Annotated in this window: 110 protein-coding genes and 1 pseudogene (1 of these 111 cut by a window edge); 62 read left to right on the forward strand and 49 right to left on the reverse strand. The window is 43.0% G+C overall.

All coding sequences use genetic code 11. The features are described 5' to 3' along the window. The first annotated feature begins 423 nt into the window (after positions 1-423). From SY85_RS16550 to SY85_RS16580, 6 genes are all read left to right on the forward strand, one after another. Positions 424-1,152 carry a peptidase associated/transthyretin-like domain-containing protein gene (locus SY85_RS16550; protein ID WP_082886534.1) on the forward strand — a complete coding sequence of 243 codons (729 nt, stop codon included), beginning with the start codon at positions 424-426 and terminating at the stop codon, positions 1,150-1,152. Positions 1,153-1,358: 206 nt separating this feature from the next. Continuing rightward, on the forward strand, positions 1,359-2,420 hold the full coding sequence (locus SY85_RS16555; protein ID WP_066405993.1) for a hypothetical protein: 1,062 nt from the start codon (positions 1,359-1,361) through the stop codon (positions 2,418-2,420). Between the two features lie 194 nt (positions 2,421-2,614). Then, the gene (locus SY85_RS16560; protein WP_148661226.1) at positions 2,615-3,241 is read left to right on the forward strand and encodes a hypothetical protein; all 627 of its coding nucleotides are present in this window, start codon (positions 2,615-2,617) and stop codon (positions 3,239-3,241) included. A gap of 592 nt (positions 3,242-3,833) precedes the next feature. Beyond that, positions 3,834-4,013, forward strand: a complete 180-nt coding sequence (locus SY85_RS16570) for a hypothetical protein (protein WP_066405996.1) — start codon at positions 3,834-3,836, stop codon at positions 4,011-4,013. Positions 4,014-4,083: 70 nt separating this feature from the next. Beyond that, a complete protein-coding gene (locus SY85_RS16575; protein WP_066405997.1) occupies positions 4,084-5,253 on the forward strand; it encodes a dipeptidase in 1,170 nt (389 codons plus the stop codon). Between the two features lie 11 nt (positions 5,254-5,264). Further along, the gene (locus SY85_RS16580; protein WP_066405998.1) at positions 5,265-5,810 is read left to right on the forward strand and encodes a hypothetical protein; all 546 of its coding nucleotides are present in this window, start codon (positions 5,265-5,267) and stop codon (positions 5,808-5,810) included. A gap of 260 nt (positions 5,811-6,070) precedes the next feature. On the opposite strand, the gene SY85_RS16585 is transcribed toward SY85_RS16580, so the two are convergent. Both SY85_RS16585 and SY85_RS16590 read right to left on the reverse strand, forming a co-directional pair. Next, a complete protein-coding gene (locus SY85_RS16585; RefSeq protein ID WP_066405999.1) occupies positions 6,071-6,385 on the reverse strand; it encodes an antibiotic biosynthesis monooxygenase family protein in 315 nt (104 codons plus the stop codon). A gap of 246 nt (positions 6,386-6,631) precedes the next feature. After that, positions 6,632-7,114 (reverse strand): YdeI/OmpD-associated family protein, encoded by a 483-nt coding sequence (locus SY85_RS16590; protein WP_066406000.1) that lies wholly within the window; start codon positions 7,112-7,114, stop codon positions 6,632-6,634. Between the two features lie 536 nt (positions 7,115-7,650). Between SY85_RS16590 and SY85_RS16595 the strand changes: the two genes are divergently transcribed. From SY85_RS16595 to SY85_RS16620, 6 genes are all read left to right on the forward strand, one after another. Then, positions 7,651-8,400, forward strand: coding sequence for a DeoR/GlpR family DNA-binding transcription regulator (locus SY85_RS16595; protein WP_066409893.1), 750 nt, complete (start codon positions 7,651-7,653; stop codon positions 8,398-8,400). 22 nt (positions 8,401-8,422) lie between these two features. Next, a complete protein-coding gene (locus SY85_RS16600) occupies positions 8,423-11,824 on the forward strand; it encodes a SusC/RagA family TonB-linked outer membrane protein (RefSeq protein ID WP_066406001.1) in 3,402 nt (1,133 codons plus the stop codon). An 18-nt stretch (positions 11,825-11,842) separates the two neighbouring features. Then, a complete protein-coding gene (locus tag SY85_RS16605; RefSeq protein ID WP_066406002.1) occupies positions 11,843-13,639 on the forward strand; it encodes a RagB/SusD family nutrient uptake outer membrane protein in 1,797 nt (598 codons plus the stop codon). Between the two features lie 39 nt (positions 13,640-13,678). After that, the gene (locus SY85_RS16610) at positions 13,679-15,103 is read left to right on the forward strand and encodes a DUF4623 domain-containing protein (RefSeq protein WP_066406003.1); all 1,425 of its coding nucleotides are present in this window, start codon (positions 13,679-13,681) and stop codon (positions 15,101-15,103) included. Between the two features lie 212 nt (positions 15,104-15,315). Beyond that, positions 15,316-16,632 (forward strand): glycoside hydrolase family 10-like protein, encoded by a 1,317-nt coding sequence (locus SY85_RS16615; protein WP_226998856.1) that lies wholly within the window; start codon positions 15,316-15,318, stop codon positions 16,630-16,632. Between the two features lie 500 nt (positions 16,633-17,132). Beyond that, entirely contained in the window at positions 17,133-18,173 is a 1,041-nt protein-coding gene (locus tag SY85_RS16620; RefSeq protein ID WP_066406004.1) for an IS110 family RNA-guided transposase, read from the forward strand. A gap of 163 nt (positions 18,174-18,336) precedes the next feature. On the opposite strand, the gene SY85_RS16625 is transcribed toward SY85_RS16620, so the two are convergent. Further along, complete coding sequence (locus SY85_RS16625) at positions 18,337-19,902, reverse strand: serine hydrolase domain-containing protein (protein WP_066406005.1); 1,566 nt, start codon at positions 19,900-19,902, stop codon at positions 18,337-18,339. 373 nt (positions 19,903-20,275) lie between these two features. On the opposite strand from SY85_RS16625, the gene SY85_RS16630 reads away from it, so the two are divergent. Both SY85_RS16630 and SY85_RS16635 read left to right on the forward strand, forming a co-directional pair. Beyond that, complete coding sequence (locus SY85_RS16630) at positions 20,276-21,871, forward strand: N-acyl-D-amino-acid deacylase family protein (protein ID WP_066406006.1); 1,596 nt, start codon at positions 20,276-20,278, stop codon at positions 21,869-21,871. 106 nt (positions 21,872-21,977) lie between these two features. Further along, a complete protein-coding gene (locus tag SY85_RS16635) occupies positions 21,978-23,039 on the forward strand; it encodes an outer membrane protein assembly factor BamB family protein (protein ID WP_066406007.1) in 1,062 nt (353 codons plus the stop codon). A gap of 160 nt (positions 23,040-23,199) precedes the next feature. Here the strand turns inward: SY85_RS16635 and SY85_RS16640 are convergent, their stop codons facing one another. Then, positions 23,200-23,607 (reverse strand): ester cyclase, encoded by a 408-nt coding sequence (locus SY85_RS16640; protein ID WP_066406008.1) that lies wholly within the window; start codon positions 23,605-23,607, stop codon positions 23,200-23,202. A 343-nt stretch (positions 23,608-23,950) separates the two neighbouring features. After that, complete coding sequence (locus tag SY85_RS16645) at positions 23,951-25,069, reverse strand: AI-2E family transporter (protein WP_066406009.1); 1,119 nt, start codon at positions 25,067-25,069, stop codon at positions 23,951-23,953. 244 nt (positions 25,070-25,313) lie between these two features. On the opposite strand from SY85_RS16645, the gene SY85_RS16650 reads away from it, so the two are divergent. From SY85_RS16650 to SY85_RS16660, 3 genes are read left to right on the forward strand one after another with little or no spacing between them, the layout of a single operon-like run. Continuing rightward, positions 25,314-26,168 (forward strand): hypothetical protein, encoded by an 855-nt coding sequence (locus SY85_RS16650; protein WP_066406010.1) that lies wholly within the window; start codon positions 25,314-25,316, stop codon positions 26,166-26,168. 3 nt (positions 26,169-26,171) lie between these two features. After that, complete coding sequence (locus tag SY85_RS16655) at positions 26,172-26,756, forward strand: RNA polymerase sigma factor (protein ID WP_066406011.1); 585 nt, start codon at positions 26,172-26,174, stop codon at positions 26,754-26,756. Further along, the gene (locus SY85_RS16660) at positions 26,734-27,267 is read left to right on the forward strand and encodes a hypothetical protein (RefSeq protein WP_148661227.1); all 534 of its coding nucleotides are present in this window, start codon (positions 26,734-26,736) and stop codon (positions 27,265-27,267) included. The genes SY85_RS16655 and SY85_RS16660 overlap by 23 nt, the downstream gene beginning before the upstream one ends. A gap of 6 nt (positions 27,268-27,273) precedes the next feature. On the opposite strand, the gene SY85_RS16665 is transcribed toward SY85_RS16660, so the two are convergent. The 13 genes from SY85_RS16665 to SY85_RS16725 all read right to left on the reverse strand — a co-directional run bounded on the left by SY85_RS16665 (position 27,274) and on the right by SY85_RS16725 (position 40,748). After that, positions 27,274-29,277 (reverse strand): alpha-ketoacid dehydrogenase subunit alpha/beta, encoded by a 2,004-nt coding sequence (locus tag SY85_RS16665; protein ID WP_066406013.1) that lies wholly within the window; start codon positions 29,275-29,277, stop codon positions 27,274-27,276. Between the two features lie 14 nt (positions 29,278-29,291). Continuing rightward, positions 29,292-29,516: a hypothetical protein gene (locus tag SY85_RS16670; protein WP_066406014.1), complete on the reverse strand. Its 225-nt coding sequence runs from the start codon at positions 29,514-29,516 to the stop codon at positions 29,292-29,294. 273 nt (positions 29,517-29,789) lie between these two features. Continuing rightward, on the reverse strand, positions 29,790-30,524 hold the full coding sequence (locus SY85_RS16675; protein ID WP_066406015.1) for a glutaminyl-peptide cyclotransferase: 735 nt from the start codon (positions 30,522-30,524) through the stop codon (positions 29,790-29,792). 208 nt (positions 30,525-30,732) lie between these two features. Continuing rightward, on the reverse strand, positions 30,733-31,167 hold the full coding sequence (locus SY85_RS16680) for a TlpA family protein disulfide reductase (RefSeq protein ID WP_066406016.1): 435 nt from the start codon (positions 31,165-31,167) through the stop codon (positions 30,733-30,735). Then, positions 31,125-31,898 (reverse strand): DUF4369 domain-containing protein, encoded by a 774-nt coding sequence (locus tag SY85_RS16685; protein ID WP_066406017.1) that lies wholly within the window; start codon positions 31,896-31,898, stop codon positions 31,125-31,127. Before SY85_RS16685 ends, SY85_RS16680 begins: the two co-directional genes overlap by 43 nt. 379 nt (positions 31,899-32,277) lie before the next feature. Beyond that, positions 32,278-32,805: a hypothetical protein gene (locus SY85_RS16690; RefSeq protein ID WP_066406018.1), complete on the reverse strand. Its 528-nt coding sequence runs from the start codon at positions 32,803-32,805 to the stop codon at positions 32,278-32,280. 725 nt (positions 32,806-33,530) lie between these two features. Next, complete coding sequence (locus tag SY85_RS16695) at positions 33,531-33,857, reverse strand: DUF6572 domain-containing protein (protein WP_066406019.1); 327 nt, start codon at positions 33,855-33,857, stop codon at positions 33,531-33,533. Between the two features lie 179 nt (positions 33,858-34,036). Continuing rightward, positions 34,037-34,516 carry a hypothetical protein gene (locus SY85_RS16700; protein ID WP_066406020.1) on the reverse strand — a complete coding sequence of 160 codons (480 nt, stop codon included), beginning with the start codon at positions 34,514-34,516 and terminating at the stop codon, positions 34,037-34,039. 409 nt (positions 34,517-34,925) lie between these two features. After that, positions 34,926-36,068, reverse strand: coding sequence for a glycosyltransferase family 2 protein (locus SY85_RS16705; RefSeq protein ID WP_066406021.1), 1,143 nt, complete (start codon positions 36,066-36,068; stop codon positions 34,926-34,928). Positions 36,069-36,113: 45 nt separating this feature from the next. Continuing rightward, complete coding sequence (locus tag SY85_RS16710; protein WP_066406022.1) at positions 36,114-36,686, reverse strand: Crp/Fnr family transcriptional regulator; 573 nt, start codon at positions 36,684-36,686, stop codon at positions 36,114-36,116. Positions 36,687-36,758: 72 nt separating this feature from the next. Beyond that, entirely contained in the window at positions 36,759-38,048 is a 1,290-nt protein-coding gene (locus tag SY85_RS16715; RefSeq protein WP_066406023.1) for a M16 family metallopeptidase, read from the reverse strand. Between the two features lie 3 nt (positions 38,049-38,051). After that, the gene (locus SY85_RS16720; RefSeq protein WP_066406024.1) at positions 38,052-39,290 is read right to left on the reverse strand and encodes a M16 family metallopeptidase; all 1,239 of its coding nucleotides are present in this window, start codon (positions 39,288-39,290) and stop codon (positions 38,052-38,054) included. Positions 39,291-39,560: 270 nt separating this feature from the next. Then, the gene (locus SY85_RS16725) at positions 39,561-40,748 is read right to left on the reverse strand and encodes an aspartyl protease family protein (protein ID WP_066406025.1); all 1,188 of its coding nucleotides are present in this window, start codon (positions 40,746-40,748) and stop codon (positions 39,561-39,563) included. A gap of 142 nt (positions 40,749-40,890) precedes the next feature. Here SY85_RS16725 and mqnC point away from each other — a divergent pair, with 142 nt between their 5' ends. Together mqnC and SY85_RS16735 are read left to right on the forward strand one after the other, a co-directional pair. Next, on the forward strand, positions 40,891-42,015 hold the full coding sequence (mqnC, locus tag SY85_RS16730; protein WP_066406026.1) for a cyclic dehypoxanthinyl futalosine synthase: 1,125 nt from the start codon (positions 40,891-40,893) through the stop codon (positions 42,013-42,015). 228 nt (positions 42,016-42,243) lie between these two features. Then, positions 42,244-42,696, forward strand: a complete 453-nt coding sequence (locus tag SY85_RS16735) for a DUF1569 domain-containing protein (protein ID WP_066406027.1) — start codon at positions 42,244-42,246, stop codon at positions 42,694-42,696. 314 nt (positions 42,697-43,010) lie between these two features. Here SY85_RS16735 and SY85_RS16740 read toward each other — a convergent pair whose 3' ends face one another. From SY85_RS16740 to SY85_RS16760, 5 genes are all read right to left on the reverse strand, one after another. Beyond that, on the reverse strand, positions 43,011-44,429 hold the full coding sequence (locus tag SY85_RS16740; protein ID WP_066406028.1) for a pyridoxal phosphate-dependent decarboxylase family protein: 1,419 nt from the start codon (positions 44,427-44,429) through the stop codon (positions 43,011-43,013). 200 nt (positions 44,430-44,629) lie between these two features. Beyond that, complete coding sequence (locus SY85_RS16745; protein WP_066406029.1) at positions 44,630-45,094, reverse strand: DoxX family protein; 465 nt, start codon at positions 45,092-45,094, stop codon at positions 44,630-44,632. Positions 45,095-45,113: 19 nt separating this feature from the next. Continuing rightward, on the reverse strand, positions 45,114-45,713 hold the full coding sequence (locus tag SY85_RS16750; protein ID WP_066406030.1) for a flavodoxin family protein: 600 nt from the start codon (positions 45,711-45,713) through the stop codon (positions 45,114-45,116). A gap of 82 nt (positions 45,714-45,795) precedes the next feature. Continuing rightward, positions 45,796-46,386: a Crp/Fnr family transcriptional regulator gene (locus tag SY85_RS16755; protein WP_066406031.1), complete on the reverse strand. Its 591-nt coding sequence runs from the start codon at positions 46,384-46,386 to the stop codon at positions 45,796-45,798. 134 nt (positions 46,387-46,520) lie between these two features. Beyond that, complete coding sequence (locus SY85_RS16760) at positions 46,521-46,976, reverse strand: hypothetical protein (RefSeq protein ID WP_066406032.1); 456 nt, start codon at positions 46,974-46,976, stop codon at positions 46,521-46,523. 152 nt (positions 46,977-47,128) lie between these two features. Between SY85_RS16760 and SY85_RS16765 the strand changes: the two genes are divergently transcribed. Together SY85_RS16765 and SY85_RS16770 are read left to right on the forward strand one after the other, a co-directional pair. Continuing rightward, positions 47,129-47,554 carry a hotdog fold thioesterase gene (locus tag SY85_RS16765; protein ID WP_066406033.1) on the forward strand — a complete coding sequence of 142 codons (426 nt, stop codon included), beginning with the start codon at positions 47,129-47,131 and terminating at the stop codon, positions 47,552-47,554. A 30-nt stretch (positions 47,555-47,584) separates the two neighbouring features. Continuing rightward, positions 47,585-47,782 (forward strand): hypothetical protein, encoded by a 198-nt coding sequence (locus SY85_RS16770; RefSeq protein ID WP_066406034.1) that lies wholly within the window; start codon positions 47,585-47,587, stop codon positions 47,780-47,782. 52 nt (positions 47,783-47,834) lie between these two features. Here SY85_RS16770 and SY85_RS16775 read toward each other — a convergent pair whose 3' ends face one another. After that, a complete protein-coding gene (locus SY85_RS16775) occupies positions 47,835-48,680 on the reverse strand; it encodes an OmpA/MotB family protein (RefSeq protein ID WP_066406035.1) in 846 nt (281 codons plus the stop codon). Between the two features lie 33 nt (positions 48,681-48,713). Here SY85_RS16775 and SY85_RS16780 point away from each other — a divergent pair, with 33 nt between their 5' ends. The 3 genes from SY85_RS16780 (at position 48,714) to SY85_RS16790 (ending at position 50,308) form a co-directional block, all read left to right on the forward strand. Continuing rightward, positions 48,714-49,265 carry a class IV adenylate cyclase gene (locus tag SY85_RS16780; protein ID WP_226998858.1) on the forward strand — a complete coding sequence of 184 codons (552 nt, stop codon included), beginning with the start codon at positions 48,714-48,716 and terminating at the stop codon, positions 49,263-49,265. A gap of 162 nt (positions 49,266-49,427) precedes the next feature. Then, entirely contained in the window at positions 49,428-49,772 is a 345-nt protein-coding gene (locus tag SY85_RS25770; protein WP_066406036.1) for a hypothetical protein, read from the forward strand. Positions 49,773-49,963: 191 nt separating this feature from the next. Next, positions 49,964-50,308 carry a hypothetical protein gene (locus tag SY85_RS16790; RefSeq protein ID WP_226998860.1) on the forward strand — a complete coding sequence of 115 codons (345 nt, stop codon included), beginning with the start codon at positions 49,964-49,966 and terminating at the stop codon, positions 50,306-50,308. On the opposite strand, the gene nagA is transcribed toward SY85_RS16790, so the two are convergent. Further along, positions 50,298-51,395: an N-acetylglucosamine-6-phosphate deacetylase gene (gene nagA, locus SY85_RS16795; protein WP_066406037.1), complete on the reverse strand. Its 1,098-nt coding sequence runs from the start codon at positions 51,393-51,395 to the stop codon at positions 50,298-50,300. The genes SY85_RS16790 and nagA overlap by 11 nt on opposite strands. 14 nt (positions 51,396-51,409) lie before the next feature. Next, complete coding sequence (locus SY85_RS16800; protein WP_148661228.1) at positions 51,410-53,173, reverse strand: hypothetical protein; 1,764 nt, start codon at positions 53,171-53,173, stop codon at positions 51,410-51,412. 395 nt (positions 53,174-53,568) lie between these two features. On the opposite strand from SY85_RS16800, the gene SY85_RS16805 reads away from it, so the two are divergent. After that, positions 53,569-54,120, forward strand: coding sequence for a cupin domain-containing protein (locus SY85_RS16805; RefSeq protein ID WP_066406039.1), 552 nt, complete (start codon positions 53,569-53,571; stop codon positions 54,118-54,120). A gap of 74 nt (positions 54,121-54,194) precedes the next feature. Here SY85_RS16805 and SY85_RS16810 read toward each other — a convergent pair whose 3' ends face one another. Both SY85_RS16810 and SY85_RS16820 read right to left on the reverse strand, forming a co-directional pair. Continuing rightward, positions 54,195-54,608 (reverse strand): DUF4345 domain-containing protein, encoded by a 414-nt coding sequence (locus SY85_RS16810; RefSeq protein WP_066406040.1) that lies wholly within the window; start codon positions 54,606-54,608, stop codon positions 54,195-54,197. Positions 54,609-55,155: 547 nt separating this feature from the next. Beyond that, a complete protein-coding gene (locus SY85_RS16820) occupies positions 55,156-55,617 on the reverse strand; it encodes a response regulator (RefSeq protein WP_066406042.1) in 462 nt (153 codons plus the stop codon). A gap of 432 nt (positions 55,618-56,049) precedes the next feature. Between SY85_RS16820 and SY85_RS16825 the strand changes: the two genes are divergently transcribed. Then, positions 56,050-57,990, forward strand: coding sequence for a delta-60 repeat domain-containing protein (locus tag SY85_RS16825; RefSeq protein ID WP_066406043.1), 1,941 nt, complete (start codon positions 56,050-56,052; stop codon positions 57,988-57,990). Positions 57,991-58,043: 53 nt separating this feature from the next. Here the strand turns inward: SY85_RS16825 and purN are convergent, their stop codons facing one another. Further along, the gene (purN, locus tag SY85_RS16830) at positions 58,044-58,964 is read right to left on the reverse strand and encodes a phosphoribosylglycinamide formyltransferase (RefSeq protein ID WP_226998862.1); all 921 of its coding nucleotides are present in this window, start codon (positions 58,962-58,964) and stop codon (positions 58,044-58,046) included. Positions 58,965-59,224: 260 nt separating this feature from the next. On the opposite strand from purN, the gene SY85_RS16840 reads away from it, so the two are divergent. The 15 genes from SY85_RS16840 (at position 59,225) to SY85_RS16910 (ending at position 76,727) form a co-directional block, all read left to right on the forward strand. Then, complete coding sequence (locus SY85_RS16840; RefSeq protein ID WP_066406045.1) at positions 59,225-60,487, forward strand: c-type cytochrome; 1,263 nt, start codon at positions 59,225-59,227, stop codon at positions 60,485-60,487. A 176-nt stretch (positions 60,488-60,663) separates the two neighbouring features. Further along, positions 60,664-63,903, forward strand: coding sequence for a TAT-variant-translocated molybdopterin oxidoreductase (locus SY85_RS16845; protein WP_066406046.1), 3,240 nt, complete (start codon positions 60,664-60,666; stop codon positions 63,901-63,903). Positions 63,904-64,011: 108 nt separating this feature from the next. Then, positions 64,012-65,454 (forward strand): NrfD/PsrC family molybdoenzyme membrane anchor subunit, encoded by a 1,443-nt coding sequence (gene nrfD / locus SY85_RS16850; RefSeq protein WP_066406047.1) that lies wholly within the window; start codon positions 64,012-64,014, stop codon positions 65,452-65,454. A gap of 38 nt (positions 65,455-65,492) precedes the next feature. Beyond that, positions 65,493-66,083: a DUF3341 domain-containing protein gene (locus tag SY85_RS16855; RefSeq protein WP_066406048.1), complete on the forward strand. Its 591-nt coding sequence runs from the start codon at positions 65,493-65,495 to the stop codon at positions 66,081-66,083. A gap of 19 nt (positions 66,084-66,102) precedes the next feature. Then, positions 66,103-66,786 carry a c-type cytochrome gene (locus SY85_RS16860; RefSeq protein ID WP_066406049.1) on the forward strand — a complete coding sequence of 228 codons (684 nt, stop codon included), beginning with the start codon at positions 66,103-66,105 and terminating at the stop codon, positions 66,784-66,786. A gap of 21 nt (positions 66,787-66,807) precedes the next feature. Continuing rightward, complete coding sequence (locus tag SY85_RS16865) at positions 66,808-68,034, forward strand: quinol:cytochrome C oxidoreductase (RefSeq protein ID WP_066406050.1); 1,227 nt, start codon at positions 66,808-66,810, stop codon at positions 68,032-68,034. A 33-nt stretch (positions 68,035-68,067) separates the two neighbouring features. Continuing rightward, positions 68,068-69,123, forward strand: coding sequence for a cytochrome c oxidase subunit II (locus tag SY85_RS16870; protein ID WP_066406051.1), 1,056 nt, complete (start codon positions 68,068-68,070; stop codon positions 69,121-69,123). Positions 69,124-69,154: 31 nt separating this feature from the next. Next, positions 69,155-70,981: a cytochrome c oxidase subunit I gene (locus SY85_RS16875; RefSeq protein ID WP_066406052.1), complete on the forward strand. Its 1,827-nt coding sequence runs from the start codon at positions 69,155-69,157 to the stop codon at positions 70,979-70,981. A 45-nt stretch (positions 70,982-71,026) separates the two neighbouring features. Further along, on the forward strand, positions 71,027-71,932 hold the full coding sequence (gene cyoE / locus SY85_RS16880) for a heme o synthase (protein WP_066406053.1): 906 nt from the start codon (positions 71,027-71,029) through the stop codon (positions 71,930-71,932). A 75-nt stretch (positions 71,933-72,007) separates the two neighbouring features. Further along, positions 72,008-72,574: a cytochrome c oxidase subunit 3 gene (locus SY85_RS16885; protein ID WP_066406054.1), complete on the forward strand. Its 567-nt coding sequence runs from the start codon at positions 72,008-72,010 to the stop codon at positions 72,572-72,574. Between the two features lie 116 nt (positions 72,575-72,690). After that, the gene (locus tag SY85_RS16890; RefSeq protein WP_066406055.1) at positions 72,691-73,563 is read left to right on the forward strand and encodes a cytochrome c oxidase subunit 3; all 873 of its coding nucleotides are present in this window, start codon (positions 72,691-72,693) and stop codon (positions 73,561-73,563) included. A 21-nt stretch (positions 73,564-73,584) separates the two neighbouring features. Beyond that, entirely contained in the window at positions 73,585-74,016 is a 432-nt protein-coding gene (locus SY85_RS16895; protein ID WP_066406056.1) for a cytochrome C oxidase subunit IV family protein, read from the forward strand. A gap of 74 nt (positions 74,017-74,090) precedes the next feature. Beyond that, the gene (locus SY85_RS16900) at positions 74,091-74,909 is read left to right on the forward strand and encodes an SCO family protein (RefSeq protein ID WP_066406057.1); all 819 of its coding nucleotides are present in this window, start codon (positions 74,091-74,093) and stop codon (positions 74,907-74,909) included. Further along, positions 74,893-75,471 carry a DUF420 domain-containing protein gene (locus SY85_RS16905; protein ID WP_066406058.1) on the forward strand — a complete coding sequence of 193 codons (579 nt, stop codon included), beginning with the start codon at positions 74,893-74,895 and terminating at the stop codon, positions 75,469-75,471. Before SY85_RS16900 ends, SY85_RS16905 begins: the two co-directional genes overlap by 17 nt. A gap of 110 nt (positions 75,472-75,581) precedes the next feature. Next, on the forward strand, positions 75,582-76,727 hold the full coding sequence (locus tag SY85_RS16910; protein ID WP_066406059.1) for a glycosyltransferase family 2 protein: 1,146 nt from the start codon (positions 75,582-75,584) through the stop codon (positions 76,725-76,727). 164 nt (positions 76,728-76,891) lie between these two features. Here SY85_RS16910 and SY85_RS16915 read toward each other — a convergent pair whose 3' ends face one another. The 7 genes from SY85_RS16915 to SY85_RS16935 all read right to left on the reverse strand — a co-directional run bounded on the left by SY85_RS16915 (position 76,892) and on the right by SY85_RS16935 (position 82,128). Beyond that, the gene (locus SY85_RS16915) at positions 76,892-77,278 is read right to left on the reverse strand and encodes an MGMT family protein (RefSeq protein WP_066409904.1); all 387 of its coding nucleotides are present in this window, start codon (positions 77,276-77,278) and stop codon (positions 76,892-76,894) included. Then, on the reverse strand, positions 77,259-77,459 hold the full coding sequence (locus SY85_RS25095; RefSeq protein WP_071891026.1) for a DUF5522 domain-containing protein: 201 nt from the start codon (positions 77,457-77,459) through the stop codon (positions 77,259-77,261). Before SY85_RS25095 ends, SY85_RS16915 begins: the two co-directional genes overlap by 20 nt. Continuing rightward, a complete protein-coding gene (gene trmB, locus SY85_RS16920) occupies positions 77,434-78,150 on the reverse strand; it encodes a tRNA (guanosine(46)-N7)-methyltransferase TrmB (RefSeq protein ID WP_066406060.1) in 717 nt (238 codons plus the stop codon). The genes SY85_RS25095 and trmB overlap by 26 nt, the downstream gene beginning before the upstream one ends. Before the next feature lie 19 nt (positions 78,151-78,169). Next, positions 78,170-78,832 carry a sterol desaturase family protein gene (locus SY85_RS16925; protein ID WP_066409906.1) on the reverse strand — a complete coding sequence of 221 codons (663 nt, stop codon included), beginning with the start codon at positions 78,830-78,832 and terminating at the stop codon, positions 78,170-78,172. Positions 78,833-78,905: 73 nt separating this feature from the next. Continuing rightward, entirely contained in the window at positions 78,906-79,688 is a 783-nt protein-coding gene (locus SY85_RS25985; protein ID WP_335583205.1) for a polysaccharide deacetylase family protein, read from the reverse strand. Then, complete coding sequence (locus tag SY85_RS16930; RefSeq protein WP_071891032.1) at positions 79,622-81,394, reverse strand: glycoside hydrolase family 9 protein; 1,773 nt, start codon at positions 81,392-81,394, stop codon at positions 79,622-79,624. Before SY85_RS16930 ends, SY85_RS25985 begins: the two co-directional genes overlap by 67 nt. A 32-nt stretch (positions 81,395-81,426) precedes the next feature. After that, complete coding sequence (locus SY85_RS16935; RefSeq protein ID WP_082886538.1) at positions 81,427-82,128, reverse strand: hypothetical protein; 702 nt, start codon at positions 82,126-82,128, stop codon at positions 81,427-81,429. 106 nt (positions 82,129-82,234) lie between these two features. Between SY85_RS16935 and SY85_RS16940 the strand changes: the two genes are divergently transcribed. Then, positions 82,235-83,242 (forward strand): fumarylacetoacetate hydrolase family protein, encoded by a 1,008-nt coding sequence (locus SY85_RS16940; RefSeq protein WP_066406061.1) that lies wholly within the window; start codon positions 82,235-82,237, stop codon positions 83,240-83,242. Between the two features lie 263 nt (positions 83,243-83,505). On the opposite strand, the gene SY85_RS16945 is transcribed toward SY85_RS16940, so the two are convergent. Then, positions 83,506-84,219 carry a head GIN domain-containing protein gene (locus SY85_RS16945; protein WP_066406062.1) on the reverse strand — a complete coding sequence of 238 codons (714 nt, stop codon included), beginning with the start codon at positions 84,217-84,219 and terminating at the stop codon, positions 83,506-83,508. A gap of 160 nt (positions 84,220-84,379) precedes the next feature. On the opposite strand from SY85_RS16945, the gene SY85_RS16950 reads away from it, so the two are divergent. Beyond that, the gene (locus tag SY85_RS16950) at positions 84,380-85,318 is read left to right on the forward strand and encodes a flavin reductase family protein (RefSeq protein ID WP_066406063.1); all 939 of its coding nucleotides are present in this window, start codon (positions 84,380-84,382) and stop codon (positions 85,316-85,318) included. 273 nt (positions 85,319-85,591) lie between these two features. On the opposite strand, the gene SY85_RS16955 is transcribed toward SY85_RS16950, so the two are convergent. The 4 genes from SY85_RS16955 to SY85_RS16970 form a co-directional block, all read right to left on the reverse strand. Further along, entirely contained in the window at positions 85,592-86,491 is a 900-nt protein-coding gene (locus SY85_RS16955; protein ID WP_066406064.1) for a caspase family protein, read from the reverse strand. Further along, positions 86,488-88,140 (reverse strand): WD40 repeat domain-containing protein, encoded by a 1,653-nt coding sequence (locus SY85_RS16960; protein WP_158512993.1) that lies wholly within the window; start codon positions 88,138-88,140, stop codon positions 86,488-86,490. The genes SY85_RS16955 and SY85_RS16960 overlap by 4 nt, the downstream gene beginning before the upstream one ends. Beyond that, complete coding sequence (locus SY85_RS16965; RefSeq protein WP_158512994.1) at positions 88,080-88,910, reverse strand: WD40 repeat domain-containing protein; 831 nt, start codon at positions 88,908-88,910, stop codon at positions 88,080-88,082. The genes SY85_RS16960 and SY85_RS16965 overlap by 61 nt, the downstream gene beginning before the upstream one ends. A gap of 439 nt (positions 88,911-89,349) precedes the next feature. Beyond that, positions 89,350-90,069 (reverse strand): DUF4197 domain-containing protein, encoded by a 720-nt coding sequence (locus SY85_RS16970; RefSeq protein WP_066406067.1) that lies wholly within the window; start codon positions 90,067-90,069, stop codon positions 89,350-89,352. 303 nt (positions 90,070-90,372) lie between these two features. Between SY85_RS16970 and lysS the strand changes: the two genes are divergently transcribed. Both lysS and SY85_RS16980 read left to right on the forward strand, forming a co-directional pair. Continuing rightward, positions 90,373-91,914, forward strand: a complete 1,542-nt coding sequence (lysS, locus tag SY85_RS16975) for a lysine--tRNA ligase (RefSeq protein WP_066406068.1) — start codon at positions 90,373-90,375, stop codon at positions 91,912-91,914. Between the two features lie 235 nt (positions 91,915-92,149). Continuing rightward, positions 92,150-92,530 (forward strand): hypothetical protein, encoded by a 381-nt coding sequence (locus tag SY85_RS16980; RefSeq protein ID WP_066406069.1) that lies wholly within the window; start codon positions 92,150-92,152, stop codon positions 92,528-92,530. Between the two features lie 101 nt (positions 92,531-92,631). Here the strand turns inward: SY85_RS16980 and SY85_RS16985 are convergent, their stop codons facing one another. The 3 genes from SY85_RS16985 to SY85_RS16995 form a co-directional block, all read right to left on the reverse strand. Next, the gene (locus tag SY85_RS16985; protein ID WP_066406070.1) at positions 92,632-93,090 is read right to left on the reverse strand and encodes an ankyrin repeat domain-containing protein; all 459 of its coding nucleotides are present in this window, start codon (positions 93,088-93,090) and stop codon (positions 92,632-92,634) included. A 27-nt stretch (positions 93,091-93,117) separates the two neighbouring features. Beyond that, complete coding sequence (locus SY85_RS16990) at positions 93,118-93,939, reverse strand: SDR family oxidoreductase (RefSeq protein ID WP_066406071.1); 822 nt, start codon at positions 93,937-93,939, stop codon at positions 93,118-93,120. 440 nt (positions 93,940-94,379) lie between these two features. After that, the gene (locus tag SY85_RS16995) at positions 94,380-95,369 is read right to left on the reverse strand and encodes a potassium channel beta subunit family protein (RefSeq protein ID WP_066406072.1); all 990 of its coding nucleotides are present in this window, start codon (positions 95,367-95,369) and stop codon (positions 94,380-94,382) included. A 397-nt stretch (positions 95,370-95,766) separates the two neighbouring features. On the opposite strand from SY85_RS16995, the gene SY85_RS17000 reads away from it, so the two are divergent. The 5 genes from SY85_RS17000 to SY85_RS17020 all read left to right on the forward strand — a co-directional run bounded on the left by SY85_RS17000 (position 95,767) and on the right by SY85_RS17020 (position 98,086). Continuing rightward, positions 95,767-96,129 carry a cupin domain-containing protein gene (locus tag SY85_RS17000; RefSeq protein ID WP_158512995.1) on the forward strand — a complete coding sequence of 121 codons (363 nt, stop codon included), beginning with the start codon at positions 95,767-95,769 and terminating at the stop codon, positions 96,127-96,129. 82 nt (positions 96,130-96,211) lie between these two features. Next, positions 96,212-96,475, forward strand: a complete 264-nt coding sequence (locus SY85_RS17005; RefSeq protein ID WP_066406074.1) for a hypothetical protein — start codon at positions 96,212-96,214, stop codon at positions 96,473-96,475. Positions 96,476-96,587: 112 nt separating this feature from the next. Continuing rightward, positions 96,588-96,956, forward strand: a complete 369-nt coding sequence (locus SY85_RS17010) for a VOC family protein (RefSeq protein WP_226998864.1) — start codon at positions 96,588-96,590, stop codon at positions 96,954-96,956. A 93-nt stretch (positions 96,957-97,049) separates the two neighbouring features. Further along, positions 97,050-97,559 (forward strand): hypothetical protein, encoded by a 510-nt coding sequence (locus SY85_RS17015; RefSeq protein WP_066406075.1) that lies wholly within the window; start codon positions 97,050-97,052, stop codon positions 97,557-97,559. 65 nt (positions 97,560-97,624) lie between these two features. Next, positions 97,625-98,086 carry a hypothetical protein gene (locus SY85_RS17020; RefSeq protein WP_066406076.1) on the forward strand — a complete coding sequence of 154 codons (462 nt, stop codon included), beginning with the start codon at positions 97,625-97,627 and terminating at the stop codon, positions 98,084-98,086. A gap of 175 nt (positions 98,087-98,261) precedes the next feature. Here SY85_RS17020 and SY85_RS17025 read toward each other — a convergent pair whose 3' ends face one another. After that, positions 98,262-99,494: an MFS transporter gene (locus tag SY85_RS17025; protein WP_066406077.1), complete on the reverse strand. Its 1,233-nt coding sequence runs from the start codon at positions 99,492-99,494 to the stop codon at positions 98,262-98,264. A gap of 297 nt (positions 99,495-99,791) precedes the next feature. Between SY85_RS17025 and SY85_RS17030 the strand changes: the two genes are divergently transcribed. From SY85_RS17030 to SY85_RS17075, 9 genes and pseudogenes are all read left to right on the forward strand, one after another. Continuing rightward, the gene (locus SY85_RS17030) at positions 99,792-100,577 is read left to right on the forward strand and encodes a hypothetical protein (RefSeq protein WP_148661229.1); all 786 of its coding nucleotides are present in this window, start codon (positions 99,792-99,794) and stop codon (positions 100,575-100,577) included. 234 nt (positions 100,578-100,811) lie between these two features. After that, a complete protein-coding gene (locus SY85_RS17035; RefSeq protein ID WP_066406079.1) occupies positions 100,812-101,687 on the forward strand; it encodes an SDR family oxidoreductase in 876 nt (291 codons plus the stop codon). Positions 101,688-101,709: 22 nt separating this feature from the next. Next, positions 101,710-102,629 (forward strand): annotated as a pseudogene (locus SY85_RS17040) (helix-turn-helix domain-containing protein). Between the two features lie 798 nt (positions 102,630-103,427). Next, entirely contained in the window at positions 103,428-104,681 is a 1,254-nt protein-coding gene (locus SY85_RS17050) for a TolC family protein (protein ID WP_066406081.1), read from the forward strand. 10 nt (positions 104,682-104,691) lie between these two features. Further along, positions 104,692-105,597, forward strand: a complete 906-nt coding sequence (locus SY85_RS17055) for an HlyD family secretion protein (protein ID WP_066406082.1) — start codon at positions 104,692-104,694, stop codon at positions 105,595-105,597. Positions 105,598-105,602: 5 nt separating this feature from the next. Continuing rightward, positions 105,603-106,556 (forward strand): ABC transporter ATP-binding protein, encoded by a 954-nt coding sequence (locus tag SY85_RS17060; protein ID WP_066406083.1) that lies wholly within the window; start codon positions 105,603-105,605, stop codon positions 106,554-106,556. Beyond that, positions 106,553-107,296, forward strand: a complete 744-nt coding sequence (locus SY85_RS17065; protein WP_082886541.1) for an ABC transporter ATP-binding protein — start codon at positions 106,553-106,555, stop codon at positions 107,294-107,296. The genes SY85_RS17060 and SY85_RS17065 overlap by 4 nt, the downstream gene beginning before the upstream one ends. Before the next feature lie 2 nt (positions 107,297-107,298). Then, on the forward strand, positions 107,299-108,405 hold the full coding sequence (locus SY85_RS17070) for an ABC transporter permease (protein ID WP_066406084.1): 1,107 nt from the start codon (positions 107,299-107,301) through the stop codon (positions 108,403-108,405). Positions 108,406-108,502: 97 nt separating this feature from the next. Beyond that, positions 108,503-109,627: an ABC transporter permease gene (locus SY85_RS17075; protein WP_066406085.1), complete on the forward strand. Its 1,125-nt coding sequence runs from the start codon at positions 108,503-108,505 to the stop codon at positions 109,625-109,627. Positions 109,628-110,089: 462 nt separating this feature from the next. Here SY85_RS17075 and SY85_RS17080 read toward each other — a convergent pair whose 3' ends face one another. Further along, entirely contained in the window at positions 110,090-110,350 is a 261-nt protein-coding gene (locus tag SY85_RS17080) for a hypothetical protein (protein ID WP_066406086.1), read from the reverse strand. A 573-nt stretch (positions 110,351-110,923) separates the two neighbouring features. Here SY85_RS17080 and SY85_RS17085 point away from each other — a divergent pair. Further along, positions 110,924-111,361, forward strand: coding sequence for a tetratricopeptide repeat protein (locus SY85_RS17085; RefSeq protein WP_066406087.1), 438 nt, complete (start codon positions 110,924-110,926; stop codon positions 111,359-111,361). A gap of 124 nt (positions 111,362-111,485) precedes the next feature. On the opposite strand, the gene SY85_RS17090 is transcribed toward SY85_RS17085, so the two are convergent. Further along, positions 111,486-112,019 carry an REP-associated tyrosine transposase gene (locus SY85_RS17090; protein ID WP_226998866.1) on the reverse strand — a complete coding sequence of 178 codons (534 nt, stop codon included), beginning with the start codon at positions 112,017-112,019 and terminating at the stop codon, positions 111,486-111,488. A gap of 103 nt (positions 112,020-112,122) precedes the next feature. On the opposite strand from SY85_RS17090, the gene SY85_RS17095 reads away from it, so the two are divergent. Then, the gene (locus tag SY85_RS17095) at positions 112,123-112,680 is read left to right on the forward strand and encodes an SMI1/KNR4 family protein (RefSeq protein ID WP_066406088.1); all 558 of its coding nucleotides are present in this window, start codon (positions 112,123-112,125) and stop codon (positions 112,678-112,680) included. 59 nt (positions 112,681-112,739) lie between these two features. Here SY85_RS17095 and SY85_RS17100 read toward each other — a convergent pair whose 3' ends face one another. Then, complete coding sequence (locus SY85_RS17100; RefSeq protein ID WP_066406089.1) at positions 112,740-114,269, reverse strand: IS1182 family transposase; 1,530 nt, start codon at positions 114,267-114,269, stop codon at positions 112,740-112,742. A 204-nt stretch (positions 114,270-114,473) separates the two neighbouring features. On the opposite strand from SY85_RS17100, the gene SY85_RS17105 reads away from it, so the two are divergent. Further along, complete coding sequence (locus SY85_RS17105) at positions 114,474-114,926, forward strand: hypothetical protein (protein WP_066406090.1); 453 nt, start codon at positions 114,474-114,476, stop codon at positions 114,924-114,926. A 239-nt stretch (positions 114,927-115,165) separates the two neighbouring features. Here SY85_RS17105 and SY85_RS17110 read toward each other — a convergent pair whose 3' ends face one another. Further along, a protein-coding gene (locus tag SY85_RS17110; RefSeq protein WP_066406091.1) for a hypothetical protein crosses the window boundary here: on the reverse strand, positions 115,166-115,343 show its 3' portion. Its footprint extends 785 nt past the window's final position; only the last 178 of its 963 coding nucleotides appear in the window; the start codon falls outside the window, past its right edge; its stop codon occupies positions 115,166-115,168.

Below are 115,343 nucleotides of genomic sequence, written 5' to 3' on the forward strand. Positions count from 1 at the left end.
CCCTACCTCACCCGTGCCCGCCCCGTATGTCGTCATCCGCTCACCGCAGTAAACCCATAGAAATAGTAAAGAAAAGTATAATAAGAAAGACTGAAAACGCCTTAAAGAGAAGAGCCTAAAGATACAAAACTGCCCCTGTAGAGTAAGTCCTTTCTTTACTTGTACCTTGAACATTGACAATTGAGCATTGAACATTTCCTCCTCTCATCACTCATTATTCATCATTCTTGTTCCTTGTTCAATATTCCCTTCCTCATTTTCTCCTTTCCTCTGTACGAACCCTTTCTCTGCGCCCTCCGCGCCTCTGCGTGAAACAATACAGCGCAAAGCGCTCCTCTATGACACCCAATTTCAAACCTCAAATTTCAAATCTCAAATTCTTCTAACATTGCATTTGCAATTTGTTTCGTTACTTGCCGCTGCGTGAAATCGTTACTCCTAAAACTAGCCTTCCTTTTTATTAATATCATAGCGGTACAATCGCTCTATGCACAATATAAAGTGCAAGGCACTATTTATGATAGCTCACGCACCTATCCCCTGGAAGCAGTATCCGTAATGAGTACCAGCGGTAAGGGTACCATCACCAATGCTACCGGTTTTTACCAGATAGATGTTAGCGAAAAGGACTCTATCTGGTTTTCCTACCTGGGCAAGCCAACTATTAAATACCCGGTAGCCAAAATGCTGGACCCCCATCAGTTTGACCTGGCCCTGCGTGTGCCGGTAAATGTATTGAAGGAAGTAACCGTAAGGCCGCGCAACTACCGCCTTGACTCCCTACAGAACCGGCAAGACTATGCGAAGGTCTTTAACTACCAAAAACCTAACCTAGGCACCATGACCTCCATAGGTGCCGGCGGGGTGGGCTTCGACATTGACGAGATCATTCGCGCCTTCCAGTTTCGAAAGAACAAATCCATGATGCGCTTTCAGCAGCGCCTGATTCAGCAAGAGCAGGATAAATATGTGGATCATCGCTTTAATAAGGCGCTGGTGCGCCGCCTGACAGGGCTTGACGGCGAGAAGCTGGATCAATTTATGACCGCTTACCGCCCTTCCTATGAGTTTGCGGTGCTTACCAACGACTACGATTTTCAATCCTATATCAAAGAGTCTTCTAAAAAGTTCAAGTCTGGCACTCCCTTCTAACGGTAAAGCCACTTTACTTGATGTCATATACATAAAAGCCTTTTTCTTATAAGGGCAATAGTCTTATATAACGTTTTTATCTTTTTCGATTGATTATTCAAATCCGGCAGTTGGTACAAAGAAAAAAGGTGGTTTATCGGCAGACTATATGCTAACAGGCATATTCAATCTATTTTATAGTTGATTCACTCACTAAAACCTTATATATGAAACGAACCCGTACCTTGGCCTGCTTGGCCTTGTTTTGTAGCATTAGCTTTATAGCCTGTAAAAAGACAGTCGATAAGCAAGAAACAACTGCTGTTCAAAAAGTTTCCTCGTATGAAGATCCGCTGATTGCTGAGGCACGGCTTTTTTTTCAAAAGGAAGTAGCTGCCAAAACCAATACGCTTTCCAGGAACGCAACTATGCGCCAAAAGCTTAAAAAGACCCCGCTTTGGGAAAAATCCTACATTGCCTTGCATGAGGAAGGTGATGTGGTAACGGTGCCGCTGGATTATCAGGGAGGCCTTTCTTATACAACTTCCTTTGGCGACAACAAGAAGCGCTCCGTACAAGGACAAGCCAAACTACTACTCTACAAGGGTAAGGACGGTGGGTGGAAGGCTGAAGTAGCAACTTATATTTCGGACCAAATCTATAGCAAAGGCAAATCGGCAACGTTTTCCGGTGTTGTGCTGGTAGAGGATTGGGCCGGCCGTACGATCAACAACTTTCTATTTAAAGAAGGGAAAAGCTACCGGTTTAAAAATACCACCGCTAAAAGCGTAGAACCCGGCGGTGAGGTACAAACAGCTACCGGCAATTGCTACATTATAAACTGGTATCTATGTACTGTAGATGAAGATGGTAACACACTGGGTTGTGAATACCAGTACTCAGAACGGGTGGGTTGTGATGTTAGCGGTGATGATCCCAATGGCGGCGATGGAGCCAGCGGGGGCAGTGAGGTTTATAACGAATATGAAATGGCTGTTACCGAAATGTGGACTGTATACTCTTTTGATGTAGGAGGAGGGCAAGTGTACTCTACAGAGAGGCTGAAGGGCAAGCGAGTAGCTTCGGAGTTTCAGGGAGGGCATTTTACCGGGGGGCGCCATATAAGTGATGAGTGCAATCGGTGGGGCGGGTTGTGGACCTCCAGTTATACCGATTTTAATTATGGTACAACGGCTGCTACAATGCGTATCCGAGGTACTTGGGTTGAAGGTGATACAAGGCGTACAATTGAAAATGTAAAAGCCTGGTCTTTTTCAGAAGTGTTTTAGCCAACTGAAAATGGCTACTTTGAGAAGTAAAATATCTTTAAAGTAGCCATTTCATTCCCGTTTACAAACATCTCAATGCCACGCTTATGCGCTTAATGCCTATTGTCTTACTCATTGCCTTATCAGGTCTTTCCCTATGCAGCTTCCAACAAAAACAGCCGCCCTGTTGTGGGGCACTTCAGTTAACCAGCACCATGTACGACACAGTAAGCAGCCAGCTTATCCCATTGTTTTCCGGCCACACTAAAGTCTGGTACCAGGATAGTCTAGCCATTGAAGAAATCACCATTATTCGCATCACTACCGACACCGCAGACCGCCAAACGGTAGAGAATGTGCTTTCTCACTATATTTTTATCGATCTGCGCTCCCGATCTTTTGACTACTACCATACCTTTTCCGACACCGCCCGACCCTTTAAGCAGTACCGTGATAACAACCCTATGCTACTGGATGACGGCTGGATTTATTTTAACGAGCACAGCCTACAGTATGATGGGCCGTATACAGCCTTAGAAGATACACTCATAAATAATACTCCTTACAAACGCATCCGCTTTCCTAGGTTAAAAGGGAAGACACCTTTTGAGACCACCTGTTATTTTCAGAGTGATCGCCCCTTGGGTTTATTTAGTTTGGATAAAACCTTTAGTACTCAACAAGGATGTCCTCTAACACGTGTAGAGGATATACCAGTGGGTAAAAGCAATCCTCGGTCATTTGAAATTAATTTCTTAGCAGATACCTTGACAGAACAGGAACTTAAGGTCTTTGCCGCCTGGGAGAAAAATGCAAAACTTAAACCCAAAAAGAAAAAGTAATTGCTGCTATAAAATACTATAAAGTAATAGAAATGCCATTTGTCTTTTTCTTTATAATCTCATGTTTGAGCAAGGCTTATGATACTCATAAATCTTGCTCAAATTGCGGTACCATATCAGTAAAATCCAGATACTATGACTCGTTAACAAATAGCTATAAGCTAACTGATAAACATAGAGATTTAAAAGTTTGGTACAAGGATAGCCTAATAATACAGGAAGCTCAAACAGTTAATATAGAAACAGATATAAATGGTATAGAAAAGTCTGAAGTGACTGTAGACCATTATACCTTTATAGACCTTCGTTCCCGGTCTTTTTATATCTATAATACATTCAAAGCTGATGCTCCGCTTATCAAGAAGTTTGCACAATCGGATACAGAATCTGTAGGCGGAGGCTGGAATTTCTATGACTCCTCTCGAATAATGTGAAATGCAGATTGTATAGAAAATATTTCAGATACACTTATCAATGGGGTAAACTTTAAATGGGTAAAAGGAGTCAAACATTACAACGATCATAATGGTACTACAAGAACAACCTATTATCGGGCGAATCTACGATGTGATAAAAAAACACCATTTTTCATATGGATAAAACATTTGACAAAAATATGGGGTGTCCGATGGTCTGGTTTGAATACATGATTTTAAATAAACAGTCTTGGACAGCGTTTCAAATAGACTATTTAGCTACCGAGCTTACAAAGGAGGAAATGCAGGTGTTTGAGGCTTTGGAACAAAATGCAAGGTTAAACCCAGTAAAATAGCAATAGATCATATTATTTGCCTGCCAAAAGTTCAAGTCCGGCAGTGCCTTCTAATGCTTAACTTGTAGGCATGTTTATTCGTACTTGCTTGTTACTCTGTATAGCCACTTCCAGCTATGCCCAGTCTTATCAAAAGTTGCATCAAAAAGCCCTGGTGGTAGATACCCACAACGATATTCTCTCGGCTATTATGAAGGGCTTAAACATTGAAAACGACCTGACCGGCCAAACCCACTCCGACATTGCACGGTGGAAAAAGGGAGGGGTAGATGTGCAGGTGTTTTCTGTTTTCTGCGATGAACGCTATGGAAAGGGAACTGCTTTTGCTTACGCCAACCGCGAGATCGATTCATTGTATGCGATAGTAAAACGCAACCCTAAGACACTGATGTTGACCACTTCTCCTACCGAATTACAAAAGGCCGTAAGCCAGGGTAAAATGGCCTGCATGATTGGGGTAGAAGGCGGGCATATGATTGAAGACAATCTTACTTACTTGGATAGTCTCTATAAGCGTGGCGCCCGCTACCTGACACTTACCTGGAACAACTCTACCTCTTGGGCCACATCTGCAAAAGATGAAACAGCTGGCACCGTCACCAATGCCAAGAAGGGACTGAATGATTTTGGTAAGCAGGTGGTGCGCCGTATGAATGAGCTGGGCATGATGGTAGATGTAAGCCATATCGGTGAACAAACTTTTTGGGATGTAATAGCAACCACTACCAAACCAGTAATTGCTTCACACAGCTGTGTATATGCTATTTGCCCGCACTCGCGCAATTTAAAAGACGACCAGATCAAGGCCATTGGTAAAAATGGTGGCGTGATACAATTGAACTTCTACTCCGGTTTCCTGGATAGTAATTATATGAAGCGAAAAGATGCTTTCCTGGCCAGCCGCAGTAATGAGCGCGACTCATTAAAAGCAGCCGGCATGACCAGCTATAGTATTGATGAATGGATTAGTAAGAAATATCCGCAAGAGGCTGAAGCGCTGCGTCCTACTATGTCGCAACTGTTGGATCATATAGATTATATTGTACGTCTTATTGGTGTTGATGGCGTAGGCTTGGGTTCCGACTTTGATGGAATTGAATCAACCCCTCAACACTTGGATGATGTAACGACCTTCCCCTTGATCACTAAAGCGTTATTGGAAAGAGGGTATAGCGAGAAGGATGTAAAAAAGATCCTAGGTGAAAACTTTCTACGTGTATTTAAAGCAAACAGCAAATAATTGATAGCATCATGGAACAACTGACTTTAGGCATTGGCACCCGGTTACAACATACTCAATTTGGTCCAGGTGTAGTGGTAGGTGTACGTTACGCCACTTATTTGATTTCTTTTATCAATCATGGTATTAAGGAAGTAGATAAGAACGATGAGCGACTGGAAGAGATCATTCCGGAAAATGTAACAGAAGAAATTGAAACGCATTCTGATGTAGAGCGTTCCTTGTTAAAGATATTGCGGTTGTGGAATGGCGTTAGTGATGTAGTGCCGCTGGGAGAGCGCTGGCAGCACGGCACCTTAATATTACAACCTGCTGACAAATCCCTAAAGCCCAAAGAGTTGCCCATTGAAGACTTCTTCCACAAGATTGTAATGCTGCGCGACCGCCTGCGTGTAATGGAGCAACAGATTAACGCCCACAAAAAACTAAGTGATGAAGACAAGGTGAACCTGCAGCAATACATCACCCGCATCTACGGCAGCCTCACCACCTTCAACGTGTTATTCAAAAACAAAGAGCAGTGGTTTGTAGGGGAGAAGGGTAGTAAGGAGGAGTAGAATATTGAACAAGGAACAAGGAATGATGAATAATGAGTGATGAGTAAGGAGTAAGAAGAGAGGAAATGTTTAATGCTCAATTTTCAATACTCAAGGTACAAGGAAGAGTAAAGATTTTATAAAGGAAAAAGCACTCAACTAAAGAGTGCTTTTGTACTTTATAAGAAGTTGTTTGGAAACGTAAGATTATTGACAAGGCACAAGTCAGTTGGGCAGCTCTTAGTACAAAAGCAGCCATTAGTAAGAAAGAACAAAAATGATTAAGGCGTTATCGCCACTTTACTTTCTACCACATTGTAGGTCTTCAATACTGGTTTAGCCGTGTACATATCTTTCAGACTATCTACTAACTGGCGGTACGTGCCGCTGGCTTCATAGGCTTCGGCATCAGCGGCTGTTTGCCACTCAGTGAGCGAAACATATTCAGGGTTTTCACCTTTTACGGGTTCAAGTAGGCGTATGCCCACATTTCCTTTTTGTGCTTTTACCACAGGTGTGATTTTGTCGATATAGATGCGCTTCATTTTTTCAGCATCTTTTGACTGAATAGTAAGGAACGTCAGGCGAACAAACATAAAGCCTCCTTTTTAAAGATGAAGAAAAGTTGTTTGGAGGGTGGAAGAAATAAGTGATTTTCAGTGCAGGTAAGATCTGCAGTGCAGGAATTAAAAGCTAAGGTAAAGGTATAAAATTTACAGGCGTCACCTTAATATATCTAAGTAGATCGTTACTGCCAAGTCCTTGAGCGTGGAGAGACCCCTGTAGTAAGCAATAATCGCCCTCCTCTGCTCTGTGTGAAACTCTTTTTCTATCAGTTGTGCTTAAGGATGGTCCCGCCCAATAAACCTACCTTGGCCTAATAAGAAATGAATAGCTCGGGTTACATTTCGGTCTATACTTGCTTCTGTTTTCAAAGCTGATATATACCGGATAATTTCTTTTTGTTTGGAAGCCGGAAGGCTATCAAATACTTTTTTGGCATCTGGACTATCTTCAAGTGCTTTTATAAGTTTGGGATGTGCTTCAATCGTTCTGTCGGACGGGTCAAATTCTATAACAACAGCAATGGTTTCACCAATTCGTTTGGGTGAATGCTTAAGCATAGTAGTGTTTATATACAAACGCCAGTGACCATCATACCTTACCAAAGTTTGTTTAAAGGTTTGTCCATTGATAGTCCCACGTATGGGAATATGACCTTTGTCTTTCCCGGCTTCCTTGAAAATTGATTCCAATATACTGTCTGGTACAAAAACAAATGGATTGATGCCTATTATGTCAATAGCTGCTTTAAAACTGCGCATTAGTTTATCTGATTCGCTTTTCTGTTTTAGTATCGTTTACGACTAACACGTAAATATCCGTCTCGTATAACATTGAGGGTACTGGCTTCATTAAATGTCCCGGCCTTCAGCGTGTAGAGACCCCGCTTGTGCTGGAATGCATGTTATCGCAATAATCGGCATTTCAGTTAAATAATCCAATTCAACAAATTTCTCAAAAAAGAAATAAGCCATGTTTAAGTAACAACAAATTGTGTATCAGCCAACTAACGCTTTCAGTAGGCCGAAGTTCTCCAAAGAAGTAGGTAGTAAAAAGTATGGTTGGTTAGCGTTATATCATGCAGGCTTATGCGGTTTTTTTCTGATATGTGCGTTTTTCTGCAGGAATTTATACCTTTAACAAATTGTTGAGTTGATATAAAAAGAAGATTTTATATCAAAAAGGGTAAAAAGCCCTAAGGAAAAACCATTGCTAATTATAAAAAGATTGCTTGCTGCCAGTTAAAATGCCCATGCTGCTTTGGGGTTTTAATAGCTGCATCTCTCACAGCCATTATATGTTTAAAAAAGAAAGGCAGGCGAATATTCTTCGTCAGGTGAACTTGCATAATAAGGTAATCATTGCCAACTTATGCAATGATATGGGTGTATCAGAAGATACGATCCGTAGAGATTTGCAGGAGTTAGCCGATGCTGGAAAAATCATCAAAGTGCACGGCGGTGCCTTGTCTACTGCATTCAGCGGCTTACAGTTTAAACCAGAGAACGTTTACTCTCAATCACAAAAAAATAGCATCGCTTTAAAAGCCATTAACCTTATAAAAGATCACATGTATGTGGTCACTAGCGGGGGAACCACCATATTAGAAATGGTGCATAACCTGCCTGCCAACTTACAAGCAACAATTATTACAGGAAGTATACCGGTTATCAATGCCTGTGTTTCTTATCCTGGCCTGAATGTCATTGTTATTGGCGACACCTTATCCAAGGATTCAAAAATCACTGTAGGAGCTAGTGCCGTCAATCAAATTCGTGAGCTAAACGCAGACCTGTGCTTCTTAGGCACCAACGCCATTGATGTAGAACATGGTGTAACAGATAACGATCGGGATGTAGTACAGGTGAAGAAGGCAATGGTTGCTTCCGCATCTAAAGTGGTATGTATGACCATATCCGAAAAATTACAAACATACCAGCCCATGCTGGTGTGTGGATTAAATAAAATTGATTACCTCATTACAGAACTGGAGCCAAACCACCCGTCACTCCAACCTTTTGTAGATGCAGGTATTACTGTTTTGTAAACAAATAAAATAACCAAGAAGAATGAGAAGACTTATCTGTTTAGGAGTATCTCTACTGGTATTGTTATTTTTTGCGCCGGAGATATCGGCACAAACAAGAACGATAACCGGTACTGTATCGTCTGCCGATGGCAAAGCTTTACAAGGAGTAACCGTTACTGTTAGGAATACAACAAGAATGGCTATGACCGGTGAAGCTGGTAATTATTCTATTAGCGCCAGTTCTGGTGAATCCCTTTTATTTACATATGTGGGATATAAAAACGAGACTGTGGTTGTCGGTAGCTCAAACATAATTAATGTGACAATGGCTCCGGGAGCAGGTACCATGGATGAAGTAGTTGTTATTGGTTATGGTACCCAAAAGAAAGGGAATGTAACCGGCTCCGTTGTGAATGTAAATATGGAGGCTCTTGAGAACAGGCCAATTGCTGATGCCGGACGTGGTCTGCAAGGTGTGGTTCCTGGTCTTTCCGTAAGAGTGCCTAGTGGAGAGGTAGGTTCTGATCCGCTTATGCGAATCCGTGGCTTTATCGGTTCTGTACAAGGATCTGGTGAACCGTTGATTTTAGTAGATAACGTGGAAGTGCCCAGCATTCAAATGGTAAATCCCAACGACATTGAATCCATTACTGTTTTAAAAGATGCTGCTTCCAGTTCTATCTATGGTGCTAAGGCAGCGTTTGGTGTAATATTAATTACAACCAAGAAGGGTTCTAAGACAGAGGGCGTTAACCTTGCCTACTCCAATAACTTTTCTTGGCAGATGCCTTTTAAAGAAATTGAAATAGCCGGTATCGATGGCTTGCAATACACCTTGGACGCACATAAAAACATGAAGCAAAGCGGCCCTGCGGGTGGTTTCTGGCGTATCAGCGATGAAAGCCTGGCTAAAGCAAGAGAGTGGCAGGAGAAATACGGCAACAGCGTGAAATGGAATGATCCGGTTGTTTATGGCCGTGACTGGTATTTCGACGGAACAGATAAATATGGTGTTCGAATTTTTGATCCGGTAAAAGCCATGGTGAAAGATCGTGCGTTTACCCAAAACCACAATATATCGTTAAACGGACGATCAAAAGGAACAAAATACAATGCCAGCTTCGGCTACTTGGGTCAGGAAGGCATGATGAAGCCAGCACAGTATGATGACTTTACCCGCTATACTGGTAACCTAGGTCTTTCTACCAAGGTAACAGATGCCGTTACTATTAGAGGTAGCATATTATTCTCTGATCGCACAAAGCGCTATCCTAATTCTACCACCGGCTTTACAGCAGATCCATGGTTATATCTTTATCGCTGGAGCCGCTTGTTCCCAACCGGCGCATTGGAGAATGGAGAGTTTGTGCGTGACCCCTATTGGGATACCAAAAATGCACATACAGCCACACTTGGGCAGCGATATAACAATCTGAATCTTGGAACTACCATCGACATCATGAAAAACTGGAGTTTGGTAGCAGATTATACATATGACACCCGCTATGAAATTCAAAGTTCCTCTCTTCCATCTATTACGGCCCGTGAGCCATGGTATACACCAGTAGCTTGGAAAGATGCAAGTGGTAACCAGATTTATGTAGATGATGCAGGTAACATTACAGAGAGCGGTGGGGTAGCCGCTTACAGATTCCCACTGGTGAACTATATTACTAAAGAGCAAAGTAATATCTATAAATACACATGGGAAGCACAACGGCATACAGTGAATGCTTACTCTACGTATAATCTGAATTTAAATAGCGCGAACCAGTTTAAGTTTACTTTAGGTACCAATCTGGTGGCTAATAAATGGAACAACCACTGGAGTAGAAAAACCAATTTACTTGATAACGAAAAACCGGAATTCAACTTTGCTGTAGGAACCGAAACAACGGGTGGAAACAGGAACTGGGATGGACAGGTTGGTTATTTTGGAAGAGTTAACTATGCTTTTGATAATAAATACTTGTTAGAAGGAAACCTTCGCTACGATGCCACCTCTAAATTCCCTGAGCATCTGCGTTGGAGATGGTACCCCTCTTTTTCTGCAGGATGGGTATTGTCGAACGAAGACTTCATGGATTTCGTGAAGCCGGTTATGAGCTATGCCAAATTCCGTGGTTCATGGGGATCAATTGGAGATCAGTCAGTTCCTAACAACCTTTACCTTCCTTCAATGACAATTGGTAAAAACTCCTGGTTGAACAGTGCAGGAGAACAGTTTTTCCAATTAAGTACACCGGATGCCATTTCAGCAGGGATTACCTGGCAGGATATTGTCACGCTGAACTTAGGTGCTGATCTGCGTTTCTTGAATAATAAGTTTGGGGTATCCTTTGACTGGTTTGAAAGACAAACCAAGAATATGATCATCTCTGGTGAGGCGCTTCCTGCTACTTACGGTACCTCTGCTCCGCAAGGCAATTTTGGTAACTTAAGAACGAGAGGTTGGGAAGTGGCATTAGACTTCAAACACCGTTTTCAAAATGGATTGGGTATCAATGTAACTGCCAACGTATCTGATGCGGTAACCGATATTACCAAAGCAGCTGATTGGAATACGCCGTACGAAAACAGGATAATCGATAATACGTTTACTACTGGCAAAAGATATGGTGATGTGTATGGTTATGTAACTGACCGCTTATACCAAAAGGGCGACTTCGTATATGATGCCAGTGGCAACTTCGTGCAGGAAACCATTATCTGGCAGGGCACTGCAAAACGCACCAACAAGTTAGCCGGTAACAACCCTGTTTACCAAACCTATTTTGAAGATGGCAACCAGATATTGTTGATCGCTCCCGGCGATGTAAAGTTTGTAGACGTGAATGGAGATGGCTACATCACACCTGGTAAGGGAACTTTTGGTGATCCAGGCGACAGGGTAGTTATTGGTAACGTATTACCTCGATATGAATATGGCGGACGCATTGACCTGAATTATAAATCATTCGACCTATCCATCATGGGTCAGGGTGTAGGCAAAAGAGCTATGTGGGGAGCTGGCCAACTGGCAATTCCCGGATATCACGTAAAAGATGGTGCTATGCCACAGGCTATTGCTGAAGATTACTGGAGAGAAGACCGTACAGATGCTTTTTATCCAAGAGCATGGAACTTAAACGGTGCGAACTCCGGCTTTGTAATGGTGCCGCAAACACGCTACATGTTGAATATGGCGTACTTCAGAATCAAGAACATCACTTTTGGATATAATGTTTCGCCAAAGGTTTTGGACCGGGTACGCTTGAAACAAGCGCGCGTGTATGTATCACTGGAGAACATGATCACGTTTGATAAATTACGCGGTCTGCCTATTGATCCAGAAGCTATTTCCGGCTACTCTATGCTGGCAGGTAACTACAACCTGGGCCGCACCGGTACAAGTAACCCAACCTTTAAAATTGCTTCTGTTGGGCTGAACATTTCATTATAATATTTAACTAGTACAATCATGAAATATATATATTCCTTTATAATAGCGTGTATTATCACAACCGGTTTTGGTTGTAAGAAGATACTGGACAGACCCCCGCTTACCGAGCTGAATGATGAAACGGCCTGGACAAGTGAAGGCAATCTGAAACTCTATGCCAATAAATATTATCCCTCTTTTTTCCCGGGTTATGGATTAGGCTTTGATTATACCGAGTCAGCCCTGATGGGGTATCAGTTTAGCGATGATGTTTTCTTATTGGGCAACCAAAGCAACTTCACTCGTGCTGTACCAAACAGCAGTATTTGGAGCATGTCGCAGATTCGCTCTATCAATATCATGCTGGATAGAATAGAGAGCAGAATGAAAGAGATCTTATCTTCTGAGGCTTATAATCATTGGGTAGGTATTGGCCGCTTTTTCAGAGGGTTAGAATATGCCGATCTGGCTACTCGTTTTGGTGATGTTCCTTATTACGACCATGTACCAAGCGATGTTGATAAGGATGATTTGTATAAACCTCGTACTCCTCGCAACGATGTAATGAATGCGGTGTATGAAGATTTAAAATTTGCCCTGAGCAATGTACGGCTGAATGATGGTGATCAGTATGTGAACCGCTATGTAGTAGCAGGCTTTACATCCCGGGTAGCGCTGCGTGAAGGCGCCTGGCAGAAGTATTATTACCATAATAACGAGCAGGCAAGAAAGTTCTTCCAACTGGCAGAAGAAGCTGCCAATATGATCATTAGCAGCGGTAAGTATGATATCGTGACCGATTTTAGAACCCTGTTCACTTCTAATACATTAGCAGGTAATAAGGATGTTGTTTTCTACAGGCATTACGATCCAGCGGTAAATATTTTACACGCGGTGGCCTCTAACAACAACCTGTCTGAATCGGTTGCTTTTGGTCCTACAACAGACCTTATCAAATCTTTCATTTGTGTGGATGGTAATGCCTGGCAGAATTCTACAGAAGCTGCTGCCAACGATTTTACTTTATCCAAAATGATTCAAACCCGTGATTCCCGCTTTGAGGCAACATTTTATACAACCAAGCCTACCAACAAAAACCGGGCTTCTTATTGGTATATCAATAAGTTTTTGCCTAGAAGCGTTGCGGCTACCGTAGAAGCTGGTGGTGCTCCACCTGCAGAATTTACCAGCAGTAAAAATCAAACCGATTATCCTGTATTTCGCTATGCAGAAGCCCTGTTAAACTGGGTAGAGGCTAAAGCCGAGTTGGGTACCGCCAGTCAGGGAGATATTGATAAATCGATCAACAAGATCAGAAACAGGCCACTGGCGCAGGAGGCTATTGACAAAGGGGTTAAGAAAACCGCTTCATTGAATTTAGCAACTTTGCCAAATGATCCTAAACGTGACCCTGGTGTTGATGCATTATTGTGGGAAATCAGAAGAGAGCGCCGAATGGAATTTGCGTTTGAGTATGGCCGCTATGAGGACTTAAAACGCTGGGGCAAATTAGCATATATGGATACCGATGCGAACAAGGATTTGTTGTCTGGCGGTTGGGTGAACTTTCCAACAGAATTGCCTGGAGAATTAGTCGATGCCAAAAAAGGCCAGATAGGTGTTGTAACTATGGCTGGTACAGTAGTTAATTATGATGGAGCGAATGGTGCACAAATGAAAGGTTTTTTCCGCAGCCCGACTACAAACGGCCGCTTGCCTTTCTTAAACTTGGGCAATGTAAATCCCTACCTGAGCCCCGTAGGAAGAGTGCAGATGGATGATTATAAAGCCAAAGGCTATGTGCTGCAGCAAACAGCTGGCTGGCCCCAGGAATAATAAGCATCAGTTAAATCCTTAAAACGTAAAAATTAAAAAATGGTAAACTATATAAAAAAGTATTGGATCATAGTAGCTTCTATGATGCTGGTATTTATCACATCCTGTACAAAGGATTATCCAAAGAATGTGGATTCACCCGATGAAGTGGTACTAAAATCCATTAAGATTGTAAATGCTGGTGCAGCTGGAAATACGGTGGTACAGGGTATGATAGATGAAGACAAAAAAACTGTCTCCTTCCCGCGACTGGATGTATTAACGGATTTTAGCAAGATCCGTTTTGAGGCTGAAATGTCGAATGGAGCCACGCTTGACCAGTCGTCATACGCATTTGATTTTGGCGATGGGGAATCTGTTAAGGCAAAGGTGGTTAAAGTGGTCAACAACAAGCGATTTCGTGAATACATGGTAACACTGAGGAAATTGGTGCCAGTATTTGGTGCCGATTTCTCAAAAGCGGAAATATATGACTACACAAATAATCCATTGGGTAATCCGATTTATCCTGGCTTTGTTTCGCTTAACACTAGGGGAACTGGTTTTGATGGGCAGCGTGTATTGATTGTGACAAGGGCTACAGGTGGGTCACACTTGTTAGACGTGAGTGAGCTTAAACAAAATAAGGTTTCACCTATTAAGCTCAATCTTACAGGTGTAGTAGGCGGAACCTTGGATGTGAATGTAGGTGCACAAGTAAAAGGACATACTTATATCGCTAACTTATCTGGTGGGTTGACTTCACCTTTTAGAATCTATCATTGGACAGATCCCAGCGCTGCGCCTCAGGTAATTGCTGACTTGAATATAGCTTCTATTCCAGGAGCCGGCACACGTCATGGTGATAATATGTCAGTAAACCTTGATGAAAATGGTAACGGATTCATGTATTTTGGTGATAATGCAGTTTCTAAAATCCTGCGCTTAACTGTTACCAACTATACTACCATTTCAGGTCCAACTGTATTACCCAATGCCAGTGGTTCATCGTATGTGATGTCGTTTAATCGAGTGGGTAATACTGGCGATTACATTTATACTGGTTATGATGCACCAATTCGCGTAGCAAACGAATCGGCGGTAATCTCTTATACTTTACCTACTAGCGCGGCTGTCCCTAACAGAGGTTGTGATGCTCGTGTGGTTACCTTTAATGGAGAGCGTTATTTAATTATGACAACTGCCGCTAGAGGGGCACAGGACGCTACGGTATTGTATGTATATGATATTACCAAAGGCAGCACAATTACAGAGGCGTTGCAACTGTTTGATGCCAAAGTTGATAAGGCCGCAATATTCCAGTATTCGCTTTTTGGTACTGTTAACACCACTCCATCTACTCAAACTGGTTGGTATGTGACCAAAGATGCAGAAGGCAAAGATGACAAACTCACTTTGTATACTGCTTCTGCCGATGCGGGCTTTGTAATAATAGATTTCCCAAAAAAGAAGATGGACGATTAATAGTCTTAACCCGTGCAGTAAATTATCTGCACGGGTTTTTACTTTCTGTCTTGGGATACTTTAATGAGATTAATGATTATGAAAAATATATTTCGTTGCGCTGTTGTGGCAGTACTGGCTTTTGTTCTTCATGCCTGTAGTAAGGATAAGCCTGATACACCCACACCTAATCCGCCCGGAGAAGAGCCGGCACTGCTATATCCAAAAAAGAAATGCGAGCTGCTTGGATGGCTACTGTTTTTGGCCTCGACTGGCCGGAAGGAAAGTATACAGTTGATGCACAAAAAAAGCATTACACCGATTATTTAGACAAGTTTAAAGAGCTAAATATGAATGCGGTCTTTGTGCAGGTAAAGGGAATGGGGGATGCTTTTTACAGCTCTCCTTACGAGCCTTGGAGTGCAGCCATCACAGGAGCCAGAGGTACTGACCCAAGCTATGATGTACTTAAGTTTATGATAGACGAAGCGCATGCTCGGGGTATGGAGTTTCATGCATGGATGAATCCTTATCGTATTGCTACGCGAGCAGGAACAAGTACATCTTATCCTGCACTCCATTCATCCGTAAAACCGGAATGGGTGGTTAGTCATGAAAAGATCCAGATCTATAACCCGGCTGTTCCAGAGGTAAGACAACGCCTTGCGGATATTGTAAAAGATGTGATCACCAAGTACAATGTGGATGGAATACATTTCGATGATTATTTCTATCCAGATCCATCATCAGCCGGACAAATGGTGGCTGATGATGCCGACTATCAGAAATACGGCGCAGGGTATTCATCAAAAGAGGACTTTAGAAGAGGAAATGTAGATCAAGCTATTAAAGGAGTGCACGATGTTATCGTGGCCACAAAGCCGGAAGTAGTATTTTCTATTTCTCCAGCACCAGATCCGGATTATAACTTCAAAACATTGTTTGCAGACGTTAAAAAATGGTGTGAACAAGGATGGCTGGATGTGGTGATTCCGCAATTGTACCAGGAAATAGGAAATGCGTCTAATGATTTTCAGGCACGTTTAAACTGGTGGTCTCAATATAACTATAAAGCAACCTTAATGGTGGGGCATGGTTATTACAAATTCGGAGACGGTACTTCACCTTCTGCTTTTCAATCTACTACCGAATTAGGCAAGCAATTCGACATGACCAGGAAGAATAAAAAAGTAGTAGGCAATCTTTTGTATAGCGCCAAATACATTCCGCTGAATAAAATTGGAATTACGACCAAGCTCGCGGAACTGTTTAAGTCTCCATCTGTGATACCTTTTTTAGGACGCAATGTAGCAGCTGCTCCGGCCGAAGCCGCAAGCGTAAGAATAGAAGGCAGCACCCTAAAATGGAGTACAACAGGTAATGTGCGATCTGTTGTTTATTATTTTGCTGATCTCACTAAGGAAGCAGTGGTTGTTGCTATTACAGATAAAAATGAATTATCGATTACTTCTGCTGGCAACTATAGCGTTTCTACCATTAATGTAGATAACCAGGAAAGCAAACCTTCCAATACGGTAAAGAAAAATTAAGCTAACAAACCGATAAGCTTTATTGAAAACCTGCATGGGCCTAAGCCCTGCAGGTTTTATTTTTTTATAAGAAAGATATTTTTATCGTTTGTTCCGCTAAGCTGTAAAGAACAAAACTTTAGTAAAGAAGCAGTAGAAAAAAGCTTGCTTGTGCGCTAAGCAATAGCCCTTCCCTTTGTACCCTCCTTTTCTCCATTTCTCTGTGCCCCACTGTGTTCTCCGTGTCTCCTATGTTTGTAACGGATCGTTTACTGTTTGTTGAGACAGGAGTTGATCTAGCCCTAGATTTGGTTTTAAAAAGTGAAAAAGGAGTGAGAGCCTTTGGTGTCTAAACAACTGTTGAAGTATGTTCTCACGGAGAAATGGCCTCACTCTTTTTTATCTCTTCGAGTTTGAACAGAATCTAAGGAATAGTGCTATAGGTCTATATCCAGAATATCCAGCCAGGAGACAAAACGAAGGGAGATTTTTCACTTTCCCCTATTTAAATGCAGTGGTCTATGAGAAAAATTGTAAAGCAGGTAGCGGGCATTGATGTCGCTGCCAAAGAGCTGGTTGTAACCTTGGGACGGATGTATGATGACTGGACGCCCGAGACCTATGCCAGCAAGTCCTTTGCCAACAATCAAAAAGGCTTTCTAAGCCTGGTTTTGTGGGTAAAGAAGCTGACCGGTGCGGTTGAAGCCGTGCGTTATGTCATGGAGGCGACCGGGGTCTATCATGAGGCGCTGGCTTATTTTCTGGAGGCCCAGGGTCACCCGCTCACCATTGTGTTACCCAGCAAGATCAGCAACTATTTTAAAACACTTGACGTCAAATCGGTTACCGATACCACCGCCGCCGAAGCCATTGCCCGGTTTGGATTGGAACGGAAACTCGATAACTGGAAAAAGCCCAACGCCGTGTTCAAAAAGCTCCGGCAGTTAACCCGTGAGCGCGATCAGGTTGTTGAGGCCCGCACCGTGGCCAAGAATCAACTGCATGCCGAGGCCGCTGAAGCGGAACCTGGCCCAAACACAGTGGCCCGGTTGAAAAAACAAATTGCCTTTTTCAATAAGCAGGAAAAAGAAATCAAAGAAGAGATCAGGGCCCTGGTAAAAGCCGACCCACAGGTCAGCCAGGCTGTTGACATCATGAGCACCCTGCCCGGCGTGGGTTCCTTAACCGCCGCCATTGTGCTGGCCGAGACCAATGGTTTTGAACTGGTCCGCAATAAACGGCAATTAAGCAGCTACGCCGGCCTGGATGTAAAAGAAAAGCAATCGGGCACTTCCGTCAAAGGCAAGCCCCGGATCTCCAAAAAGGGAAACAAGCAATTGCGAAAAGCCATGCACCTGCCGGCACTGGCGGCCATACGCCACGCCCCACGATTTAAAGCCGTCTATGCCAGGCTGGTCGCAAGGCATGGCATAAAAATGAAGGCAGCCGTAGCGGTACAAAGAAAACTGTTAGAGATCATGTATGTGATGTATAAAACCAAGACGCCTTACCAGAAAGAGTATGTACCCAAAATAGCCGAAGAAAATCAGGCGGCCGCCTAAAAAACTGGGGTGGTCATAAACAGACCACCCCAAACAGGCTGGCTTAAAGCCGCCTAAAACACAAAAATAAATGAATTAACTATTGGTATTTAACACAGAATCTCTGTGGTTCAATTCTGCGCCTTTCGGCGCCATCTGCGGGCTACCATTCAGCGCAAAGCACTTATTTCTTTGACCGCTCACGCAAGCGGTAATCCTGTATCAACGGCGGGTTATCCGGCATCAGCGTAAAGTACACTTCAATATCAGTGTTCGTTCCTTCAATTATAAAGCTACCACGCAGTTGGTTCTCCGGCACTATTTCTCCTACACGAACAATATTGCCCGCCTTGGCAAACAAGGCACTCGCCTCTTTCCGAAGGGAGTCAATCGGAAAGTCCTTAAAGAAGTTTCCAGAGAAAAGGCCACTTTGCTCGGCTCCCTTCCAATTAGGTAACAGTTTTGCCAACTGCTCTTTGCGCTCTTTTAATACGGGAGACGCAATTAATTGGCGCGGTTTCAATTGCGCTAAAGAGATCAACGTATCTAGTACCCGTATGTTCAGTGTAGCTGTAGGGGCATAGGTTACATTGGCAAAGCAAACTACACCTACGCCATAATCTGGTAAGATCGTCCAGTTGCTGCCAAAGCCGGGCAAGCCACCGCTATGTCCTACCTGCACACGCCCTTCACAGTCCTTGGTCCAGCGCAGGCCAAAGGCATAGCCTGCCACCGTAGGACAGCTGCGCCCACTGGGATATTTATACGCTGCATTCAACGCACCCACCACTCCGGGCTGTTGCATCTCGCGTAGTGAGCTGCGCTTCAATACAACACTTTCTTTAGCAGTACGTGCCGGCCAGGCGCTCATATGCAGGGCCATGTATTTACTAAAGTCTTCCAGTGTGGTGATCACTCCGCCCATAGCGCCATAGGCGCCATCATGTAGCAAAGGCTCGTCTCTCCAGGCGCCGTTGATCCAGCGGTGGCCTTTCGCCAGTTGTCCTGCTGGTACCTTGGTATACTCCCAATAGGTGTGATCCATGCCTAAGGGCTTCCAGATATTTTCTGTTATGTATTGTTGATAGGTTTTTCCTGAAACGTTTGCTACAATCTTTCCCAGTAAAGCAAAACCCAGGTTACTGTATTCATACTGCAAGCCCGGCCCACTGGAAAACGCTGGATCTCTTTTTACTACATCTAACAACTCTTGGTCGGTAGCTGCCAGCTGGCGATCTGCCCATGGATCATCTTGCGGAAAGCCGCCCATATGATTGAGTAAATGACGGATGGTAATAACCGGTGCATCACTAGTGGGGTAGGTGATCTTCTTTAATTCAGGGATATACTTGGCTGCGGGTTCATCCAGTTGCAACTTGCCTTTATCACGCAGCTGCATAATGGCCATGGCCGTAAAGCTCTTGCTCATGGAAGCAATACGGAAATCGGTTTGTGTAGTTACTGGTGTCTTCGTTGTTATATCCGTAATTCCAGCCGTACCGGTGTACAGCAGTTGTCCGTCTACTACTACACCATATACCATACCCGGGAAGTGATTGTTCGTTGCATGTTCTTTATACAATTGATCAATCACTGCTTGTGTGGCCTTTATCTTTTCAATACGCTTAGCATCAGTAAATACCGGCGGCTGATAGCTATTGTGCACAGCTAAAGGTTGGGCCGACTGGGCATAAGAAGTAGTGGTGCCAATAGCAACAAAACCGAGGAGTAAAAAAGTAGAAAAACGCATGGCCTAATTTAATTCATATTGACTAAGCGCATCTGAATTTTAATCCCTGGGCGTAGTCTTTACTGTCAAGCCTTATCGTGGATAGTTCCTGCTTGTGCTATTAGTAATAACTATTCCCTCCCTTATCAACTTGTTAACCTATCAACGAAAATCAGCCATCAGCTATCCTCATATCAGCCATTCCCTCCGTGCCCCTCCCTGCCCCCGCGTCTCCGTGGTTCCTCTCTCTCCGCGCCTCCGGCGCGCTCCGCTTGTAGCGTGCAGCGCGCAGCTTGTAGCTTTCCCCTTTCACGATCTTAACGCCTATCAACAAAATGCTTTTCTATTTATGTAAACGTATTGGAAGTAAGAACGCAAGTAATAACTTTAGAATATGAAAACCTTCTTCTCACTGGCCGTATCGCTGGCTGTATCCCTGGCCGCTACTGCCCAAAACAAAGTTGACGTCCTCATTACCAATGGGCGTATACTGGATGGTACCGGTAATTCCTGGTTCTATGGTAACATAGCCATTAAAGACGGAAAGATCCAGCGCATTGGAAATACGGGTGCTATTGCTGCTACTAAAACAATTGATGCTAAGGGCATGATCGTTGCCCCCGGCTTTATTGACGTGCATACCCACATTGAAGGAGATGAGTTTAAGAACCCAACGGCCAATAATTTTATATTGGACGGTGTAACCACTGTTGTTACCGGCAACTGCGGCAGTTCTAATGTCAATATCAAAAAGTATCTATGGCAGATCGACTCGCTGCATCCATCAATAAATGTGGCTACACTCATTGGTCACAACGATGTACGCAAGGCTGTACTAGGCCGCGCCAACCGCGACCCGAATGAACAGGAAATGCAACAGATGGAAAAACTGGTGCAACAGGCTATGTTGGATGGTGCTGTTGGCTTAAGCACGGGATTGATCTATATCCCTGGCACTTATTCCAAAACCGAAGAAGTAGTACGCCTGGCTAAAGTGGCGTCGCAATACAAAGGCTTGTATGCCTCACACATGCGCAACGAAGGTGATAAAGTAACCGAGGCTATTGATGAAGCCATTCATATTGGTCGTGTTGCCAATATGCCGGTGGAGATCTCTCACTTTAAACTAAGCGGTCAGCAAAACTGGGGACGGAGTAAGGAAACCATTCCTATGATCATCAAAGCCCGTGAAGAAGGCATTGACGTAACCATTGACCAATACCCTTATGGCGCTAGTAGTACTTCATTAAGTACAATGATACCCGACGAGATCCTGGCCGATGGTCAAGACTCTATCGTAGCCCGCCTGCAGCGTCCAGAGATACGCAAATATGTGATCAACGATATGTTGAAAAGCCTGAAACGCAGAGGGCTCAAGCATTTCAGTTACCCGGTAGTAGCTTACCATCGTGCCGATACCGCGCTTAATGGTAAAAGCATTGAAGAAGTAAACCTGCTGAAAGGTCGTAAGCACAAAGCCAAAGAAGAAGCGCAAACCATTGTTGACATGATGATAGCCGGTGGTGCCAGCATGGTGTTCCATGGCATGGGTGATGAAGATATTGAGCGCATCATGCAATATCCCTTTAACATGTTTGCCTCCGATGCTGCTATTCGTGTATATGGTGAAGGTGCTCCCCACCCACGTGGATATGGTACCAATGCCCGCGTGTTAGCGAAATATGTACGCGAGAAAAAAGTGATCTCTTTGGAAGATGCTGTCCGCCGTATGACGTCGCTGCCTGCTCAAAAGTTCAACTTAAAGGATCGCGGTTTATTGCGCGAAGGCTTTGCTGCTGATATTGTCATTTTCAACGAAAAAGAAGTACAGGACCAGTCTACTTACGAAAAGCCACATGCCTATTCTACTGGCTTCAACTATGTATTGGTAAACGGACAGGTAGTAGTTGAAAACGGCCAACACATAGGCACACGCAGTGGTAAGGCACTGATGGGCCCTGGAAAAGACGTAGTAATGAATAGTCTATAGTAAACTAAAGATGACAGATGATAGTTGACAGCGCTGTATTAAGCCTCCGTCATCTATCATCTGTCAACTAACAACACATATACTCACTGCTTTTAAAATCCTACTTATGAAACGACTGCTGCTAATTACTTGTTCCTTTTTTTCTTTGACAACCTTTTCTCAAAAGGTCTTTTTTACTTCGCCTCAAACATTTGACGCAAGTACCCTTAATGTTTTTTATGCCTCTGTTTGCCAGCAGGGTAATTTAGTGTTATTTAATGCGCCCGACTACCGCTTGTACGCCTTTGATAAAAAATCAGGCACTGAAAAGTGGAATCAGTATCTAAAGTGGAAGTCAAACCAGGCACCCTTCATTGTCAGTAACCGTATATGGGTAAAAATGGGCGATCATGTAGTGCAGCTGGATGCCGCCACTGGTGAAAAACAAAAGGACCTGGTCTTTGCGTCTGTAGAGACAGAGCCTGTTGCAAAAAATGGATTGCTATACTTTACCGGTATCTATGACGGCGGCTGCTTGTTTGCCTATGAGCCACAAAAAGATACCATTGTGTGGAAGCGTTTCATTGCACACGGCACCTCACAAACTCCTTATTACCTGAAAGATAAAATTGTAGCCAATGTAGAAGGAAACCGTTGGTTGGAATTCAATTATTCTGGAAAAACGAAAGATGCCAGGTGTGAAGTTGAAGAAGGTCAATTCCTCTCCGAATCGCCTTGTGCAAAAGAGTTTTATGCACTTACCCATGATGGCAACCCTATAACTGGTAAACTGGCAAAAGAGCTTTCAGTTGATGGTAATACCATTCAAGACTATGTTACCACCTCAAGAAATACATTTCTAATTAATAATGAGCAGCTGACAGTATTGGGTAATAAGTTGAAAAAGACAGTTGCGGTAGATCTTCTTTCTCTTTCCGATTCATTGGTTGAGTTCAATACAGATTCTTTATCCCACCCCGATGAAAGTCTGACAAAGATTTTGAAAGCCGATGATACGCATGTGTGGATAGCCTTCTACCATCATCTGCTTATTTATAATCACGCACAAAAAAAGTTAGAGCGCTTGATAAACCTCTCCACCTGGGAGCCCCACCAGATTGTAGCTGATAATAACAACCTCTGGATCATTTCCCGAAAGGACGGGCGATTGTATGGTGTGAGTATTTGATAGAAGTTTGTTGACAGTTGATAGAGGGCGGACGACTGTAGGACGGCAACTGCTGTCATCTATCATCCGCCAACTGTCCTCTTATCATCAAGATAAAGAAAGGGGTTATGGAATAGTAATTTCATAACCCCTTTTGCGTATAAGCAATTGGTATGGCTGCTTATGCGTTCAACTGCTGTATTAGCACGTTGAGCAACATATAAATTCTAGCTTCTTTTATCAAGCCGTTCTCTAAATCATAGCACACAGTGAACGGTACGTTTACTTCTTTGTTGGTTGCAGCAATGCCTGCAATTTCTCCAATATGTGTTCCTCTAAACATCGCTTCAATCATCGCTTTGTTTTCGGTAACTACTAAATTGGTGATCTCAGCCCTGGCATTAAAAGCTACATGGTACATATAATGCAGCATAGCACCTACTTCTGTTCGCCCCTTATGCTCTTCGCCTGTAGCCATGTTTTTGAATACACCATCTTCAGCTACAAACTTTACATCGTGCGTTTGAACATACTCCTGCATGTTCTGTTGTGTCATAGACGACACCGTTTTTTCCAACATTTCTTCCATTACATATGATTTAGGGTATTAACAAACAATCTTGTTATCAAAAGGGAGGGGGAGAAAGAAGGCTATTTATAGGAATGGAAGCGATAGGTGTATGAACTAGTAAGATAGGAAATTAAAAAGGAAAAAACCAATGCTGGGCGCATTTTTCTATTGAGTATTTTTTAGTCATCAATAACAGCTAAGCTATATACATGGTAAACTTAACTGTAATGATCATTTGCCAAAGGCATGAAAGAAAAAATGACTGAACCATCCAACAGATATCTTTGATGCTATGTTATTAATTCTGAGTAACTGATTTAGTAAAGATGTTTAATTAGGGGCCTAACCTGTATGGTAATGCCTATGAATGGGTGCCTCGCTTATACTGTACCATAGTAAGAGCTTTTCGCCTGGCCTTGGCCCACATGGAGCCTTCTAGCCGCGTAGGCACTTCATCGCCCAGCAACTTACCCCAGGGTTTTAATTCGTCAATCCGGTCAAAAACGATCTTTAATATTCCAATAAAAGGAATAGACAGAAACATTCCGGATATACCCCATAAAGCGCCAGCCAGCAGTACGCCTACAATGGAGATTAATGCATTGATCTTTACTTTGGACGATACAATCCAGGGAATTAAAAAATGGTTATCAATAAACTGAATGATCAAGTAAGCGATAATAATACCCAACTGGGTATGGTAACCGTTCTTGGTAATAGTAGCCATTAACACAGGCAGGGCAATGGCAATGATACCACCTATATAGGGCAGTACATTTAGGATAGCGCCAATTACCCCCAACAATACGGCATACTTCACGCCTAAAATAAGCAAGGCTATAGCGTTTAGTGTAGCCACAATGATTCCTTCAATCAATAGGCCCACCATATAACTCTGAACCGCCGTTTTGGTTTGCTGAAGTACTATGCTGACTTCTCCCGCATTTTTTTCTGCAAACACCTCATACAAAAAGTTCAGTAGAAGATTCTTGTAATACAAAAACAGAAAACTATATACCGGCACCAGGAAAATAAGTGTCAATGAGCCTACAACAGTAGTCAGCGAATGACCTAAGAAAGCCTGCAGTCCATTTTCGGCTTCATGCAGCAATTGCTGTTGTTTGGCGGAACTTAGGCCCAACTTATTGGTAGCCATCTGCTGGGCCGAGATAAAAAGGTCTACAGATTTCTGCTTCAATACAGGTAGTTCATTGCTAAACCCTGTTAGTTGTGAAGAAAGAAAGTAGATCAGTCCCACCATGAAAACAATCGCTAGCAGTAAACTGATAATGATGGCGACAACTTTGGGAAATTTCTGTTTTTCAAAACGGTTGACCAAGGGGTTTAATAAAACGGATAGCAATAAAGCAAAGGCAAGGGGAATAAGGATTTCCCGTAAACTGGCAAGAACATATACCAGTAACACCAAACCCAATAAAATAATTGTGCTCCTGATATAAAAGGGATGTTTGGTTTGCATAACCCACCGTATTTACAAACAGCCTGTTGCTGCCTGGCTATATACAGGATGTGCAATTATTATGCTATTCAGTAATAATCGATTATAAAGGTTAAAGGAAGAGGTACAACTGCTGGCCTCTGAAAAGAGGGCTGTCATATAAATTGTTAATTGTACAGCCGTTTTAAAAAGGCAGAATAAAAAAATGGGATCTTTCCAACAATTACTTAAGTAGTAACGTCATTACCTGTAAACGAACTGATTTATGAGATTTGCCTTTTTGAAGACTAACCTATGCTTATTACTCCTGCTCTTTTTTTCTATAGCCGCTACAGCGCAAACCTATACCGATGTGGTACACCTGAAAAACGGTACTATAGTTAGGGGTATCATTATTGAGCAGGTGCCAGGCAAAACGATAAAAGTTCAAACCGCAGATGCGCTGAAAGTAGAGATCAATTACAGCGATATTGAAAAGATAAGTAAAGAAACATCTATTAGTTCCAAAGAAACCACTATTACACCCGGTACTGCTTATAATCCATCTACTACACCTGGCTCTCCTAAAGCCAGCTTTAAAAAATACTTTTTCACAGCTGGTGCAGGCTTCTTTTCGGGCGATGGTATTGGTTACACTGGCCGTATATCTGTAGGATTGCAATTGGATAAACACTTTGACATGCAAGCTTTCTTCCAACTTTCTGAGGCAGATAGAGGTTTAACCAGGGGTGCCAAACAGGAAAAGTATAACCGACTGTCCATGCAGAATTTTGGTATCAAGGGGAGCTTTGCTCTTGCTACTACATCTTCTGTGCGCCCTTATTTTAGCATTGGTACTGGCTACTGCCGCACTCCTTTTACCACTTCCGGTAGAGCATTCGATGAGGAATTTGGAATGAGCATAGGAGGCTATGGTTATTACAGGAGCTTTTTCATCAATCCCGCCTTTGGCCTAAGCATTCCCGTTGGAAAGAACAATAGCTTCTTTACAGAACTTAATTACAATTACCACGCCTGGAAAGAGATACACAATTTTATAGGCAATCCGCTGCCAGCTAATTATCCCCAACCGTATTCAAGTGCTCAATTTGCTAGCCTATTGGTAGGCGTTAAATTCTAAGTCATGTGTGAAGAAGCACTGATCAAAGGTTGTATTCAACAAGACAAGCGCTGCCAGGAAAGCTTGTATAAGCAGTACTACGCTGATATGCTGCGGGTGTGCCTGCGTTATGCAAAAAGCCAGGAAGAAGCCTTGGATATCTTAAACCGGGGCTTTTTAAAAGTCTTTACGCATATAGCTACTTATAAACAATCAGGAGCCTTGGGCGCTTGGATACGCCGCATAATGGTGAATACGTCGATTGACTATTACCGTGGAAAGAGTGCTTTGGAAAATGTAGTGCCGCTAAACAAAGATGCAGCAGACGACCTGCAACAAGCCTTTATTCAGCCAGAGATCTACGCCCGTTTTTCATCCAATGATATCCTATTGCTCTTACAATCATTACCTACCAACTACCGCTTGGTGTTTTCCCTATATGCGGTAGAAGGCTACAGCTATGGAGAGATTGCCAACTTAATGAACCTTAAAGAAACCACCTGCCGTTGGTACCTGATGGAAGCCCGAAAACTACTACAACAAAGAATGAAACAGTTGCTTTTGCTCACCCCTCAAACAAACAGCTATGACCAGGCCGCCGCTTCATAATATGGATTCATTGTTTCAGCAAAAGCTGGAAGAGCTGCCTGTTGATGTGTCGCAACAGCAAGCACAATGGACGGCGTTAAGCCAGGCTATGCACAGGCCATCCGGTTTGCGCGCCCAACTACGCAAGCCTTGGGTGAAGGGGCTATACATGACGGTAGTTGCCTTGGTGCCCTTTGGTATATTTTATTTGTCTAAACCATCACAACTCATAGAAAGTAAAGCCGATGCCTATACGCCTGGCAGCGTGACGAAAAGCTTAATGTTTTTAAATAAAGAAGAGTGGTCTACCCAAACTAACGATGTTCATAGTAACAGGCAAAGCTTGTTGCAGGCAGAAACAAAAGAAGCCAACCGTGCTGTACTACCAACCGCTATTTCAACTGAAAAGGAAAAACAGTTGGTAACAAACGAGCCGTCGGCTAAGCAAAAAGACAGTATGCGTACAGCGCCTTCCAAACAGGAAAAACCTGCCACCAAAAAAACGGACAGTACCTACATCTATTGGCAATAAGGCTGCTTAGTATTGGAGCAGCTTTTGAATGGTTTCTTCCAGTCGCGACTTGGCTAAGAAGTTTTGCTCCAACTCTAAGTTGAAAGGCACTGCCGTATCTAGCGAGGCGCACCGCATGATCGGCGCGTCCAGGTAGGTAAAGCAATGCTCGGCAATCCAGGCACTGATCTCGCCACCTAGGCCACCTACTAAGGTATCTTCATGCAGCAGCAATACTTTACCGGTGCGTTGTACGGCTGCTTTAATAGCATCGTAGTCGAGCGGCAACAGGCTTCGCAGGTCTAAGATGTCGATAGAAATTTCAGGATGTGAGGCTGCATAATCTTCTGCCCAGTGCACACCACTACCATAAGTAATGATGCTGATATCATCGCCACTGCGTACATGGCGCGCCTTACCAATCTCCACTTCATAATAGGCTTCTGGCACTGGACCACTGATGCTTCTATACAGCGCTTTGTGTTCAAAGAATAATACAGGGTTAGGATCGTTGATTGCTGCAATGAGAAGCCCCTTGGCATCTGCAGGGGTAGAAGGGTACACTACTTTCAAGCCGGGCACATGTGTAAACCAGGCTTCATTGCTTTGGCTATGAAACGGGCCGGCACCCACACCACCGCCGGTAGGCATGCGCACCACCACATCGGCATTCTGTCCCCAGCGGTAGTGGATCTTGGCCAGATTGTTTACAATCTGGTTAAAACCCACGGTTACAAAATCGGCAAACTGCATTTCCATCATGCTCTTAAAGCCTTCCAGGCTTAAGCCCAGGGCCGCACCCACAATAGCACTTTCGCAAAGCGGTGTATTGCGCACACGCTTTTTTCCAAACTCCTCTACAAAACCCTCTGTTATTTTAAACGCACCACCATACTCTGCAATGTCTTGTCCCATCAGGATCAAATTGGAATGTTGCTTCATGCTTTGATGAAGACCTTCTTTTATAGCATCTATAAGGCGAAGTTCTCTGGAAGCTTCACGCTGTACGCTATACGCTTCACGCCCTTCTTGCAGCGTGTAGCGTGCAGCGTATGGCGCGTACATGTCGGTTAATTCATCCTCCGTCTTCACCACCATTGGCTTGCTGTCAAAGCCAATGCGCAATTCTTCTTCTATCTGCTGACGCATAGACTCGCGCACCTGGCGTATAGTCTCTTCCGCTAGTACGCCCTGTTCCATCAGCCAATGTTCATAGTTGGCAATTGGATCTTTAGCCGCCCATTCTTCAAATAATTCTTTAGGAACATACTTGGTACCACTGGCCTCTTCATGGCCACGCATGCGAAAGGTCATGCACTCTATCAAGTAAGGCTTTTGTTCGCGAATGCAATATTCACGTACGCCTTTGATCGTATCATAAACCTGCAGTATGTTGTTACCATCAATGACTATGCTCTCCATACCGTAGCCCTTGGCCCGTTCGGCCAGCTGGCTGCAACGGTACTGCTCGTTTACAGGTGTGCTTAGGCCATAACCGTTGTTTTCAATAATAAAGATCACCGGCAGGTCCCACACGGCAGCGGTGTTCAGCGCTTCATGAAAATCGCCCTCGCTGGTACCGCCATCACCGGTAAAGGTCAGCGACACTTTGTTTTCTTCACGCAACTTATAAGCTAATGCTACACCATCGGCAATAGCCAGCTGAGGACCTAAATGCGAGATCATACCACAGATATGGTGCTCGGGGCTGCCAAAGTGAAAGCTGCGTTCGCGGCCCTTGCTGTAGCCATCTTGTGCACCTTGCCATTGTTTGAATAGTTTGCTCAAAGGCATATTACGCGAGGTAAACACGCCCAGGTTGCGGTGCAGCGGCATGATCCATTCATCGGGCTGCAGGGCCAGGGTGGCACCTACCGAAATGGCTTCCTGCCCAATACCACTAAACCATTTGGAGATGCGGCCCTGGCGCAGGAGCACCAGCATTTTTTCTTCAATCAATCGAGGCCACAACAGCTGTTGATAAAGATGTACCAGTTGGTCGTTCGTAAGATCGTTGCGCTGAAAATACATAGTGCCGGTTTGAGTCAAACGTTAACTACAAACTTAGAGATAAAGGGGCAATGGCTGATGGCTGATTTTGGGATTTCTGATTTTAGTAATGCTAATTGCTTTGGCTGAACCTGTTTAGGGTTAATCGTTGCATTAAAGAAAACCAGCGTAAAGGCCAGTTTGATGGCAGTTGACGGTTGGTAGTTGACAGATGAAAGTAGCGTACTGTCAGCTGCCATCTGTCCTCTGTCAACTGTCATCCGTCAACTATCCCCTTAATACGCCCTACGTTATTGAAAACGGTATTATACGCAGGTATGCTATTGTTCTGGTTTTGGTTTGGTATTGTTCGGGCTTTATTCGGGCCGGCTTCGGAAAGTTCCGAACAATGCTAAAAGAAATCTCGAAGAAAGGTGAAACAAAGTGGTAGAGAAAAGGCATTAGAAAGTGTAGTAATGGTAATAGAGAAATGCCTGTCTCAAATTTACGAAATAGTCGTTTTGCCAGGACAAAATTGCTTTGCTTTTTCCCGCTTAATGCGAGAAAGAAATCTCATAGATATGTGGCCACATTTTGCCGGTAACATAAACACTATCATTGGCAGGATTGAAGGCAATGCCATTCATTTCCAGGGAGCCCGGGTACTTTAGTTTAGCATCCTGAGCCAGGGAGGTGAGATCTAAACGGCCTACAACGGCTCCTGTGGCTGTATCAATCTTTACAATAGAATTGGTTGTAAATATATTGGCATAAATAAAGCCATTAATGTATTCCAAATCATTGAGCAGTTTTACGGGTCCATTGTTGTCGGAAACCAGTAGCGTTTTTTGTACCTGAAAAGAAGAAGGATCTAAATAGGTTAGAATAGGTGTGCCATCGCTCATGATCAACACCCGACCATTGTTGGTAAGTCCCCAGCCTTCACGAGAGGGAAAACTGAATTCGCCAATAGGTTTAAAGCTTTTAGCATCGTAGATAAAACCCACTTTAGTAAGATAGGTAAGCTGGTATACTTTGTTGTTTAAAAAGGTAATGCCTTCTCCAAAATACTTCTTACGATCCAGCTCAACTTTGGGGGAAATGTGTCCGGTGGTTAGATCAACCGTTCCAAAAAGCGAGCGGGTTTGGGGAAAGCTGGTGTCTGCGCTGGTGCTTTCATATAGTACACCATTGTGCACTAACAAGCCTTCTGTATAGGCACTGGTATCGTGTGGGTGAATAGTATGTAAGGTATAGTTGATCAGCGGAACAGCATTTGTTTCTTCCATGGACGATTCTGTCGTTTTAGTTGAAGGATTTTCGTTAGAGGTGCAACTTATTAGCAACAGTGTAATACAGGTAAGGAATATAATTTTCTTGGTAGCGATCATCATATGGTTTTCGTAATTATTAAATGTAATAAATACATCAGATGGACCATAAAGTTTGTTTGCTGCTTATACCTCCTCAAATGCTTTTGGATAGTGAACTGTTTATTTAATTAGGTTTTCCAAATAGTTCATTTAGATCTTGATAAAGTTCCCAGTATGGTCTTTCTCCATAAGCTCTTTCTCCGCCATTATACCGGGCAATGACTTTCCCCTCCCGGTTAATTAAATACAGGATGGGAACAAAATCGGCAGAATATAGGTTCTTAATAGTGTCGTTATCTAGAATGTGTTGCCATCTTTGCATGCTGTCTTCGGCAATCGCCTTTTTCCAATTTTCTTCTTTGTCGTTAATTGCGATACTGATGATTTCAAAACCATTGTCGTGGAACTTCTCATAAATAGCTTTTAAATTGGGAGTGAGTCGACGGCAGGGAAAGCACCATGAACCCCAAAAGTCGAGCAGTACAAAGCTTTTGTTTTGAAACTGTTTTAAGTCAATTATATTTCCATTAATTGTTTTGGCACTAAATTCTGGAGCCAAATGGTCAAGAGGTACTTTTTTACCTTATTCATGTGCCACAGTATTTTCTTTCCATAACTACTCATTTTAACTGCTGCAGGCATTTGGTTATACAGATCATCAACAGGATAAAGTGAAAACTGCTCAACGTCCATGTTCCATTTAATAAGATAAGCTGTAACAAAGGAGCCAGGATTTTGAACAATGAATAAAGAATCTGCTTTTGCTTTCTCTTTATATAACAATAGCGCTCTTTTTTCCAGGCTTTCTTTTTCCGCAGCAGCTGTATTTGTTCCATTTAGCTTTTTCTGTACCTCAAATAATTCCTCAAGCACCTTTCTTTTAGTCAAAGAAAGTCTTTCGTAATCCATCTGAGAGAGGGTTCCGTTCATTTGCAAAGTATTAAAGCTGTTCTTTATAGCCTTGATGTTCAGGTTGCCTTCTTCCAAGAAGATCTCTGCACGATCAGGACCAAAAGGCATCTCTCTATCAAGAGAGATTTCAGCCATTGTAGGTTCATTAACTTTCCCATTGAAGTGAAAGCTACCATTCCGAAGAACGCAACTATCCCAGACTGTCCCAAAATCTTCTGTTGTATATCGCAGGTAAATATTTCCTTTCCTTAAACCCGTTACCTTTCCAGTCAAGTAAAACTGTTTATAATTACTGCTGTCATTTGAAAGAGCAGTTAGAGGAAACAGGGCGGCAGTAAGTGAAAGCGTAAAAAGAAATAGAAGTAAAGGTTTCTTCATATGCAGAAGTTTGGCGCAACCAAAATAATAGTCAAAAAGTAAAGGAAGGCTTAAAGTGAGATCAATGGGAATGTTTATAGCTCAAGCCGTGTCCTGCTAACGCAAAAAAGATTGAAGTAGAGACATGGCTGAGACCAAAATTCAACATATGGGTCAATGCACATGGCTTTCATGATCTAAAGCTGGCCTTCCAGGAAAAACTCAGTAAGGCGTTTAAGGAGTCGGAGATAAAGTTGCCGGGGATGTAGATAGGAGTGGTTTTTGAATTTAGGTAAACAGAAAGATATAGGACGTTTCTTATAACAAACGCCGTGTCATGCTGGCGCACAATGGCTAGATGTAGAGACACAGCAGGGACCGAGATACTATCTTAGTCGAATTAGTCAATCATGTAAGTAAATCTATGACTTTTAAAGACCGCTTTTAACTTGTTATACTTTGCATAACTCATCGTATGCTCAAAAGGAAAATCGTGCACATCAAAACCCTTACAGTCAAAACAAAGGTCGATATAGGAAATCTTATTGTCTTTATAGGCTAATATCGTGTGGTGAGGGTCAAAACAGGCAGTATAAATAATATCATCGGTGACCTTCTCGTCTAGAATTTGACCCAAGCCTACTGCCTCAATATCTTTTAAGCGAACCCGCTCTTGGATAATACTTGTATTCAGCCGTCCGCTATCTAAAAGGTTGGCACCTGAAGGGAGCTTTCCTGTTTTTGAATCTGGCGGGCTATCGTCATAAGTTTGATGACTAATAAGGACTATTGAATCCGCAGAAGTAATAAAATTATGTGCAATACTTTTCTGGGAATTATGAACAAGAGGTAGTGCTGTTTTTTCTGCTGGGCTATGAGGGTTGCTGCAAGAAAATAGTAAAAGACTTATAGTAAATACTTTGTGCATAAGTTTCGGTGATACTCAAATATAAGTATGTTTTTGTGGACTTGCCGGATATATGACTTAGTTACTATTGCTTCATAACAAGCACTTTACACTTGCGTTTCTTTATTGTCGGAAACACGAAAAGCGCAGTGTGTAAAATGAAAAAATTTCTATGTTAATAGCTTTGATTGTGATGCGGTTATAAGATGCTGAAACGAGTTCAGCATGACAGTAAAAGTCATTATTGATAACAAACAGGCTTTGGTGTGAGTCTCTGAGATCCTTCACTGCGCACAGCATGACAAAGGCAAGAGGCGTTCTGAATGGTGTCAAGTAGTTAGCGTAAGTGTTTATTTCGTTTGTATAGTGCTATTGAGTGTTCAAGTTGTATCATGCGCCATTGATAAAGTCTACCCCCAAACTGGCGCCAGTATGCGGGGTTGGGTAAGTAGCGTGGGGTACTGGTGCCGCACTGTAGGTAACGTTTTGGCTTAGTTGTTTTGGGCACTGTTTTGAAAAAGCTACGACCTGCCCTATTCCCCGGCGCCAGTACCCCGCGCGGCCAAGGCCAGGCGGCATACTGGCGCCAGAATAGGTTTCTTAGTTGGCGGTAATATGGAAAGCCCCTGGCTATTTGTAGAGAACGATGAAATTATAGTTCACGCTGTCCTGAGTTTGTAACTCAGGACAGCGGTCGTTTCTTGATTAAGGAACACTACAGATAGCGGAGGGGAGTAAGGGCTCTGTTATTCATTAAAGTCTAGGACTTTCCATTGAAAGCCAATTCCTGCGCTTGTTATTACCTTCTTCGCCTTTTCTAAAAAGGAGGTTGCCTCGTCAGCCGGTTCGTATTTCAAAGCAGCTTCTATGATTATTTCTTTTCCAGCTGCAGCGGGATAGTCATTTATAATTTGCCCACTTTCAATGAACTGCAAGTAAGCATTGATCTTGTCTTGAAGCAATTGAAGATGCCAAGCTTCGCTCCAAGGGTGATGGTCTGAAATGTTTAAAACAACATTCCCTTCGGGTGATGTACTAATAACATCAATAACGCCAGTTTGATTTATACTCATTGAAAGAGAAAAAGGTTTTTTGAACTGCGCACAACGGATAAAGACTTGTCAATGTGTCGACATTGGTAATGCAGGCAGTCTTAGTAAGTTATTCAAAAGCCCAATAAAGAACAAATGTCGGGTGAGGATTCTTCAGCTTATGGGCAAGCGCCTGTTATAGGCAGCCCTTCAGTCTTTCGTTATTTGTGAATTATAGGAATTGCAAGATGTTCAGCTGTTCGCACAATCTCTTGAAGTGTATCTACCTGAAGATTGTCCTTGCTCTTGTTTAACTCAAAGACTTCCATCTTTTCTTTCATAATAAAAAGCGTTAATGGCTCAAAGATTTGGAGTTTGGATTTCTCTACTAACACTTCCAGCCTTGCTTTGTCAAACGGAAGTCGTATTTGTTTGATGTCTGAAAACAGGGATTTGAAGAAAAGAACGACTTCTTTTCTGTCAGTGTCAAAGGTTAGTCGTTGAAGGCGTCGTCGGCTCGCCTTGTCGTAAAAGTCTTTCAAAAGCAATAGTCCCGGAACGATGAGCGAGAATATTGTCAGTTTCTCCGGGAACCACAATAAAACAACAGAATATATAACTGCAATAATTACTATAGTAATAGATGTATCTCTAATAAGGTCAGTGACTGTGTAAGTTTTAGTCGTGTCAAATGTGTTCATCTATGATGAGTGGTTGTTTCTGGGCTGCCTGTAACAATCAAATATACTCATGTTTTTGAGGGCTTGCAGGATTATGGCTTAGTTAGGATTACTTCATAACGATCTTGGCACTTGCGGTCCTTTGTGCTGGCAACCTAAAAACGCAAGTGTGCAGGATGGAGAATACTTCTATGTTAATAGCTTTGATTGTAATGCGGTTATCAGATGCTGAAACGAGTTACGCCTGACAGCGAAGTGTATGATTAATAGCAAGCTGGTTGAAGGTGCAAGTGCCCTTCGCCAAGCTCAGGGCGACAAAGGCAAGAGGCGTTATATATGGCGGTCAGGTTACTATTGTGAGCGTAAGTGTTTATTTCGTTTGTGTCGTGCTATTGAATGTTCAAGTTGTATCATGCGCCAATAATAAAGTCTACACCTGCTTCCTTAATTCTGTCAACGGATAAAAACTATCACGCCAGTAAATGCCTCCTTGCTTGATGGTGAGCCAGGTTGATTTAATGATGATATACACCATTACCAGTCCAGAGAAGGGAATTAATAACGCGTGCCACCATTTAGCCGCAATACCTTTCTTCAATAGCATAAGTAGTACTTGTGCTATTAAAATAACAACACCCATTAGCTGGTATAGAGATCCGGAAAGAAGAAGTAGGGGCACAGGCAATACTAAAATAAGAAAGGTGGAGATGGCGGTACCAATCGCCGTACCTACCTGGTAATTGGATACGGAAAACATATTCTTCATTAGCCCGTTTACAAACTGCTGAAGACTGGTATACCATTCCAATGCAATTTCTTTTTCACCATAAAGAACATCTTGTTTGAAACCTGCGCTCTTGACCCGTTCCCCTAATTTCAGATCATCATCTGGCCGTAGCGAGATAACAGAATGTGTACCCGCTTTCTCATAAGCTTCACGCTTTACTAAGTTAAAGGCACCTACGCCTAACGAGGCTTTAGAAGAAGGATTAGAGATTTCCCAAGGCCGCAGCTTTATATCCAGCATCAGCGCAAACGTGTTCATGACGCCTTTGAACAAAGAAGAGCGAGATGTTATCTGGGCAAACATCGTTAAATGATCCAGTTGCTTTTGCAACACATAGCGCATCGACTTTTTCAGCGCTCCTTTTTCAAACAGCACATCGGCGTCTGTAAATAATAACCATTCGTCTGAAGAAGCCTTGTAGCCTTGATATAAGGCATGGTTCTTACCCAGCCAGCCTTGTGGCAACTCTTCAACATTAATGATGTGAAGACGCGGATGCTTGCTGGCCATTCTGGAGAGGATAGCTGATGTAGTATCGGTTGATCGATCGTTGATGACGATTATGTTGTAATTGGGATAATCCAGTTCACACACACTATGCAAGGCATCTTCCACGTCTGCTTCTTCATCTTTTACAGCGATGATCACGGTTACCGCAGGACAGCTTTTTTCATCTAATGGAGTCTGATCTTTCAGGTAAACGATCTTACGGCAATTGATGATCAGGTATAGACTTACACCTGTCCAGAAAAGCAACATAATGATTGAGTAGGCAGTTAGTATCATATGGCAAAACTATTGCAAGCTTAAAGCACACCATTTGATCTTAGGTCAAATAATGGCCACTGCTCTTATACGACTGAGTGTTTCCTGCGTGATACCAAGGTAGGAAGCTATATGTTTGAGCGGTACACGCTGTATGATTTGAGGAAATGTTTTCAGCAGGATCACATAGCGTTCCTGTGCTGTTTTGAAGCGCTGGTCAATGACGTTTTGCTGTAAGCTAATAAGTCCGTTCGTGAGCAGGATGCTATTCAGTTTTTGCATGTCGTGGTGCTTGTCACAAAGCCAGTTGATTTGCTCACGGGTTAGTACCAGCATGTCAGATGCTTCAAGTGTTTCAATGCATTGAGCACTGGCTTGGCCACCAAAAAAGCTTAACAGCGAGCACATGAACATGTTCTCAAACATAAACCAGTCAGTATATTCCTTTCCCTGGTGAAAGTAAAAGGCTCGTGTGGCGCCCTTGAAAATAAAGTACATTTTTGAAGAAAGGGCACCCTCCTGTACTATGGTAGCATTTTTGGGAAAATGGGCTTCTGCCAGACATTGATCTATATCTGCTATTGTTTCCTGGCTAAGTGTAGTAATAGATGACAAAGCATTAAAAAACTGTTGCCGCATGCCATGAATGTTTAAGAAAAGAGCCGACAATAGTATGTCAGCTCTTTATTGATTAAGTACAGTGAATGTTTATTAAATCACTATTAATTCATAAAACTTCTCGGGATGCAAATACTTGTTCGCCAGCTCTTGCAACTCCTGTGCACTCACGGTGCGGATGGTGTTGAGCTGGTTATAGAAGTATTGCTCATCCAGGCCGTTAAGAATGATATTCTTCCAGCGGTTTAAGATCTGGAAAGGACCATCCAGATCGCCAAGGATACTACCGGCCATATAATTACGTACCAGTGATAACTCTTCTTCACCTACCGGCTCATTGCGCAGGCCTTCCATTTCTTTATACACTTCGGCAACAGTTGCTTCCGATACATCTTTTCCTGCTTCTGTGCTGATCACCCAGGCGCTTTGCTGAATGTGATTTTCCAGGTAACTGTAGATACCGTAGGTATAGCCCTTGTCTTCACGAATGTTATTCATCAGGCGTGAGCCAAAGAAGCCACCAAACAGGTTGTTCAACACCATTACTTTCAAGAAGTCGGGGTGGTGACGATTAGGAAACGGCGTACCCATACGAATGGCGCCTTGCACACCATTTGGATCATTGATCACTCTATACTTTTTTTCATCAGCTGGGTGTGAAGGAAGATCTGCTATTGCAATGGGGCTGTTTTGCAGGTCACCGAAATTGGCTTCCAGCAATTCAAAAATGTTCTTGGGTAGCTTACCTGCTACAAAGATGATCAGCTTACCATTTTGGTAATATTGTTTGTAAAACTGCTGAAGACTTTCACGTGTGATGGCATCAAAATCTTCAAAGCGGCTGTAACGGCCATAAGGATGCTGCTCGCCATACAAGTAGGCATCGATCAAACGGGTAGCCACGAAGTCGCCTTTCTTCAAGTTTACATTCAGGCGTTGCTTCATGTTTTGTTTGTAGATATCTAACTCCTCTTGCGGGAAGGTGCACTCTGTAATGATCTCGCGCATTACTGGCAACAACTCTTGCAGGTGTTTGCTTAAGCTATGCAGGGTAATGGTAGATGTTTCATTATAGCAGGCGCGGTTCAGGTAAGAACCATAGTATTCAAAATGTTCATTGATCTGGAACGCTGATTTATTTTTAGTGCCGTTCTTCAGCAGGAAATTAGTGCTGGCGGCTTCCAGGTTGTGCTGCTCGTACCAGTTACCGGCATAGAACACACAATCCAGCATCAGCACTTCCTCAGCGCCCGCATCAATAGCATAAACATCTACACCATTTTTCAATGTGTACTTTTCATAAGGCTTCAGTGTCAGGTTCAGATGTACAGCATCTTTTATAGCCGGGGCTTTCTTTCTATTTAATGTTTCTGTTGTTGGCATGTGCTAGTTCTTAGATAAGTAATAAAGGGTGCTGCAATTATTTTCGTTGAAGATGGCGTTGCTCTCTTTTAAGATATCATCGGCCGTTACTTTATTGTAGCGATCCAATTCTGTATTCATCAGCGATGCATCGCCCAATAGTTCATAAAACGCTAAGCTGTTGGCGCGGTTCATAACACTCATATCTTCAAATGCGATCATGCTTTCGGTTTTGTTTTTTACCTTTTGCAATTCGGCCTCAGAGATCTTTTCAGTGCGCATCTTTTGTAGTTCTTCCTCAATTGCTTTCTCGGCATCTTCCATCTTTACGCCTTTTACCAGTTTACCTTCAATGGTTAATAAACCAGCATCTACTGTACCTGAGTGATAGCACTCAATATTAGAAAACAGTTGCTTTTCTTTTACCAGTGCCTGGTACAAACGCGAAGAGCCACCACCACTCAATACTTCGGTGATCAGGTCGGCTGCATAATAGCGTGGGTCAAGACGTGAGTAAATATGCCAGCATTTGTATAAGGCATCCAGCGGTACATCGGCATGTACTTCCAGTTTGCGGCCTACCGTTTGTGGCGGTTCTACAGGCAGGTTGCGGTTATAGCGCTCACCGCTTTCAATAGGACCAAACCACTTCTCTGCCAGCTCGCGTACGCGTTCTACAGTTACGTTGCCCGCTACTACCAGTATGGCATTGACAGGACGGTAGTGTTTAAAGAAAAAGTCTTTTACATCCTGCAGTTGTGCGTTTTCAATATGCGACAACTCTTTACCAATGGTCATCCACTGGTAGGGATGTGTTTGATAGGCCAGTGGGCGCATTTTTAGCCATACATCACCGTAAGGTTTATTGAGGTAATGCTCTTTAAACTCTTCACTCACCACTTTGCGCTGTACGTCCAGGCTCTTTTCTCCAAATGCAAGCGATAGCATGCGGTCGCTCTCTAACCAAAAAGCCGTTTCCAGATTCTCGGTAGGCAATTGAATATAATAGTTGGTCAGGTCGTTGGTCGTGTAGGCATTGTTCTCGCCGCCGGCCATCTGTAAGGGCTCGTCGTACTCGGGCACATTGATAGAGCCACCAAACATTAGGTGCTCAAACAAGTGGGCAAAACCGGTTTTATTGGGGTCTTCATCTTTTGCACCTACATCATACATCACATTAAATACGGCCATGGGTGTTGAGGTATCTTGATGCACCAATACCCGCAGGCCATTGGGCAATACAAATCGTTCATAATTTACCATATCACTAATTCAAAGGTTTTAATGGTTTTAGCTGGTTCACACATCCAAGCATGAACTGTAAAACTATTCCAAAAGGTGGAAAGGGAGAGGAGAAAAGTTATTGCTGAGCTGGGTGCCGTGAATGGTGAGTTAAAAGGCTACACGCTGCAAGCTATACGCTGCACGCAGTAGAAGGGCTGTATGGCTTGAAGCGTGTAGCGTACAGCGTGAAGCTTCTTTCACGTTTGACGTTTCACGAAATTCACCACTCCCCATTCACCACTCACGCTATCAATGCTTCATGCTTTTGATCTTGAAATCCTTTTGGATGAGTTCAGCGCCACGGCGAATGATCATGCGGATGAGCTTACCTTCCTGTTGCAGGGCTATTTTCATTTGACCCAGGCTTTGGTTAAAGCTTTTATCAATGGCTACAACTATATCACCCTCATGGAGTCCCGCAGCTTCTGCCGGAGAGCCTTTAGCCACATCGCCAATCACTACTTCGCCGTTGATATCATAAAGCTCAATACCGCTGTACGAATAATCAAACGGCTCGGCATAGTGTTTATTGGGCACCAGGTAAAAATCGCGGCGGCTATAGTTTAAAATGATATTAAAGCGGCGGAGCAGGTCGTTGCCAATTAACCCACCCAGGTAGGGGTAGGAGGTAATATTGTTTTCATCATCAAACACATAAATGGGCACGTTACGAAACCGGTAAGGCCCCAGCTTGACCTCTTTAATAACGGTCATTTGCATGTCGATCTTGCCTCCTAAACCTTCAGCCTGTTTGGTATAGTACTTCCGTTTACGTTGCAGCAGGGAGCTGTCTTTGATAAAATCGGTGGAGAGCATCATATTGAGCCCGGCACCCATATCGTATAAAAAACGAGAGTAGATGGTGCGCTCGTCCTTTACGCGAGCGGCTTGTACCGGTAGTGTTGTAATAAAAGGTTTGAGCATGTAGCCACCACGGGGGTATTTTATGGCGCCCTGTGTCCAGAATTCCAGGTAAGAGCTATCGAAATTGATTTTTAGAATATAGCGGCTTAGCACTGAGTAGCCAATAATACCATCGATCCGCTCTCCATAAACACTGCTTAATAGTTCATAATCATTTATATGGAAGTTCAGGCTGTCAATGGTCAGATCGGGTAAGCGCAGCTGATGGTTGTTCAAAAAGCTAACCTGCCGGATACCTCCAATACCACGAATGGTTTTATCGGAGGGAGTAGGTTTTAGGCCAAAATAAGCCGTTGTGGTGGAGTCTAGCGAAATGCCGCCACTACCCGTATCTAAAATAAAATTGAGGGTATCGGGAAAGGTGCTGAAACAGCCCCGCATCAAAATTACACCACCGGTCAGTTGTTCAAATGGCAGACGGGTCAAAAAGCGGGAGGGGGTCACAAACTCTTCCTGCGCCGATGCAAACAGCTGTAATAAGGCAAGCAAAAGAGCTAGACTTGTTTTCCTCATGCTAGTAGATTGGCTTTTATAAGACAATGGCATTCAAATGGATGTTGCAAATGCCATGATTTGTCTAAAATAAACCATAAGGAAATAGTCCCCAAACCAATCAACACAAATTGCGGTCGCACCTTTGTATTTTTGCAGCCGTATGCAATTACAAGATTTGTATGATAAGGCACTCAACTTTGCCTTTCTGAGTATAGAAGAAGGAATGTATCTCTTTGAGAACGCCCCGCTGACGGAACTGATGTTAGTAGCCGACGAGCTGCGTAAAAAGCAGGTTCCCCACGGTAAAGTGACCTGGCAGATTGACCGTAACGTGAACACCACCAACGTATGTATTGCCAACTGTAAGTTCTGTAACTTCTACCGGATACCGGGCCACCCGGAGGCGTATATCACCGATATGCCTACTTACCGGAAGAAGATTCAGGAAACCATCAAGTATGGCGGCGATCAGCTACTGTTACAAGGCGGGCACCATCCAGAGCTGGGATTGGATTTTTATACCAATACCTTCCGACTGATCAAACAGGAGTTTCCAACCATTAAGTTACACGCCCTGGGACCACCTGAGGTGGCGCATATCTGTAAGCTGGAGAAGATGAGTCACCACGATGTGTTGAAGGCGCTGAAAGAAGCAGGTATGGATTCGCTGCCCGGAGCTGGTGCTGAAATATTGATAGATCGTGTGCGCCGCCTGATTTCCAAAGGCAAATGCGGATCTGATGAATGGCTGGCCATTATGCACGAAGCGCATAAATTAAATATCACTACATCGGCTACCATGATGTTTGGTCACGTGGAGACCATACAGGAGCGTTTTGAGCACCTGGTTAAAATACGTGATGTACAAGCGCTGAAACCAGAAGGAGCGAAGGGCTTCTTGGCCTTTATCCCTTGGACATTCCAGGATGTGGATACCTTACTGACGCGTATCCGCGGTGTGCATAACCTGACAACTCCAGAAGAGTACATCCGTATGATTGCCATCAGCCGCATTATGCTGCCGAATATCAAGAATATCCAGGCTTCCTGGTTAACAGTTGGAAAGCAAACCGCTCAGATCTGTTTGCACAGCGGTGCCAATGACTTTGGCTCCATCATGATTGAAGAGAACGTGGTAAGTGCCGCCGGTGCTCCACACCGCTTTACGTACAAGACTATACAGGATGCCATTCGTGAGGCTGGCTTTGAACCACAACTGCGTAACCAGCAGTATGAGTGGCGCGAGATACCTGTTGCTATTGAAGAGCAGGTGGTGAATTATTAGGTGAGTGGTGAATGGTGAGTAGTGAGTTTCGTGAAACGTCAAACGTGAAAGGTTAGCAGCTTAACTGGCTGTAATTTTATTAGATAAGGTGCTACAATAGCCCTCATTGGAGATCTCCAATGAGGGCTATTGTTTTATAAAGGTGGGTTATTAATCACTAAGCGGAATTGTGAGATAATTGATGAAAGGTTAGTGCGCGTCTCTTTACTTTGCAGAAAACGAACTACCATGACCAATATCTTTCAAGTAACAGGTATCGCCACCTTCATTAACCGCATTGAAAAGCTGACACCAGAAAGCCAGCCGCAGTGGGGTAAGATGTCTGTTTCACAAATGCTGGCACACTGCAACGTTACCTATGAAATGATTTATGATAACAAGCACCCCAAACCCAATGCCTTTACCCGATTCCTGTTGAAGGCCTTTGTAAAGAGTACGGTCGTTGGCGGAAAGCCCTACAAGCGTAACCTGCACACTGCAACGGCTTTTATAATTAAGGATGAAAAGCAATTTGAAGCAGAGAAAAGCCGTCTTATCAACTATATTGCTCAAACTCAACAATTAGGAGAAGCCCACTTTGATGGCAAGGAGTCGCTTTCATTTGGAAAGCTTACTAAAACTGAATGGAATACCATGATGAGTAAACACCTCGATCACCATCTAACACAGTTCGGTGTATAATTTGGGGAGTATAATTCCAGATTAGTTTTCATCATACCAGATAAATAAAAGAGGGGCGCTGATTAGCGCCCCTCTTTTATTTAGACCAGTCATGTAAGCCAATAAATTAGGAGCTATAGAAACCTGCAAAAAAAATGTTTCTTTTAGCACTGCTCAGTTTGTACTGGTATAATTTTTTCGGCTTTATTCCAGACTAGGAGTTTTGAACAAAACCAACTTAAAGACACTTACATTCCTTCACAGGCGAGCCTCCTGCACAATTTTTAGCTAATAGGTGCTCTCTCTTTTGCGGGAGCTCGTCTTTGTGCCCGTGATCAATTAGCCTTAACACTTAGATAAGCGGCTTCCATTTCTGCCCATACCAAGTTTATGTCTTCACTTGTTGTACGCCAGTTTACCAAGGCGGCACGTATACCGCTAACACCTTTGTAAACAGTGGGCGTCATAAATACTTTGCCGCGACTATTCAGTTCTGTAAGAAATGCTTTTACGGTTTCTGGTTGGTCCTTAGAGCGGCCTAGTGTAAAGCAAACCGTGTTTAAACGCACGGGTGCTAATAGTTCAAATAGCTCACTGCTTTCTATCCTTTTCCCTAACTGGCGCGACAGGTTAATACTGTTCTCTACGATTTGTTGATAGCCATCTTTGCCATAAGCCATTAGTGTAAACCACGCAGGCAATGCTCGCAGGCGTCTGGAATTTTCAGGCAGAAAGTTCAGGTATGTAAAGTTCTCTAAAGGGTCACCTAAGTAGGGTGCATTAGAATTTTGAAACGTCTCTACCTGCAGGTGGCGGTGTTTTTCCTGTATTAAAAAAATAGCACTGTCATAGGGTACATTTAACCATTTGTGACCATCTACTGTAATACTGTCGGCAGCATCCCAACCAGAGAGTAAGTGTTGGTAATCAGGTGAGCAAGCGGCAAAAGCCCCAAAGGCCGCATCCACATGCCACCAGAAATTATATTTCTTTTTAAGCGCCGCTATCGCCTGCATATCGTCAAAGTCTACCGTATTAACAGTGCCACCACTGGAAATAACAATACAGGGTTCGCCATTGTATGCCCGTAGCTTTTCTTCCAGGTCTTGAATATCCATAGCTTCCCGGTTGCCATTAACTACCTTAACCGGTAGGCAGTGATTACTACCCAAGCCTAGCATAGCCAGCGATTTAATGGCTGACGAATGCGGTGTTGCCGATAGAATCTTTATACCGGAAGTGACGCCTTCTTTGGCAATATCTATTCCCTTTTGCTTACCAGCCCATTGACGTGCCACTGCTAGGCAAGTAAAATTGGACATCGTAGCGCCTGTAACAAAGCCACCTAAATAGGTTGCTGGCAATTGAAATAGTTGCAATAGCAGGTTGATGGTTTCTGATTCAATAAGAGCTGAAAGATCTCCTTGTCCCTTGGTACTTTGTGTGTTTTGATCATAAACACTGGTCAGCCAGTCGCCCATGATAGCAGCGGGAGTAGAGCCACCTGTCACAAAACCCCAATAGCGGGGTCCAGAGGAGGCAACCATCAAAGATTGGAATCGGTTTTCAAACTCCTGGATAGTATGTAACGCACCCTGCCCTTGGGATGGTAACGTCGGGTTATTTAGAGAAGGCACCTGGTTGATTGTCGTTGGCCTTTTATGGATATCGCCTAAATAGGCAAGGCTTTGCTCTTTTGCAGCATTCAATATTTCCGAAAGATTGTCTAAATCCTGTTGCAGTTGCGTGTTCATGGTTTTAGTTTTTTTAACACGGAGAAGCATGAATGTATAACTTAATCATCTATCCAAGATCTAAAAGTAAAGATGCATAAACTACTAAAATGCTACATCCTTTTATGTAATCATTAGCTTGTAATAATGGATGTATTGTATTTGTGGGGCGAAATAATGTAAAGTGGAAGCAATGAATTTTAAAAAAATACCGGCGCAGATTAATTTGTTGAACCTGTTGCTGCTGGCTGCAGGGAAAGCTTTTGATCCAGAGAAAGCCTGCCTGCACCAGTAAAGACAAGGGATAAGGCCATGCTAATGGCCAATAAAAAGTACTCATATCCTTCTATCTTCTGGTTGCCAAACCAATTCATGAAGAAATGCTGATAATGTACGGTAGCAATAATGCCAATATTGAGGAATATAAAAGCTAAGCTCCAAACACGGGTGGCCAAGCCCAGAATTAGCGCCAGGGAGCCAAAGCATTCGATGATGATAACCGTAAAGCCAATGATCCAGGGAAGACAAACCGTATCTGTGAAATACGCCATCGTGCCTTTAAAGCCATAGCCGCCAAACCAGCCCATTAATTTTTGTGCACCATGCGCAAAGAAAACAAGACCTAGTATGATACGAAGAAAGAAGGGAGACCATGTATTGGATGTATTGAAGAGAAACTTTTTCATTGTTGATTATTTTAAAGGATTAAAGACTGGTTGCAGAATCGAGTTGTAGCAAGCTGTTTTTGGATTGAAGCGTAACCTCCATCAGACGTTGCGCAAACAGCTCAATAGTGAGCAAGTCGCCCGGATGTATGGCATCTACGCGTTGCTGACTGTTGTCAGATTGAATCATTAATCCCATGTAACTGGCTAATCTGTTTTGTCCGTCGGTCTGCTCATCGTTGATATAACGGGGCAGCACACCAAGGCTTATCCAATGCATGCTATGCTGCGCTGCAAATAAGGCAAGCGACTGCAAGGTGTTTAACTTATCACCACCAATAGTAGAAGACACGGTAAAGCCAGCGGCCCATTTGTTTTTCCATAGTTGCTTGTACCAAAAACTTCCTGTGGTTTCCATGAACGCTTTAAAGCCAGCAGATACGTTTCCAAAATAGGTGGGGCAACCAAAAACGATGGTATCAGATCCGTGTAGTGTGCTCCAGTTCTGTTTGACATTGGATACATGAATCAAATGCACCACAGTATGGGGCGATTCCAAAGCAGCAGCTAGCATGTGGGCGGCTTGCTCAGTATGGCCGTGGTTACTGTGATAAATAATAGAGATAATTCCTTTTTGCATTAGTTGTATTTTCTAATGCAAATGTGGCCTGTAGGCAAGCCCCATTACAATCAAGTAGGGTAAGTAATTTAATTAACCTATGTTAACTTTTCTTGGCCGGCATGGATTGTTTGCGTAGCCGACTCAGGCTTTGTGGTGTAATGCCCAGGAAAGAAGCAATCTGGTGATTGGGTACCCGCTGCTCAATGAATGGATAGCGATCAATAAACTCTTGATAGCGCTCTAAGGCAGGCTTGCTCAACGTGGATCCTAATCTGCGGTTGTAAGCTATAATGGAGTTCTGGTACAGGATCCGAAAATAAATATTCATTTTCGGCACCTTTTCATATAACAGGTCTAAGTCAGACCTAGTGATCCGAAGTACTTCCGTTTCTTCTAAGCAGTCCACATTATAATTAGAAGGTGTGTTGGAGAGAAAACTATACATGTCACCTGTCCACCAGTCTTCAGGAGTAAATTGCAGAATATGTTCCTGGCCTTTATCATCTACTTCGTAGATACGAGCAATGCCTTTTATTACAAAAGACTCGTAGCGACAAACATCACCCTGCTGCAATAAGTATTGGTGCTTTCTATATTTTTTATACGAGAATAGAGACTGTAATATTTCTGTTTCCTCTGCATTAAGAACTACTCCCTTTGCAGCCAGGTTGTCAAACAGAAGTTTCCACATAAGCCACTTGTTTGTTGTAATTAAGTTACGGTACTTAGATGAATAAGGTGGTTAATTGCTTTTATTTAAGAGAATGATAAAGCAGTATTTAGGATTGTATCATCAGGACAAAAGCAAGCGATGAATAGTATTTGTTAACCGCTAATGCTTCTTATCCACTCTTCTGCCATTTGCGGGTCTGTAAAGAAGCGCTCGCATTCACGGCCAAAGCGTTCATCATATAAGGCTATTTTGGTTTCATCCTGGTGTACATGCACAGCCGCGGTACAGGTAATACCACGTGTTTGTGTAATAGGTAAGTTGGCTGCTTCTTCAAACAGATCTATATAGCCTACTCTCCAGCCATAGTTGGCCAATGTGCCAGGAATAACTGTACGAAACCGCTTATGTGCATCAAAGTTGATGGCTTTGAATCCATGGAGATTTACAAACAGCTTAAAGGTACTGTTATCAGGAAGTTCACCTAAGGCCTGTTGCAGCGATTGATCCCATTGCTCTACATCTTCACGGTTTACATCACCGCTGATGTGAGTGATGATCAGTTTTTCATCTGGGTACCATGTAGTATTGAATTGTTTGGTTGCAGTCATTGGTAAGGCGCATTTGTTGGTTGTTACAAATCTAAAAAGGGGATAACATCTCCGTCAATAAACTGTAATCAATTGTTCTTTTTATAACATTTCAATAGTTTGATGGTAATGCTACAAGCTCTGTTACCTTCGTACATACTTAAACTGCAATAATGGCTATCTGGTTTCAAACAAGCTCAATTGAAAAGCTTAAAGAGCGGCATAAGGATACCTTGATTAATCATTTAGATATTCAGTTAACTGAAATTGGTGAAGATTATCTCTGTGGTGAAATGCCGGTAGATCATCGTACGGTACAACCCATGGGTATTCTACATGGCGGTGCATCAGTAGCACTGGCAGAAACACTGGGAAGCGTGGCTGCCAACCTGGTAGTGGATCGCTCAAAGAAAGCCTGCGTAGGATTAGAGATCAATGCCAATCACTTAAAATCCGTGCGCAGTGGTAAAGTCATTGGTACGGCACGCCCTATACACATTGGTTCTTCCACACAAGTTTGGTCAATTGAGATCCGCAACGAAGCAGGCCAGCTTACCTGCATCAGCCGCATTACCATGGCAGTATTGGATCTGAAATGATCAAAAGGCTTTGTAACTTGGGTAAAGCCCATGGGAGAAGAGCCCACCATACAAAATGAGTTTCGGAAGCTAGACATTGAGCTTCCCCGCATCCGCAGGGAAAATAGTCTTTTCTGGTGGTTGGCCGGTATTGCCCTGGCTGTTTGTTTTCTGGCGCTTACGTTGCATTTTTTTATGCTGTATAAAAAGAGGCAACAACAGCCATCTTATAAAGTACAGTCACAGTAGTTCCTACTAAACCTATTGCAGATAAAAGCCCCGTCATACGGGGCTTTGTTATTTAATGTGTTCCTGTTGTTGGAGTAGCACTCGTTGGGCTGGTTGTGGGTGTCTGTTCCAGCAGCCGCATCAGCTCGTCTAGTTTAGGTGCTAAGATGATTTCAGTACGTCGGTTATGCGCTCGTCCTTCTGGTGTTTCATTGCTGTCTACCGGTTCATACTTGCTGCGTCCACTGGCTGTAACACGAGTGGGATCTACACCATAGGTGCTGGTAAGCAGCCGCACGATAGCGGTAGAACGCGCTGTACTCAGTGCCCAGTTGTCTTCATAACGTCCTTTAATAGGAATAGAATCAGTGTGTCCTTCAATCAGTACATTAATATCGGGGTTGGTGTTTAGCGCTTGTGCCAGCTTGCCGAGTGCTTCCTTACCCCTAGGGTTAACCGCAGCACTACCAGATGGGAACAGCAAGCTCTCCTGCAAGCTCACATACACTTTACCATTTTTTACAGATACGGTTAGCTCTTCGGGTTTGAAGTTGACCAGTGCATTGGTCATTTTTGTTTTCAGGTTCTCAATGGCTTGACGCTGTTGATCCATAAGCTGATGCATTTGTCTTAAGCGCTGTTGTTCTTCCTGCAATTGTTGCTGCGTCATATTGGCCAGGCGGCTTAGTTCTGCTGCATTCTTACCTGATGCGTCGATCTGGCCAATCAGCCGGTTGTTTTCCGCTTGCGCATCCGATAAGCGCTTATTCAAGTCTGTTACATTGTTGTTCAGTTGGCCTACTTGATCAGTTAACTGCTGCTCTCTGGCCAGTGATTCTTTATAACGTTTAGATGATACACAGGACGTAAAACAGAAAGCACTAACAGTGATGAGTATTAGAAAGTTTGACGGTTTCATAAGTTGTACTTTTCTATAGGGTGATAAAAAACTATGCCGAAAGCTACAATGCCGTTACTTTACAGCATGCACATCAATTTTGAGTTTAAAGCACGTACCACGAGGCTACTGGAGTTAGAAGAGCGTTTGCAAACCCATCAACCCCTGTTTAAAGGATTGGACCATCAAATCGATACCTATTTCAATGTACTTCATGGCCGTATGAAACTGCGTGAGGGCGCTATTGAAAATGCACTCATTCATTATCAGCGTCAGAACGTAGCTGGAGCTAAACAATCGGATGTTTTGTTGTATGAACACCAACCACAGCCATCATTAAAGCATGTACTTACGGCAGCACTGGGCGTGAAAGTAGTGGTAGACAAACAACGTAAGATCTATTTTATCGACAACGTTAAGTTTCATTTTGATGAAGTAAAAGAACTGGGCACATTCGTAGAGGTAGAAGCTATTGATAGTGATGGCAGCATTGGTATAGAAAAGCTGCAAGAGCAGTGCCGCTACTACGGACAGCTATTTGAATTAACGGAGAATGATTATGTAGCTGAGTCTTACAGCGACCTGTTGATGAATAAGCTGGCATAAAAACGAATGGCGGCGCTATTTCCCCAGCAACACTTTTTATAATACTGCTTCCAGGTCGGGATCTCAGCCTATTCAGCTGATTTCGTGGCCGTTAAAAAATTAATGCAGGTTTTGTAGACTATGGCATAGCTTTTTTGCTACCAGCTGTTTAAAACAAGCAATATGGAGATCAGAAAAAATAATTTCAACGATCCAGATAGAGCGGAAGAAAGAGATGATGAACGCCTGGAAGGCTTTTCCGCATCCGAAATGGCCGATCGTGGTCCTAAAGATGTCTTGAAAGACCGATCGCAATATGCCGATACCGGTGCATCTTCAATTCGCCCTGTAAGTAATGCCAATGGTGATGAAGACGATGAGGAAGAGGAAGAGGACGAGCTAATCGATAATGAGGAAATAGATTTGGAGGATGATGATTTTGATGAAGAGGACATGGATGATGAAGACCTTGATGATATCGAATTCGAAGAAGATGAAGAAGCCGACGACGAAGATGACAATCTATAAAAGCCCTGAAGCCCCGCGCCGGCGGGGCTTTTTTATGCCTGTTCCAGGAACGCTGCTTTAATTCCAATGGATGTCTTTGTGCCACAGCTTATTAACCATACTTTAAGGAGCCAGAGAGGCATGGCATACAACTTCGGCCCTTTTTTCGCATCTATATAGTATGCGGAAAAAACCGCATGCCTATTAGCTAAATGAAAAGCCTCTTTTTTAAAAACCGCAAAGCGGCTACACAGGTTATTGTAGAGCCTAAACCTTTGCCTTCTTTAGGATTGTGTATCCTGATGGACCTGTTGGGTTGCGCTTCCTATGGAATTCCCATCTTGGGGGAACTGCTGGACTTGGTATGGGCGCCTATTTCTGCCTTGATCTATATGAAGATGTTTGGCTTTAGAAAAGGCTTCCTGGGCGGTATGTTCAACTTTTTAGAGGAATTACTGCCAGGGTTTGATATCATTCCTACGTTCACAATTACCTGGTTTATCCAATACGCCAAAAGAAAGAAAACAACCTACAGTTTTTATCCGGTTACAAAATAACCTGGCTCAAGGTTAAGTCATTATTCAATACTAAAAATTGCGCTGTATAACCCGGCGCAATTTTCCCATAAATCTCATCGGCGCCAATTACCTGGGCAGGATACAAGCTACACATCCGAATGGCTTCACCCAGCTCTATGCCTACTTTGTTAACCAGGTTTAACATGGATTGATGTTGGGTGAGGGCAGACCCACTTAGTGTGCCATTGCACTCGTATTTATCGCCTACCTTCTCATGCTGGTAATAACCTTCTGTAGTTTCTGTTACCGCATCGGTAATAGTAAACAGGCGATCGCCCATCAACTGTTTGGCAATGCGGATGGCTTCAAAGCTGGCATGGTGCCCATCGGGAATAATACTGGCCTTTGCCTGAGGGTGTAAAAAGGTAGCGCCCACCAATCCAGGTTCACGGTGCTGTAGTGCACTCATGGCATTGTAGAGGTGAGTAACGGCATGAACACCTTTATCAAAGGCGGCAGTGGCTTGTGCAAATGTGGCATTGCTGTGTCCGGCTGAAATGGTAATGCCATACGATTGGATCAGCTGGATTACTTCATCACTACAAACCTCTGGTGCCAGGGTGATCATCTTCACAATACCGTTTCCATACTCTAATATTTCTTTTACCTCCTCTACTGTGGGAGGGTGAATAAAGGCTTCTACATGGGCGCCGCGTTTAACGGGGTTAAGCCAGGGGCCTTCCAGGTGAAGCCCCCACACGCCAGGGCCGCCTTCCTGCCAGTAGGCGCGTACAGCATCAATACATTTAAAAAACACCTCTTTGCTGTTAGTAGCCACAGTAGGCAAACACAACACTGCGCCTCCTTTTAGGCAATAGTCCACTGTTTCAAAAAGCGTTTCCGGATCGGGATACACTGCCAGCAATCGACCATGTGCGCCATATAATTGGATATCCAGAAAAGCAGGGATAATACTACCATGGTCAAAACGCTGTACAGCGGCAGGGTCCACACTGTCGGCCGGCAAGAGGGACTGAATACGTCCATCAATTGTTTGGATCACCATATTTTCTAACCATTCTTCTCCTGTAAATACCCGGTCTGCTGTATAGTATTGCATTGCCATAGCCCGCAAAAATACTATTCGATCCGTCCCGAATTTACCATAATGGTTTGCATACCCGTAAAGAGAGTTTGCCAGATCAGCCCAAAGAACGACTGAGTGGTAATGCGCGCCCGGATCACTGGAACAGCCGTACGTTCCCGCCCATCCGGGCCGGGGTTACTGTCCTTCAGCGTATACTTGTTAACGATCTTGGTCAGAAACTTTTTAATAGACAGCTTTCCTGTTTCTTCATCTTTTTTCTGAAGCACTACATACAGGTTGTTGTAGCGCATAAACACACTGCCCCAGGCTTCATTATCATTTCCAGACAGCTGAAAGCGCAGGTACTGCATGTTAAACGATTGCAAGCGGGTATTGGCTAAGGGTATTGCAAGTGCATTCAATTGGGTGGCATCTACATGCCGGACACTTCCGGTTACATCAAAGCGACCATTCGTAGAGTCCAGGTAAAAAATAAACTCCATATTCAGCGGACTGTTCCCTAAAATGCCGCCATAGACTTTGGCTATGCAACGGGGATTGCGCTTTATTAACTGTGGATCGTTGGTGATGTTGCTCATGCTCATATCAATACCATTAAGCGTGAGCTTGCCTTCTTCGTGCGTTTTTTCTCCTTTCTCAATATAGGTAAGGTTTGCATTTCTAACCGCCATGCCTTTAATCTGAACGATAGCATCCATATTCAGCAGTTGTTGATGTGGGTATTTACCCATTTTACTTTCCAGCAAGGGAGGTTGGGTTTTATCGGTATAGAAGTAAAACTCCGGCTTTTCAATAAGCAGGCTATCCGCCGATATTATTTCTCTGCGTACAAATTGGCCCAGTTGAAAATTGGTGAGCTTCGCCCGTTCAAAGGTGATCACATTCATGCTTCTTTGTACGCCCACCGCTTTATAGAAAGCTTCTTTGTCTTTTAAGGTTGGCTGCACTTTAAAATCTACCAGCTCCAGGATCTTGTTTTTGGAAGAGAAGTTGATGGCTTCGGCTTTCATTTTATAGGTAGAGTCGGGCATACGAAACTTAAGGTCACGGAAGCGCATATCAATCTCTTTGGTAAAGCCTATGCGGCTTTCATCCTGCGCAGCAATACTATCAATACGGATATCGTTAAATACGGCGTAGCACGTGTCAAACTGCAGCTTCATGGACTCTGCCGTATCGGCGCTTTTGTATAGCAGCTTGATGCCATCCAGCTTAATTTGGTCCACATCAACCAGCTTTATGGCGGGACGTATGGCTTTCCACAACGGCACTTCACTTTGGTGCTGTGTTTCTCTTTTAATTTTATGGCGGATCAAACGCACGTTCGCATCCTGGGTAAAGATCTCGTGTATCAATACCTTTTTACTAAACAGCAAGGCAAACACGCCAATACCCTTAATATGTGCTTTACCTACATCCAACTGCATAGTGAGCGAGGGTACTGCTTCCTTGGCTAACAGTTCGCGGTAGCGGGCACTGTCTATATCGATCCGTAGATTTTCCACTTCAACACTACCTCCAAGAAAAGAGGCATCAAGGCCGTCCAACTTGTAGGTGTATAAGCCTTCCGATCCCTGCACGATCAGGGTGCGTAAGCGCTCATTGATCAGCGGCCCTACAAACCGCTCCGCCACAATCATGAGGAAAACGAAAACAAAAACTAAAAAACCCACCAGATACAGCAAGAAACGCTGAAACACTTTCCGTGTCACCAGTTTTAGCATGTAGCTGTACTCAATAAAAGCATGCCATGGAAGTGGAGGAATGGTTTTCTGGTTACATTCTATCATTCTCAAATCCCAAACGACAAATTCCAAATTCCCCTAATCTATGGTCACTTACAGGGGAGTTACAGAGAAGTTACAAAGGATATCCTCCTCTACTCCTTCACTAAACCTCCACTATTAACTCATTATTCATCACTCATCACTCATTACTCACCATTGACTCTCGACTATTAACTATCCCTCTGCGCCCTCCGTGTCTTTGTGGCTCCGTGGTTCCTCTCTTTCCGCGCCTTGGCGCGATCTGCGTAAAAACCCCAAAACCCAGCAGTAAGAAATTCTGCCAAGAATTCTTGAAAATGATGGCAGGCTGCTCTATGTTCTATTGCAGATAGATTTTATATTTATAATCCGGCAGCAATTACTTGCAACCTATTACTTTCTTACACCATTCAAACCAACCATTTATGGCTTATCCAAACAAAGTCATCCGCAATACAAAGACAGGACAGGACATTCGTTTTATTAAAACAGGAAAAGAAACCAATGGCGAATTGTTGGAAATGGAAGCCAGCTTCACGCCACACTCTATTGAGCCGGCGGCTCATTACCACCCGCATCAAGCTGAGGATTTTACAGTACTTACCGGCGCTCTTACCGTTCGGCTAAATGACAAAGTAACTGTATTGAAGGCCGGTGATACACTGCATATACCCACCAATGCTGTACATGCCATGTGGAACAGCAGCAACCAGAAAACAATTGTAAACTGGAAGGTAAAACCAGCACTCAATACCGATCACCTGCTGGAAATGGGTGTAGGTCTGGCTAATGATACGGACACTACGGAGAAAGGCATGCCGGGCGTATTACAAATGGCCTTACTGGCTCAGCGCTTTTCCGATGTGTACCGCCTGGCAAAGCCACCATATGTAGTGCAGCGTATTTTGTTTGCACTGCTAACGCCCTTTGCTTACATGGCCGGTTACCGCAGTGAGTACAAAAAATATATTGACTAAAAGCCGCTTTATTGGAGCGGCTCAATGTTGCAATAGTTGCTGCTAACTGCTATCGCTATACGAAAAACAATAACTTATGCTATAGCTCGTGTTTGTTTTTGACGCAGGAAAAGAAGTGTTAAGGACAACAGGCAGAGTACACTTTCAATGGTAAGCCACTGTTTACCAAAATCGCCCAGCGCACCTTCTGAAGCCATGGTCATTAAGCGCGATAGTGCATAGAATCCCCACAGCATCGATAAGAACGCTAAGCCCTTACCGGCATCTTTAACAGCCATATAGATTAATGAAATAACAATGGTGAGTCCTACACCGCCATATACACCGCGGATAGAACTATAGGCATCATTGTTAGGAAGTGTTACATGTACAAGATCCATAACAGCCTGTGGGCTAACAATGGCCATAAGGCTTACATATAAAAGACTCAATGCAGAAAAAAGAATAAGAACAACAGAAGAAATGCGAATAAATCGATTGGCTTTCATTTTCGTTAATTTGAAAGCAAAGCTGTTACAAGCTTAAAAAATAAATCTTGGTGTAGACAAAGATTTATGTGAGCAGCGGCCCCCTGACCCTCGAAGAGGAGCGCTTCGCACTATATAGTTTCACGCAGAGGCGCAGAGAACGTGGAGGGAAAGGTTTCGCACAGAGGAAAGGAGAAAAGGAGGAAGGGAATAATGAACAAGGAACAAGGAATAAGGAAGGAAGAAGTGGAGGAGATGTTCCATGCTCAATAATCAATGATTATTCATTAGTAATTATTGATTATTGAAGAAGAATGTAAATAGAAAAGCACTCCACTTAAAGGAGTGCTTTTCTATTTTGAGTATATCACTTCTTAGCGTCTTTTAATCTTTGCGCCTTTGCGTGAAATCCTTATTTGAACATTCCCTCCTCCCTTCTTCATTCTTCCTTCCTTGTTCATTATTCTCTTTCTTCATCAGCTAATTTGCACACCAGCTAATCAGCTAATTAATTCTCTCTCCGCGTCCTCTGCGCGACACCTTTCAGCGCGAAGCGCTCTCCGCCCTCTTACACCGTAAACGGTACAAAACGATTATTAATATAATAGTGACTGTTCAAGGGCGAGCCGGCATTCCAGTCCATAGAAAATATAGATTCTAAAGCGTGTTGCAGATGCTTCACACTAAATGGTTTTACCATGTAGAAATCAGCTTTGTGAATATAGGACTGCTGAATATCGCTAAGTTGAGAAGAGCTGGTGTATACTATAACAGGAACCTGCTGCCATTGTGCATTGCTTTTGATTTCTTCCAGGCAGTCGAAACCATTTTTGCAAGGCATGTTCAGGTCTAAGAAAATAAGATCAGGTGTTTGACGAGATAAAAATTCAAACAAGGCCTCACCGTCATATACTATTGATATGCGCTTGGAAGCGTCTACCTCTTTTAAAATGCTTTTGAATAAAAAGCCATGATCCTGATCGTCATCGGCTAATAATATATGGTTAAATACAGGTTTCTTCGACTCCATACACCGCAATTGTAATAATATAAGCTTTCAAAAACAGCACCAACTCTGTTGAAAATTACTAGTGGCTATTTAAAGCTTTGGTAAAATTGGCTGTTGTTTGCCAGCCTCAACTGGTAGCAACAGAAGTGAGTATTTCCTCCACCCATTATCTTTCCCTGTTTGCGGTTAGTTATGCTCGTTAGCCACTACAGTTCATGCAGGCAACACATTAAATAAATACTACAATTAATTTGATATAGAAAGTTTTAGTCATTCTACTGGTGACAGATTATAAGCCGTTGGTGGTTTATTCTCTGCAGGTTCTTCCGGTTTTTGTTGCAGGGCATTAACAAAACCTCAACATTTAAACTTCCAGGAATAAACCACCCAATATCATTTCAGATAGCTTTTTAAGTCCTTAAATGATGTTGGCACCTAGATAAAATCCAACATATGAAAAACCAAATCAAAATAGTGTTGCGCTTGCTAGCGGTATGTTCTATTGTCTTTTGTATGCACCACACCGCTTCTTCCCAAACCTATATTAGAAATACAGATTGGAATGGAAATGATACAACGGTTTTCGGAAGTGGGCAAAAGGCAGTACGCTGTATCATAACCTTAGAAAACCAGCCCGACCCTGCCAACAATGGCAAAATGATCGTCGTAGGCGACTTTGCAAAGTATGATGGTGTATACAGTCCGCATATTGCACGTCTAAATGCCGATGGTTCCATCGATAAAACATTTGGCACCACACCTCTAAATCTGGGCGGCCAACCGTTGCTAACCGTCGCAGAAGATCCCAAAGGCAACCTGTTGATTGGCGGCATGTTTAAAGAGGTAAATGGACAAGCCATAGGTGGTATAGCCCGGTTGACCCCTAATGGTAACCTGGACCCCAGCTTTACTATAGGAACCGGCTTTGGGGCTGTTTCGGGTCAAACCTATCCGGAAGTACATAAAATCCTGATCAAAAATGACCCAGCTAAGGATGTGGATGATTATGGAATATTGGTGGGTGGCTTATTTAAGTCTTTTAACGGGGTGGATACCGATGGGGGTGTAAAAGGCGGATTGGTACAGCTGAACTTTAATGGCACCTACAACCGCAGCTTTAAAGTAACCGATGATTGTTGTAGTGGGGGCGGAGTGAGGGATATGGTTTTTGACAACGATGGCAATATTGTAGCGGTAGGGGAGTTTGGAGTAGCAGGCGGGGTAACCACAAAAAGAGTAGCCCGTTTACTTCGTAATGGCGGTACGGCTACGCAGCCAGTAATTTTTGATCCAACGTTCAAACCTCTCAATGCAAAAGTGCCAAACAATGCGGTGAACAGCGTGTTGGTACTACCCGACAATAAAATAATGATTGGTGGTAAGTTCACCGCCTTTTTAGACTTTGGGCCCGGTGGCGGTGGCAATCCAATGCCGGAGGTAGGAAGCTACTTGGCTCGCCTGAATGCCAACGGCACACTTGATATTCCCAGTATTGCTGATCCTGATCCTGATTTTGTACCGCTGGGGCTTACGTCGCCTACGCTGTTTAGCATTTTTGAGCCAGGGGTGCAGGTTTTAAAGTTAGATCCCATGGGGCGGATATTGGTAGGTGGCCGCTTTGCTAACCCTAAGGGGAATCTTTTCCGATTAGATGCCAGTGGTGTTTTAGATGGTGATTTTAATATTAATGCTGGCTTCAATGGGCCGGTTTTAGATTTTATCTTCCGTGATATTGTCAATAAGGACGGCGACGTGATTGCCCGGGGCGAGCTTATCGCAACAGTTGGCGATTTTAGCAGCTTTGATAATGTTAGCAAACAGCAGAATGTCCTGGAATTAGGAAATGCTACTGTATTGGCTACCAACATGTTAAAACTCAATGCTACTAAGGTCAATAATACCGGGGTAAAACTGCAATGGGCAGGAACCAGCGATATACTAACCTATGAATTACAGCGCTCCGGCAATGGTTCCCAGTTTCAAACAATAGCTACCCGTTCTAATTCTAATGGTATAATAATATATAACGACCAGTCCATACAAGGCTATGCTATCTTATACTACCGGTTACTGGCCAAAGGGAAGGCGGGGGAGATTCATTTTTCAGATGTGGTGAAACTGTCCTTTACCTCAGCGCAAGCCAGCTTACAGCCGCTTTCAGCTACCTCTTTGAAGCTAACTTATACAGGCAATGCCCTTTACGGCGATAAATTAATTATACAATCCATTGCTGCAGATGGAAAGCTGATCTGGCAAAAGCAATCCCCGGTAAGAGGTAATTCTATTAATATAGTGATCTCGCTGCCGGTGCCAATGTCAAATAGTTTCCTTTTAGTAAGAGATGAGCAAGGCGCCCTGCTGTATAAAACGTACTACATGGCAACATCCAAATAGCAAATTCTCATGTGTAGTACAAGGTCCCGCTGTTTTGGCGGGACCTTCTTTTATTATTTAGTAGCCGTTTCCTGTTGGGCAGCCAGGATAACCTGTTCTACAATCAGGGGAAAATGTTGGTGCTCCAACTGATGAATACGGCTGGCCAGCGATTCTGGTGTATCGCCAGGCTCTACCAGGCAGGTAGCTTGGAAAATCACATCGCCATGGTCATAATGCTCATCTACAAAATGAATGGTGATCCCCGATTCCTTTTCACCAGCGGCAAGGACTGCCGTGTGTACAAAGGCGCCATACATACCCTTACCGCCATACTTGGGCAATAGAGCAGGATGTATATTAATAATATGTAGACGATAGGCTTCTATCAGGCTTTGTGGAATCTTCCAAAGGAACCCGGCTAATACAATGAATTGAATACCAGCATTTTGCAGTTCGGGAACATACCCGTCGCCCCTGAAAAAGGGTTCTTTCTCTATTAATAAGGTAGGTATGCCTTCATTTTCAGCAATAGAAAGAACGCCAGCTCCTGGCTTGTTGCACACAATCAATGCTACTTCAATAGTAGGATGCGTTTTAAAGTGCTGGATAATTTTATGGGCATTGGTACCTGTACCAGAGGCAAAAATCGCAATTCGATATTTCTCGACTCCCGATTCCCGATTCACGTTTAACTCTTGTTCTGTTCTCATAATTCTCAGTCTTTGCAATATTTTCTTTTCATACCGCCAGAAAAAGGGAAACTGGCCCAGGGCAAAAGCTATACTTAATAAGATGAGCTGATAGCCAAGTATAAGAACCAGCAAACGTACGAGGATTTTCCAGCTCCAGTGTGTAGAAGCCGAAAATCCAAGCCAGCCGGTAATACTTTTTGATATAAAGGCAGTTAGGGTGCCGGTGAGGGCAAAAACGCAAAGAATCCAGAACAATTGAACGGGACGAACGTTCCATTTATGCTGTAACCGCTTCCACATGCAGAACGAAATTAGCAGCAAAGGGCAAGCAAAAACACTTAGTACCGGTTGGGTTTTTCACACTTGGGTCAACAAATGCACGGCTTACGAAAACATGACAATCCTCATTTCGACTGTTCCACGGAGCGGTAAAAAATCGGCTGAAACTCAAGCCTGTAGCGCGTTAAAAAAAATTTAAAGACCTTGACGTTTTGTTAGTTTACTGTCATATTTTTGCACCCGATTCAGGAAATTTTCCACATTTTAGATCCCAAGCATCTATGATTTTGATTAAGTCTTTCGCACAAAAAGTACTACTGCTCGGTTTTCTTTTCTTCTCATACATTTCTTTAAATGCACAAGAAGGTAAGCAGCTTTTTCAATCGCATTGCCAAACCTGCCACTCGTTAGATAAAAATTTAACAGGTCCGGCTCTGCGCGGATTTTTGGAAAGAGGTCCTTGGGCTGACAAAGCAAATCTTTATGCATGGATTCACAATCCGGCTGGTTTCATGGCTAAAGATCCTTATACACAAGGCTTGAAGCAACAGTTTGGTGTGATCATGCAGGCCTTCCCGGATTTAACAACACAGCAGATCGATGCTATTGCCGATTATGTTGCTACTGCACCTCCTCCAGGTGGTGATAAAACAACAACAACTACTACAGGTGCGCCTGCAGAAGACAACTCTGGTCGTAACGCCATCATCTTTGGTGTTATCTCTATAGTATTGGCCATCGTTGCGCTGATCTTAATGCAGGTTAACAACAACCTGAAGAAATTATCTGATGATAAAGAAGGTATCCTGCGCCCTGAGCCAGTTCCTTTCTGGCGTAATAAAGTATACATCGCTTTGTTAGCGTTAGTATTCTTTATCGTAGGTGGTTACTTTGTAGGTAAGGGTGCTATCAACCTGGGCCGTCAACAAAGCTACCAGCCAGACCAACCTATTCACTATTCTCATAAAGTGCATGCCGGTATCAACCAGATCAACTGTTTGTATTGTCATGGTAACGCTTGGGAAAGCAAACACGCTGCCATTCCTTCTCTGAATATTTGTATGAACTGTCATAAGGCGATCACTACTTATGAAAAAGGTCCAAAGCTTTATGATGAAGAGGGTAAAGAAATTAATGGTACAGCCGAAATCCAAAAGCTGCATCAATATGCAGGTTACGAGCCTGGTAAACCTTGGGATCCTTCTAAGGCAAAACCAATCGAGTGGGTTAAAATCCACAACCTGCCTGACCACGTATTTTTCAGCCACGCACAACACGTAAATGCAGGTAAAGTAGCTTGTCAAACTTGTCATGGTAACATTCAGGAAATGGATGTTGTGTCTCAACAAGCTGAATTAAGCATGGGCTGGTGTATCAACTGTCACCGTCAAACCAAAGTAAACTTCTTTAACGGTAAAGACAGCTCTGGCAACAAGTTCTACAGCATTTATGAAAAATTCCATAACGATATCGCTAGCGGTAAAATGGATAGCGTAACAGTAAAAGATATCGGTGGTTTAGAGTGCGTAAAGTGTCACTATTAATAATAGCGTGACAGCTGATAGAACGAGTTCTTAATTTATTTGAAACAGTTTAATAGCGTGTATAGTTGTGTCGCCGGCAAACGTATCCTGTGAAAAGGTTGTTGGAGCACTCTTGCACCATGTTATATTCATCATCATTTTTTAAACCAAAATTCCCCTTTAGGGGATAAGGGTCTATGAGTAATAAAAAGTATTGGCAAAATTTCGCTGAGCTGAATGACAACGAACGTTATCAAAAGCTGCAGAAAGATGAATTCAAAGAAGAATTGCCTTTTGAGGATAGTGATGGAAAAGGGTGGTTGGATGCAAAGGCTCCAAGAAGAGATTTCTTGAAATATTTAGGCTTCAGTACTGCTGCAGCTACATTGGCTTCTTGTGAAATGCCTGTACGCAAGGCCATTCCTTATACCAATAAGCCAGAAAATGTAGCTCCTGGTGTGGCCAAATACTACGCTACCACGTTTGTACAAGACGGTGAAGTAGTTCCCGCTTTGGCAAAAGTGAGAGATGGCCGTCCTATTAAAATAGAAGGTAACGACTTGTCCTCGCTAACAAAAGGCGGTACGTCTTCACGTATGCAGGCTTCTGTTCTGGACTTGTACGATACAAACCGCACGCGTCATCCAAAACGCAAGAACGGTAACCGCTTGGAAGAAGTGGCTACATTCGAAGCATTGGATAGTCAAATTGCTAACGCATTGGCTGGTTTAGGCGGCGCACCTGTTGTGTTGTTGACCAGTACCATTGTTTCTCCTTCTACTCGTCAGATTGTTACTGACTTTTTAGCTAAATACCCAGGTAGCCGTCACGTACAATACGATGCGGTTTCTTATAGCGGTATGCTGTTAGCCAATGAAGCTACATTTGGCAAAAGAGCATTACCATCTTACCAGTTCGACAGAGCGAAAGTAATTGTGAGCTTAGGTGCTGACTTCTTAGGTACCTGGATCAGCCCGGTAGAATTTGCCCGTCAGTATTCTTATGGTCGTAAGATCAATGAGAAGAACCCAACCATGAGCAAACACTACCAGGTAGAAAGCTTTTTAAGCATGACGGGTTCAAGCGCTGATGAACGCTTTGTACACCGCCCATCTGAAACAGGTGCTGTTGCTATGGCCTTGTTAAGTGCATTAGGTGGCACTGCTCCTGCTGCAAACTTTGCAGATGCGAAGCTGAAAGCTGGTATTCAGAAAATTGCTAACGACTTAAAAGCAAATACTGGTGCGGCATTGGTAGTGTGCGGAAGCAACGATCCAAACGTACAAACAGTAGTAAACGCTATCAATAGTGCTATTGGTGCCTTTGGTTCTACTATTAACTGGGGTGCTCCATTAAACACGAAGCAGGCTATCGATACCGACATGGTAACGTTGGTAAACGATATGAACGCGGGTCGTGTAGGTGCTTTGTTGATGTACGATGTAAACCCTGCGTATGATTACCATACAGCGCAGCAGTTTATCGATGGATTGAAGAAAGTAAAACTGTCTGTTTCCTTCAACGAAAAGATGGATGAAACAACAGAACTGGTTAACTATATCGTTCCAACACACCATTACTTAGAGTCTTGGGGTGATGCAGAAACTAAGCCAGGCTTTGTTTCTTTCATTCAGCCAACCATCAATCCTTTATTTAAAACACGTCCGTTCCAAACTTCATTATTGAAATGGAGCGGTAACAATACAGATTACGATACCTATTTCCGTCAATACTGGACTGGAAAGTTAGGTGGTGAGATGGCATTTGAAAAAGCATTGCAAGATGGTATCATCGAAGGCGGTGCTCGTCCAATGACTTCTCCTATAGGTAATGCAACTGATTCAACGGCACAAACAGCTCCTACTACAACTGGCTTTAGCGGTGGTGTTTATAATGGTGGCGGTTTAGCTGCAGCTGTTACAGCATTGTCTTCTGCTAAAAAAGGCGGTAAAACAGAATTAGTTATCTACCAGAATGTGGCCATGGCTAGCGGTAAACAATCCGGTAACCCGTGGTTGTTAGAGTTGCCAGATCCGGTAACACGTGCTGACTGGGATAACTATGCCATGATCTCTGTTTCTAAAGCAAAAGAGTTAGGCATTGAGCTGGATACGGATTACGAATACTACATGGATAAGCCGGTTATTAAAATAACCGCTAATGGTAAAGATGTAGAACTTCCAGTACTGGTAATTCCAGGTATGGAAAAAGATACCATTGCTGTCGCTGTAGGTTATGGCCGTAACGAAGCATTTGGTAAAGCTTCTTTTGAAGTAGGTAAGAATGTTTATGGTTTTGCCCATTTCAATGGCAGAACAGTAGATTATTTCACTGATGTTACGATCTCTGAAAAGCCAATCCGTAAGGAGAAGGTAGCTCAGATGCAGATACACAACTCTTACGAGAAACGCTTTGAAGTTGTTCGCGAAATGTCAATGGGTACTTTCAAAAAATACCCTAACGAGATCAAAGAATGGCGCGAAGAATTGCATAAAGCCAGTGCACCGCAATCAGGTGACTTCGTTAAGGATGGTACACTGTTTGGCCAACACTCTCAGCCTGGACTGAAATGGGGTATGTCTATCGACATGAACTCTTGTATCGGTTGTCACGCTTGCGTAGTGGCTTGTCATACAGAAAACAACGTACCTGTTGTTGGTAAGAGCGAAGTATTGCGTTACCACGATATGCACTGGTTGCGTATTGACCGCTACTTTGTAACCGATGACAACAATACTGACGACTTAAAAGCAGTGGTATTCCAACCAATGTTGTGTCAGCATTGCGATAACGCTCCTTGCGAAAACGTTTGTCCGGTAGCCGCTACACCACACAGCAGCGAGGGTATGAACATGATGACCTACAACCGTTGTATTGGTACTCGTTATTGCGCAAACAACTGTCCTTATAAAGTTCGTCGTTTCAACTGGGCTGATTATACTGGTGCTGATAGCTTCCCGAACAACCAAGACCAAAAACTGGTAGGTAAGTTGGATCCGGCTGTATTCCAGATGAATGATGACCTGACTCGTATGGTATTGAACCCAGACGTTACGGTTCGTAGCCGTGGTGTAATGGAAAAATGTTCATTCTGCGTTCAACGTACGCAGGAAGGTAAGCTGAAAGCGAAAATGCAAAACCGTCCTTTACAAGATGGCGATGTTACTTCTGCTTGTGCACAGGCTTGTCCTACAGATGCTATCGTATTTGGTAACGTACATGATCCAAATAGTAAAGTATCTAAGTTGCGTAAAGAAAACGAGCAGCGTTTGTATTACGTAATTGAGCAGATCCACACGCTGCCAAACGTAAACTACATGGCTAAGGTTCGCAACACTGATGAAGTTGAGGAAAAAGGAAATGAGCACGGAGCTGAACATGCTTCTCAGTCTAAAGAAGCACAACCAGCCGGTGAGCACGCAGCTGAAACACATTAAGAGTTGACAAAAGCACTTACTAGGTGCTTAACAAGGAATAAAAAGTAGAACACATAAAATAACGAAGCTTCTGCTGTTTAAACAGCGAAGCTTTTAGCTCGAAAAATTATGGCATTACTTAAGTACGAATCGCAGGTAAGACCACCACTTGTAGTCGGTAACAAAGACTACCATCAGGTTACGGAAGATATTTGTCGTCCTGTAGAAGCAAAACCATCAAAGCTTTGGTGGATTGGATTTATCATCTCCGTTGGCTTGTTATTATTCGGTGTGCTTTCAGTTACAGTGGAAGTGATTTATGGTACTGGTCAGTGGAACCTGAACAAAACCATCGGTTGGGGTTGGGATATCACCAACTTCGTTTGGTGGGTTGGTATTGGTCACGCGGGAACGCTGATCTCCGCCATCTTGTTATTGTTCCGTCAAGGCTGGCGTACTGGTGTAAACCGTGCGGCTGAAGCGATGACTATCTTCGCGGTAATGTGCGCAGGTCAGTTCCCGATCTTCCACATGGGTCGCGTATGGAATGCCTTCTTCGTATTGCCTTATCCAAATACCCGTGGTCCGCTGTGGGTAAACTTTGACTCTCCATTGTTGTGGGACGTATTTGCGATCTCTACTTACTTCACCGTATCATTATTATTCTGGTATGCTGGTTTGTTACCAGATCTGGCCACTTTACGTGATCGTGCAAGAGAAAAATGGAGAAAAGCATTTTATGGTGTTGCCGCTTTTGGTTGGACAGGTTCTACCAAGCACTGGCAGCGTCACGAAGCTTTATCACTGGTACTAGCTGGTTTGTCTACACCACTGGTATTATCTGTACACACAATCGTATCCTTTGACTTCGCCACTTCAGTAATCCCGGGATGGCACACTACCATCTTCCCTCCTTACTTCGTTGCGGGTGCGGTATTCTCTGGATTTGCGATGGTGCAAACCCTGTTGTTGATCACACGTAAAGTGCTGAATCTAGAAGAGTACATCACCATTGAGCACATCGAAGTAATGAACAAGGTAATTGTATTGACAGGTTCTATCGTAGGTATTGCTTATTTGACGGAGTTATTCATGGCCTGGTATTCAGGTGTAAAATATGAGTGGTTTGCCTTTGCTGAAAACCGTGCTAACGTGTTTAGCCCATACGGTTGGAGCTACTGGTTGATGATGGGTTGTAACGTAATTTCTCCGCAGATCTTCTGGTTTAAGAAAATGCGTCGTAATATCCTGGTAACATTCTTTATGTCTATCCTGGTGAACGTGGGTATGTGGTTTGAGCGTTTTGTGATCATCGTTACTTCTTTGTACCGCGACTATCTGCCTTCTAGCTGGAGTACGTATTATACACCAACTATTTGGGAGATTGGTTTCTACATGGGAACCTTCGGTTTGTTCTTCACTTGCTACTTCCTGTTCTCTAAATTCTTCCCTGTAATTGCTATTGCAGAGATCAAGCATATCTTGAAAAAGAATGGTGATAGTTATAAAGAGAAGATGGACGTAGTAGAGAGAGAGAATGTAGACGAGTTCGCACACGCACAAGCGCACTAAAACTAGAAATTAGAAAAAGAAACTTTTGAAATTATTTTATGGCTATAAAGAAATTTGTTGTAGGTAATTTTTATGACGAGCAGGTGTTGTTTCCTGCAGTCAAAGCTGTTCGGAAACAAGGCTATAAGATCCATGATGTTTACACGCCGTTTCCAATCCATGGCTTAGATACCGCAATGGGATTAAGAGATACAAGCCTACATACAGCTGGTTTTATCTACGGTATTACAGGTACAACAACAGCCTTTTCATTCATTACCTGGGCATTTACAACAGACTGGCCTTTAAATATTGGTGGTAAGCCTTTCTTCGCTTTACCAGCGTGGATTCCCATCATGTTTGAGTTAACGGTATTGTTTGCAGCAGTAGGTATGGTGTTGACATTCTGTTACCTATGCCAGTTAGCACCGTTTGTAAGGAAAGACCACTTCAATCTGCGTTCTACAGACGATACGTTTACAATGGCCATTGAGTTAAATGAAAGAAGCAATGAAGATGAGATCATCAGCTTCCTTCAGAGAACTGGAGCACAAGAAGTTTCAGTTCAATCAAAAGAAACCGGCTGGTGGTTAGGTCGTTACGATCAGGATAACCGTTTATACGAAAACAGACCGGAGGTCATTGCTTAAACATATTATTTAGATTAACATGAAGAAATTATTAGCAATAACAGGTTTTTTAGCATTAGGCGCAGGACTTATTAGCTGTGGTGGTGCAAATGGTAAAGACCAGGGTAGAGCATACATGCCGGATATGTGGTATAGCCGTGCCTATGAAACGTATGACTATAATAATAAACCAGAAGATCATGATCTGAAAAGTCGTGATGTTTTTTATAACGCTACGCCAGTAGCAGGAACCATTGCAAGAGGCGATGCTTTCAACTTCCCTATTGCAGCGGGTGATAGTGGATATGCACAGGCAGCTTCTTATGCAAGCCCAATTGCATCTATGAAAATAACGCCTGCTCAAATGAAAGAAGCAGAACGCTTATACTTGATCAATTGTGCTATCTGTCATGGTTCGGCCCTTGATGGTAATGGTCCTTTATGGAAAGGTGGTGATGGCCCTTATCCAGCTGCTCCACGTAACCTGAAAGATGATTACACAAAGAAATTGGCTGATGGTCAGATCTACCATGTAATTACATATGGTAAAGGCCAAATGGGTAGTTACGCTTCACAGGTACATCCTGATCAGCGCTGGTGGATTGTTTCTTATATCAGAAGCAAACAAGGTGGTGGTGCTACTACAGCAACTACAGATTCAACAGCTAAAACTGCTGCAGCGCCCACTAGCGCAACAGCGGATACAACTAAAAAATCTAAATAACAGCGTATATAAATTATAATAATGGCAACGAGAGAATTTTTTGCAATCCCAAAACGCTATAATTCATTATCGCTCATTTTAATGGCGATAGGGATTATATCTATCATTATCTTATATATTACGCATGGTTCTAGCAGCGATCACCATGAACAAGCACGTTTTTGGGCCTCATTATTACAGAATAGTGTATACTTCTTATTAATAGTAAACATTAGTACTTTCTTCATTTGTGCAACAACCTTAGCATGGGGCGGCTGGCAAATGACATTCAGAAGAGTGCCAGAAGCTATTGCTTCTTGTGTACCTGTAATGAGCGTAATCACTTTTATTATATTGATGGCTCTTGTGTTTGGTGGTAATCATGAATTATACCATTGGACAGATACAGCTCATGTGCAGCATGACGAAGTCCTGTCTCACAAAAGTGGTTTCTTAAATAAAGGCTTCTTTACTGTAGTTACACTGATAACGCTTTTAGCCTGGTCTTTTTTAGGTTGGAAATTAAGAAAGCTTTCAACTGAAATTGATAATCAACCATTGACTATCGAAGAAGGTAAAAGCTATATGTTTAAAAATACCGTTTGGTCTGGTGTTTATGCAGCTATTTTTGGTTTAACAATGTTGTCAACCCTGCCTTGGTTATGGCTGATGAGTCTTAATGCGCATTGGTATTCAACTATGTATAGCTGGTACTCATTTGCAAGCGTATTTGTTGGTGGCTTAGCATTGATTACATTGTTTGTAGTATATCTTAAAAATACCGGGTATTTAGAGTATACTAACAAAGAGCACATTCATGACTTAGGAAAGTTTGTTTTTGCCTTCTCTATTTTCTGGACATACTTGTGGTATTCACAGTTCATGTTGATCTGGTATGCAAACATTCCGGAAGAAACAGTTTACTTTCAGCCACGTTTACACGGTGCCTATAGAGGAATTTTCTTCTTAAACCTGATCATAAACTTCGTGGCTCCTTTATTAATATTAATGAAGCGTGCGTCCAAGAGAAATTATGGTACTATTACCATGATGGCTGTATTGCTGATTTTTGGTCACTGGCTAGACTTTTACCAAATGGTTTTCCCTGCCATCTCTAATGAGCATGTTCCATTCATGTTAGTAGATCTTGGTATTGGTTTAGGCTTTGTTGGTTTGATCATGTTCTTAGTAGCAAAAGCATTATCAAAAAATCCTTTATTGGCAAAAAACCATCCATTACTGAAAGAAGGTATTATTCATCATACTTAATAAACTAGCGAAAAACTGTATAACTGATTAGATATGTCAACTACTTGGATCATTATAGCGCTGATACTTGGCTTTGTGGTTATTTTTCAAATAGCTAAGGCTAGTGAGTATGTAGCGATTATGCGTGGAGAGAAGCGAACACGCCAAGAAAGCAATCGCATCAATGCCTTTTTAATGCTGGTTTTTCTGGTTGGTGGGTTGATTGGTGTATGGTATTGCAATGAGCGTTTGAAAGATAAGATACTACCTGAAGCAGCATCTAATCATGGTGAGAATATTGACCGCATGATTTGGATTACACTCGCTATTACAGGAGTTGTATTCGTAATTACACAAGCCTTACTATTCTGGTTTTCTTATAAATACCAGGAGCGTGAAAACAGACAGGCATTTTACTTTCCTCATAACAACCGCTTGGAAGTTATCTGGACAGTAATTCCTGCTATCACTTTGACAATCTTAGTTGGTTTTGGTCTTTACTATTGGTTCCAGATTACTGGTGAAGCACCAAAAGATGCTATTCAGATTGAAGTAACCGGAAAGCAATTCAACTGGGAATTCCGTTATCCAGGAAAGGATGGAATTTTTGGTAAGAAATATTTCAAAGAGGTAAGCGAAGAAAAAAGCAACCCTCTTGGTCAGATCTGGAGCGACCCTGCTAACCATGATGATATCTATACAACCGGTGAAATGCATTTGGTTGTAGGTAAGCCAGTAAAGTTGATCATCAATTCAAAAGATGTGATCCATGACGTTGGTTTAGGTCATTTCCGTATGAAGCAGGATGCTGTACCGGGTATTCCAACTACTATGTGGTTTACGCCAAAGTACACTACCAGACAAATGCGTGAAAAATATGGTCCGGATTTCAACTACGAGATCTCTTGCCAGGAAATGTGCGGAAAGGGTCACTATAGTATGAGAGGTACTGTCATTGTAGAATCACAAGCAGAGTATAATGCATGGTTGGCTAGTAAGCAACCTCAGTATGTAGCTGCTATGGCTGCAAATGCTCCAGCTGCCCCTGCAAAAGATTCAGCTGCTGCTCCTACAGCTGCTGTTGGTTCAACACAATCAATGAATAACTAAAAGAAGCCACGGTTTCAAAAGATAGTAGATTATGAGTCAGAGTTTAAATCCGAATGTTCATGCTGATGTTCATGTAGCGCATGATGCATACCATGTGGAACATAATGGTGATGGTCACGGCCATCATAAAGAAACTTTTATTACCAAGTACATCTTTAGTCAGGATCACAAAATGATTTCCAAGCAATTCCTGATTACAGGTATGCTGTGGGCAATCATTGGAGCGTTGATGTCGGTTTTATTCCGTTTACAATTGGCGTATCCTGATGAATCCTTTCCAATTTTAGAAACATTATTTGGTCGTTGGGCAAAAGGTGGACAGATTCAGCCAGAGTTCTATTATGGCTTGATCACTATGCACGGAACCATCCTGGTATTCTTTGTATTGACAGGTGGATTGAGCGGTACGTTTGCCAACTTCTTAATTCCTCTTCAAATAGGAGCGCGTGATATGGCATCGCCATTCATGAACATGTTGTCATACTGGTTTTTCTTCTTAGCTAGTGTGATCCTGGCTTCTTCATTATTTGTTAGCACGGGTCCTGCATCAGGTGGTTGGACATCTTATCCACCATTAAGTGCTTTGGGACAAGCTAACGATGGTTCCAAAATAGGTCAGGATTTGTGGATCGTGGCCATGGCAATGTTCGTAGTATCTTCTTTATTAGGTGGTTTGAACTATGTGTCTACCATTTTGAATATGAGAACAAAGGGTATGAGCATGACTCGTATGCCTTTGACTATCTGGGCGTTGTTCTTTACAGCTATCTTAGGTATACTTTCTTTCCCAGTATTATTATCTGGTTTTATCTTATTGTTATTTGACCGTAACCTGGGTACCAGCTTCTACCTGAGTGATATCGTAGTAGCCGGTCAGGTATTACCTAACGAAGGTGGTAGCCCAATCCTTTATCAGCACTTGTTCTGGTTCTTGGGTCACCCTGAGGTATATATCATCATCTTACCAGCGATGGGTCTTGTATCTGAGGTAATGAGTGTGAATGCTCGTAAACCGATCTTTGGTTACATGGCGATGGTGGGATCATTGTTTGCAATCACTATTTTGGCCTTCTTGGTTTGGGCACACCACATGTTCGTGTCTGGTATGAACCCATTCTTAGGTGCCTTCTTCGTATTGTTAACCTTATTGATTGCCATTCCTTCTGCGATCAAGGTATTTAACTGGTTAACGACACTTTGGAGAGGTAATATCCGCTTTACACCGGCCATGCTATTCGCTATTGGTTTTGTAAGCTTGTTTATCTCTGGTGGTTTAACCGGTATCTGGTTAGGTAACTCTACAATTGATATTCACGTAACAGATACATACTTTGTAATTGCGCACTTCCATATTGTAATGGGGGTATCTGCCTTCTTTGGTATGTTCTGTGGTATTTACCATTGGTTCCCTAAAATGTATGGACGCTTTATGAACAATACGTTGGGCTACATCCACTTTTGGGGTACATTGGCTGGTGCTTACCTGATTTTCTGGCCTATGCACTACCAGGGTCTGGCTAACGTACCGCGTCGTTATTATGACTTCAAAATATGGAGTTCATTCAATCAATTCAATGACCTGAATAAGTTTATCACTATCGTAACGATAATCGTATTCTTATTGCAATTGATGTTCGTTTTCAACTTCTTCTATTCCATTTTCAAAGGAAGAAAAGTTAGAACACAAAATCCATGGGATTCAACAACGTTAGAATGGACTACGCCAATCAATCCTGGACATGGTAACTGGCCTGGTGAGATTCCTGAAGTTCATCGCTGGTCTTATGATTACAGCAAGGATGGAAGAGAATTCATTCCTCAGACGGAGCCTGTGAATCCGAACGAATCGAGACATTAATTAGTTTTTTGAAATAAATGTTTGCAACCTGGCAAAATCAAATACATGAAAGATGGAGCACAGATGGCAAACAATGGCAAACAGAGCAATAAGCTAAAAGACTATTTGCAGCTGATAAAACCATCATTAAGTATGATGGTGGTTTTTTCCAGTGTGATCTGTTTCTTGCTGGTTCCGGGAATTGAAAAACATTATTCAAACCCGTGGCTACAAGCTATTTGGTTATTTATTGGTGGTATGCTGGTAACAGGCAGTGCCAATGCCATTAATCAGGTAGTGGAGCATAAAACAGACGCAATGATGCGACGTACAGCCAGCCGGCCGGTAGCTTCTGGAAGAATGTCTGTTACGGAAGGTTGGGCTTTTGCAATAATTACTGGAGCAGTAGGTGTTTTTATACTAGCCTATTTCTTCAATATGTTAAGTGCAGGTCTCGCAGCTTTTAGTTTATTCTTGTACGCTTTTGTTTATACGCCTTTAAAGCAGGTAAATGCTATTGCAGTGTTAGTGGGAGCTTTTCCAGGTGCATTGCCTTGTTTAATAGGCTGGGCTGCTGGTGCAAATGCTTTAACTGAAGGTGGTTGGATACTGTTTGGAATACAATTTCTGTGGCAGTTCCCGCATTTTTGGGCCATTGCCTGGGTAGCACATAATGATTATAGTAATGCTGGTTTCAAATTGTTGCCAAGCGATAAAGGACCAACAAAATGGACCGCATTACAAACGATTATTTATTCTTTATTGCTCATTCCTGTTTGCGTATTGCCTTATCTAATAGGTCTTACAGGGTTAACGAGTTTAGTGATTGTTACATTGACCAATTTATTTCTGTTGATTCAATGTATCAGGCTGTATAAAGAAAGTAATCCAAAAGCCGCACGTAGGGTAATGTTTAGTAGTTATTTGCATTTACCCGTTGTTTTGCTGGCTTTCTTGAGTGATAAAATGTAAAGTTGATTGAGGTGTAAAACGATTACACGGAACTTCAATCGACCATTGAAATAAAATCTGTGTAATCGGTGAACTATGGAGATGGTGAGAACACAACAAAGACAACGGATACACCCTCATAAGTTTAGCTTATGGGTGGCTATGGCAAGTATCATTATGATGTTTGCCGGCTTAACCAGTGCTTACATTGTTAAGAGTGGTCAGGCAGGTTGGGAAGAGGTAGTTACACCCAATTACTTTTGGTATTCAACTGCTGCTATTGTTGCAAGCAGTATTACCATGCAGCTGGCATTGCGTTCTTTTAAACAACGGGAAATGCAGCAATACCGATTATTCTTAGGAATAACCTTTGTTTTAGGTATTGTGTTTATTGCATTTCAATGGGCAGGCTTCAGCTGGATGTGGGCCCATGGAGTTAGCTTTAGAGGCGCAGGTGCTGGACAGTTCTTATACATTATTGCAGGTTTACACGCTTTGCACGTTATTGGTGGCGTTGTGGCTTTATTCTTTCAATTTGTTAAGTCATTTTTTGGAAGAACAAAGAATTATAATTCCGTTCCAGTAGAGGTAGTAAGCACGTATTGGCATTTTGTAGATGTTCTTTGGATTTATTTGTTAGTGTTTTTTATCATTATTGGATAAATCTGTTGTAAGGTTGATGTATATCAGCTTACCTAAATGAATTGCTAAATAATAAATGAGATAAGGGGTTGTAAAGAATAACACAACTCAGAAATTAAAATCGAGAAACTTAAATTATGGCACAAACCGCTGTAGCACAAGGGACCAAATGGTGGGCAGGAGGAAGAAGTCCTTTTAATGTGGAGTATGGAAAGTTGATGATGTGGTACTTCTTATTGAGTGATGCATTTACTTTTGGTGCATTCCTGATCTCTTACGGAACTATTCGCTTTTCACAAAACTTCTGGCCTGATCCAAACAAGGTATTTAATGCATTTCCAGGTGCTGGGCATATGAATTTGCCTTTGGCGTTTGTGAGCTTGATGACATTTATTTTGATCATGAGCTCTGTTACCATGGTATTAGCTGTTCATGCTGGTCATCATAATAACAAAAAAGGCGTAGTTAAGTGGTTAACTTGGACTGTGATTGGTGGTTTTGCGTTCTTGGCTTGTCAGGCTTGGGAATGGCATCACTTAATTACCGGCGAGCATGCGGTACTGGTTAATGGACAACTGGATGTTATTGGTCAAACAATGCGTGTAAATCCTTGGGGTAGAGAAGTACACGGTGCAGAAATAGCTCATGCACTTCAAAATACACCTCATGACGCACTGGTTAAATTAGTGCACATGGAAAATCACCAGCATACCTTAGAACATTTGGGTGGTATGTCTGATGAGCAATTACGCGGAATGATCAATACAGCTGAAATGCACATCAGTGAAGCTGGTCCAGTTGCGTTTGGTGGTTTCTTCTATGGTATCACTGGTTTCCACGGTTTCCACGTATTTTCTGGTGTAATTATCAATGTCATTATGTTGATCATGGCGCAGAATGATGTGTTTGCCAAGCGTGGTCACTACCTGATGGTTGAGAAAGCTGGTTTATATTGGCACTTTGTAGACTTGGTTTGGGTATTTGTATTCTTGTGTTTTTATCTTATCTAATCGTAAAAAGAAATTAATAAAATGGATCAGCATTCGCATCATACAGCAGCAGAGATTACGTTTCATCACGAACCTGCTGCCGATACAAGACGCATCTGGAGAACATTCTGGTTATTATTAGGTATCACTGTCATCGAATTGGCAATGGGCTTGTCAATGTACTTGTTCACAATGCCAAGCTGGATGCACCTGTTTTTAAAGGGTGTAATTGTAATCTTGTCTTTAGCAAAAGCATTTTACATTGTTGGAATTTTCATGCACTTGGGTGATGAGATTCGCAATATGATCATGACCATTGTAGTGCCGCTTTTACTTTTTGTATGGTTTATCGGTGCCTTCCTTTGGGATGGTAATGCCTTCCGTTCTCGCCGTAATACCTACGATCAGTATTACAAAGAAAGAACAATGGAAAAACCAGCCCCGGGTGAAAAGCAACATCATCCCCTGGATTAATAATTACTTAAAATGAATAATAGAAACCATCGCCTGCTTAATTTTGCGGGCGATGGTTTTTTTAATTTTTAGATGTGAATAAAACTGCGTTTTCTGCTTTATTACTGGCCCTTTTCGTTCCCTTACTTTCCTACTTTGTGATGAAGGGGTTTACCACGAAGGCCGTGTCTATGCCTCGACATTATATCTACGATTCTATTATTACAAGAACGGATAATGGTAAGCTGGTAGAAGATACCGTTTGGCATAAAGTACCCGATTTTAACCTGACAAACCAGCTTGGTCAACAAGTAAGCTGGAAGGACATGGAAGGAAAGGTTATTGTAGCTTCTTTCTTTTTTACACATTGTCCTACCATCTGCCCAGGTATGACGGTGAACATGAAGAAACTGCAGGATGGCGTTTCTAATGGTGAGCGTGTGGGCACAAAAGATGCAAAGTTTATACAGTTCCTCTCTTTTAGTGTAGACCCGGAAAGAGACAGTGTACAAAACCTAAAGAATTGGGCGGATCGTTTTCAGATAAATCCTTCTAATTGGTGGTTACTTACGGGTAGCAAAAAAGAGATCTATAATTTGGCTAATGAAGAAATGAAAGTATTAGCTGTTGATGGAAAAGGTATTGATACCAGCTTCATTCACACAGATCGCTTTGTTCTTCTTGATAAATACCACAATATAAGAGGCTATTATCATGGGTTGGACTCCAACTCTATGGCACAGCTTTCAAGAGATATGGTGTTACTTTCTTTAGAGAAAGATCCCAATCGAAAGAAGTTTTATGAAGGCAAGTTGGAACTGCTGGCCGTCGTATTTCTTGTAACTATACTAGGTATAGGTGTATTAGTATTTGTATTGAAAAGAGAAAAAAGAGAGCATGCAACTAGCGCTTAGTAAAAATGATAAGAAGGCGCGTATTCTTATCCTGGCTTTTTCTGTAATTGTATTTATAGCCGTAACAGCTTTAGAGCGTATTACACTTGACGTAGATCTGGGCTTTGACCCGCATGTACTTTCGGCTATAAACGCAGCTATTAATTCTATTGTTGCTGTTTTATTGATAGCAGGTATTATAACGGCCAAGCAAAAAAATATCAACGTACACCGCAAGATAATGCTGACAGCAATGGCGCTTTCCGTCATATTCCTGGTAAGCTATATTCTGCATCATTTGTTTGCAGGCTCTACACTATATGGCGATCTGGATCGAAACGGTGTGGTAAGTGCCGCTGAAAAAGCACAAGCCGGAACCATGCGTTATGTATATATGTTTCTACTAGGCACGCATATTTTATTAGCGGGTGTATCATTGCCTTATATTCTATTTACAGCTTACAGGGCATTGATCTCTGAATATCCTCAACACCGCAAACTTGCCAAGATCACTTGGCCAATGTGGTTTTATGTAGCGCTTACAGGTCCCATCGTTTATTGGATGATCAGCGCTTATTATTAAAGCGCAGTACTGATAGTTATTTCTTTAGTTGAAAGTATTAGCTACCTATAAAATGTATCTCTTAATGATGGAATAGCTAAAGAAGTAACAGAATGATCAAAACATAGCCTATGCTATACATTGCCATCTTTTTGACCGGCTTCTGGGTACTGGTAACGGTATACTTACTAATTAACACCCGCAGAATAAAGTACTTGAAATCGATACAGGTTTCAGTTCCTGCACCACAACCTTCTTTAGCAATTATTATAGCTGTTCGTAATGAAGAGAATGACTTGCCAGAAGCCCTGGAGAGTATGTGTCATTTGAATTACAGCAACTATCGCCTGGTTGTTATAAACGACCGGTCAACAGATAGCACTCCTGAGATACTCGCTCAATTTGAAAAGAAATATTCTCATTTAACGGTCATTCACATCAAGGAATTACCTGAAGGATGGTTGGGTAAAAATCATGCTTTATATAGTGGATACAAGGCCACAACGGAAGAATGGATGTTGTTTACAGATGCCGACATTCGGTATGCTCCCGATACATTGAACAAGGCCATTCAATATTGTATAGATCAACAAGTAGATCATTTAACAGTAATGCCAGATGTAAAGTCGCGCTCCGCTTTCTTCAATAGCATCATGGATACGTTTAAGATCATGTTGGTGGTAAAGCTTAAACCATGGGAAGCTTCTAATCCAAAGACTAAATCTTATATAGGAATCGGAGCTTTTAACTTAGTAAAGCGCAGTGCATATGAAGTGGCGGGTACGCATAAACGCATTGCCTTGCGGCCCGATGATGATTTAAAGTTGGGTGAATGCATTAAATCCAGCGGCTTAAAGCAAGATGTAACTTTTGGTGATAACCAATTATCGCTGGAATGGTATACGAGTGTAAAAGAGTTCATCAATGGCCTAATGAAGAATACCTTCTCTTCGGTCGATTACAACTTCGCCAAAGTAATTGTTCTTTGTTTGCTTACGCTATTCGTTTTTGTGGCGCCAATTCCCTTGTTGTTAATAGGAGGGGGACCAACCGAGCGTTATTTAGCTATAATACTGGTGCTATTTCAAATCATCTTATTTACGTTCACGCGCGGTCTGCGTGGAATCTGGTGGTATGCTTTGATGATGCCGGTGGCAGGTAGTATTATGGTTTATATCATGTGGGTATCAGCTGTACGTACGCTGCGTCAGGGGGGAATATATTGGCGGGATAGCTTCTATTCGCTAGCAGAATTAAAGAAGCATAAACGCTATTAAGCACCTCAAATAAAGGCAACCAATTAAAACAGGATAAAATAACAATTTAAAATATCTAGTACTCTTTTGTTGACAGAGGACAGTTACTGGATGATTGGCGGGATACTGTAATCTGTCAACTATCCACCTAATTCGCCCTACTTTATTAAAAAGACTAAATGAACTCACAGCCCTAACTCTTGCAGAGGATCCCAAAAGCGTTTACTAAAGTCTTGCACTTGATCTTCTTTAATAGTAATACCTTCTTTTTCTAGTAACTCTTGCATTTGTTCCGGATAGGCAAAATGCATTTTACCGGTCAATAATCCATTTCGGTTAACAACCCGGTGTGCCGGTACATTTTTTAAAACGTGAGCATTGTTCATGGCCCAACCCACCATGCGAGAAGAGGATTTTGCACCAAGAGCAGCGGCTATCGCTCCGTAAGAAGTAACACGGCCTTTGGGTATCTGTCGCACGATATCATAAACAGCCTCAAAGAACGATTCATCTCTTTTACCGGAAGGGGTAACACTTTTAAGCGGAGTGGTTTTATGGGTTGTCTTTTTCATGATGACGTTTGGCCAATAGTTCTGAACGCCTGGGTTCTGGTACAGCTTCATAGTTGTACGGGCAATGCTTACAACCCATGCCACAACAGTACCCTCTGTTCAAGTGATGTTTTTCAGTCAGCACTACAAACCCGTCTTCATTACGGTAGTAATCTTCACCTTCTATCAGGAGCGGACTCATTTTTTACTTCTTCTTGTAATTCAGCATCTAATTCTTTGCCAGGCAGTTGCTCTGGTAAAGAAAAACGTAGATAATGTACCCGGCTACTGCCCGCTATATCCAACGATTCGTAATGGGTTTTGATCTTTAAGTCTTCCTTTACTTCTGCCTGTAGATAAATGTTGTCAGAATCTTCAAGCAGGATACAGCCATATTTGCTAATAACCTTTTTAGTGAAGGCATACAGGTCTGGACTATCTGTTTTTAAATTGATCTTCCCACCTTGTTTCAAAAACTGCTGATACATCCGCAGGAACTTAGGATGTGTCAATCGCTTTTTGGTCTTAGATAGGCGCAGTTGCGGATCTGGAAAGGTGATCCAGATCTCTTCCACTTCACCTTTAGAAAAGTATTCAGCAATACGATCAATTTGTGTGCGTAGAAAAGAAACGTTGGTAAGATTTTGCAGGCGTGCCTTCTTAGCACCAACCCATATGCGATTGCCTTTTAGATCAACACCGATGAAATTCCTTTCTGGATAAAGCTGACCAAGACCAACAGCATATTCTCCTTTACCACAAGCCAGTTCTAGCGTAATAGGATTGGAGTTATTAAAATGTGCATGCCAGTTGCCAGCCATATTTTCTGGATACTGCAGCACGTTGGAAAATGTCTCTAACTCGGCAAAGCGAACTAATTTTTTTTGTCCCATGATACACTAGCGGTTACACCTACTTTTTAAACATTAGTTCTTCAACCTTCTTTTTGTCTTCTTTTTCTTTTTTCAGATCGAACATGGTACCAAATACACGGTCCCAAATAGTAGTACTTACACCAAAACCTTTGGCCTCATCTTTATAATGATGCAAATGGTGGTTTCTCCACAAGGGCTTCATCCATTTAAAGGGTGGGTTCCAGGCATGAATAGCATAGTGCATAGAGCCATACATCAGGTAGCCCAACATAAAGCCAGGAAAGAAAACAAATACATTGTTGCCCATGATCAGAAACATCAATCCAAAAATGGCTGAAGCAAGGATCAGGCTGGGCACAGGAGGCATAAACAAACGCTCTCTATCGCGTGGGAAGTGGTGGTGATTGCCATGCATCACATACACGATCCGGGTAGCTCGCTCACTTTCCGCTACCATATGAAATACCCAGCGGTGCATGATGTATTCAAACAGCGTCCAGAACAAACCTCCGGAAATAAATAATAAGGCAATTGTAGAAGCAGTAAAGCCAAAATGGTTAGCAGCGTATATTGGAAAACCAATAATTACAGGCATGTACATGCCCCAAATAACCAACGGGTGGGTTTTGGTTAGCATTTCTAAAACAGGGCTCTGGAATAATTGCGCTTGTCCTTTATTATGAATTTTCTCGAACTTCATTTGAGCAGGTGTTTGCTCCGCAAAAATACACAGGCCTCCTGTATTTGCCACATTTTCCGTGAAGTTTGCAGCGTTAATTTACTGACATATTTAACAGCTCATCAACCCGCACCATTTTATAACCCTTGGTTTTTAGCAACTGTAATAGTGCAGGCAGTTGATGATAAAATTTATCAGTTCGTTTAGGGTCGGTTCCAATGTGTACTAAAAGAATAAACCCATTAAGACCACTGGCACGTTTTGTTTCAAAGCTTTCAATTGAATTCCAGATGGTGGCGCTGCTTCTGTAATTGGATGCCTCCGGTGTAGTGTAGTCGGCATTACTAAGTGTACCCGGCGTAAAATTGATCAACTGAAGGCCCGCCTGTTTGGTCCAGGAAGCAATGGTATCATTATACCATTCATAGGGTGGCAGAAAATAATGCGCGTCTTTCTTAGCAATTCCAAATGATTGCATGGCTGCATAGTTGTTGAAGAGGTCTGCGCGAAATTGACCTTGGGTAACCAGCAAACTGTCGCGTTTACTCCAGTCGCAATAAAGCAAGTGGGCATCTGAGTGGGCACCCAGGTAATGGCCATTTTTCTTTAACTGCTGTATGATAGGTTTAAAGGCTGGGTTACGGTAAAAGTGGCCCGTAAAAAAGAACGATGCTTTTGCGTTATGCTCTTTTAACGTCTGCGCAATAAAAGAGCCGCCATCAGCAAATTCATCGCCGGTAAAAACAATAGCTAAACGTTTAAGGGTACTATCACCACGGATAATGGCACCCTTAAACTCAGTTATCGGCTTTACTTTTTTTTTACCGGTTTTGCAGCAGCATCTGCTTCTTTTGCTGCCAGCAAATAGATAAGCGATGCCGTACCATCCATGGTGGGCTCATTGGTACTGTAGTCACCATAATCATCGTGATACACTACCAGGTCGCTCTGAAACGGCGCATATTCATCGGGCTGGTACAAAGTGATACCGATCAGGCCTTTGTAAATATTGCCATAGACTGGGCCGTCAACGAGGCCGCCATCAATTGGATAGTTCTTGATATGAGTAAATGCTGAATGAGGATCTACGGGTGTGTCGCCCCAACTGGGTAACCCATAAACCATGGAGGTGCCCCAGGGGTTGCAACCAAAGAGCCAGTCAAAATTGGCTTGCTCTAAAGCTTCAAATCGGGTGTCGCCAGTCAGTTGTTTGTACCAGTAACATTGAATAGCAAAGGAGGTGGTCAGATTATTACTGCACCAAATGAACGGTACACCACGATAAAATGCATTCGAGCGCGCTTTATTCCATACGGCTTCGATGCCCTGACGGTAATAACCAATTAATGAATCTTTTCTCTTGTCTTTCAGTTGCTTGGCCAATTCATAATGACCTAAGTTGATAAAGGGATACCACTGGTAATGTTTAGCGGTATCGGTACCTAACCAAGGTGTTACGCGTTCTTGCTGCGCATATTTGAAAGCGTCGTCAAATTGTTGCAATGTAGTAGCTGCCAATTCCATGTCATCTAACCAATTGTCTTCAGCATAGATGTAAGGCGATCTTACAGACGCCGTTTGTGTTACGCCTGGCTTTAGCTGCGCAAAAGCAAAGGCTGTTGCTGCTTTTTGGGTAAGAAGCTGACTGTAGGTAGTGTTGCTGTTTTTAAAGAGCTGTGCGCCTAATGAAAAAGCACTGGCAAATTTTCCTGCTGTGGAAGATGTACCAGTAGTATTGTTCATAAACTTGCCACGCTGCTGCGGTTCGCCACTTACAAAATAAACCGGACGCTCATACCCGCGGCCATAGAACGTATCCTGAGCTGGCATGCGCATACCCATATGATCGCGGTCATCAGCTATCTGGTTAAACATCCAGTCTTTGCGGGGGTGCATTTTTAATAACCAATCCAATCCCCACTTGGCTTCATCAAGTACATCGGCTACACCGTTTTTCCCTTCTAACCCATTAGCGGCATGATTATCTGTAAATACGGATTTGAAGTCGCGATACGCCATCAGTAAATGATAAGTCGCGTTGGCAGAAGTGGTAGAATACTGCAGGTAATCACTGGCATCGTGCCAGCCACCTACTACATCAATGCGGGCGCTGTCGGCAATACCAGCCTTTGTGCCATATAATACATAGCCATCGTGTGTGTGGCAGCTGTCTTTTAAATAAGGATTAAAACCGGTACGCTGTTGGCGCATATACCGAAGGCAAAAATCTGCAGCTCCTTTATACACATCCTTCGCAATTTTAAATGCAGGGGATGTAGCAGTACCTGCTTTTAAATAATAGATGCCCGGTGTTTTATATGCCGAAAAGTCTAAGCGGTAGGTTTGTGTAAACGGACCATAGGCCCCAAACGGCTGCCCGGCATTGACGGTTAATACTACTTTCCGGCTTGCAGAATCAATCAACTGGAAAGAGGAAATAGTTTCCGTTCCTTTACTACCCCACACGGCTACTTTGGTAGATTGGGGCTGATACCCTAATTGATTAATACGTATCCAGCTGTTGGATTGTGCAAAAAGGGCAAGTTGGATGCAAAAGCAGCAAAGGGTAAACAAGGATTTCATATATCAGTCAGGTTACAGTAAATACCAAGGTCTTACAAAGGCTCGTGGCTAAACGTATGCGGATTAGCCGGAAACCGGATAATTAAAAACAGCATAAAAGCAGTACCACCTTCCAGCAACTCCGCTCTTTTTTCATGCGGGATCAACGTTGTCAAAACAAACAACACCACAAACGCTATTACCTGGTAGATCTTAGGTAAGGGAATACCGAAATAGGTGACAAAGCGTTGCATCCACTTTTTGCTGCGATATAACAAGGGCATGATAATCACATAAAAAGCTAATAAGGCTGTCAGCAAAAAGGAGAACACCCATCGGTTTACCCGTACACCATCCACAATCAGGTTATGCAGGTTTGTTTCGCCTTGCGTGTTGTGCTCTTTAAAGTACTCAGACGATTCAATACCGAAAATGCGCTGCCCCCAGGAGATTTCTTCACCGGCACCGAAAAACAGCACCAGGCCTAGCAATACACAGCCTAGTATAAATAAGCCGCTTCTATATTTACGTAAATGAATAGCTCTTATAAAACAAGTTCCTGCTGCCAGTAGTAAACCAATAACGGTTAGCCATTCTACCACACCATCTTCTACTGTATAGCGTTCAAATAAGGGAACATTTGTAAATACCAATACATATCCAACCAGCATCATTAATGCGATGACTGCCAACACGATATACTCTTTCCCAGAGATTTTATTTTCTATACCCATATTGTCTTTCAAAAGGTTCATTCTAATGGGCAAACTTGACACTTTTTTTGAAAAGAATTTGAAAAAAACGAATTGGCCTAACTTCGCCTCCTTCACACAGCTTTTTCAATAAGGAAAATATATAGCAATGAAACTGGTTTCTTACTTGCAAGATGGTAGCGATCATTTAGGTGTATTGGTAGATGGGTTGGTGTATGACATGGAAATGTTGCATCCCGACTTACCGAATACCATGGGAATGTTTTTGAATTATTGGGAAGAAGTGTTCCCGGCGGCACTGGTAGGTGTAGAAATGATCAAAGAAGGTCGCATTTCTCAGAGTAAGGGCAAGGCCGTTGAAAGCCTGCAACTGATTGCACCAGTACCATATCCAACTTCTTGCAGGGATGGATATGCCTTTCGCCAGCACGTAGCAGCAGCGCGTCGCAACCGTAAGGTAGATATGATCGCCGAGTTTGACCAGTATCCTATCTTTTACATGACCAATCATTTAAGCATTACAGGTCCTGGCCCACTGTCATTAATGCCAGATCATTTTGAAAAGCTGGACTTTGAACTGGAGGCCGCTATTGTGATCTGTAAGCGTGGACGTAATATCAAAGCAGAAGAGGCCGATGAATATATTGGTGGTTTGATGATCATGAACGATTGGAGCGCACGCCGCCTGCAAATGGAAGAAATGCTGTTGAACCTGGGACCTGCAAAGGGTAAGGACTTTGCTACCTCTATTGGGCCTTGGCTGGTAACACTGGATGAATTGAAGGAATTTGAAGTAGCTGCAAAAGAAGGACATGAAGGTAAAAGCTGGAACCTTAAAATGACCTGCACCATTAATGGCGTGCAGGTAAGTGAAGGCAATGTAAGTGATATGGACTGGACCTTTGCCGAGATTATTGAGCGTGCTTCCTACGGCGTAGAACTGCACCCTGGCGATGTGATTGGTAGCGGCACCGTAGGTACGGGTTGCTTCTTAGAGTTAAATGGAACTGGCAAATTGAACGATCCTAATTATCAGGAGCAGTGGTTAAAGGCAGGTGACGAAGTGGTGTTGAATATCGATGGCTTGGGCTCACTGGTGAATACCATTGAAGCAGAGGAAACGGATTGGAGTATATTAAGCAAAAAGAAGGTCTGAACCGGGATTTGGGGAGATTAGGGGATTAGGGAGAAATGGCTGATGTGAGGATAGCTGATGGCTGATTTCAGTTGACAGGTTAACGAGTTAAGATTAGTAAACTTAGTTTCTCAGAATAAAAAAGCTGGCACTAACTGCCAGCTTTTTTGTTTTGGTCTATGTTATCAAAAAACAATGAACACCCTATGTCTCTACCTTGTTAACCTATCAACTTGTTAACTTGTCAACCCTTCCTCACAGCTCGCAGCTCATAGCTTCCCTCCTCAGATCACCTCCTTATTCATTCGCCTTACTGTAGCAGCGCCTTTGTTCTTCACCTTACCCATCATATTGTCTTTTACTTTCAGTTCTTTGGTTGCATTTACCTGGGCGGAACCAATGCCGCTGTTATCAATATTCATCGTTTGTACTACAAAGTCACTGGCTTGCAGGTTGCCTACACTTTTGTGAACCAATACCGCATTTTGTGCTTCCCCACTTAAGGTAAGATTGCCTACGCTATGGTTATCAAGGTCCAGCTTGTTGGCTTTCAGGTTAAGTGCTACGTTTCCTACGCTTTGGTTGTTTAACGCCAGGTTGTCAAAGGTCAAGCGCTCATCATTGGCAACATTTCCTACCATCTGTAAATCCATCTTCCTTAGGTTTTTAAAGGTGACATATACCCGCATTTTGTTTTTGGACTTCAGGTTTTTGTTCTCCATCTTTTTCATGTCAATCACTAAGCGGTTGCCTTCGTTCTTTACCTGGAAAAGATCCTGTAAGTTTTCATCGGCTTCAATCTTTACGCTTTCTTTATTGCCTTGTGACAGTTTCAGTTCATAAACACCGTTGGCTTTTAATTCACTAAAAGAAGTAACAGGTACTTCTCTTGTTACTAGCTTGCCATTGCCTTCCAGCGTTTCCTGGTTGTTTTTTTGTGCCCAGCCGGTGGTGCTTACTACTGCTGCTACTGCTACTGCCCATACATTTTTTCTCATTTCAAATGGTTTATTCGGTTTATAATAAGTTTGACGAATGCTTTCGTATAACGAAAGTAGACTTCAGAATGTTACAGTTGACGATAGGTTTCGTATTAGCGGTTTTACTACAGTTTAAATGGTTTAAATCCGGTATTGATAGATTCCTGACATTTGCGACATGATTCTGCACCTGAGTGAGCTGAAGCCAGCCGAGAAACAGTATTATTTGCAGCACGTGATTGCGCCGCGACCCATTTGCTTTGCTTCTACCATTGATAAAGAAGGAAACGTAAACCTGAGTCCATTTAGCTTTTTCAATTTGTTCTCTTCCAATCCGCCCATAGTGATTTTTTCTCCTTCACGCCGTGTGCGGGACAATACCACCAAGCACAGCCTGGAGAATGTACTGCAGGTGCCTGAAGTGGTGATCAATATTGTAACCTACGACATGGTGCAGCAAACTTCACTGGCCAGCTGTGAATATGCTAAAGGGGTAGATGAGTTTGTAAAAGCTGGTTTTACGAAAGAGGCAGCTACTGTGGTTAAGCCACCAATGATAAAGGAAGCCAAGGTGAAGCTGGAGTGTAAAGTGTTGGAAGTAAAATCCTTAGGCACAGAAGGCGGGGCTGGTCAATTGGTGATCAGTGAAGTGATCCGCATGCACATCAACGACGAGCTATTAGATGAGAATAGAAAAATGGATCAGCGTAAGCTGGAGCTGGTGGCCCGCCTGGGTGGCGACTGGTACTGCCGGGTAACGCCCGAAAACCTGTTCCAGGTAGCCAAGCCCAATACACAACTGGGTATTGGATTGGATGCCTTACCTGAAAGCGTTCGCAACAGTAAAATATTAACGGGTAATCATTTGGGCCAGTTGGCTAATGTGCACGAGATGCCCGTAGTGAATCCTTATTTTGATGACGAGCACCTCAGAAACATTGTACAATACTTTTCACTCAATCCGGCCGACATGGAAAAGGAAGTACATAGCTATGCGGCAAAGTTGCTGGATCATGGAAAGGTGGAAGAGGCCTGGCAGGTATTGCTGTATATGTCTGAACCAAGATTTGGGGAGATGAAAGGATTAGAAGGAGATGAAGAAGGGTTGACAAGTTAACAAGTTGAAAAGTTAACAAGGGGAAGGAATATTGAACAAGGAACAAGGAAGGAAGAAGGAATTGAGGAAAGGGATAAAGAGTTTAATAAAACAGGCGAGTGAATTTCACTCGCCTGTTTTATTGAAACTGTAACAACTTATTGGATTTACTGATCACACACTATTCAGGATTTAGGAATATAAACTGATTCGACTTGTGTTTTGTCGCGGGTAATGTTCACCGTTTACAGATGCTTGTAGCTTGACGCTTGCAGCTTCTATAACGTCCTTCTTCTACCACACCCTCCATTCCACCTGCCGGGTTTCAGTGCGGGTAGTAGGTACCTGGGCGCCTTTAGTAAGCTCGGGCACACGTTGGTTGACATACTGTTTAAGCTCGCTGACGGTGGCAGATGTGTGAGTGTTGAGATACTCCAGAATAGAATAGGTAAATACGCCGTTTTTCAGATCGCCACGCTCAAGAGCAAACTGGGTACCACCCGCCGCTGAAATAATGGTAGTACCGGTGGAACGACCTACATTGACAAAGAGTTGCTGCATCAGTTCAAAAGAACTCTTCATGCCTACTTTCTTTTTATTGAGCAGGAGTGGCGTACCACCGCGGGCACCGGTTGTGGTGGTAGCGGTACTGCTGGCATTGACCTGGGCGATTTTTTGCAGTTCTTCCTTATCCAACTCGCCACTGTGACAGGCATCTATAAGCATCAGTTTTTTTCGGGCAGGGATGCTATCCATTAGGGCTTCTAAGGCATCATAAGGCAAACCACCTTTCTCCGGATTATTGAAATCTACCTTGTAGGTAGAAAGGTAGTAGTCGTATTGCTTGCTTAATAGGCCATGGCCGGAATAAGAGACCATTACTTTATCATCTACAGCCGTTTGCAATAGCTTTTGTTTCAGCTGTGTGATGTTAGTAGTAGTCACGTTTTCATTAAACAAGGTATCAATAGTAATGGCCGTGCCATATTTTTCTTTCAGCTTCAGGGCCAGGTCGCGTACGTCTTTAACGCTATAGTTAAGGTTGTGACGACTGTCGCGGAAGCGGTCGATACCAATACCAATAAAGTGCAGGCGTTCGGGTTTTGTGATCGTAGGCTTGCAGGAAATGGTTAACGGCATGTGATAGCTTTCTATACCGTTGCTGTTGGTAACAGAAGCTTCTATAATATTCACGCCTTGGGAAAGTGTAACCGTAAGGGTGGTATCAAACGTATTCCGTTTTTATGTTTTAAAGAAAGGCCGTTGCTGCCAAACAGCGGCACTTCATTGATCCAGATACTAAAGCGGTCCAATGGATAGGCTACATCATTGCCTTTAATACGTAAGGTAAGTTTTGGTGTTGTGTTTTCGTATGGAATAGCATCGCGGTTGGCAAAGTCCGCATCGGGCACTTCTATATTATTGGTAAAAGCTGTTGTATCAATACCCAATTTACGAATGCGTTTTTCATATGCTTTGCGGTAGGCGTTGATCAGTGTGGTATCGCCAGAGCCCATAGCCTGCAGCACCTTGTCGGGCCGATTGTATTTCACATCCAGCTGGTCAAAGGTGATGGTTTTCATATCGGGCGTGGCATAGTGCAGCAGCTTGACAGCACCGGGTGTGCTTTGGTAATATTTATCAGGTGTGATGGTGATAAAATCGGTGGTGTCGATAAAAATGACCTTGTATTTTTCCTTGCCGGTGGCTATGTCCCAGTAGCGAATGGCATTGTCGGCGCTGGCAGTAACAATGGATTTCCCGTCGTCTGTAAAGGTAGCAGGCGTTGCCCATCCCATAGGGGCTGTAAATGTTTGTAACAGTTCAAGAGTAGCAAGGTTATAGAGCTTCATGGTGTCTCCTGAAGTAAGCAGCAGCTTTTCTTTATTAGGTGTAAGAGCCATTCTTACAACACCTGAATTCGAAAAAGCCTTTATCTTTTTCTCTAGCTTACCTAATTCCAGGTTCCAGATACTGGCACCATATTGGCCACCACAAATAACGCGCTTACTGTCTAGCACTTCAAGATTAAAATACATGTCATTTTTATCGGTAACAGTATCTGCAAATGCATGTATGGTACTGTCTTTATATAAAAACAATGTGTTCGTATTTCCTAAAAGCACATAGCTTTTAGCATCAGGGAGAAATTTTAGATCACCAATATAAAAAGCCGAATCCTGGTGTCGTAATGTTAAGGAGGGGAGGTCAACAACCTTGAACAATGCCTCGTCATTTTTTTGACTGCTGTTTTTTATAGGTATCACTTTATAGCCTAAGGCAGATCTATCTGTGGAAATTGTAACACCGGGCGCGTTGTCAATTAAAGCATCAGGTTCCTTCGCCAGGGTATCGGTTTGCCCGGTTTCCAGTAGATGCGATACTATATAGGAATTAAAGCTTTGCCCTTTTAGCAAAATTCTTTGATTCAGGGTAATTGTTTTCTTATCGGCAGAAAACACGGCCTCGCCCAGTGTACGTGCATGGGTATTTTTAGTAGAGAACTGATTATTCTGGGTATTCAAAAAACGGATAATACCATCTTCTGCAGAAAAGATCAATGAGTCTTTTTTCTGAAGAATACCTGTAGTTAATATGGACTGGCTTTTAATTTTATCCTCAATACGCCAGGGATTGCTTTTAATAAAATAAAGTTGGGCAAGATCACTCACCAGAAGCTCTTTACTAGGGCTAAGACTTAGCAGGTTATTGACACTGGAAGGATAGCCCAGGTCATAGACGAAAGAGTCAATACATTTTTGAAGCGGAATACTCCATTTCTTTATTTCAATACTGGCGCCCGCCTTGTTGGGGTCTTTAAGATCGGCCATGGAATAAAACACATCGGCTGTTTCTCCGGGGTATACAGCTTTAGCAGGTGTAGCATGACCATTAAAACGAATGCTGTCCTTTCCCCCATTATGTGCATTCGTATGTTGTTAATAGTCGTATTGGCAGCTATAAAGCTGTAGCGGCCATCTTTAGAGAGAAAGAAGTCATTGACATCACCATGGATATAATTAAAGCTTAGTTGTTCTATAAAGGCAGTAGAATCTTTCACGCTCCAAACAGAAAAGCTACTGTCCGATTCTGCGCAGGCCAGCTTTGAGCCATCAGGAAAGAAGGCAATTTTCTGTCCTCTACCACTGAGTTCAAAACGAGCGATCTCCGTTTTTTTATAAAGATCAAAAACATTAATAACCCAATTGTTGCATCCCGCCAGCAAACGACCATCATTTGAAAAGTTTAAGTCGTTTACAGAATTGCTAAACAAGGTGTCAGTACTATATACACACTCGCCAGTGCTAACCCTCCATATTTTTACTATGCCGCTGCCGTCGCCAGAGGCCAGTAGACTGTCGTTAGGAGAAAAGCGAACCGTATTGACGATATCCTCATGACCATTTAATAGACGAAGTTCTTTTTTGGTGTGATAATCCCAGATCTTAATACTATTGTCATAGGCGCAGGTGGCTACATATTTTCCATTGTGAGATATATCAAAGCCGGTGATCCAGGCCGTGTGGGCTGTTGGTATCTTGAGGGTTAGGTCCTGGGCATTTATAGATTGAAAGAAAAGCAGTAAGACTACAGCAAGAACGTTCGTCTTCATAAAAGCAGCAAGGTATTGTGCATAGCGGCACGCTTTGAGCATCAGCAAGAATGTGTTGGAAAAATAAAGATAAAGGCTAATAACCAATGTAGGGAAGAGAATTAGCTGATGGAAAGGAAAGCTGCAAGCTACACGCTGCATGCTGCAAGCCAAACAGCCAGTTCGAATATTGAACAAGAAACAAGGAATGAAGAAGGAAAGTTTCAAGGAACAAGAGTCAAGGGTTTCACGCAAAGGCGCCAAGAGATAAAGTCGCAAAGGAAGCTAAGAGAAGAAAAGAGGTGAAGAAGAAAAAGAGAATGGCTATAAATGACAAAAGCACTCCAGTTAAGAAGTGCTTTTGTCATTTATAAGAAGGTTTGTTCTTCAGGTTTTGTGCGTTGGCCCCTTTCACGTTTGACGTTTCACGATGAGGGCTGGCTTCTGCCGCGCTGTTTGCTTAGCCCTTGCTCGCCCAGCCAAATACTTTCTTTAAAATATCGGTTGTTCTGGCTACTGGATTGGCCCGGATATTCGCTTCTTCCTGGGCTATCTGGTCAAATAGGGCGTCCACTGCTTTGCCCACTACATAAGATGGCAGGTCGGGATTCAGCTTATTCTTGGTAGTAGGGAAGTTGTTATAGGTAGAAACTACATCACCATAATACTTCGTAGCGCTAAACTTGTCCAGCGATCCCTTTATAACCGGTGTAAAGGCAGTAATCAGCTTCTGTGTGGTCTTTTGTTTGAAGTACAGGGTAGCAGCATTATTCGGGCCTTTAATGATATTTAAGGCGTCTGTGATGGTCATTTCCTTAATGGCATCTACAAAAATGGGGCGTGCAAAACCTACGGCATCTTCAGCCGCCCGGTTGATCTGTAGAATGGCGCGGTCTACCATGCCACCCATACCCAGCTGGCGCAAGGTATTCTCAATGCGCTGAGCCTCAGCGGGTAAGAATAATTTATAGGCTTGGTTGCCAAAAAAGCCGTCAGTTACATTTAACGTGTTGATACCCCGGCCAATACCCTGCTCTAAGGCCTGCCGCATGGCAGTAGATGCTTCACTTTCTGTAACGGTGGTAATGCCGCCAGGGTAGGAAGTAGGAAGATTAGTTAGTGTGTCACAGGATAGGAGCCCTAGGGTTAAGGAAAAAATCAAAAGGTACTTTTTTATCATTGCTGTTCTGTTTGTTCTCTGATTCCCAAATTGTGAGCCAGTTTAATGGCTGACCATTTATTTCAGCCGCCAAAGCTAGGAAAGTTCCCTTCATGATATTAAGATAAAAGGCCACAATGCCAGAACGCTCTTAGAAACTGTGTAGAGGTATGCCACGGTTAAAAAGAGTGTTAACATAGGCTAGAGCGGTCAAAAACCGTGGCATACCTTTCAAATGTTCTAACATTTTTAAACAGCTTCTTAGAACATCCTATAGAATAACGGTTATCCAGTACCTTTGCGGCTCTTAGAAAACGTGACGTAATGCAAACATCCCATTTATCAGAACAAGAAATCATCAGACGCGAAAAGCTGGCGGAGTTACAAAAATTAGGTATTGATCCGTATCCAGCGGCGTTGTATCCAGTAAGTAATTATTCAACTGAAATAAAAGGCACGTTTACCGACGAGAACAGCGGTGAGTTTGCCAATGTGTGCCTGGCTGGCCGTATTATGAGCGTGCGCGACATGGGCAAGGCTTCTTTTGCTGAATTGCAAGATTCGCAGGGCCGTATCCAGATCTATGTGCGCAAAGACGACCTGGCTAAAGATGGGGATACCACCATGTACGACCAGGTATGGAAGAAGTTGTTGGATATTGGTGATTTTGTTGGTGTAAAGGGATTTGTATTCCGCACTAAAATGGGAGAGATCTCTATCCATGTAAAAGAGCTGACCTTCCTTGCTAAGGCATTGCGCCCGTTACCTATTGTAAAAGAAGCAGAGGGTAAAGTATTTGACGCGGTGAGTGATCCGGAATTTAAGTACCGCCAGCGCTATGCTGATTTGGTGATTAACCCTAGTGTAAAGGACACCTTTGTAAAGCGCAGCAAATTGATCAACTCAGTGCGTGAGTTTTTGAACGAGCATGGTGCGTTGGAAGTAGATACCCCTGTGCTGCAAAGCATTCCGGGTGGTGCGGCTGCACGTCCGTTCATTACGCACCACAATGCACTGGACGTACCGTTCTACCTGCGTATTGCTAATGAACTGTACCTGAAGCGCCTGATTGTGGGTGGCTTTGATTGGGTATATGAGTTCAGCCGCAACTTCCGCAACGAGGGTATGGACCGTACACACAACCCCGAGTTTACCATCCTGGAGTTTTATACCGCGTATAAAGACTACATCTGGATGATGAATACCACGGAAAGGCTGTTAGAGAAAGCAGCTATTGATGTAACCGGTGGTACCGATGTACAAGTAGGTGATAACACAATCTCTTTTGAAGCGCCATTCAAACGCATTTCTATTTACGATGCTATTAAAGAACATACAGGTTTTGATGTAAGCGAAATGGATGAAGCTGGTCTGCGCGATGTATGTAAGCAATTGCAAATAGATGTAGATCCAAAGATTGGTAAGGGCAAGTTGATTGACGAGATATTTGGTGAGAAATGTGAAGACCATTACATACAGCCCACCTTTATCATTGACTACCCGGTAGAAATGAGCCCATTGACCAAAAAGCACCGTAGCAAACCAGGACTGGTAGAGCGTTTTGAACTGATCATCAATGGTAAGGAGATTGCCAATGCCTATAGTGAGTTGAACGACCCTATTGATCAACGCGAACGTTTTGAAGATCAGGTTAGCCTTATGGAGCGTGGTGATGATGAAGCCATGTTTATTGACTACGACTTCCTGCGTGCCTTGGAATACGGTATGCCACCAACATCGGGAATCGGCTTCGGTATTGATCGGTTGTGTATGCTGTTGACCAACCAGCCTTCTATCCAGGATGTATTACTGTTCCCTCAAATGCGTCCTGAGCGTTTTGAGAGTGAAGAGGAAGAGGCAAAATAAGAATCAAGGTACAAGAAACAAGGTTCAAGGATTAATCATCAAGGTCCTGGATTTTATTCTTTTAAGTACAAGACAACATAGATGCAGAAAAAGGAGCAAGGCATTGCTCCTTTTTCTTTTATTGCTTTGTGCCTTGACATCTTTGTGGCTAATCTGCTTGTACCTTGAATCTTGTGTATTGTACTTTGTACCTTGTTTCTTGTACCTTTAGTATTCTTCATTATAACCCTACGCTATGGAAATTGATAATGGTAAAGAAACGACCATTGAGCTCTTAGGTGTTGTGGGCTTTTTTGCTACAGCCGGTGGCATTATACAGTCCTTTATGTTTCTTAAATTCTCCTGGGTATTACTGGTAGCCTTGATTGTCTACACCGTTGTGTTTTGCAGCTTTGTATTGTTTTATAAAATGAACCCGCTTTCTGTAGCGGCACTTTTGGTCAGTGGCATACTGCTTTTTCTGTTGCAGGTGTTGTTTCTTCTAGGTGGTGGTATTCTATGGCTCTCTGTAGTGCTTTGTATATTCACGATAATAACCGTTGTGTTGATCTATATACAGGAATTGCACCATTACATGCGGACGGTTGAACAAGGCAGCCAGTTGCCTATTGGATAAATTACTGGCTGAAGCTTATATAACTCCAGTTTTACTACCGTGTTTTGGAAGGCGCACTTAAAACAGCACAAGTGAAGTAAAAAGACTAGAACAATACGGTCCTATGTGGCGTTTTTTATTAGACTTTTTAACTCACTTGTACCAAAGTCATCGATCAACTTCAGGGATTCTTTAGTTAGTAATCTCGGATTTGCTCCATTATCTAACAGCCATTTAACGAGCTCAACACTTTTAGTATTAGTTCCCGTTACTATACTAGTATTAAGCAGCATCCCATTATTCACATTAATATCTACTCCATTTGTAATGGCAAACTTGAGTCCTTCTAATCCTTCATTATGGTATACTGCATAATAGGCTCCCTGATAATTATGGTTTGCAATATTGGCGCCTAACGACAGCAAATATTCAGCTGTTTTGATTTGAGAATAAGCAATGGCATTTTCCAAAGCAACATCTAGTTCTAATTGAGAGTAACCAGATTCAAACAATTTCATTAACTCCTCAAGATGCCCATCACCTGCAAGAAGTTCTATTCTAGTAAGTCTGGATTCTTCCATAATTATAACACCACTTAACTATGTCTTTCAATCCACAAACAAATCTGGCTGTAGGGGCATAGCAGGATCAACTGCGTACACGGTAAAGTCGTTCACCCCTTCTTGTTGCAGCACTTCTTCATCAATAAAGAAATTGCCTGTGCATTCTTTGGAGGAACGCGTAACAATAGCGGCTGCCGCATCGGCTACAATCTCCGGTTTGCGGCTGCGCTGCATCAGGTAATCGCCACCCAATAAGTTTTGAACGGCAGCGGTGGCAATAGTGGTTTTAGGCCAAAGCGCATTGGCAGCAATACCAAGTGGTTTTAGTTCTTCTGCAAGACCCAACATCACCATGCTCATGCCATATTTACTCATAGTATATGCCAGGTGTGCACCAAACCATTTGGGCTGCATGTCAAGCGGTGGCGACAAGGTAAGAATGTGTGGGTTGCTGGCATTTTTTAAATGCGGTATGCAGGCCTTACTCATAAAGAAGGTACCACGCACATTGATACCGTGCATGAGATCAAAACGTTTGGACTCAGTAAGCCCCGTTGGCGTAAGACTGATGGCACTGGCATTATTTACCAGTATATCAATACCACCAAAGGTTTCTACTGTTTTGGCAATGGCCTTTTCTATCTGGTCTTCAAAACGAATATCTACTTGCAGGGGCAAGGCTTTCACTCCCAGTGCTTCTATTTCCGCTGCGGCCGTATAAATAGTGCCTTCCAGATTAGGGTGGGGATCAACCGTTTTTGCTGCAATCACAATATTAGCGCCCTCCTTAGCTAAGCGCAACGCAATAGCCTTACCAATACCGCGTGAGCCGCCCGTGATCAATACCGTTTTGTTTTGTAGTCGCATAGATGGGGAATGTGGTAGGAAGATAAGGCAAAGTCGTGAATGGTGAGAGGGCCAGCGCTCGCCCCGGCCCCTAAAGGGGAGCGGCCCAAGCACAGGTACCCCGCAGATAGCGCCGATGGCGCAGCGATTTGAACCACAGGGATACCGGGAACACAAAGGGACACAGAGAAAAAGTTTCGCACAGAGGAAAGGAGAACAGGAGAAAAATAACGAACAAGCAACAAGGAATGAAGAATGATGAAGGAAAAGAAAATAATGAACAAGATTCAAGACGCAAGGTTCAAGTAAGAAAAAGAATGGATAAAAGAAAAGCACTCCGATGATGGAGTGCTTTTCTTTTATAAAGTAAGATTGCGTTTTAGGAAACCCTTTCACGTTTGACTTCTCACGTTTCACGATCTCTGGACCTCCCCTTTAGGGGCTGGGGGCGTGCGCTGCCCTTAAAACGACGTTTCCTTTGGCTTGGTCTGCATAATATCTTCAATGCGTTGCAATACTTCGGGTGTCAGTTTAGGCAATACATCCAAGGCTTTCAGGTTCTCTGTCAATTGCTCTTTTTTGGTAGCACCCAAAATTGCTGTAGTGACATTCGGATTTTGAATGGCCCAGGCAATAGAGAGTGTAGAAACCGGTGTGTCCAGTTCTTTGGCAAAGGCAGTAAGCTGACGTACTTTATCCAGTTTGTCTTCTACAATAAAGCGGTCCTTTAACCAGTCGAAACCTTCCAGTGCAAAGCGGCTGCCTTCTGGAATACCGTCGTTGTACTTGCCGGATAGCAGACCCGAAGCCAGTGGGCTCCAGATGGTAGTACCCAAGCCTACTGTTTTGTAGATCATGGCATAATCGCTCTCTACTTTGTCACGTTCCAGCAGGTTGTATTGCGGCTGTTCTACTGAAGGACCAATCAGCTTGTATTCATGCGCTACACGGTGGGCTTCCATGATCTCCACGCCTGTCCACTCGCTGGTACCCCAGTACAGGATCTTGCCTTGCTGGATTAGTAAGTTCATAGTCCATACCACTTCTTCAATAGGTACGTTTCTATCGGGGCGGTGGCAGAAGAAAATATCCAGGTAGTCTACCTGCAGGCGCTCCAGCGCTTCGTGGCAGGCTTCTACAATATGCTTGCGGCTAAGGCCGGTCTGGTTAGGTTTGTTTTCTTTACCGCGCCAGCCAAAGAATACCTTGCTGCTAACCGTATAAGACGTACGATCCCAGCTCTTGCGCTTGAGTACGCGGCCCATTAGTTTTTCACTTTGCCCAAGCGCATATACTTCTGCGTTATCAAAGAAGTTAACACCATTGTCGTAGGCAATGCCCATCAATTCATCGGCAATGCTTTCGTCGATCTGTTTGTGAAAGGTCACCCAGCTGCCGTACGATAACACACTCAATTGTAATCCGGTTTTACCCATTCTTCTGTACTCCATAGCTAATCATTTAAGAATGCAGATTTACTATAAGTTTCTCGCATGAGCAAGAGATGAGCTGCAGGCGCTTCGCGCTATGGTGTTTCACGCAGAGCGCGCCAAGGCGCGGAAAGGGAGAAACCACGGAGACACAAAGGCACAAAGGGGCACAGAGGAGGGGTAATTAGCTGATGTGATGATTAGCTAATGGAAGTTGACAGGATACTAGCCTGCAGCAGGAACTTTCCTTTGTCTTCCCTTGTTTTAAGACAGGACCATTATTAAAAACAATCGTAAATAGTCAGGTAATAAATCCCGCTAATCATTTCTGATATCCTTTTCATCCGCGGTCCCTTTTTGTATAACCATTTAGTACATTTAAGTGTAAACTACAAACTGAGAAAAAATAACAAAGTCTATGCAAATGACTCATTCAGAAGTGTGGCCATGGCCGGATGATCTTGACGCTTTAATTGCCGCACCGCAACACCACAAGCTTTTGTTTGAAAACGAGTTTGTGCGTGTGTTAGACACCTGTATACCACCAAATGAAACCACTCCTGTTCATACACATCGCTTTCCGGCTTCGTTATATATTTTGAGCTGGTCAGATTTTATACGATTTGATGATAATGGGGAAGTGATTTTTGATTCGCGAACGCTGGCTAACATTCCTACAGCCGGATCTGCCGGTTGGACGGAATCGTTTGCACCACATGCCTTACAAAATATCGGCACTCAGGATCTTCATGTAATTAGTATAGAACAAAAGAAGATCTAAATTTATACTGTTGATGATGGGGTAGTCATATATCCTCTTCTTTAACATCAACAATGGCGTTAAACCAGATTAAAACAACTTAGTGAAAATTAGAAACAGTGCTTTGAAAATTGCGATATTGGTTTCTATTTTACATTGCCTTCTAGGTAATTTAATTGGTGCTAGATCAGACAATTCATTTGTACAAGTTGTTTTCCTTCCATATAGCCTTATCGCCGGCATGTCAAATTTTGCAGGCTGGGATTCTTTGTCCTTAATTCTTGAATTAGCAGGTTTAATATTAATGACATTGCTTTTTTATCCACTTGGACTACTTATTGAAAAAGACAAAGACTTAAATGAATGATTTTTACCGTTGTTGGTTTTTCTCCTGGCCATTGTGCAGCAGTTACACCAACAACTGAAAGGAGTAAGGCTGCTTACTTTTCATTGTTTATCTTCACCCAAAAGAACAAAGAGTGGATATCAATCAGCAGACGAAATCAATAAGAACTTTTATCGGAGCAAAAGATTTTGAGATATCAAGATCGTTTTACCGGGACCTGGGTTTTGAAGAAGGGATCATTTCAGAAAAGATGTCACTGTTTACCATAAAAGGATTAAGCTTTTACCTTCAAGACTATTACGTAAAAGACTGGATTGACAATTCGATGATCTTACTGGAAGTAGATGATGTTAATAGTTACTGGAGTTTTCTACAACAACTGGAACTAAATAAAAAATACCCAGAAATCAAGCTTATTCCAATTCAGGAGCATGAGTGGGGTAAAGAATGCTTGTTGATTGATCCTTCCGGTGTACTTTGGCATTTTGCTGAATTTCATTGATAGACAATTATTGACAAACGATGTTGTTGGTGTGCCAATCACATGGCCTATGGCTTAACACCAACAACTTAATAAATAGAGCCAACCAAAACTATGAACGAATTAGAACTAACTGCTGAAGGCGAGTTCGTCGTCAGAGAATCCAAGATCACCAATTTCATTTTTGGTGGTGCTATGCTGGCCGTTTTCTTTGTCTCTCTATTTTTTGGTGATTATGGTTGGGGCAACTATCTAATGGGTGCTTGTATTTTCCTTATTCCCGGCGCCATTGCCATAGCAAAAGGGCGAAGGAATACTACTATCATAAGAATAAATAAAACAGGGGTTTACTACGCTGGGCGATTAGTCACCGACTGGAATCGGTTTTATGATGCCGTAGTAAGGGATAAGATGCAAGCAGGCAGCTATAATGATAACTTCGTTTTGGATCTTCGATATTATGCTTTTGATTATTCCTTACTCTGTACTGAAAGTATTCCTCTTACCAACACGCAGGACAAAGGCGAAGAGGAGATCATTGAAGCAATAAGCTTTTACAAAAATCTAAGTAAGGAGCTTGCGCCAAGCCAAGCAGAGGGAAGTTTATCCAATAATGGGTGGTAAATAAGGCATGTACAACCAGTTCACTTTTACGCTCTCTGTTTTGCATCACTTGTCAAGAGACTAAAATGAAATCCCTGATAATTAAACTAGTTATTCCGCTGACCGTTATTTCTTTTGCGACATTCACGAAATGGTGGTATACATTACCTGTCGACGCACCGGACACAATGTTTATTGGCTTCCCATTTCCCTATGTTGGCAGTGGCTGGCATACTTCGCTTTCATTGCAAGTTTTTGTAGCTGAATTTGTAGCAGACTTACTGACCTATTTCCTGTTTTGGTTCATCTTGGTGTTTTGCATAAACCGATTTATTGTAAAACTAAAGACGCATAAAGTAGTAACAATAAGCCTATGGACTTTTTGCGGACTTATTATTGCTTTTTCAATTTTACTTGCAGTAAACAAGGATAATTTGTTCTATATCAAACGACCATTTGGAATGAAGGTGATAGAGACAGGGTATCAGTTTAGTTGGCAACATAAGCAACGATCAGGCTATATTATATCTGATCCAGAAACGAAATGATAGGCAGTGAAATCACAACGTAGCCTTCAACTGTTTTCACGTGTATATTTTACTTCCTTGTTTGGTCTTCCCTGTGCGCCAGCCGTTGTTGTGTCTTTTGACCAACAACTGAAGCGTGGGTAGTAGTCATTTATTTTCTGTTGTTGGTGAAACCGTCAACACCTTCTTAAAAAACTCATGCTGCCTTTCTTTCCGCTTCTACTCTTGCCTTCTTTAATACAGGTATAAAAAGCAAAGCAGCCGTCATGCCTGCAGCTCCTTCCAGCAATACAGTGAGGGGAGCACCAGCGGCATGTGCACTCAGTCCTACTATCAAGCTGCCAATGGGCTGCATACCCTGGAACGCCATTACATAATAGCTAACCACACGGCCACGCATGTGCTCCGCTACATTGGTTTGTACATAGGTGTTGGTGGCCGCAATCTGTGCCAGCATACCGGCTTCACCAATCATGATCAACACTAAGGCCACTGTGATGTTTTGTATATACGCGAATGCAATAAGACTGGCAGTAAGCAACAGGCAGGCAAACACAATTACTTTGAACAGGTTGCGCCCGGAACGTAAACGAGCCATATAAATAGCACCTAGAAGCGCACCCAACCCTGAGATGCTGTTCATCCAGCTGAAGGTGGTAACATTGCCATTGTATACCGTTTGTGCATATACTGGGAACAGATTAGTGTAGGGCATCACCAGCAGGCTGGTGAACGCCATGAGCAGAATGGCGGAGCGCAAACCGCGCTGGCTTTTTAAATAATCATAACCCTCTTTCAAGCCCTGCCAAATATCTTGCTCAAACTTTTTCCGTTCGGGTATTTTGATCTTCATCAGCAGCAGCGAAGCAATCACAGCAATAAAACTCAGGAAGTTGATCAGGAAGCAAACATCCTCACCATAGTTGCTAAGAAGGATACCACCTAAGGCAGGGCCTATCAGGCGCGCCAGCGTAACCATGGTAGAATTGAGTGCTATGGCATTAGGTAGGTCGGCTTTGTTTTGTACCAGCACGATCATGAGTGATTGACGGGAAGGTGTATCAAAAGCATTGATAACGCCCAGCAATACACTGAGCAGAATAATACCCGCTACATTGTAATGGCCTGTAAATACCATGAAGGTGAGAAGGCCTGCCTGGATCATGGACGCAATTTGTGTAACCAGCAGCGTGCGATAGCGGCTGTGCCGGTCAACATAAGCACCTGCATAAGGCGACAAGAGTAAAACGGGTATTAGTCCGGCAAAGCCCACAAGGCCCAGCATAAACGCCGAGTGGGTAATGCTGTATACCAGCCAGCTTACCGCAATGCGTTGCATCCAGGTGCCAATAAGCGAAATGGCCTGCCCGGAAAAGTACAAACGGAAATTATAATAATGCAGGGCACGTAATGCAGGGGGTAAACTCATCTAACACACTTTAACTGTTCTGCAGGAAATAGCCTCATGTCTTCTAGTGCAAAGAGTATGCAGAAGACCGGTAGTGAAAGTGCAAAGTTGATACAGTATTGTCGGACAGTAGTGTTAAAAATTGTTAAGTGTTTATGGTGCTGTGGCATTTCTGTCAGCCTTAATGCAACGGCCCAATAACAGAAAGAAGTGATAAACTTGCTTTAGTTATTTATCTTCATTTTTGTTGATTCTATTGCCTGTTTTCGTCTAAAGTCTAACTGCTTAAATATGAGATCATTCTACTTTATTCCACTAATGCTTTTAATTAGTTGTACATCTAACCCAGTTCCAGTATCAACCGTCCCAAATAAAACAACTGCAAATGAAATGGCGGCAAAGTCCATGGCTATAAACAATGCTAGTAAAACCTGGATCGGTGAGTGGGAAAGACAGCTTTGGCAAAATAATGCCACTTTAGAGGTCACTGGTATTAAGGGCGATTCAATAACTTTTTCTCTTCAGGCATTAAGTGGTTCACATACAGGCGAAGTTGAAGGAGTGGCAATGGTGAAAGACCATGTAGCCATCTATTCTATCAAAGAAGCAGGCGAGACATGTATGCTTACATTTAAACTCCTTGGAGATTCAGTTATTTCCATTACCCAGGAAAAAGGCAACTGTTTTGCAGGCGCGGGGGTTACATTCTTGGGTGACTATAAAAATGTTAGACTCCTGAAACAAACAGAAAAGAGTGTGACCATGGTAGACCTTGGTATATTCAAAGATGAAAGAGAAGATTCTGTTTTTAAGGCATTGGTTGGGAATGACTATTCATTATTTGTCAACTCCACCCAGCTTGCTTCAGAAGATGAGGATTTGGATGGTCTTCATGCTAAGGTTCAATCTGCTGCAGTTAGAGGGCTATTTACGATAATGGAGAATATCATTATGACGGATTCTTTAAATAACATTTGGGCTGCTGTTATAGATGATGGCAAGGTGAATTATTACACAAACAATCAAGATTATAAAAATCAGCTACCAAAGACAATTGACAACTGGAGAGAGAATTTTAAGGATTATAAAGTAATTTATAAGTAGGTTTTCTTTGGTCCCAGCCGCGCCTCCTCTGTCTGGCTTTTGTGTAAAGCGAGGGACACGGCGTGATTTGAAAGGCGGTTACTACAAACGCCATGTTTCTCACACTTCCTGGAGCTATACGCAGAATACACCGCTGAGACTCAAACGAATTCCGTTTTGGCTACAACAAACATCGTTTTGGTTACACCTCCTTTTTGCCTTTGCCAGAACTTTGTATCAACAAAAAAGTAAAGAATGAAAGTATTTGTAACAGGCGCATCGGGCTTTATCGGCTCTGCTGTTGTCAAAGAACTAATAAGTGCCGGGCATCAAGTAATTGGTTTAGCACGTACAGATTCATCTGCAAAAACGATCAGCGATGCAGATGCAGATGTGTTAATGGGAAGTCTTGAAGACTTGGATATTTTAAAGCAAGGCGCCTCGCAGGCCGACGGTGTTATTCACACGGCGTTTATTCACGACTTTACACAATACGCAAAAGCAAATGAGGCTGATACCGCAGCCATCAACGCCATGGGCGAAGCGCTGATGGGAACCAGCAAGCCATTAGTAGTAACGGCCGGGATTTTAGGATTGCCCAGCATCAATGGAATCATTACCGAAGATAGTGCCGCACAAAATTCTCCACGCAGCTCGGAAGCTACGGCTATGGCGCTGGCGGAGAAAGGTGTTAATGCATCTGTTGTTCGTTTACCTCCTTCCGTTCACGATAAAGGCGACAAGGGGTTTGTTCCATTTATTATTCAACAGGCGCGCAAGAATGGTGTATCTGCCTATCCCGGTGAGGGCAACAATCGTTGGCCAGCAGTGCATCGCCTGGATGCGGCAAAGGTTTTTCAATTAGCCGTGGAGAAGGGAGCAAAAGGCGCCTTGTATAACGTTATTGGCGATAGGGGTATTGAAGTAAAAAGAATTGCAGAACTGATTGGTACAAAGCTGAACCTACCAGTTGCTTCTTTAGTGGGAGAAGAAGCGCGCGAACATTTTGAGTGGATGGTCGGTTTTATAGGATTCGATAGTCCTGCTACAAGTTTCAAAACACAAGAGCGGCTGGGTTGGAAACCTACACACATTGGTTTATTGGAAGACATGCAACAGAACTATTTTTAAAGAAGATACCAGCTGTTTTAAAATGATGAAGGCAGAACCTGTACGAATAAAAACAATTAGCGAGTTTCATAAGCTGCGGGGTTTACCACCACCGGAACATCCGCTAATTAGTGTGGTGGATTATTCAAAGATGAAAGCGTCGCACATAGACGATGCACCCGGCTTGCTGTTCGATTTTTATCTGATAGCCATCAAAAGAGGAATGGAGGGAAAATGCGATACGGGCAGCAGTCATACGATTTTGATGAAGGCGTGATGTTCTTTATGGCGCCCTACCAGTTATTAAAATTGGAAGAACAACAAACCGCAAGCGCAAAACGTAGTGGGTGGATGTTGCTTATTCATCCCGATTTCTTGTGGGGAACAGCGTTGGCCAAAACGATCAAGCAATATGAATACTTTGATTATTCTGTGAACGAAGGACTTTTCCTTTCTGAGAAGGAAGAAGGAACCATGAATGAGATCGTTCAAAAAGTGCAGCAGGAATATCGCTCCAACATTGACAAGTTTAGCCAGCAGATCATCATTGCGCAAATTGAAGTATTGCTAAACTATGCCGAGCGTTTTTATCATCGTCAGTTTATTACACGCAAAAAAGCCAACCATAAAATCCTGGAAGGATTAGAAAAATTACTAACCGATTATTTCAACAATGAAGACCTGGCAAGCAAAGGCTTACCGACCGTACAGTATATTTCAGACCAGTTAAACGTTTCGCCTGTTTATCTGCGTAGCTTACTCAAAGTATTAACAGGACAAAATACGCAGCAGCACATTCACGAAAAGCTGATTGAGAAAGCAAAAGAAAAACTTTCTACCACCGATTTATCTGTTAGCGAAATTGCTTACGAATTGGGCTTTGAACACCCACAATCTTTCAGTAAATTATTTAAAACAAAGACGAACCAATCACCATTGGAATTCAGGCAGGCATTTAACTGACAAAAGCCCGTGCCGCCCTAAAGAGAGCGCTTTGCGCTATATGGTTTCGCACAGAGCAAAGGAGAAAAGGAGGACCCCGGATTCGTTGGATGTAGAATGGATTAGCAGGATTACAGCCTGCTATCCGTAATGCCTCTTGCTTTTTGTCACCCTGAGCTTGGCGAAGGGTCACTTGCACTGGCAACCAAACTGCCAACCATAACGCCTCTTGCTGTTGCCATTCCGAGTGCAACGAGGAATGGCAGAGACTCGCACCTAAAATAAGACTGCCAACTCATAAGGACTAAGCTGTCGCCCTGAACTTGATCCTGAGGCAATCGAAGGAGGAATCTGATCTTACATCAAAGACAGCTCAATCATCAAAAGCAATCATAAATATTCAGATACCTAATCCCACTAATCCTTCCTTAAATCCTTTCCATCCGCGGTCTCTTTTCTACGCCATTGTCAGTGTTTATCTTAGCCCTTGCGCTACACTGCACCAACACCTGAAAACGACAAGGCCGCTTGTTTTTAGTTGTTTATCTTCACCCTTGTTCCTGGTGGCCGGTCCCTATAGCTGGTTCAAGTATTTGTGAGCAGACTTTGACAGTCAGGCAGACTTGTGCCACAGTAAGTGCTGTAACTTGCACATGACTATCCTGGATCAAACTACAGTCGGCTATCCCTATTGAAAAACGCACAAGGGTTTGTGCCGAATGTCGGAAAAATAATACCATATGACTAAAAGCCATGCTGAAAACGAAATGATCTAATGTGGCTTTTTAAAACAACTGATTGACATAAACAGATCAGACCATGAGCAAGAAGTATGTTATAGCTGTAATGTATTTGCTGATAACTGCCGCTTCCGCCTATTCGCAGGCCCTCACCATTGACAGTTGCTATGCGCTTGCTGTAAGAAATTATCCTTTAATAAAACAGTATGATCTGATAGAGAAAACAAAGGAATATACAGTAAGCAACGCGGGTAAAGCGTATCTGCCACAAGTAAGTGTAACGGCTATAGAAGGCTATGTATTTGGTGGGTTTCCAAGCTCGGGTGGTTCTAATAAGGAGGGTACCAATTTTAAATTTATTGGCCTGGGCCAGGTAAATCAAACGATATGGGATGGAGGTGCTACTAAAACACAAAAGAATATTATAAACGCTTCATCAGAAACCGATAAAGCTGCTGTTGATGTGCAGCTGCATGAGTTGCGTTCAAGAGTAAACCAGCTTTATTTCGGCATATTGCTCGTTGATGAGCAACTGAAGCAACTGCAGATACAAGACACGATCCTTGCCAATAATAGTAACCGGGCAAAACAACTTAACGAAAACGGCCTTGCCTATACAACAGATGTTGATGAAATAAGGGTGGAGCAATTAAAACTTGGTCAGCAACGAACAGAGTTCAATTACACACGCAATGGTTACGTAACGATGCTTTCGCATTTAACCGGCGTAAAGCTTAATGAACAAACCAGCTTTCAAAAACCGCTTGTAAGTAGCCAGCTTGCTAGCATGCAGGTCATCCGACCCGAACTTTCTTTATATAGGAACCAGCGCAACCTTGTCAATGCACAGGCTGGTATGCAGCGCGTAAAGCTTATGCCCAAGATAGGCTTGCTGGGAGCGGGTGTTGTGTTGGCGCCGGGTGCTACTATTGGCAACGGCAAACTTTCTTCCCTAGGTGTAGTGGGATTAAGTGCCTCATGGAATATCAGTGGTCTCTATAAAAACGGGAATGAAAAGCAACTAACGCAGCAGCAGTTGAAAAAGATAAATGTGCAGGAGGAAACATTTTTATTCAATACAAAATTTCAGCTGACGCAGTCGGCCGCCAACATAGATAAGCAAAGAGCTATTATTGCAGCAGATGATGAAATTGTAAGTCTGAGGCAAACAATTCGGAAAGGCTACCAACTAAAGTATGATAACGGCGCAGGCCCGCTAATAGATATTTTGAACGCTACTCAAAAAGAAGCCGAAGCCCGTGCACAAAAAGCCCTGCATGAAATGCAACTACTAATGACCCTATACGACTACAAAACAGTATCCGGAAACTAACAGGCATACAATGAAAAGCAAACAGATCATATACCCGCTTGCACTATTGTTAGGCATTGCCTCCTGCAAGGAAGAAAAAAAGAATTATGATGCTTCGGGTTCGTTTGAAGCAGTGGAAACAATGGTCTCCGCCGAAGCAAGTGGCAAGCTATTGCAACTGGCTATTGAAGAAGGACAGCAACTGGATTCAGGGCAGGTAGTTGGTTATATAGACAGTATGCAATTGCATTTAAACAAAGGGCAACTGTTGCAAAATAAAAAAGCCATACTCAGTAGCCGACCGGAAACCAATGTGCAGTTAGTAGCTTTAAAAGCTGAACTGGCCAATGCAGCGCTAGACCGCAACAGAACGGAGAATCTTGTTAAAGGTGGCGTGGCTTCACAAAAGCAATTAGATGATGCAAACGCCAAAATGGCCACGCTGCAGGCAAGGATAAATGCGCAGCAAAGTTCGCTGCAAGTATCCACATCTTCTTTAAATGAGCAGGGTAGCACGGTGGATACGCAGCTGAAAGAAATAAACGACCAGTTGAGAAAATATGTGATTGTTAACCCTGTGAGAGGAACTGTTTTAACCAAATATGCAGAGTCCTATGAAATGGCTGTAATGGGCAAGCCTTTATATAAGATAGCTGACCTGTCCACCATTATTCTCCGGGCTTATATTACGGGCGACCAATTGCAGCAGGTAAAGATTGGCCAGCAGGTGAAAGTGGCTACAGACGACGGCAAAGGCGGCTTTAAAGAAACAACGGGTATCATTACCTGGATAAATGACAAATCGGAATTCACCCCTAAAACCATTCAAACAAAAAACGAAAGAGCCAACCTTGTCTATGCGATAAAAGTGAGCGTGAAAAACGATGGGTATTTAAAGATCGGCATGTATGGCCAGGTTAGCTGGAACAAGCAATAAAGCATATGCCTGCAGTGTTGTTGAAAAATATCAGTAAGACCTATGACAAGGGCCAGGTGAAGGCCGTTAACAACGTTTCATTTGATGTTGAGCAGGGGGAGCTGTTTGGGCTTATCGGGCCCGACGGCGCCGGCAAAACATCCATCTTTAGAATATTGACCACCGTTCTTTTAGCCGATAGCGGAGAAGCGAAAGTGGGCGAGCTGGATGTAGTGAAAGACTACCGGGCCATTCGCAATAAGGTAGGCTATATGCCCGGAAGGTTCTCGCTGTACCAAGATCTTACCGTGGCTGAAAACCTGCAGTTTTTTGCTACCATCTTCAAGACAAGCATTGAAGCCAATTATGCTTTGATCAAAGATATTTATGAGCAAATAAAGCCATTCAACAACCGGCCTGCCGGTAAGCTATCTGGCGGTATGAAACAAAAATTAGCCCTTTGCTGCGCATTGATCCATAAACCTGAAGTATTGTTTTTAGATGAGCCGACAACCGGTGTTGATGCTGTTTCGAGAAAAGAATTCTGGGAAATGCTGCGGCGTCTGAAACAGCAAGGTATCACTATCATGGTTTCCACACCCTACATGGATGAAGCGTCTTTATGCGACCGTATTGCGCTGATTCAAAGCGGGCATATTATGTCGGTTGATAGGCCGCAAACGATCATTGATCGTTTTCCTGCACCGTTGTATGCGGCCAAGTCAAAAGACATTTATCGTTTGTTGAAGAACTTTCGTTCAGATACTGCTGTGGATAGTTGTTATGCTTTTGGGGAGTACCTGCATATGACATTGAAAGATGCGCATCACACAGAAGCGTTTATTATTGAACGGGCCGCCCAATACAACGCAGAAGACTTTGAAGTGAAACGAATTACTCCGGCCATCGAAGACTGTTTCATTTATCTGATGAGAGAAACCGATGTGGCTAAGCCAAACCTAAATGTGCAAGCACCATGAGTGACAAAGCGATCATTTGTAAAAACCTCACCAAAAAGTTTGGCGATTTTACGGCCGTCAACCAGATAACGTTTGAGGTGGGGCAGGGGGAGATCTTTGGATTCCTGGGTGCTAACGGTGCGGGCAAAACCACGGCTATGCGCATGCTATGCGGGCTTTCTTACCCCAGTTCCGGTGAGGCTACGGTAGCCGGTTTTAATGTATATAAACAACAGGAAAAAATTAAAGCCAACATTGGCTATATGAGCCAGAAGTTTTCCCTGTATGAAAATCTCCGGGTGTTTGAGAATATCGAGTTTTATGGCGGCGTATATGGCCTGTCCCGTTCAGAAATTAAAAAGCGGGGTGAGGAGATGATAAATACGTTGGGTTTAACAAATGAGGTGAACAAGTTTGTTGGTGAATTGCCGCTCGGTTGGAAACAGAAACTCGCTTTTTCCGTCGCTATTTTTCATCGCCCCAAAATTGTTTTCCTCGATGAACCAACAGGCGGTGTTGATCCGGTTACACGACGCCAGTTCTGGGACCTGATCTATGAGGCTGCTGCTGATGGCATTACGGTATTCGTGACCACACATTACATGGATGAAGCCGAGTATTGCAACCGCATTTCCATTATGGTGGACGGAAAGGTAGAAGCTCTGGATACACCCGCTACCCTCAAACAACAATTCCATACACACTCGATGGATGAAGTATTTTATCAACTGGCACGGCGTGCTCAAAGAAGCGGAGACTGACCATGAAACAATTGCTCGCTTTTATTCAAAAAGAATTTCACCATGTGTTCCGGGACAGAAGAACGCTGCTCATTCTGTTTGGCCTGCCGGTTGTGCAAATTATTCTCTTTGGCTTTGCATTAAGCAGCGAAGTAAAGAATTTAGGCATAACGATATTGGATGATGCACATGACAATCACTCGGAACAGATCATCAACCGGGTGAAAGCAAGTTCTTACTTCAGTGTTAAAGCCCCTGTTTTGAATTATGCTGATATCGAAGAAGAGTTTAAAAAAGGCAACATAAAATGCGCTTTGCTGTTTCCTGTAAATTTTTCTCAGGAACTGGGGCGTTCGGGAAGAGCGCAGGTGCAGATCATTACAGATGCCTCTGACCCGAACACCGCTACTACGGTAGTGAATTACCTCAACGCCATTATCGGCAATTACCAGCAACAAATAAATCCTGCAGCGCGGATCAACTACCAGATCATTCCAGAGGTAAGACAGCTATACAACGAAGAGCAAAATGGCTCGCTTAATTTTATTCCCGGTGTCATTGCGCTCATCTTCATGATCGTTTGCACGGCCCTTACTTCTGTATCCATAGTGCGGGAAAAGGAGTTGGGAACAATGGAAGTTCTGCTTGTGTCTCCTTTCAAGCCTATTATGGTGCTTATTGCCAAAGCCATACCTTACCTAGTGCTGTCTATTGTAAATTTTATTATCATTTTGCTGCTTTCCACCTACCTGCTCCATGTGCCCATCAGGGGCAGTCTTGTACTGCTGTTTGCAGAAAGCATTCTCTTTATCATTACCTGCTTATCACTGGGCCTGCTCATTTCAAACCTTACTAACTCACAACAAACGGCCATGCTCATTTCTATGATGGGCATGATGTTGCCTACCATGATCCTCACTGGTTTTATGTTTCCGCTAGAAAACATGCCCATGGTATTCCAGGTCATATCGCACATTATTCCATCCCGGTACTATTATATCATCATTAAAGCCGTAATGCTGAAAGGACTGGATTTTAGTTATATATGGAAAGAGACATTGATCCTGGCAGGTATGGCTGCATTTCTTTTAACTGTGGCCCTGAAAAACTTTAAAACACGGTTATCATGAAATGCCCAGGCAAATACATTCAAACAACAATGACTTGCCAAGGCGTATCAATCGGCAAAATATCAGCCGCTGAAAGCGGCGAGTTAAAAAATTACGAATGAAGGTTCTAGGTTTTATACTTCAAAAGGAGTTCAGGCAGATATTTCGCGATAAGACGATCCTCGCCATGATGTTTGCCGTGCCTATCATTCAGTTGATCATTTTACCACTGGCCGCGAATTTTGAAGTGAAAAATGTAAACGTTGTTTTTGTTGATTACGACCGCAGCACCTATTCTCAAAAACTGCTTAACAAAATCGCATCGTCTGGTTACTTCCGCATTGTTGGCAATACCATCTCTTACAATGATGCCTTACACATGATCGAAAAAAATGAGACCGATATTATATTGGAGATCCCCAATGGATTTGAGCGCAACCTGGTACGGGAAGGCAGCCAGCAGGTGCATATGTCGGTAGATGCTATTAACGGCACAAAATCATCCATTGGCAGCGCCTACCTTTCGGCTGTGCTGGTTGACTTTAACCGCACATTGGATGTAAATACTAAAGCCGTTAACAACAGTACCGCAGCCCCAATGCCCCTTATTGATATAACGTATACCGATTGGTTCAATCCCCGCAAAGAATACAAGTACTATATGGTACCGGGCATTTTGGTGTTGCTTCTTACATTGATCGGTGGATTCATCACGGCCTTGAATATTGTAAGGGAAAAAGAAATTGGCACCATCGAACAAATAAACGTAACGCCCATTAAAAAATGGCAGTTCATTCTTGGCAAGCTCATTCCCTTCTGGATTGTGGGCATGATCGTGTTTACCCTTGGGCTTATTGTCATGTATATTGTGTATGGCATTTTTCCCGCAGGAAGTTTCGCCGTTCTTTATCTTTTCGCAGCAGTGTACCTGGTGGCTTTGTTAGGGTTTGGCCTGCTGATCTCTACGTTTAGCAATAGCCAGCTGCAGGCCATGTTCGTTGCGTTTTTCTTTATGATGATCTTCATGCTAATGAGTGGCTTCTTCACCAGCCTGGACAGCATGCCTGGCTGGGCAAAACAGATGTCCTTCCTTACACCTGTAACTCATTTTATTGCGGTAGTAAGGCTGATCGTATTAAAAGGAAGTGGGCTATCTGAAGTAAGAACCGAATTATTGTACCTGTTAGCTTTTGCCATTGTATTAAATGGATTGGCGATCTATAATTATCGAAAGACGAATTAAAATGCAGTGAAGACCTCGCTTAGACCCTTAAGCCTGTGCTGCTCTAAAGAAAGCGCTTCGCGCTATATTGTTTCTCAGAGAGGAAAGGAGGGAAGTTTCACGTTACAGATTTCAGGTTTTACTCTTCCAGATTCAACCAAACAGCCAATCATAAAGTCTCTGGTTTTTGTCATCCAGAGCGATAGCGAAGGATCTCAGAGACTCACACCTAAGATGGGACAGCTACCTGTAATGCCTCTTGCTGTCATCCTGAACTCGTTTCAGGATCTGACGATTGCACATCAGTTATTCTGCCTTATGTATTGTCTTTACTACATTGGTTGGTCTTCTTTGCACGCTAGCCGTTGTGCCTTTTGACCAATAACCGCAGCAGGGTACAGCAGTAACTAAAGTTCAGGCTGTTGGTAAAAACACCAACAGCGGCGAAGGTTGTTATCAGAGAAAGTAATTAGTCGGTTATTGCTATTGGCCCGATTGCTTCAGTAGCTCCGTGTTGACATTCAAAAGGCTATCATTTTCCCTACGCAGTGAATCCATTATATGCTCATGATCCTGAGCCTTTGGGTTGCCTTGATGCATGTACATTGTATATAGGCTGCTTTCGCTATCATATAGCTCATTGTTATTTTTAATGATGGCTGCGTTCCTTTGGATTTCATCTTGTTTGGAGTTGGCCCCTTTACAAGCAACAAAGAAGAATAGAAAGGGTATTAATCTTTTCATGGGGTTATTTTAATATTTGCATGTACATTTTCAAGTATCTACAAACTGCTCTTTTGCTTATAAGCGACCAAATGTTTTACGCTGTTTGATAAAATATTGGTAATGTAATTATAAACTGCAGCTTGTCATCCTCCAATATTATTATAAAATCCTACAACTCTCGGATTAAGTTGTGCATCACTTTCATAAATCTCCTTACCCGTGTTCCCACGAACTACCAGTGTAGTGACTACAAGTATTCATCCGCGGCTATTATGAAAAGGAGAAAAGTGCTTTTCTCCTCCGGAAGATTTGCAGGAGGTGTTCCAAATGTTTCGTGGGTCACGAACCATGGTGAGGGAAAAAGTAACCCTTACAATGACAAAGCCAGAACCATTAATTCTTAATAAAGAAAATTAGCAGACCGACTAAAGAATACATCTAACACTATGTTTTAAAAACAGCGGCTTGGGTACAAAGGTTCAACGCTTTATCTTTAATCAAGATAGAAGTTCGAATGAGAAGCAGTGACCCTGAATACCGCTGCTTCGCAAACACCTTCTACGTCAGCCGCAATCTTTACTAACTGTTTTCATGAAAAAATTTTTAATCTTACTCACTACAGTTTATAGCTGTTCATCTCCAACTGAAAAGCCGCTTCAAAATACTGCCAACTTCGAACAAGCAAATGCTCTGTACCAAGACAAGCAATATTATGAAGCACACCGCATCTATGATTCACTTTCTAGGTTAGATAGTACCAATGGTGAACTTTTCTTTTGTAAAGCAAAGTGTGAATATGTGCTAAAGTTGGATGCGGATTGTGATAAGAACTTTAAATACTGTATAAGTCTAGGCCATAAAGTTGCAAATGCGTATTATAATTTGGGACAGCTTCACCTATTTAAAAACGATTCATTGGCTGCCGCATATTTAATGGAATATCTAAAAGACAATCCTGATGATAAGCTGGCTAAAACTTTAGCCAAAGATGCAGAGCATAGAGTAAAGGAGAATCGTATAACTCGATAAAGCTGCCGCTAACATGAGTGGCTGTTTACGCCGTTGTTGGTGTTCCTCCTAGCCTTTGTGTGGCAGTTGCACCAACAACACACAATCTTGGATTAGCACAGCCACGATAAGCCTTCTTGCCACTTTAGTTTTTGTAATGGGTGAGAAGACCCCAGTTGTCTTTGCCGGTTTCGTAAAAATGAGCAGACGAAAAATGATAAGCTTCCGGCAGAATACACAGGCCAGCCCTGACGGGATTATGGTGAATGTAATCCAGTTTCTGCGACAGGACTATTTCCCTTCGCAGTTCCACTGACAAGGCATTTCGTTCCCAGAGTTGGTAATGCCGGTCTTGTGCTTGCACCTTAAAGTGTTCCAGAACTTGGGGATGATGTAGCAGGAGGTCTTGTTTAATTTGCTGGCCGGTGAACTTTAAAAAATCTCTTTGTATATCCTGCGGGTGGTGACTACCCTTCATTTGCCAGATCAAGTGCAAATGGTTGGTCATAATGACAAAGCCATACACGATCACCCGGTTGTTGACTACCAAAAACCTCAGGCTTTCCACTACAAGTGTTTTGTATTTGTCGGGCTGCAGCAGTCGCTTCCACCCCAGGCAGGTAACGGTGAAAAACTGTGGGTATTCAGTAATTAAGTCGGGCATGGTATCTTCAGCCAAGATAACACTTTAGCAATAAGACTTTCCTTATTTTCGGTTGTTGGTGCAGCTGCCGCACAAAGGCTAGGAGGAACACCAACAACGGCGTAAAATTAACTACCCAATGAGTGATATTCCAATTACAACAATTATTGACAAACATTTACAAGCTTGGATTGACAAAGGATTAAATGCATTGCCTGGCAAAACAGAGCCTGAAATGGCAAATCCAAGGGAACCTGTAGATAATGAAGGATGGCAAAAATGGTATCCAATTAACAGTACTGTCACAGATAGTGAGATTGAAGATTTAGAAAATCAACTCAACTATGGTTTACCTGCAAGCTATAAGGCTTTTCTAAAGCATAAACACTTCTATGAACTTTATATCTCAGAAGCTCATTTTTCAGGGCAAGAAATAAGGAAGTGGCGTAGACATTTAGTGGACATGGCTTTTGACGGATATCCCAGAGAGTTTCTCATTGACGAAGGCTATATACCTTTTGCTGATTGGAGTGATTGGGGACTTTTGTGCTTTGACACAAATAACAAAAACATAGACAATGAGTATCCAGTTGTTCTTTGGGATCACGAACGCTGGGATCATTTTGAACCCTTTAGCGAAAATTTCAAGAGTCTATTATTGAAACTTGACAAAGAGAGTGGGAACAACGGCAGCTAACAGTAGTGGCTGTTGCACAACTCGGAACTAAAACAGTATTTGTATGTGGTTTTTTGATTTTAGCAAGCGTAGCTTAAGCTGGTTTGTATTTGCTCTCCTCTTCGGCTGTAGAGAACCGGTAGCCAGTACAGCATAACCAGTAGCTGGCCAAGCGTTTTTTCGCCTTTGCCTTCGGCTTCCCCCATCCATTTTAGGAGTCTTTTCAAATTATAACACACGGCGGCCATCAGCAAACACTTGTTGGCCAGCTGGATGCCTCTTGTGTTCACTCGTCGCATCCCTAAAAAGTTCACCAGGGTACCAATCACCGGTTCGACGGTGGCTTGCCTAAGCCGTTTCATACGTTTGGCTTTGCGGGTTTGTAGCCGGAGATGCATCTCATCATAGAGGGGTTTGTCTACAGTGTCTTCAATCTTTTTAAAATCACTTTTACCAATACAGGTTTTTCTCAAAGGGCAGTTCCTGCAATCCAAAGAACTGCTTCTGTAGACCCGCATCTGGTACGTGCCATCATGAGAGTCCTTGATGCGTTTAAAAGGAAGCCTTACTCCCCGGGAGCATTGGTAATAATCCCCGCCGGCAAAATAGCGGAAGCCTTCCCGGGTGGGTTTATATTGCCCAAAGTTGGGGATATAGCCGGTGACACGGTACTGCTTCAGTGCTTTTAGGGCCTCCGAAGAGGAGTAGCCCGCATCGCAGAGTACTTCTTTTACTTTTAAGCCTACCGCCTTTACATTGTCAATGGTATGCCGGAGTAATGAGGGCAAACACTGCGAGTCTTTTTTACTGGCATAGTCGGCCTGTATACAAGTAATAACGTGATGGGCGGTATCGACACTGAGTTGCCCCAAATAGTTTAACTGGCGGGGCTTGCCGGGTTTGACGGCCACACGGGCGTCGGGGTCGGTGAGCGAGTAGTGGGTGTGGTTGGACACAAACTTCGCCCGCCAGCCACCACTGGGCCGGCCTTGGTAGGCCTTCCGCTTCCAGCCGTGATGCCACTGCACTTGCTGGTGTTTGAAGACGGAGACGGTTTGCTTTTCTGTTTGCTCTTCGTCCTCTGCATCTTCACCGAGTTCACCTGCATAGGCTTCCCCGTCCTGCACAATTTCTTTTTCTTTTAAGGAGTCCATCGACGCATTGGCTTTGACATGCACCGAGTCCAGGGCCTGGCGTTTGCCCTTCACCATGCCTTGTTGCACACACTGGCGTAAGACCCGTTTGAAGAGTTCTTTAAACACTTCCTCACCTAACAGTTGACGCGTACGGCTGATGGTAGAATGCCAGGGCAGCGGTTCGTCCAGGGAGTAACCGATAAAGTACAAAAGATCCAGGCGCAGGCTGACGGTCTGGATGATTCTTCGATCGCTTAAGAGGTTCTCGAGATAACCAATTAAAATGAGTTTGAAGAACACCACCGGGTCCAGCGATTTGTGGCCCTCACGGCCATAGTACTTTTGGGTGGCTTCATAGAGCCACTCCACATCCATGATTGCTTTTAAGCGGCGGTAGAAGTTGTCACGCGGCACCCGCTCCGAGAGGCGGAAGGAAGCAAGGCGCTTGTCTTGAAAAGGTTTCTTTCCTTGCATTACTTAATTTACCACTTTTACAGCGGCTTTAGGAGGCTGAGTTGTGCAACAAGCACACAATCTTACTGAAATGGTGGCTTCATACCTGTAACCAACTACAATAATTCTTTTAGCCCCTTATCTTTAACCAAGCAACAGGAACTGAGACTGCCACCACTTGCAGTAACACCTGTTCCGTCGTTGTGTGGCATTTAAACTCCTACAATGGTAGATACTGAATCAAGAAGTCTTTTAGCTGAAAATTTTCGACGCCTTATAGCTGGGCAAATAACAAACTTTGAATTTGAGGAAGCAACGTTTGGCGTAAATACTGATGACAGAGCCATTAAAGACCTTATTGACGTTATTTGGACATTCTACGATGATTTGAAAGAGCATAAGTTGGATGTTGCTGCCTTCAGCCAGGAAGATTATAAAACGTGTGCAAGGTTTATTTTATTTCTGAAGTCTGGACAAGAATACCAATGGCCGAAAAGTTCAGTGTTTGACCCTTTTGTAAGACTGCTTTCCAAGGTGTTTACACTTGGCATCTACACAAGAAAGAAGGAGAAAGAGTTTGTGGCGGCGGGAGATATAAACTATTGGCCATTTCTCAACGCTGAAGATTTTGAGCAAGCTAAGAAGCGCCCTAAGTATTTAAATGGAAACGCCACATAACACGAGTGGCTGTTGCACAATTCGGGACTAAAACAGTGGTTTGTGTGTGGGCTTTTAGATCTAAAGAAAGAAAGCTAAACTGTTTAGGATCTAAGTGTGACTTCACCACCTGGCACAGTAGCGTGGGAGATCCCGACAGGCTTTAACAACGACGTAAAGTATTTGTTAGTATCGTAAGTAGAAGTGCTGAAGTGCTCCCCTGCTGCGGCTCTGGAATTTGGGCTTTGGAGTTTCCCTCTCTATTTCTCTTCTACACCCAATTTCCTGATCTGGTAAATTCTTGTAAAGAGGTAAATAATAACCGACCATACACCGATGATACAAGCGGAAGCCATAAAGATCAACCAGATGGGAGCCCTTGATCCTCTTGACCACAAGGACCGTTCTTCAAATCTACTCTCAAAGTGAAGCGGTGAG

The sequence above is a fragment of the Flavisolibacter tropicus genome (genome assembly GCF_001644645.1).
In the GTDB taxonomy this organism is placed as follows: Bacteria; Bacteroidota; Bacteroidia; order Chitinophagales; family Chitinophagaceae; genus Flavisolibacter; species Flavisolibacter tropicus.

Excerpts from the sequence above, each read along its gene's own strand:
- SY85_RS16555 (WP_066405993.1), top strand. The coding sequence starts at position 1,359 with ATGAAACGAACCCGTACCTTGGCCTGCTTGGCCTTGTTTTGTAGCATT.
- SY85_RS16560 (WP_148661226.1), top strand. The coding sequence starts at position 2,615 with ATGTACGACACAGTAAGCAGCCAGCTTATCCCATTGTTTTCCGGCCAC.
- SY85_RS16570 (WP_066405996.1), top strand. The coding sequence starts at position 3,834 with ATGGATAAAACATTTGACAAAAATATGGGGTGTCCGATGGTCTGGTTT.
- SY85_RS16575 (WP_066405997.1), top strand. The coding sequence starts at position 4,084 with ATGTTTATTCGTACTTGCTTGTTACTCTGTATAGCCACTTCCAGCTAT.
- SY85_RS16580 (WP_066405998.1), top strand. The coding sequence starts at position 5,265 with ATGGAACAACTGACTTTAGGCATTGGCACCCGGTTACAACATACTCAA.
- SY85_RS16585 (WP_066405999.1), bottom strand. The coding sequence starts at position 6,385 with ATGTTTGTTCGCCTGACGTTCCTTACTATTCAGTCAAAAGATGCTGAA.
- SY85_RS16590 (WP_066406000.1), bottom strand. The coding sequence starts at position 7,114 with ATGCGCAGTTTTAAAGCAGCTATTGACATAATAGGCATCAATCCATTT.
- SY85_RS16595 (WP_066409893.1), top strand. The coding sequence starts at position 7,651 with ATGTTTAAAAAAGAAAGGCAGGCGAATATTCTTCGTCAGGTGAACTTG.
- SY85_RS16600 (WP_066406001.1), top strand. The coding sequence starts at position 8,423 with ATGAGAAGACTTATCTGTTTAGGAGTATCTCTACTGGTATTGTTATTT.
- SY85_RS16605 (WP_066406002.1), top strand. The coding sequence starts at position 11,843 with ATGAAATATATATATTCCTTTATAATAGCGTGTATTATCACAACCGGT.
- SY85_RS16610 (WP_066406003.1), top strand. The coding sequence starts at position 13,679 with ATGGTAAACTATATAAAAAAGTATTGGATCATAGTAGCTTCTATGATG.
- SY85_RS16615 (WP_226998856.1), top strand. The coding sequence starts at position 15,316 with ATGCGAGCTGCTTGGATGGCTACTGTTTTTGGCCTCGACTGGCCGGAA.
- SY85_RS16620 (WP_066406004.1), top strand. The coding sequence starts at position 17,133 with ATGAGAAAAATTGTAAAGCAGGTAGCGGGCATTGATGTCGCTGCCAAA.
- SY85_RS16625 (WP_066406005.1), bottom strand. The coding sequence starts at position 19,902 with ATGCGTTTTTCTACTTTTTTACTCCTCGGTTTTGTTGCTATTGGCACC.
- SY85_RS16630 (WP_066406006.1), top strand. The coding sequence starts at position 20,276 with ATGAAAACCTTCTTCTCACTGGCCGTATCGCTGGCTGTATCCCTGGCC.
- SY85_RS16635 (WP_066406007.1), top strand. The coding sequence starts at position 21,978 with ATGAAACGACTGCTGCTAATTACTTGTTCCTTTTTTTCTTTGACAACC.
- SY85_RS16640 (WP_066406008.1), bottom strand. The coding sequence starts at position 23,607 with ATGGAAGAAATGTTGGAAAAAACGGTGTCGTCTATGACACAACAGAAC.
- SY85_RS16645 (WP_066406009.1), bottom strand. The coding sequence starts at position 25,069 with ATGCAAACCAAACATCCCTTTTATATCAGGAGCACAATTATTTTATTG.
- SY85_RS16650 (WP_066406010.1), top strand. The coding sequence starts at position 25,314 with ATGAGATTTGCCTTTTTGAAGACTAACCTATGCTTATTACTCCTGCTC.
- SY85_RS16655 (WP_066406011.1), top strand. The coding sequence starts at position 26,172 with ATGTGTGAAGAAGCACTGATCAAAGGTTGTATTCAACAAGACAAGCGC.
- SY85_RS16660 (WP_148661227.1), top strand. The coding sequence starts at position 26,734 with ATGACCAGGCCGCCGCTTCATAATATGGATTCATTGTTTCAGCAAAAG.
- SY85_RS16665 (WP_066406013.1), bottom strand. The coding sequence starts at position 29,277 with ATGTATTTTCAGCGCAACGATCTTACGAACGACCAACTGGTACATCTT.
- SY85_RS16670 (WP_066406014.1), bottom strand. The coding sequence starts at position 29,516 with ATGACAGTTGACAGAGGACAGATGGCAGCTGACAGTACGCTACTTTCA.
- SY85_RS16675 (WP_066406015.1), bottom strand. The coding sequence starts at position 30,524 with ATGGAAGAAACAAATGCTGTTCCGCTGATCAACTATACCTTACATACT.
- SY85_RS16685 (WP_066406017.1), bottom strand. The coding sequence starts at position 31,898 with ATGAAGAAACCTTTACTTCTATTTCTTTTTACGCTTTCACTTACTGCC.
- SY85_RS16690 (WP_066406018.1), bottom strand. The coding sequence starts at position 32,805 with ATGCACAAAGTATTTACTATAAGTCTTTTACTATTTTCTTGCAGCAAC.
- SY85_RS16695 (WP_066406019.1), bottom strand. The coding sequence starts at position 33,857 with ATGAGTATAAATCAAACTGGCGTTATTGATGTTATTAGTACATCACCC.
- SY85_RS16700 (WP_066406020.1), bottom strand. The coding sequence starts at position 34,516 with ATGAACACATTTGACACGACTAAAACTTACACAGTCACTGACCTTATT.
- SY85_RS16705 (WP_066406021.1), bottom strand. The coding sequence starts at position 36,068 with ATGATACTAACTGCCTACTCAATCATTATGTTGCTTTTCTGGACAGGT.
- SY85_RS16710 (WP_066406022.1), bottom strand. The coding sequence starts at position 36,686 with ATGCGGCAACAGTTTTTTAATGCTTTGTCATCTATTACTACACTTAGC.
- SY85_RS16715 (WP_066406023.1), bottom strand. The coding sequence starts at position 38,048 with ATGCCAACAACAGAAACATTAAATAGAAAGAAAGCCCCGGCTATAAAA.
- SY85_RS16720 (WP_066406024.1), bottom strand. The coding sequence starts at position 39,290 with ATGGTAAATTATGAACGATTTGTATTGCCCAATGGCCTGCGGGTATTG.
- SY85_RS16725 (WP_066406025.1), bottom strand. The coding sequence starts at position 40,748 with ATGAGGAAAACAAGTCTAGCTCTTTTGCTTGCCTTATTACAGCTGTTT.
- mqnC (WP_066406026.1), top strand. The coding sequence starts at position 40,891 with ATGCAATTACAAGATTTGTATGATAAGGCACTCAACTTTGCCTTTCTG.
- SY85_RS16735 (WP_066406027.1), top strand. The coding sequence starts at position 42,244 with ATGACCAATATCTTTCAAGTAACAGGTATCGCCACCTTCATTAACCGC.
- SY85_RS16740 (WP_066406028.1), bottom strand. The coding sequence starts at position 44,429 with ATGAACACGCAACTGCAACAGGATTTAGACAATCTTTCGGAAATATTG.
- SY85_RS16745 (WP_066406029.1), bottom strand. The coding sequence starts at position 45,094 with ATGAAAAAGTTTCTCTTCAATACATCCAATACATGGTCTCCCTTCTTT.
- SY85_RS16750 (WP_066406030.1), bottom strand. The coding sequence starts at position 45,713 with ATGCAAAAAGGAATTATCTCTATTATTTATCACAGTAACCACGGCCAT.
- SY85_RS16755 (WP_066406031.1), bottom strand. The coding sequence starts at position 46,386 with ATGTGGAAACTTCTGTTTGACAACCTGGCTGCAAAGGGAGTAGTTCTT.
- SY85_RS16760 (WP_066406032.1), bottom strand. The coding sequence starts at position 46,976 with ATGACTGCAACCAAACAATTCAATACTACATGGTACCCAGATGAAAAA.
- SY85_RS16765 (WP_066406033.1), top strand. The coding sequence starts at position 47,129 with ATGGCTATCTGGTTTCAAACAAGCTCAATTGAAAAGCTTAAAGAGCGG.
- SY85_RS16770 (WP_066406034.1), top strand. The coding sequence starts at position 47,585 with ATGGGAGAAGAGCCCACCATACAAAATGAGTTTCGGAAGCTAGACATT.
- SY85_RS16775 (WP_066406035.1), bottom strand. The coding sequence starts at position 48,680 with ATGAAACCGTCAAACTTTCTAATACTCATCACTGTTAGTGCTTTCTGT.
- SY85_RS16780 (WP_226998858.1), top strand. The coding sequence starts at position 48,714 with ATGCCGAAAGCTACAATGCCGTTACTTTACAGCATGCACATCAATTTT.
- SY85_RS25770 (WP_066406036.1), top strand. The coding sequence starts at position 49,428 with ATGGAGATCAGAAAAAATAATTTCAACGATCCAGATAGAGCGGAAGAA.
- SY85_RS16790 (WP_226998860.1), top strand. The coding sequence starts at position 49,964 with ATGAAAAGCCTCTTTTTTAAAAACCGCAAAGCGGCTACACAGGTTATT.
- nagA (WP_066406037.1), bottom strand. The coding sequence starts at position 51,395 with ATGGCAATGCAATACTATACAGCAGACCGGGTATTTACAGGAGAAGAA.
- SY85_RS16805 (WP_066406039.1), top strand. The coding sequence starts at position 53,569 with ATGGCTTATCCAAACAAAGTCATCCGCAATACAAAGACAGGACAGGAC.
- SY85_RS16810 (WP_066406040.1), bottom strand. The coding sequence starts at position 54,608 with ATGAAAGCCAATCGATTTATTCGCATTTCTTCTGTTGTTCTTATTCTT.
- SY85_RS16820 (WP_066406042.1), bottom strand. The coding sequence starts at position 55,617 with ATGGAGTCGAAGAAACCTGTATTTAACCATATATTATTAGCCGATGAC.
- SY85_RS16825 (WP_066406043.1), top strand. The coding sequence starts at position 56,050 with ATGAAAAACCAAATCAAAATAGTGTTGCGCTTGCTAGCGGTATGTTCT.
- purN (WP_226998862.1), bottom strand. The coding sequence starts at position 58,964 with ATGTGGAAGCGGTTACAGCATAAATGGAACGTTCGTCCCGTTCAATTG.
- SY85_RS16840 (WP_066406045.1), top strand. The coding sequence starts at position 59,225 with ATGATTTTGATTAAGTCTTTCGCACAAAAAGTACTACTGCTCGGTTTT.
- SY85_RS16845 (WP_066406046.1), top strand. The coding sequence starts at position 60,664 with ATGAGTAATAAAAAGTATTGGCAAAATTTCGCTGAGCTGAATGACAAC.
- nrfD (WP_066406047.1), top strand. The coding sequence starts at position 64,012 with ATGGCATTACTTAAGTACGAATCGCAGGTAAGACCACCACTTGTAGTC.
- SY85_RS16855 (WP_066406048.1), top strand. The coding sequence starts at position 65,493 with ATGGCTATAAAGAAATTTGTTGTAGGTAATTTTTATGACGAGCAGGTG.
- SY85_RS16860 (WP_066406049.1), top strand. The coding sequence starts at position 66,103 with ATGAAGAAATTATTAGCAATAACAGGTTTTTTAGCATTAGGCGCAGGA.
- SY85_RS16865 (WP_066406050.1), top strand. The coding sequence starts at position 66,808 with ATGGCAACGAGAGAATTTTTTGCAATCCCAAAACGCTATAATTCATTA.
- SY85_RS16870 (WP_066406051.1), top strand. The coding sequence starts at position 68,068 with ATGTCAACTACTTGGATCATTATAGCGCTGATACTTGGCTTTGTGGTT.
- SY85_RS16875 (WP_066406052.1), top strand. The coding sequence starts at position 69,155 with ATGAGTCAGAGTTTAAATCCGAATGTTCATGCTGATGTTCATGTAGCG.
- cyoE (WP_066406053.1), top strand. The coding sequence starts at position 71,027 with ATGAAAGATGGAGCACAGATGGCAAACAATGGCAAACAGAGCAATAAG.
- SY85_RS16885 (WP_066406054.1), top strand. The coding sequence starts at position 72,008 with ATGGAGATGGTGAGAACACAACAAAGACAACGGATACACCCTCATAAG.
- SY85_RS16890 (WP_066406055.1), top strand. The coding sequence starts at position 72,691 with ATGGCACAAACCGCTGTAGCACAAGGGACCAAATGGTGGGCAGGAGGA.
- SY85_RS16895 (WP_066406056.1), top strand. The coding sequence starts at position 73,585 with ATGGATCAGCATTCGCATCATACAGCAGCAGAGATTACGTTTCATCAC.
- SY85_RS16905 (WP_066406058.1), top strand. The coding sequence starts at position 74,893 with ATGCAACTAGCGCTTAGTAAAAATGATAAGAAGGCGCGTATTCTTATC.
- SY85_RS16910 (WP_066406059.1), top strand. The coding sequence starts at position 75,582 with ATGCTATACATTGCCATCTTTTTGACCGGCTTCTGGGTACTGGTAACG.
- SY85_RS16915 (WP_066409904.1), bottom strand. The coding sequence starts at position 77,278 with ATGAAAAAGACAACCCATAAAACCACTCCGCTTAAAAGTGTTACCCCT.
- SY85_RS25095 (WP_071891026.1), bottom strand. The coding sequence starts at position 77,459 with ATGAGTCCGCTCCTGATAGAAGGTGAAGATTACTACCGTAATGAAGAC.
- trmB (WP_066406060.1), bottom strand. The coding sequence starts at position 78,150 with ATGGGACAAAAAAAATTAGTTCGCTTTGCCGAGTTAGAGACATTTTCC.
- SY85_RS16925 (WP_066409906.1), bottom strand. The coding sequence starts at position 78,832 with ATGAAGTTCGAGAAAATTCATAATAAAGGACAAGCGCAATTATTCCAG.
- SY85_RS16930 (WP_071891032.1), bottom strand. The coding sequence starts at position 81,394 with ATGAAATCCTTGTTTACCCTTTGCTGCTTTTGCATCCAACTTGCCCTT.
- SY85_RS16935 (WP_082886538.1), bottom strand. The coding sequence starts at position 82,128 with ATGAACCTTTTGAAAGACAATATGGGTATAGAAAATAAAATCTCTGGG.
- SY85_RS16940 (WP_066406061.1), top strand. The coding sequence starts at position 82,235 with ATGAAACTGGTTTCTTACTTGCAAGATGGTAGCGATCATTTAGGTGTA.
- SY85_RS16945 (WP_066406062.1), bottom strand. The coding sequence starts at position 84,219 with ATGAGAAAAAATGTATGGGCAGTAGCAGTAGCAGCAGTAGTAAGCACC.
- SY85_RS16950 (WP_066406063.1), top strand. The coding sequence starts at position 84,380 with ATGATTCTGCACCTGAGTGAGCTGAAGCCAGCCGAGAAACAGTATTAT.
- SY85_RS16965 (WP_158512994.1), bottom strand. The coding sequence starts at position 88,910 with ATGAAGACGAACGTTCTTGCTGTAGTCTTACTGCTTTTCTTTCAATCT.
- SY85_RS16970 (WP_066406067.1), bottom strand. The coding sequence starts at position 90,069 with ATGATAAAAAAGTACCTTTTGATTTTTTCCTTAACCCTAGGGCTCCTA.
- lysS (WP_066406068.1), top strand. The coding sequence starts at position 90,373 with ATGCAAACATCCCATTTATCAGAACAAGAAATCATCAGACGCGAAAAG.
- SY85_RS16980 (WP_066406069.1), top strand. The coding sequence starts at position 92,150 with ATGGAAATTGATAATGGTAAAGAAACGACCATTGAGCTCTTAGGTGTT.
- SY85_RS16985 (WP_066406070.1), bottom strand. The coding sequence starts at position 93,090 with ATGGAAGAATCCAGACTTACTAGAATAGAACTTCTTGCAGGTGATGGG.
- SY85_RS16990 (WP_066406071.1), bottom strand. The coding sequence starts at position 93,939 with ATGCGACTACAAAACAAAACGGTATTGATCACGGGCGGCTCACGCGGT.
- SY85_RS16995 (WP_066406072.1), bottom strand. The coding sequence starts at position 95,369 with ATGGAGTACAGAAGAATGGGTAAAACCGGATTACAATTGAGTGTGTTA.
- SY85_RS17000 (WP_158512995.1), top strand. The coding sequence starts at position 95,767 with ATGCAAATGACTCATTCAGAAGTGTGGCCATGGCCGGATGATCTTGAC.
- SY85_RS17015 (WP_066406075.1), top strand. The coding sequence starts at position 97,050 with ATGAACGAATTAGAACTAACTGCTGAAGGCGAGTTCGTCGTCAGAGAA.
- SY85_RS17020 (WP_066406076.1), top strand. The coding sequence starts at position 97,625 with ATGAAATCCCTGATAATTAAACTAGTTATTCCGCTGACCGTTATTTCT.
- SY85_RS17025 (WP_066406077.1), bottom strand. The coding sequence starts at position 99,494 with ATGAGTTTACCCCCTGCATTACGTGCCCTGCATTATTATAATTTCCGT.
- SY85_RS17030 (WP_148661229.1), top strand. The coding sequence starts at position 99,792 with ATGCTTTTAATTAGTTGTACATCTAACCCAGTTCCAGTATCAACCGTC.
- SY85_RS17035 (WP_066406079.1), top strand. The coding sequence starts at position 100,812 with ATGAAAGTATTTGTAACAGGCGCATCGGGCTTTATCGGCTCTGCTGTT.
- SY85_RS17050 (WP_066406081.1), top strand. The coding sequence starts at position 103,428 with ATGAGCAAGAAGTATGTTATAGCTGTAATGTATTTGCTGATAACTGCC.
- SY85_RS17055 (WP_066406082.1), top strand. The coding sequence starts at position 104,692 with ATGAAAAGCAAACAGATCATATACCCGCTTGCACTATTGTTAGGCATT.
- SY85_RS17060 (WP_066406083.1), top strand. The coding sequence starts at position 105,603 with ATGCCTGCAGTGTTGTTGAAAAATATCAGTAAGACCTATGACAAGGGC.
- SY85_RS17065 (WP_082886541.1), top strand. The coding sequence starts at position 106,553 with ATGAGTGACAAAGCGATCATTTGTAAAAACCTCACCAAAAAGTTTGGC.
- SY85_RS17070 (WP_066406084.1), top strand. The coding sequence starts at position 107,299 with ATGAAACAATTGCTCGCTTTTATTCAAAAAGAATTTCACCATGTGTTC.
- SY85_RS17075 (WP_066406085.1), top strand. The coding sequence starts at position 108,503 with ATGAAGGTTCTAGGTTTTATACTTCAAAAGGAGTTCAGGCAGATATTT.
- SY85_RS17080 (WP_066406086.1), bottom strand. The coding sequence starts at position 110,350 with ATGAAAAGATTAATACCCTTTCTATTCTTCTTTGTTGCTTGTAAAGGG.
- SY85_RS17085 (WP_066406087.1), top strand. The coding sequence starts at position 110,924 with ATGAAAAAATTTTTAATCTTACTCACTACAGTTTATAGCTGTTCATCT.
- SY85_RS17095 (WP_066406088.1), top strand. The coding sequence starts at position 112,123 with ATGAGTGATATTCCAATTACAACAATTATTGACAAACATTTACAAGCT.
- SY85_RS17100 (WP_066406089.1), bottom strand. The coding sequence starts at position 114,269 with ATGCAAGGAAAGAAACCTTTTCAAGACAAGCGCCTTGCTTCCTTCCGC.
- SY85_RS17105 (WP_066406090.1), top strand. The coding sequence starts at position 114,474 with ATGGTAGATACTGAATCAAGAAGTCTTTTAGCTGAAAATTTTCGACGC.